We start from the raw sequence: 93,427 nt of genomic DNA on the forward strand, positions 1-93,427 counted from the left end.
GAGAACGGCTACCAGGGGGAACTGATCGAGGAGTCCGGCCCAGTTGTGCGGTTGCAGAAGACGTACGATGCGGTGCGCGACTTGGCGCTCACCCCCGCAGAGTCGCGCAAGTTCATCCTGCGGATGTTGGAGGAAGTGCCGTGCGATCCATCGACCTGAGTGCCGCCTCCTGGCGCAAGAGCAGCTACAGCAACCAGGACGGTGGGGCCTGCGTTGAGGTCTCTGACGACTTCGCCACTGTTGTCCCGGTGCGGGACAGCAAGGTGCTCAGCGGCCCGGTGCTCGTGTTCCCGGCCGTTGGTTGGGCCTCCTTCGTTTCGGCAGTTCAGGGCGGGCGGTTGGGTGACTGAACAGGCATAACAACGGCCCCGCGATCCGAAGCTCGGATCGCGGGGCCGTTGGCGTAGCTGGCGGGCTACTTCTTGGTGGTGCGGCGCCCTCTGGTCGCGGCAGCCGCGCGCCACGCGCGCAGGTCGTCGTCGGTGAGCCCGTGCTTGCCCTGTTCCATCTGTCGGTCGCCCTCGAAGAACTCGGCGGACGTCGCTCGGCGTGCAGCCAGGACCCAGGGGTCGCGAGGGTGCCGGGTGCTCATCTCTCTTCGGCCGGTCCGGCGTCGGTGCCGACGCCGTCGTGCCCGGCGCTCCGAAGGCTCGTCCAGGGGCGTCACGCCGTCCCCCACCCCGGTGGGCTCGCACGACGCCTGGCGGCCGCCGTAGGAGTTCGTCCGGGTGAGGCGTGGCGCCTTTATCGCATCAACTCGTTCCGAGTGGAATTCGAAGGAGATCTCACACCGTTTTCATACTCTCGGACGGGCATTTCGGTGGCGAAGTCCGAAAGTGCGCGAGGGGCTTGTCCGTATTGTTTATGTCGTCGATTTGGCTGTCGTCCCAGTCCCGCGATCAAGGCTCAAGAGTCTCATTTGTGTCAATGCTGTGATTCCGGCGGTATCTCGCCTCCGCAGTTTCGAGGAGTGGGCTCAGTGGGCACCGTCACGGAAAAGTCTGTTCTCCGGTGTCCATTTCGGCACGTAATGGGTTCACAGGTTTTCCGTTACTCTGACGGCCGATAGTTGTGGCACACGCCGGTTTGAGGAGATCTCCCGGTGTGCGATGCCGTCAGGCATGGAGGGGCGTCCGATCAATATGAACAAACGAAGAGCGTGGGTCGCTGCGGCGGTCGTGGCGGCGGGGGTGGGCGGTGTCGCTGTTCTTCAGGGATTTCCAGGGGACTCCGGGGGGAACGACGACGGCCAGGACAAGCCGGTCACGGGGCCGGTGCAGGCTCATGTGCGCTCTGCTGCCTTAACGGTCGACGGCGACCGCGGCGAGATTCCCCGGCGTGACACCCGGCCGTTCAGTCTGGTGGGCCTGTCGTGGACGAAGCCGACCGCCGAGCTGCCCGGCTCGGTCGAGGTGCGCGCCCGCAGCGCCCGCAGTGGTGCCTGGGGGTCCTGGAAGTCGCTGGACGTCGGCGGTCGTGGCGCCGCGGCCGAGGAGAGCAGGCGCGGTGCCACCGAGCCGGCCTGGGTGGGCCCGTCGGACGGCGTGCAGGTGCGCGTCGACGGCCGGGGCTCCGCTCTTCCGGCCGGACTGCGGCTGGAGATGGTCGATCCGGGCAAGGGCTCCGCCGCCGTCAGCCCCGAGCCGGCCGCCTACGCCGTCGATGCGGAGCCCAGCGACGAGGCGACCGACACTCCGTCCGACGCGGTGACCACCACCCCGGAAGAAGGCGGATCCACGCCCCCGCCGACGGCGGCGGACGAATCCGCAACCCCCTCGCCCGGCGAGAGCGCTTCGGGCAGCGCCCCGGCGGCAACGGCCGATCCCACCGCTTCGGCCACGGCTTCGGCACCCGCTTCGGCCAGTGCTTCGCCGACCGCGACGGTGCCGCCGGCGCCGACGTCCACGGCCCCGAAGCCCGTCATCGTGACCCGGGCCCAGTGGGGGGCCGATGAGTCGCTGAACGACGAAGCGCCCGGCTACGGCACGGAGATCAAGGTGGTCTTCGTCCACCACACCGTGGACGCCAACACGTACACCTGCGCCGAGTCCGCCGCTCTGGTCCGCGCCATCCGGGCGTACCACATCAAGAGCAACGGGTGGAAGGACATCGGCTACAACTTCCTCGTGGACAAGTGCGGCACCATCTTCGAGGGCCGCAAGGGCGGTGTGGACCAGCCGGTGATCGGGGCCCACAACCCGGGTTTCAACACCAACTCCGCCGGCATCGCCGTCCTCGGCGAGTACTCCTCGATCGATGCGTCCGCCGCCGCCAAGGCCTCGGTCGCGCAGATCGCCGCGTGGAAGCTCGGCCAGTACAAGCACGACCCGGCGGGCAAGGTCGATCTGACGGCCAGTATGGACAACGGCAAGTTCAAGCTCGGTCAGACCGCGTCGTTCTACCGTATATCGGGCCACCGCGACGGCTACTTCACCGAGTGCCCCGGCAACAAGCTGTACGCCTCCATACCCGAGATCCGCGCCCTGGCCGGCGGTCCCGTCACCGGACTCGCCCTCAAGTCCTTCACCGGTGCGGGCCTGTCCGGCACCACGGCGTACACCAAGGGCTCGTTCACGGTGAACTGGACGACGACGACGCCGTCGGCCTTCGTCCGGCGCTTCGACGTTCTCGTGGACGGGAAGGTCGCCACCACGGGCGGCCCGACGGCCACATCGGCCCCACTGACCCTCACCCCGGGCAGTCACACCCTGGCCGTGCGCGCCACCCACATCTCGGGGGAGACGACGGTGACGCCCGGCACCACCGTCGTCGCCGAGACCACCGCGCCGACCTTCTCCACCAAGCCGTCGCTGTCGCTGCGTACCGGAACCGTCGACACGACCGCCGTCCCGGTGACGCTGAGCTGGAAGGGTGCCGACAACACCGCCCTGAAGGAGGTCCGCCTCACCAAGCCGTCCGCGCACACCTACGGGCCCACCGTCACCAGCGCCGCGCTGACCGCGAACTCCGGCACGGCCGGCACCTGGTCGATGACCGCGTACGACTACGCCGGAAACGCCGCTTCCGCCTCCCTGACCGCCACCCCGACGATCCTCCAGGAGACCTCCGCGACCCGGACCGGTACCTGGACGACGAAGACGTCCAGCAGCTACCTGGGCGGCAAGTCGTACAGCAGCACCTCCAAGAACGCCTCGCTCAGCTGGACGTTCACCGGCCGCTCGGCCGCATGGGTCGTCTCCCGCGCCGCCGGCTCCGGCCAGGCGGACATCTACGTCGACGGCGTCAAGGCCACCACGGTGGACATGAAATCGGCCACCACCGTGTACCGCACCGTGCAGTGGACCAAGACCTGGTCGGCCGGCGGCACCCACACCGTGAAGATCGTGGTCACGGGTACCGCGGGACGCCCGACCGTCACGACCGACGGGCTCGTCTACCTCAAGTAGGGCCTCGCGATTCCCGGCCGGGCGGCGCTTCACGCGCCGCCCGGCCCTTTTGCGCGTCCGGCGAACAAGCTGTCTGCATTTGCCGACACCGGCGTGGATGGCGCTTTCTCCGTGTGCTGACGGGGTTTTCCGTCCACTTCGAATTCGTCCCGTCGGTGCCTCCTATCGCGATGCGGTGATGGCCTGTTTCGTGCGCTGGAATGGCTGAAACGAATGCGTCAGGAGCGTTTTGCGGCCATCCCTTCCTTCTCTTTATAAATGTTTTACCTGTTTATTTTGAACCCAAGTGATCTTGGTGCCGTGGTGGGCGTTTGGCCCCTTTTTGGGCTCGGCTAGCTTTGCGGATGCCCTGTTGATCATGGGGTTTCTGTGGACGTGGGAGCTTGAATGCGTAGGAAAGTGGGAGTCGGGCGCAGACCTGGCTTGCTGGAACCCGGGCGTACGTGGAGCCGGGGCATGGCCGGTTCGCTGGCGCTCACGATGGCGGTGACCGTGCTTGCGGGTACGGAGAATGCCTGGGGTGTGGGTGATGGTGCACGGTCTGACGTTGCGAGCAAACCGGCGAAGCATTACCCCTCGTCGGCTGCGGACCTGGCGTCGGCGCGGGTGCTGGCCCGTCTGTCGGGCAAGAAGGTCGAGGCCTTAAGCGAGCGGACGGAGACGTCCACGACGTGGGTGAACGCCAATGGCTCGCTGACGACGGAGCTGTCGGCCGGTCCGGTGCGGTTCAAGGACGCGGGCAAGTGGCGTTCGGTCGACCTGGATCTGCGGGCGGTCGGGGGGCGGGTGGAGCCCAAGGCCCACCCGCGGGGGCTGAGTCTGGGCGGCGGCCAGGCCGCGTCGGCCGGTGCGAAGCGGTCCGCTTCGGCGGTACATGACCTGGTGACGCTGGGCGAGGGCGACCGGCAGATCGCCCTGCAGTGGAAGGGCGATCTGCCCAGGCCGAAGCTGAAGGGCAACCGTGCCACCTACAAGGGTGCCGCTTCCGGCGCGGACGTGGTGGTCGAGGCGACCCGTACCGGCTTCGAGCAGTACGTCGTCCTCGGCGCCCGCCCCGGCAACGGCTACTCCTACACGCTGCCGCTGAAGGCCAAGGGCCTGAAGGTACGTCAGCTGAAGGACGGGAGCCTGCTCTTCACTGACAAGAAGGGCAAGAAGCAGGCGACCATGCCCGCCCCGGTGATGTGGGACGCGCGGGTGGACAAGGTCTCCGGTGAGCACACGCACCAGGCGCCGGTCAAGGTGAAGGTCGTCCGCGCCAAGGGGACCATCAACCTGGTGTTCACCCCGGACGCGAAGTTCCTCGCCGACCCGAAGACGCAGTACCCGGTCACGGTCGACCCCTCGACCTCGGCGCTGTCCAACGTGTTCGACACCTACGTCCAGCAGGGCGAGACGGTCGACTGGTCCAGCGACGTCGAACTCGACATGGGCAACCCGGGCACGACCAACAGCGACGGCACACCACGCACGGCCCGTTCCTTCATCACCTGGAACACCGCGCCGATCTCGGACTCGCTGGTCTCCAGCGCGAAGCTGAGCCTGTGGAACTTCCACTCGGGCAACACCGACTGCAAGGCATACCCCTGGGGCGTCTACAGCACGGGCAAGGCGTCCACCGCCTCGCGCTGGACCTCCCAGCCGACCTGGGCCGACACCGCCTCGGCAACCTCGACGGAGACCAAGGGCAATCCCGGCTGCACCTCGGCTCCGGACGGCTGGGTCAACGCCGATGTCACCAATCTGGTGCAGACGTGGGCATCGGCGAAGAACGCCACCTCCGGCATGGGCCTGCAGGCGCCGAGTGAGGCGGCGACCGCGCAGTGGAAGCGGTTCAACTCGGCGAACGCCGCGTCGAACCCTCCCAAGCTGACGGTGACCTACAACTACCGGCCCAAGACCGGGACCGACCAGCAGGCCGGCCCGCCGTTCTTCCAGGACGCCTCAGGTGCCTGGTACGTCAACACGACGACGCCGACGCTGCGCGACACCTTCATCGATGTCAACAACGACAAGGTCGACGGCACCTTCGAGGTTGACGACGCCACCACCAACGCGCAGGTCGGCAACTACCTGGTCTCTCCCTACGTGCCCTCCGGGCAGCCCGCGTCGGTGACGGTTCCCTCGGGTCTGCTCACCAACGGCAAGACCTACAAGTTCCGCACCAACCCCTACGACGGCCTGCACTACAACAACGACTGGTCGGCGTACGCCACGTTCACCGTCGACACCTCCGCCCCGTCCGCGCCGACCGCGGTGACCTCCACCGACTATCCCTCCGCCTCGTGGGTCAAGGGCGTCGGCCAGGCGGGCGTGTTCAAGGTGACGCCTCCGTCGGGTGACCAGAACGGCATCGAGTGGTCGCTGGACGGAACGACCTGGACGAAGGTGGCCACCTCCGGCACCACCCCGGTCAGCATCACCGTCAAGCCGGCCAAGGCGGGCACCAACACCCTTCAGGTGCGGGCGACGGACAAGGCGGACAACAAGTCCGAGGCCCTGTCCTACAGCTTCCACGTCGGCCCCGGCGGTGTCACCAGCCCCGACGAGGGCACCCGCACCGCCGCCCGGCTGCCGCTGGCCGCCGAGGCGGACGGCTCGAAGTTCGACAAGGTGACCTTCTCCTGGCGCCGTGGCGAGGCCGACACCTGGACGCCCGTTCCCACCGGTGACGTGACGGTCGCGGGCCAGCAGCTGTCGGCGTGGCCGGTGGCTCTGACCAGCGGCAAGAGCCCGAAGCTGACGTGGAACGCCACGTCCACGGTCAATCCGGACGGCGCGGTGCAGGTCCGGGCCGACTTCACCGGCCCCTCCAGCGCCTCCGCTTCCTCGGACCCGGTCAACGCCACCGTCGACCGCAACGCCGACGGTGCCGTGAGCGAGAATGTCGGACCGGGTTCGCTGAACCTGCTGACCGGCGACTACACGCTCTCCGACAACGACGCCTCGGCCTTCGGCCTGTCCGTCGACCGCACCGCCTCCTCCCGCTCCCCGCAGGCCGGGGCGGGCACCGGCCAGCAGGCGCCGATCTTCGGCAAGGAATGGCTTTACGGAGCCGCCGGCGACCAGACCTCCACCCCGTGGACGGTGCTGCAGAAGACGTCGGTGACGTCGGTGAGCATCGGTGCGTCGGGTGATGACACGCACCTGAACTTCACCCAGAACGCCGCGAAGACCGGCTGGATACCCGAGGTCGGCGCCGAGGACTACACCCTCACCGGTGACTTCAGCGGCAACTTCACCCTGAAGAACACCGAGGGCGAGGTCACCACCTTCACCCCGGCGGGCGCCAGCACCACCTTGTGGAACGCTTCCACCTCCTACCTGGACGGCCTGGCCGGCACCACGACCACCGCCGTCAGCGAAGCGGTCACCCTGGGCGAGAACAAGACCTCCCGCCCCAAGCTGATCATCGCCCCGACCTCGGCCGTCACGGCCTCGGCATGCGCGGCCGACCCGTCGGTCAAGGGCTGCCGGGTGCTGCAGTTCGTCTACGCCACCGCCACCACCGCGGCCGGCTCCGCGCTGGGCGACTTCAAGGACCAGGTCTCGGCGATCAAGCTGTGGTCGACCGTGCCCGGGGCCTCCCTGTCCACCGTGCAGACCATCGCCTCCTACGCCTACGACGACAGCGGCCGGCTGCGCGAGCAGTGGGACCCGCGCATCAGCCCCGCGCTGAAGACCGCCTACACCTACGACAGCGCAGGCCGCGTCACCACGCTGACCCCGGCCGGACAGCTGCCGTGGACCTTCACCTACGGGCAGGCAGGATCCAACCCGGCCGCCGGCGACGGCATGCTGCTGAAGGCCTCCCGCCCCAGCCTCACCCCGGGCAGCGCGAGCCAGACCAACGGCACCGCCGCCACCAGCATCGTCTACGGCGTCCCGCTGACCGGCACGTCCGCGCCGGAAGACCTCGGCACCTCGGCCCTGGCCTCCTGGGCACAGACCGACACCCCCAGTGACGCCACCGCGGTCTTCCCCGCCGACCAGGTGCCCGCCGGCAACGACGGCAGCACCCTGACCGCAAGCTCCTACACCCGGGCGGACATCCACTACCTGGACGCCTCCGGCCGTGAGGTCGACGAGGCCACCCCCGGCCACCACATCACGGTCACCGAGTACGACCAGTTCGGCAACACGATCAGGTCACTGACCGCGGCCAACCGCGAACTGGCCCTGGGTGGCACCGCCGACCAGCGGAACCGGCTGACCACACTCGGCATCATCAACCTGTCCTCCGCCGAGCGCGCCCAGCTGCTGTCGGCCACCACCGTCTACAACGCCGCCGGCACCAGCGTGCTCGAAGAGGACGGGCCGCTGCACCAGGTCGTCCTCGCCTCCAAGCTGATGAACGGCACGGCCACCGCCGCACAGGCCGGCAGCACGGTCATCGCCCGTACCCAGACCCTCAAGGAGTACGACAGCGGCCGCCCCACCGACGGCACCGCGGCGGTACAGGACCAGGTCACCAAGCAGACCGTGGGCGCCCAGCTTCGGGCCTGGCCCACGCTGACCGCCGACCCCAAGGTCACGACCATCGGCTACGACTGGGGCAAGGGCGTGGCCACCACCAGCACCGCCGACCCGGGCGGCCTGGCGCTGACCACGACCACCACCTTCGACAGCCAGGGCCGCGTCACCAAGACCCAGCGGCCCGCCTCCACCGGCACCGACGCCGGCGCCACCCAGACCAGCTACTACACAGGGGATGGAACCGGCACCTGCGGCGGCAGGCCGGAATGGGCCGACGCGGTCTGCCAGACCGGCCCCGTCGCGGCGATCACCGGCGGCGGCTCGAACCCGACGCAGTTGCCGCTCAAGACCTTTGAGTACGACGCGCTCGGACAGACGACCAAGGTCACCGAGACCGCCAACAGCGTCACCCGCACCACCACGAACGGTTACGACACCGCCGGCAGGCCCACCACCGTGACCGTCTCAGGGGGCGTCGGGGCAGCCGTCCCCGCCACGACCAAGTCGTACGACCCCACCACCGGTGATGAGACCAAGCAGACCTCCACGGCCGGGGGCACCATCACCCAGACGTTCGACCAGCTGGGCCGTCAGATGTCCTACACGGATGCCGACGGCGGTACCACCAGCACCCAGTACGACACGCTCGACAGGCCCACCGTCGTCACCGACAACGTGCCGTCGACCACCACTTACACCTACGACGCCGCCATCGACCCACGAGGGCTGGCCACTTCGGTGACCGACTCCGTCGCCGGCACCTTCTCCGCCCGCTACGACGCCGACGGCGCGGTGACGAGCCAGGGCCTGCCCGGTGGCTACACCATGCAGCAGGACCTGGATCCGGCCGGACGTCCCGTCGCACGCACCTACACCCGCAACAGCGACGGCACCGTGCTGGTGTCCGACAGCGTCGCCACGACCGTGCAGGGCCAGTTGGCCACCCACACCGGCACGCCCGGTGTGACAGCCTCCCAGACCTACACCTACGACAAGGCAAGCCGCCTCAGCCAGGTGCAGGACACCGGCGCCGACGCGGTCTGCACCACCCGTTCCTACACCTTCGACAAGAACAGCAACCGCAAGGCGCTCGCGACCGCCGTGGCGACCCCGGGCACCGACTGCACCACCACCGGCAGCACAAGCACCTCCTACACCTACGACAGCGCCGACCGGCTGGTGAACACCGGCTACACCTACGACGCCTTCGGCCGCACCGCCGCACTGCCGGGCACCACGCTGGCCTACTTCGCCAACGACCTCGTCCAGCAGCAGACCGCCGGCACTCAGCGTCAGACCTGGACCCTGGACTCCGGTCTGCGGTTCCGTTCCTGGACCACCGAGTCCAACGCCTCCGGCACCTGGACCCAGACCGGATCCAAGCTCAACCACTACGACTCCGACGGGGACGACCCGCGCTGGATCGTGGAGGACACCGCGAGCGGGGCCCTCAGCCGCAACGTCGACGGACCCGACGGCGCTCTCGTCGCCACCACCGGCAAGTCGGGTGGCGCGGTCCTCCTGCTGTCGAACCTGCACAGCGACGTCACTCTCGCGCTGCCGGTCGACACCAGTGTGGCGCCCACCGTCTTCGACGCCGACGAGTACGGCAACCCGCGGGCGGATCAGCCGGCGGCCCGCTACGACTGGCTGGGCGGCAAGCAGCGTTCGTCCGAGACCGTCACCGGCCTCACCCTGATGGGCGTCCGCCTGTACGACCCGGCCACCGGCCGGTTCCTCCAGGTCGACCCGGTCGCAGGCGGCAGTTGCAACAGCTACGACTACGTCTGCGGCGACCCGGTCAACATGGTCGACCTCGACGGAAGAATGGCCGCGATCGCCCTCGTCGGAGCCGCCGGCCTCGGAGTGAGCGCCAGCACTGCGCTCTGCATCATCGGCGTCGCCGCGGTCGTCGCGATCATCGCTCTCATCTGGTGGTACGGCAAGAGCTGGGCCATCCACAAGGTCCGGGTCCTGTGGAATGAGTCCAAGAAGTCCGGCAAGGAGAAGGGCAACGATGTACCCGACTTCGCGAAGGGCCAGCGGAGGCATGCGGGGGAAACGCTTGACAAGGCCGTGGACCGAGTGATGAAGCACGGAAATTACCGACCTCCTTACAAGAAGGGGCCCAGGTCGGTCTACAACAAGGTCAGGAAGTACCTGTCCAGGAACTGAAATAGCCTGTGCGACGATCAGTCGCACCGGACGGCCGGCCAGCGTGGCCGGCCGTCCGGCGGCCCGGGTTCGCGCCGACTTCCCGTGCATCATCCACAGGCGCCCATCTTTTGACCCATCAAAATACAAGAAAGGCTGCGAAACGATATGGACGAGTCCGGCAAGGTCTACCTGCTGTCGCACGTACATCACAAGGCCGAGGAAGACGGAATGATTCGGCACTTCGCGGATCCTGATGACTTCTGGTCCGATGAAGAAGGCGGGGACGACGTTAAACACCTCGGCGTCTATTCGAGCCGCGAACGGGCACAGGAACGCATCGAGCGCGCCCGTACGCTTCCCGGGTTCGCCGACGAACCCAACTGCTTTTACATCGAAGAGGCCGTGATTGATGAGGACCAGTGGACAGAGGGGTACGTAACGGTGTATTAACGGCGGCCAGCTGTGCTCTGTATGGAGTTCCGGCGCCTCGATGAACACTCCCTGGAAGGCTGAGGGGGCGAGGTAATCGAAAGCTGTAGCCGCTGGTCGCGGGATCCTGTTGGTCAACGGGTGACTGCGATAGACCCTCCACTGTGGGGAGAACTGCACCCTTTATGAGCGTCTGGTGGTCTTACGTGATATGAGGCACCAGCGTATTTGGGTCGATCTTCACGTATGGCGTGCGGGCTGGAGGATTTGGTTGGGTGCGGGCGGAGTGGCTTTCGCCCTCGTGTGTGGAAGTGGAATGCGGGGCACCGCATGGAGCTGGAATCAGAGGTGGCAGAAATGCGCTCACCGGATCACAAACCCGACCGTATCGGGTCCGTCGTCGCTTCTGTCGCGAGTGTGAGCAGCCTGTACGTGGCTCACCTCGTCGCGCCCGGGCTGTCGCTCGGTCTGCTGCTCGTGCCTGGGATCCTCGTGGGTACGGTCATCGCGATAGTGGTGCGCAAGCCGAAGAGAAGAGGGCAGTAGGCTGATCCGGTAAGCCTTGTGGCGTGCCGATGATGCCAGTACTGCGGCGCGCCGCATGAGATGTCCGGCGACCTTTGGTGGATTTCTCGTCGACCGGAGGCCGTCATCTTCGAGGTCATGGTCATTTTTTCCATGGCTTCTTGTGGTGGTTTCGTCACTCGTTCGCGGAAAATGATTCCTTCCGCGGCTGGAATATGTCCCAAAGTTCCCTGTTTTTCTCCTCGAAGGGGCGTCGACCTCCTGCCGTCCGGCAGATGCGCGAGCCGGCCGCTCCTTCCCTTTTGCCCTGGAGTACGGAAACACGTGAAGACGAAGAGAACGGCGGACAGCGCTGCCCGAAAGCTCGGGGCGCGCCGTCGGTTGATCGGTTTAGCCGCAGCGAGCGCGCTGACCGCGGGAGCCCTGACCGCCCTGGTGCCGACGGCCGCACAGGCCGGAACCGCCGCGCAGGCGGGTGCCGCCACCCCGTCCGGATCGAGCGCGCTGCAGCACGCCTTCGTGGCCGCCGCCGCCAAGTACCACGTCCCCCTCGGGGTGTTGCTCGCCGTGGCGTACCAGGAGTCGGCGTGGGACGCCCACTCCGGGCAGATGAGCACCAGCGGCGGCTACGGGCCGATGCACCTCACCGACGTCACCGCCGCCATGCTGGCCGGCGGTCCGGCCGGAGCGGTCGGGCGGGGCGATCTCGCGGACAGGGCGAAGGACCCCGCCCTGCACACGCTGCGGGCCGCGGCGAAGCTCACCGGGCTGACCCCCGCCGAGCTGCGTGAGGACCCCGCGGCGAACATCGCGGGTGGTGCCGCGCTTCTGGCGTCCTATCAGAAGGCCGTGTCCGGTGGCCGGTCCTCGGACGCGGGCCAGTGGTACGGAGCGGTGGCCCGCTACAGCGGCTCGTCGCAGAAGAGGAGCGCCACCGCCTTCGCCGACCGTGTCTTCGCCACCGTCAGGTCCGGGGCCACGCGCGTGACCCAGGACGGTCAGCGGGTGTCACTGGGTGCCGACAGCAAGGTCCGTGTCGCGACAGGGCAGTTGGGCAAGCTCTCGCTGGCCGGTGTCGCGGCGACGGCGGCGACCGAGTGTCCGGCGGAGGTCTCGTGCACCTTCGTGCCGGCGGCTTCGTCCAACGGCCAGGTCTCCAACCGTCCGGCCAACGGCATCAGGATCGACACGATCGTCATCCACGACACCGAGTCGTCGTACGCGTCGGCCATCGCGACGTTCCAGAACGCGGGCGGCAGTTCCGCGCACTACGTGATGCGGGCCTCGGACGGCGCGGTGACGCAGATGGTGTCCACCAAGGACATCGCCTACCACGCCGGCAACTACTCGACGAACCTGCACTCCATCGGCATCGAGCACGAGGGCTACGCCGCGCACGGGGGCACCTGGTACACCGAGGCGCAGTACGAGGCCACGGCGTCCCTGGTGCGCTACCTCGCGGACCGCTTCGGCATCCCGCTGGACCGTGAGCACATCATCGGCCACGACAACGTCGCCGGTCCGAACTCCAGCCTCGTCGCGGGCATGCACTGGGACCCGGGCGCGTCCTGGGACTGGGAGCACCTGATGAGCCTGCTCGGCGCTCCGGCGGCGGGCGAGCACGGGGTCGGGCCGGTCGGCTCGGCGGTGACGATCACCCCCGGCTTCACCGAGAACCAGCAGACCGTGCAGGTCTGTCCCGGTGACGATCCCACCGGTGCCACTCCTTCGTGCACCGAGCGGCAGCAGTCCTCCAACTTCGTCTTCCTGCGCACCGCGCCCGGTGACACGGCCCCGCTCTTCGGCGATCAGGCCATTCACAAGGGTGCTGCGGGCACCGACCGGATCAGCGACTGGGGCTCCACCGCCCAGGCGGGGCAGCAGTTCGTGGTGGCCGACGCCGACGGCGACTGGACCGCCATCTGGTACAGCGGCTCCAAGGTGTGGTTCTACAACCCGGGCGGCGTCAACACCACGCCCGCGCACGACGTGACGCTGGTCTCCGCCGCGGGCACCACGCCGGTGGCGGTCTACGGCTCCAGCTACCCCGACCGGGCGGAGTACCCCGCGGGGCTGTCCCCGTCGACGCAGGCGCCGATCAGCTGGTACACGGTTCCCGTCGGTCAGGCGTACGTCGCCACCCGGCCGCCGGCCAACACCGACGACTACTTCACGTCCGGAGCGGTCGTCACCGGCGCCAAGCAGATGTACACCATCCAGTACAACCACCGTGTCGCGCTGGTCTACTCGTCGGACGTGACCGCGACCGGCGTGTGACCCCGGGCCGCAGCCCGTTCCTACGGCCCGCCGGGTGATCGACACGCGGGGGCGGGTTGAATCGGCGTACGGACAGGTGCCCGGCGCATCCCCGGATGTGCCGGGCACGCGGCCGTCCGCCGGCGGTCGCTCCACCGCGTCACCGGCCGCCGACGCGCGGCGTCCACTCCGCTCCGAGCTGCCGGGTCCATTGTCGAGACCCTCGTATGCTGGGCTCGTGAGGCGGACTTCTTTTGCGAACTGGCCCTGTTCCATCGCGCGCACGATGGATCTGCTCGGCGACTGGTGGACGCCGCTGGTGCTGCGCGAGGCGTTCTACGGGATCAAGCGGTTCGACGCGTTCCAGCAGGAGCTCGGCATCGCACGCAACACGCTGACCGACCGGCTCCGCCGGCTGGTCGACGAGGGGCTCATGGAGAAGCGGGCCTATCAGACGGACCCGGTGCGCTACGACTACGTGCTCACCGAGATGGGCCGGGACTTCTTCGGGGTGCTGGCCGCGATGAACAGCTGGGGCAACCGCTGGCTCAGCGGTGAGCAGGGGCCTCCGGTCGTCTTCCATCACGACCGCTGCGGGCACGAGAGCGAGGCCGCCGTCGTGTGCGCCGACTGCGGTGAGCCGATGACCTCCGAGGACACCCGGCCGCGGCTCGGCCCCGGCTATCCGCCGCACCTCGCCGAACGACCGGACATCCGACAGCGCTTCACCACCTGAGCGCGACTCGGCTTCCGGGTCCGCTCCCCTTCCGCTTCCGGCCGCCGTGCCGGGAGCGGTTTTCCTTGACATGACAGTCTATCTACGCAACTCTCAAGGTCAGAGCCCTAGGGCGGGTATGCCTCCTGGGGGACGAGAGGAAGGCCGGAGACTCATGGAGTGGACGGGCGCCCGCTACGCGGACCAGCCGACCGTCGAGGTGCGGACGCGGATCGACGCCTCACCGCGGCGGGTGTGGGACCTCGTCTCCGACATCCGGCTGATGCCGGACCTGAGCGCGGAGCTGCGGTCGGTCGAGTGGCTCGACGGCGTGACGGCGCCGGAAGTCGGCGCCCGGTTCGTGGGGCGCAGTAGGCACGCGTCGCTGGGGGAGTGGGAGACCACCTCGTACGTGGTGGAGTGCGAGCCGTACCGGACGTTCGCCTGGGCCGTCGGGGACCCCGGACGCCCCAGCGCCCTCTGGCGGTTCGCCCTGGAGGAGGCGGGCGGCGGAACCGAGCTGACCCAGTGGATGCGGATGGGGCCGGGCCGTTCGGGGCTCTCCTTCGCGATCGACCGGATGCCGGAGAAGGAGCAGAAGATCGTGTTCGTACGACTGCGGGAGTTCGAGCGGAGCATGACGGACACCGTCGCGGCGATCAGGAAGCTGGCCGAGAACGCGGAAGGAGCGGAGGCGTGATGCGTACCTCCACGACGATCGAGGCGTCGGCCGGCGACTGGCGGGAGACCGTCGACTTCGTGGTCGAGGCGGAGAAGCTCGGGATGGACATCTGCTGGGTCGCGGAGGCCTGGGGCTCCGAAGCGCCCTCCCCGCTGGGCTACTTGGCCGCGCGGACCGACCGGCTGCTGCTCGGCTCCGGGATCATCCAGCTCGGGACCCGCACCCCGGCGGCCATCGCCCGTGCCGCGATCACGCTCTCCAACCTCTCCGACGGACGCTTCCTCCTCGGCCTCGGCCCCTCCGGCCCCCAGGTCATCGAGGGACTGCACGGCGTGCCGTTCGCGCGCCCGCTGTCCCGGATGCGGGAAACCGTGGAGATCGTCCGGCAGGCGGTCGCCGGGGAGAAACTCTCGTACGAGGGGAGGGAGTTCACGATCCCGCTGCCCGGCGGTGAGGCGCGGCCCATGCGGATGTCCATCAGGGCCGAGCACGAACTGCCCGTCTATCTCGCCACGCTCTCGCCGAAGATGCTGCACCTGACGGGCGAGGTCGCCGACGGCTGGCTGGGCACCAGCTTCGTTCCCGAGGGCGCCAAGGAGGCGTACTTCGACCACCTGGACGCGGGTCTCGCGGCGGCGGGCCGCCGCCGCGCCGACCTCGACATCTGCCAGGGCGCCGAAGTGGCCTTCGCGGCGGACGAGGACGCGCTGCGCGCCATGGTCGCGGGCCGGAAGAAGGAACTCGCCTTCAGCCTGGGCGGAATGGGCTCCGCCACCACCAACTTCTACAACGCCGCCTACAGCAGGCAGGGCTGGGCGGAGACCGCCACGGAGATCCACGCGCGCTGGCAGGCCGGGGACCGGGACGGCGCCGCCGGACTCGTGACCGACGAGATGGTCCTCGGCACCACCCTCATCGGCACCGAGGACATGGTCCGTGAACGGCTCCGTGTCTGGCGCGCCGCGGGAGTCGACACCGTCCGCCTCTACCCCGCCGGCGAGACCCTGGACGAGCGGCTCACGACACTGGGGCGCGCGCTGGATCTCGTGGCGGAGCAGAACCGGGTGGACGCCGGACGGCCCGCGGGGGAGCCGGTGGACGCCGGGCGGTCCGCCGGGCAGCCGGTGGACGCCGAGTAGGTCCTCCGGGTCCACCCCGGTGCGGGTGACGGCCGGCACGCCGTGCGGTCCGCCGGACGGCGGTCGGCCGTCACCCGGTCGGCGGAGCTCCCGTGGCGGGCGAGGGGCGGCGGGCGGACGCTCGAACTCCCCGATGCTTCCGGCACGGGACGGCCGGCGGCCGACAGTGCAGCGAGGTGGTCGAGCATGAGCCAGGATTCTTCGAGGCCTCCGGGCCCCCCGCCCGGTGGCGGCACGGGATCCCAGCCGAGCGGCGGAGACATGCCGCTGTGGGGAGACCAGTGGTCCGGGGCCGGTCCCGCCGCCGGAGGCATGGGGCCGCCGCCCTCCGGCAGCAGTGGCTGGGCGGCGGGCGGAGTCACCTTCGCGGGCGTCCTCCTGCTGGTGAACGGCGGCCTCAACATCCTCCAGGGCATCTCCGCGATAGCCAAGGACGATGTCTACGCGCGCGTGAACGACTACGTCTACCGCATCAACCTCACCGGCTGGGGCTGGATCCTGCTGATCCTCGGTGCGATCGCCGTCGTCACCGGCTGGGGGATCCTCAAGGACGCCGGGTGGGCCCGGATCACCGGCATCGTGCTGGCGTCGCTGAGCATGCTCTTCCAGTTCATGTTCCTGCCGTACGCGCCGATCTGGTCGGTCATCCTGCTGGCCATCGACGTCTTCGTCATCTGGGCCCTGGCCACGTACCGGCCCGACGGCCGGCAACCGCGCTGACGCGCCCCCGGCCCCGCACCGAGCGGTCCCCCGCGCACCGGCCCTGCGCCGAGCGGGCGCCGCCGGGAAGGAACTGCCGCAGTGCCGTCGAACCCACGAACCGGACCGAGCGGAACGAGACGCGCCATGGACGACGTGACCGACCGGACGCGAGCAGGTCTGCCCGCGCGAGGCGCCGCGGGCATCATCGACGATCCGGAGCCGAAGTGAGCGCCGGGCACGACGGCGGCGGTGCCGCGAACGCAGGCGGCACGGGCGGCGGTGACGCACGGGAGATCGCCGAACTGCGGGCCCGGGTCGCCGAACTGGAGCGGAGCCGGCCGAGGCGCGAGCACCACCGTGTCCGGTCGACCTTCGCGGTCGTGCTGGTCCTCCTCGCCGCCCTGCTCACCCCGCTGAGCGCCGTGGCGGCCTGGTCGAGCGATCTGATCGGGAACACCGACCGGTACGTGCAGACCATGCAGCCGCTCGCCTCCGACCCCGACATCCAGAACGCCGTCGCCAACCGGGTGACCGACGCGGTGATGCAGCACGTCGACGTCGAGACGCTGCTCCAGTCGGTCGCCCCCGCCGACCGGCCCCGGCTGACCCAGGCCCTCGGGCCGATCAGCGGCGCGATCACCAGCGGCGTCAAGGACTTCGTGCACACCGTGGCGCTGAAGTTCGTCAGCAGCGACGCGTTCGCCACCCTGTGGACCGAGCTGAACCGGAGAGCGCATGCCGCCGTCGACAAGGCGCTGACCGGAAAGGGCGGCGGAGCGGTGAAGCTCACCAACGACGCCGTCGTCATCGACCTCGCCCCCGTCATCGACCAGGTCAAGCAGGCGCTCGTCAACCAGGGACTCGGCGTCGCCGCGAAGATCCCCCAGGTGCACACCAACTTCACCGTGATGACCTCCGACTCCATCGGCAAGGCCAAGAGGCTCTACCGACTGCTCGAACTCGTCGGGTTCTGGCTGCCTGTCCTGGCCCTGCTGCTGGCGGCCGGCGGTGTGCTGCTCGCCGTACGCAGGCGCCGCGCCCTGATCACGGCGGCGCTCCTCGTCGCGGGCGGGGCCGCCGTCCTCGGCATCGCGCTGTGGATCTTCCGGGAGATCTATCTCGACGGTCTCCCGGCGAACGTCTCCCAGCCCGCCGCCGCCTCGATCTACGACACCCTGGTGCGTTACCTGCGGACGTCGGTACGCCTGGTCATCACCCTCGGCATCATCGTGGCGCTGGCGGCCTGGCTGACCGGCAGCGGCCGGGCGGCGAGGCGGGTCAACGCCGCCTGGACCGGCGGCATCGGTGCCGTGCGGACCGCGACCGGGGCCGAACTCGGCGCGGTCGGAGCCTGGGTGCACCGGGTCAAGACGTGGCTCAACTGGACCGTGGTCGCGGTCGCCGCCGTCATCCTGCTGGTCTGGAACTACCCCACGGCCGCGGTGACCATCTGGATCGCCGTACTGGCCCTGCTGGCCCTGGCGATCGTCGAGTTCCTCGACGACGACGGCACCCCGCACCTGATCGGCTCCGACGGCGGGCCGACGGCGGGACCCGCGGCCAAGAGCCCGGCCTGACCGGCCGCCTCCGGCGACGGCCGCTTCCTCCTCCGGCGGCGGCCGTCTCCTGTGGCGGCGGCCTTCTCCGGCGGCGTCCGTCGTCCTCCGTCGTTCTCTGTTGTCCTCCGGCGTCCTCCGGCATCCGTCGGAGGACGCCGGAGCGGTGCGCGGGCGAAACCACCTGACAGATCGTCGGCGCCGGGTTACGCTCGCCCCGATGATGACTTCCTCTCCCGTCAGATTGGGGGCCCCGTCCGCGCAAGGTGAGTGCTGATGCTCACTTCGACCGCGTACGAGGATTCCCTCCTCTCCTTCTGGCCGCGTGTGCGTGACTTCGCCGTGCCGCCCACCATGATCGAGACCGCCACCGCCCGCCGCCGTCGCGGGGACTGGGCCGGGGCATGCGCTGCCGCAGGCGTCGACATCGACTTCGATCTGCGTTCGCTGGCACGGACCCACGGCCGCGAACTGGTGTCCCGGCTCCGCCTCGATCTCCGCCATCTGGCTCCCGACCTGCTGCGCTGGCACATGCCGAGAGTCGCCCCCGACGGACTGCTGCGTCCCGGCCTGACGATCACTCTGGCCCGGTACGACCGTGCCGCGCGCGACGGCGTGCACCCCGTGCACCTCGTGGTCCGCACTCCGCCTGCCTGGGCGGACGGCGGCCAGCGGATCGGCCTCGCCCTGTGGGAGGGCACCCCCGGCGCGCCCCGCGACCGCTTCTCCTTCGACACCGGAGCCCGCCGCCATCCCCATCCCCGTCCCAGTCGGCGGTACCGCCTCGACCTGCACCGCCACCTGTGGGACACCCGCAGGACCGACGAGCTGCGGGTCCGTTCCGGTGCCGACCTGCCGACGGCCGACCTGCCGACGGGCGACACCCGTCCGGGCGACGGGGATCCAGCGGGGCCGGTGCCCTCGGACCTCGGCTGCGCCGTCGGCCGGTGGGCGGACGAGGCGGCGATCCTGCTGGCCGACGAGGGGCGTACGACCGGGACCGTCACCGTGCGGCTCGGAATCCGCCGGCGGCTGCTCCTGGACGTGGCCGCGGACCCGGAACGGGCCGGGCCGCCCGCACTGCGGATCACCGCCGGGCCCGCCGACGGGAGCGGCGCCGGCCTCACGGCGCCGGCCCTGCCCGACGCGGCGACCTGGGTGCTGCCCGACCTGGCGCTGATCCGCGCCGGGGTCGTCGAGGCCGGACGGCTGCATCCGCTGGTCGCCTCGGCGCTGGCCCCGGAACACACCCCGGCCGGACCCGGATCCGGCGGAGGAGCGGATCCGGCGGGGGCGCATCGTCTCGTGGAATGCCGGGGAGCCCTGCACCGGATCGGCCTGGTCGACGGCGTGCTCGCGCCGCTCGACCACGATCCGGCCGAGATCCGCCGGGAAGAGCTGCTGGTCGCGCTGACCGGCACACCGCTTCCCTGCCTCCGGGTCATCGACGAGGCACACCGTCGGCCGCACTGCCTCTCCGGCGTCCGCGAACGGCTGCGCCACGGCGACACCGCCGGTGCGCTGGCCGTCGTGGAGGGACTGCTGGGCCCCGAGGCCGTGCTGCGCGACGGCGCCCTGCGGGACGAACTCCAGGCCGCCGCGCTGCGGCGCGTCACCTACGGACTGTTCAGGGCGGGCCTGACCGGTCCCGGACCCGACCGTCTCTCCCGGGGACCCGCCCGGCCCCGCGGCCACCGTTCCCACCCGCGTGACACGACCGGCCGCTGACCGCTCGTCCACCGCCCGCTGAAAGCCAGTCGACCGCCACGGGGCCACGTCATGCCCCCGGGCGGCCCGTTCACGAACCCAAAGGTGATCAGACATGCCCACAAGCACCCCGCTCGCCGAGGCCGAGACGCTCGCCGCCCCGGCCCGCACCGTCCGACCCGACGCCGCCGACCCACGCGTCGACCCGTCCGGGGCCACGCAACTCGCCGTGGCCGACGCCCTGTCGGCGCTGCTCCGCGACACCGGAACGGAGCCGCGCCCCGACAGTCAGCTGGAGGCGCTGACCCTCGCCGTCGCCGCCGACCTGCCCGTCCTCCTGTGGGGTGAGCCGGGGATCGGCAAGACCGCGGCCCTGACCCAGCTCGCCGAGACCCTGGACCTGCCCCTGACCACGGTGATCGCCAGCGTCCACGAGCCCTCCGACTTCTCGGGGCTGCCCGTCCTCGGCGACGACCCCGCCGAACAGGGCGTTCCCATGGCCCCGCCGGACTGGGCGGTGCGGCTCGTCCGCGCCGGCCGCGGACTGCTGTTCCTGGACGAACTGTCCACCGCACCCCCGGCCGTTCAGGCCGCCCTGCTCCGCCTCGTCCTGGAGCGGCGCATCGGAGCCCTCCGACTCCCGCCCGGGGTACGGATCGTGGCCGCCGCGAACCCGCGCTCCTCGGCCGCCGACGGCTGGGAACTGAGCCCGCCGCTGGCCAACCGCTTCGTCCATCTCCAATGGGTCCACGACCACGACGTCGTCGTACGCGGGCTCGGCGGCACCTGGCCGCGCGCGACCCTGCCCCGGCTCGACCCGCACAAGCTCCCGGAGGCCGTCGACTTCGCCCGCCGCGCGGTGTGCGGACTCCTCGCCGCCCGTCCCGGGCTCGTCCACCGGCTGCCCAGCAGCGAGACCCGGCGGGGCGGCGCCTGGCCCTCGCCCCGGAGCTGGGAGACGACCCTGAGGCTCATCGCCTTCGCACATGCCGCCGGCTCCTCACGGGACGTGCTCTCCCTGCTGGTCAGGGGCGCCGTCGGCGACGGTCCCGGGCTGGAACTGCTGGCGAGCGTGGACCGCATGGACCTGCCCGACCCCGAGACCCTGCTCGCCGACCCCGCGGGCGCCGTCCTGCCCGAGCGGGGTGATCTGCGCCAGGCCGTCCTCGACGGCGTGGTGGCCGCGGTCCGCAAGCGGCCCGACAGGGACCGCTGGGACGCGGCCTGGGCACTGCTCGTACGGGCCCTGGACACCGGCGCCCCGGACCTGGTGGTCGTTCCCGCGACCACGCTGGCGACGCTGCGCCAGGAGGACTGGGACGTCCCGGCCTCCATCGAGCGGCTGGCCGGAGCGGTGGCGCTGTCCCGGCGCGCCGACGACGCGGCGTCCCGCGTCGCGGTCGCCGCCCAGGCCCTGCGATGACGGCGACCGCGCCACGGGCGCTGGACCTGGAGAAGCTCTACGCCGCCCGTCTGCAGGCCGCGCGGGCCCGGCCCTATCTGGCGACGGCGCTGTTCGCCCTGAGCACCGTCGAGTCGCGGTGGGTGCCGACGATGGCCGTCGACCGGTACTGGCGGTGCTACGTCTCACCGGGGTTCGTGGACCGTACGCCCGTGGAGGACCTGGCGGGGGTCTGGGTGCACGAGGTGTCGCACCTGCTGCGCGACCATCACGGCCGCAGCGAGCGGTTCGCCCGCGAACACGGACTCACCGGCCCGGCGGAGCGGCTGCGGATGAACATCGCCGCCGACTGCGAGATCAACGACGACGCGTTCGGCGAGGGGCTGGCCCGGCCCGAGGGCGCCGTCACGCCGGAGTTCCTGAACCTGCCCGCCGGGGAGCTCATGGAGGAGTACCTCCGCCGGTTCCGGCTCGGGCCGCACACGCAGAGCCTGGCCTGGCTGGACTGCGGCAGCGGCGCCGACGGGCGCGAACGGGAGTGGGACCTCGGGCCGGGCGGCGCGCACGGCCTCAGCGCGCAGGAGCGCGACGCGGTCCGGTTCCGGGTCGCGCAGGGCATCAAGGCCCGGCCCGGCAAGAACCCCGCGGGATGGGAGCGATGGGCGGAGGAGGCCTTCCAGCAGCCGCAGCCGTGGCGGGAGCTGCTGGGGGCGGCGGTCCGCTCCGCGGCCTCGGGGCCCGGGGCGGGGGAGGACTACACGTACGGCCGCCCGTCGCGGCGCTCGGCCTCGGTGCCCGGGGCCGTCCTGCCGAGCCTGCGCCGCAGACCGCCGAGGGTCTCGGTGGTCATCGACACCTCGGGATCGGTCAGCGACGCGGAGCTGGGCAGCGCCCTTCTGGAGGTCTCCGCGATCTCCCGCGCCGTGGGCGGCCGCCGCGACCTGGTCACCGTGGTCTCGTGCGACGCCGCGGCAGGCGTCGCGCACCCGCTGTGCCGGGCCGAGGGCATTCCGCTCCTGGGCGGCGGCGGCACGGATCTGCGCTCGGGATTCACCGCGGCGCTACGGGTCAGGCCGGGCCCCGACGTCATCGTGGTCCTGACCGACGGACAGACTCCCTGGCCGAAGTCGCGGCCCCCGTGCCGGACGGTCGTGGGTCTGTTCTCCCGCGGGTCGGGCGGTTCATGGGACGAGAACGATCCCGACTACGTCCCCGACGAGCCGCCCGCCTGGGCACGCGTGGTGGAGATCGGCTGAGGGTGTCGATCCGATGCCCTCACGGGCCGTATCCCGCTACAGGCTGCATTCCCTGCAGGTGGTGTCCCGTGACAGGTCGCCTTCCCCGCAGGCTGCTCCCCCTACAGGCTGTATCCCCCGTCCACCCCCAGCGCCTGCCCGGTGATGAAGCCCGCGCGGTCCGACGCCAGGAACGCGACGGCCTCGGCGACGTCCCTCGCGGAACCGAAGCGGCGCAGCGGGGTGTTGCGGCGGGTGATCTCCAGCGCCGTGTCGTCGAGTTCGCCGGAACCGATCAGACGGGCGGCGATGCCGTCGGTCAGCATGCCGGGGCCGACGCAGTTGACCCGGACGCCGTAGCGCCCCTCCTCGGCGGCCAGGGCGCGGGCGACCGCCTCGACCGCCCCCTTCGGTCCGGCGGAGAGCCCGTCGCGCACCGGATACCGGCGGGTGGCCACGGTGGTCACGGCGACGACGCTGCCCCGGCTCTCCCGCAGCAGCGGCAGCGCGGGATGCACCAGATTGAAGAACGTGCCCGCGTCCGCGTCGAGTTGGGTCCGGAACTCGCTCGGTGCGACCCTGCTCAGGTGGACCATCGGCACATGCGGGCCCGCCGCGTGGACGAGGGTGTGCAGCCCGCCGAGCGCCGCGGCCGTCTCGGCCACGGCGGCGGCGACGGCCTCCTCCTCGCCCAGGTCGAGCCGCAGGGCCCGCACCCGGCGGTCCTGGTCCGCGAACTCCGCCGCCGTCCGCGCGGCGAGCGCCTCGGCGGCCTCCCGGCTGGAGCGATAGGTGAACACCACGTCACTGCCCCGCCCGGCGAGCATCCGCACGATCGCCGCGCCGATGCCTCCGGTGCCGCCCGACACGAACGCGACACCTTCGCGGTGCGAGAAATCCGACGTCTGCGGCATCGGCATCACAGTCCCGGGGATTCGGCGACGACGACCTGACCTTCACGACCTCGTCGGCCCCGGCACCGATCCGGCGCGGATCGGGTGGATGCGGACGCGGCGCGTGTCCGCGTACGGCCGGGCGACGGCCCATTGCAGCACGTGCACGTCCCCGCCGGACAGTCGCGTGCACCGGTTCCCTCTCCCCCGGGGGGGAGGGCGCGGGCCGGATGTTCAGTGCCGGGGCAGCGGCAGGTGGAGGTCCGTGCTCGACAGGGTCATCGGCGACGCCGAGACGGCTCGCAGACGCATGCGGACGCCGGCCCGGGGGAGCGGGAACTTCCCGTCGGGCGGCCGGAGTTCGTAGCGGCCGAACGCGTGTCCGGCCAGGGTGGAGGGGCCGGAGGCCACCGACCAGTAGCGGCTCATGCCCTGGCCCGTGGTCAGCGTGAAATGCGGGCTCAGGGCCGCGTCGCCGAGGTTGGTGACACCGACCGTGAGGCCGGTCAGGGAGTGGGCGGCCCGGCGGGCCTCGGTGACCTGCATGCGCAGCGGGGGCGACCCGGTGGCCGCCAGGGTCACCGCCGCCGCCGACGGGGCCAGCAGCAGGGCGACCGCGGCGATCCGGGCCCCGCGCCGGTGCGGCCCGCGCAGGAAGGCCGGGCGGGGCTGCCACGCGGTCCGGAAGGACTGCCAGGGCGCGGTGATCGCGGCGGCCACCCACAGCGGAGTCATCAGCAGGTAGTAGCCGTCCTGCGAACGGGTCGCCACGTAGAACGCGCACCAGGGCAGCACCGTCGCCGCCGGCCCCAGCCGCCGCACGAACAGCACGAACAGTGCCAGCAGCGCCGCCGCCAGCAGCAGGCTCGCGTGCGCGTACCAGGCCAGGCGGTCGCTGCCGTCGGTGAAGTACAGCGAGATGTCGACCAGTCCCTGCCCGTGGATGTCCGCGTCCTGGGTGAGGGGCAGGGCGATCCCGGAGAGCCAGGAGTGCGGCTCGCTCACGATGAAGTACGCGTTGATCAGCAGCCAGGTGGTGGCGGCGATACCGACGATCCGGCCGACCGCGATCGCCGCCGCCCGTGCGCCGAGGTCGCCGCGGCGCAGCGCGTACACCCCGGCCAGCAGGAACGGGGTGAGGAACCAGGGGAGCTGCTGCGCGGCGCAGGCCGCCCCGAGGCAGGCCGCCCGGGCGATGTCCCCCCGTCCGCCGCCGCCCGTCCGCGGCCATCCCACCACCACCGGGATGAGCAGGGCGCAGGCGAGGATCGCCGGATAGCCGAGCCGTGCGTACGTCGGCAGCAGACCGAGACCGAGACAGGCGATCGTCGCGGCGGACCGCCACGGCACCGGCAGCATCCGCCACATGACGACCGCGCCCGTGATGAGGGCCCCGGTGCCGACCATCGTGGCGGCGGTCGAACCGTGTCCGACCCACAGCAGCGGCGCGGTGAGCATCAGCGCGAGCGGCGGGTAGCCGTACGTGTAGTCGTAGCCGCCGTTCATCGTCGCGGTGAGGGCGACGCCGTGGCCGAAGAGCCAGGGCCACGGACGCCCGTAGACCTGGTGGCCGGTGACGAACTCGTGGGCGGCCTGGGTGGTGAGGACCGACTCGTCGCTGCCCTGGTGGTTCATCACCAGCCCGCACACGACGAGCGTCACCGCGGTCACCAGGACGACGAGGTCGACCCGTGCCAGCGAGCGGCCCCGGCGCACGACGAGGGCCAGTACGCCCGACGCCAGGATCGAGGCGTAGCAGAGCGAGACGATCGCGGCCACGAGGAGCCGGTGGCTCGCGGCCTGCGCCCACAGCGGGCGCGTACCGATGAACAGGCTGATGTCGGCCAGAAGGGTCAGGACGCGGTGCCACTGCGCGGGCGCCTCGTCCGGGTTCCAGCGCGCGGCCGGCCCGCCGGACGGGACCGTCGAAGGGGCCTGGCGGCGCGTCGGCGCCGGCTTGATTTCTGCCGAGTACACGGCCCCATACGCTAATTCCGGCTGGTGAGCGGCGCGCGACGGGACGTGAAGAGTCCGGTGTGAGGCGAGTAAGAGCACCTCTTGGGGCCGTCGGCGCGTCAGGCGTTGGACAGCGACACCTCGGTGGACTTGATGAGCGCGACGACCTCGGAGCCGGCCGAGAGGCCCAGTTCCGCGACCGCGTCCGTGGTGATCGCGGAGGTCAGTTCGCCGCCCGCGACCCGGACCTTGACCTGGGCCATGGCGCCGCCGGAGGTGACGCCGGTGACCGTGCCCGGCAGCTGGTTGCGGATGCTCAGCCCGGCCACCGGGCCGGTCGCGAGGGAGACCTCCGTGGCCTTGACCAGGGCCCGTACGGTGGAGCCGGACGTCAGGCCCAGTTCCTGTACGGCCTCCAGCGTGACGGCCGCGGTGATCTCCTGTCCGGCGTCGAGCCGGACCTTGACCGTCGCCATCACCTCACCGGGGGTGACGGAAGTGACGGTGCCGGGGAGTCTGTTGCGGATGCTCAGGCTCATGGGAAGGCCTCGCTTGCTGTACGGCGCGATGGATACGGGGGTATATGCGTAGCTTGCCGCACGCCTCGGTTTCCGGCCCGGGTCGCGGACCGTGTCGCTGTTCGGCCGAACGGGTGACCATGCGTAAGAATTGCCCGGTGCAGACAACGAGTGCGAGCCAGGACGGGGTGGATCGATGACCGGCCACGACGTCACCGATGAACAGTGGGAAGGGCTCGCCCAGGTCGTTCCGTTGCGCGGCCGGGACGCCTGGCCGTCAGCGGTGCGGCACCGGTCGATCCCCGAGGCCGAGACCGAGACGCGGCGCCGTTTCGTGGTCCTGAGGGTCAACGTCTTCGCGGACGCCCGTGACGTCGCCGAGACGCTCATGTCCGGCATCCCCGTGCTCCTCGACCTGACCGGAGCGGAGACCGAGGTCGCCAAGCGGGTCCTCGACTTCAGCACGGGCGTGGTCTTCGGTCTCGCCAGCGGCATGCACCGGGTGGACCGGAACGTGTTCCTGCTGACGCCCCCGGGGACCGAGGTGCGGGGCCTGATGGAGGGGGCCGGCGTTCCCGGCTTCTGACGGCTCCTGACGTCGATCGGGGGCCTCGTCCCCCGATCGTGGGAAGGTCCCCCGGCTGTAACGGTTCGTCTCGCCGCGGAGAACTACCGTCCGCATATGACTCTGTCCTCGCCGGAAGCTCCCACGGCGGTTCGGGCGCGCCCGGTCCGTCCGGGTCTCACCGAGCTGCGGCTCGCCGCCTTCGCCGCCCACCGCCGTGTCCGGCTCCCGCTCGGACCGCTCACCCTCGTCGCCGGCCCCAGCGGCAGCGGCAAGACGGCCGTCCTGCGGGCCTACGAGGCGCTGGCGCGGCTCGGCGCCGGTGACGGGCTCCACGAGGTGTTCCCGGACCCGGTCGCCTGCGTGCCCGAGCGGTCCCGGCCCGACGCCCAGCACCGCCGGGGCTTCCGCATCGGCTGCACGGTCGACGGACCCGAGGGCCCCGTCCGCCTCGACGTCGCCGTCCAGGCCGAACCCGAACTGCGCGTCGTGGGCGAGCGGTTGTCGGCGGGCGGACGGACCCTGCTGGAGACGGCGCTGCGCGACCCGGGCCGCCCCTTCGTCCAGGCCGCCTGGCACACCGGCGGCTCCTCCCCGGTGACCCGGGTCCCGCTCCCCGACGACCGCCTCGGCACCGCGCTGCTGCCCCTGCGCGTCGCGGGCCGCACCGCGGGGGAGCGCCACGTCCTGGCCGCGGCCGAGCAGATGGTGCTCGCGCTGCGGTCCGTCTACGTCTGTGATCCGGACCCGGCCTCCATGCGGGCCCCCGTTCCGCTCGGCTCCGGTCGGCTGCTGCGCGGCTGCGGCAACCTCGCCGAAGTCCTGCGGCGCACGAGGTCGGAGTGTGGCCACCGGTACGCCCACCTGGTCGCGGCGGCCCGCGCCGGATGCGCCGGCCCGGTCACGGACGTCCTGTCCGAGGTGCTCGGCGACGGCGGCGTCCGCGCGCTCCTCGACCGCGGCGACGGCGTCCGTACGCCGCTCGGGCTGCTCGGGGACGGCGAGTTGAGGTATCTCGCGCTCGCCCTCGTGCTGCTCACCGGGCCCGGTGTCCTGGAGGTCGACCCGGCGGGCGAGGTGCCGGCCGCGTTCCAGTCGCTGACGGTCCTCGCCGACGGCCTCGACCGCGGGCTGGACGCCCGGCAGGCCGGGGAACTGGTGCGGCTGGCGGCGCGGATGTGCGAGCGGGGGCACATCCGGCTGCTGGGCGCGGTGAGCGGGACGACTCGCGCCTCCGGTGCGGCCGGGGTGTCGGTGGTGGACCTGACGCCGTGAGGGAACCGGGCCGGGTGGCGGATCCGAGGCCGTGAGGGAACCGGGCCGGGTGGTAGACCTGAGGCCGTGAGTGAACTGGACGTAGCGACGCTGCAGCGCAGACTGGCCGAGTTCGCGGCCGCACGGAACTGGCAGCCGTACCACACCCCCAAGAACCTGGTCGCCGCCCTGAGCGTGGAGGCCTCCGAACTCGTCGAGATCTTCCAGTGGTTGACGCCGGAGGAGTCGGCCCGCGTGATGCAGGACGCGGACAGCGCGCACCGCGTCACCGACGAGGTCGCGGACGTCCTCGCGTATCTGCTCCAGTTCTGCGAGGTGCTCGGGATCGACCCGCTCGCGGCCCTCGACGCGAAGATCGACCGGAACGAGCGGCGGTTCCCGGCACCGGAGAACCCCTGACGCGCCGGCCGTCACACGGCACGCGCAACGTGGTTCGACACTCTCCGTAGTCGTTTCGTCGGGTCGATGCGATTCCGTGTCCACAGATTTCGGGCTTCCTCTGGCTTTCTGTCTCAAGGGCCCTCACTCTGGGTAGTGAACAAGGGAGTTCGGGCGGACGCGTGAGAGCGCGTCGGACAGACGGGGGCAGCGCATGGAAGCGGTGCGGCTCATCGCGACGAGCAGACGTGCCCTGGCGGACAGCGGCGAGACTCCGGAGGTGTTGGCGGAGGCGTGGCAGGCGCATTCCCTGGCGCAGGCGATCGGCAGCCGCCTCGCCGTGTCCGGACCCCCTGAACTCCGGGGCGAGGCACTGGGGTTGACCGAGCTGGCGGGCCGTGGCTGCGGAGTGCTCGGCGACCACGCCCTCGATGTCGGCGCCTTACGGGCCGCCCGGCTCACGGAGCTGGGCGACGCGCGGGAGGCCCTGCTGTGCCTCGGCGGCCTGCTCGCCGAGGTCGGCATAGCCCTGGTCGGTATCGCCTGCGCGGCGGACGACGAGGGGACCTACTGGCAGTGCATGGAGGCGATCGACGCGGCGGACGAGTCCCGGGACCGCGTCCTGGAGATGCTGAGACGTCTCGCGGTGCGGGACGAGAAACGCGTGGTGGAGCGGGATCCGGCCGCGGGGTAGGCGCCCCGCGAGGCCGCGCCGTCACTCCTGGGGCCCGCGCCCCCGCGCGACCGCCCGGCCGGAAACCGGCCGCGACGCCCGGCCGGTCGGCCGGGCCCGCGGTGCAGACCCGGGTGCGGTCAGTCGAGCTGCGGTGCCACCTCGGAGGCGATCAGGTCCAGGTGGTCGAGGTCGGCGAGGTCGAGCATCTGGAGGTACATCCGCTGTGAACCGACCGCTTGATACCGGGCGATCCGCTCGACGACCTCGGCCGGGGAGCCCGCGAGTCCGTTGGCCTTCAGTTCGTCGACATCGCGGCCGATGGCGTCCGCCCGCCGCCTCACCTCGCTGTCGGTCCGGCCGACACACGCCACCAGGGCGTTGGAGTAGACGAGTTCGTCGGTCTTGCGTCCGGCCTGCTGCAGCGCCGCGCGGACCCGGCCGAACTGCTGCTCCGTGTCGGCGATTCCGGCAAAGGGGATGTTGAACTCGTCCGCGAAGCGCGCCGCGAGCGCGGGCGTCCGCCTGGCCCCGTGGCCGCCGATCAGGACGGGCACCTTCGCCTGTGCGGGCTTGGGCAGCGCGGGCGAGTCCTTGAGCTGGTAATACGTCCCGTCGAAGGTGAACCGCTCGCCGACCGGCGTGCCCCACAGCCCGGTGACGACGGCGAGTTGCTCCTCCAGCCGGCCGAACTTCTCCTTCGGGAACGGAATGCCGTACGCCGTGTGCTCGGCCTCGTACCAGCCCGCACCCAGGCCGAGTTCGACGCGGCCGCCCGACATCTGGTCGACCTGTGCGACCTGGATGGCGAGGACACCGGGGAGGCGAAAGGTTCCGGCAGTCATCAAGGTGCCCAGGCGGATGCGGCTCGTCTCGCGGGCGATGCCGGCCAGGGTGATCCACGCGTCGGTAGGACCGGGGAGCCCGTCGACGGACCCCATGTGCACATAGTGATCAGAGCGGAAGAAGGCTCCGTAATGGAGGTCTTCGGCGGCCTTGGCGACGCGGAGCAGCGTGTCGTAGGTCGCGCCTTGCTGCGGTTCTGTGAAGACTCGAAGATCCATGTATCCATCATGCACCGGTCACAACAGCCGTCCCGTGACGAACCGCTGGCGCATCGTGCCCCGTCCGCGCCGGGTCACCACCTCTGTACGGCGAGCTGCGGGTACAGGTCGCTCAGATCGCCGGAGAGGCTGGCCTTGACCTGGCGGGTGAGCGCGTCCGCGAGGACCTCGTGGGCGTCCGTCTCGATCCCGTCGAGGGCCTGTCCGGCGACACTGTCCGCGGAGACCTTGGGCACGTCGAGGCTCGCGGTCAGGTCCGTGTCGACGTAACCGACGTGCAGCCCGGTGACCTTGATGCCGCGCGGCTGGAGCTCCAGCCGCAGGGCGTTGCTCTGGGACCACAGGGCGGCCTTGGCGGCGCTGTAGCCGTCGGCGCCGGACACCGTGACCCAGGACAGCACGGAGTGGACGGTGAGGACGTGCCCGCCGCCGTTGCGCTCCAGGACCGGGACGAAGGCCCGGGTGGTGAGGAGCGGCCCGAAGAAGTTGATGTCGAACTCGCGCCGTATGTCCTCGACGGGGGAGTCCAGGAACGAGGTGGGGGCCGTCGAGCCCGCGTTGTTGACCAGGATGGTGACGTCCTGGGCCTGCGCGGCGGCGGCCGCGACGGACGCGGGGTCGGTGACCTCCAGGGCCAGCGGCACCGCGTCGGGGTGCCCGACGGTCCGCGGGTCGCGGGCCGTCGCGTAGACCTTCTTGGCGCCGCGTTCGTAGAGGGCGTCCACGAAGGCCTTGCCGATGCCCCGGCTGCCGCCCGTCACAAGTGCCACCGAGCCGTCGATGCTGGTCATGATCTTCTCCTTCTGAGGGCCGCCGGGAACCGGGGATGCGGGGTGCCGGGGGAAACGGTGCGTCCGAAGGGCGGCCGACTGTGCCGTCCGCTGCGTCGGCCCCATCGTAAACCGATCGGTTTTCTCCGTTGACCGCACTGTAAACCGATCGGTTTCCCAGAGGCAAGCGGAGAACGTAAGCTGGGCTCATGACACAGCCGACCTCGACCGCGACCGCCGGTTCACCGACCCGCGACCGGCTGCTCGACGCCGCGGCCGAGCTCTTCTACCGAGAGGGCGTCGGTGTCGGTGTCGAGGCGCTGTGCCGGGTGGCGGGAGTGTCCAAGCGCTCGATGTACCAGCTCTTCGACAGCAAGGACGGCGTGCTGGCGGCGAGCCTGGAGCGCAGCGCGCCCGCGTACCTGGCGTTCCTGCTGCCCCCCGACGACGACCGGGCGCCGCGTGATCGCGTCCTGCACGTCTTCGAACGTCTGGAGGAGATGGCCGCGCGTCCGGACTACCGCGGCTGCCCCTTCGTGGCCGTGAGCGCCGAGCTGAAGGCGCCGGACCATCCCGCGAGCCTGGTGGCCCGCCGCTGCAAGGACGCGCTGACCGCGTTCTTCCGGCAGGAGGCGGAGCGCGGCGGGGCCGGGGACCCGGAGCTTCTCGCGCGCCAGCTGACCGTCGCCTTCGACGGATCGGGCGTCCGGGCCGTCATGCAGGGCCAGGGCCTCGACGGCCTCGCCCTCGCGACCGCCGCCGCCCTGCTCGCCGGTGCGGGGATGAACGGCGCCGACGGTGCCGCGCGCCGCGAACCGGAAACCTCCGGCTGACCTGCCCGAAAGCCCCGGCCGACGGCCTGGAGCCCCTCGACCGCGCCGTCCGGCCGAGGCGAAAAAACCCCGGGTCCACCTGCGGTTTCCGCTGTACGTTGTGGGGGCGCGCCGAGGGCAGGCGTCGCCCCTGCGGTCGGCCGCGGCGCGGCGTGGCCACGGCTGCGGGAGCCGCGGCGGAGCCGGGAGCGGCGACGGCCGAGGCGCGCTCGCCCACGCTGTGGTTCCTCGGCGTCCGGCAGGTGCGCACCGTGCGTCGGCCGGCCGGCCCGCCGGGTCCCCACGGCTCAGAAGACGTTTCGAGGCAGATGCACCGTGTTCCTGACGATCAGTACCACCGGTACCCCAGAGCGGCCCGCGACCGATCTCGGCTTTCTGCTGCACAAGCATCCCGACAACGCGCAGAAGTTCTCGACCTCGTACGGAACGGCCCATGTGCTGTACCCCGAGGCGACCGCCGAACGGTGCACGGCCGCCCTGTTGCTCGAGGTCGACCCGGTGGCGCTGGTCCGGCGGGGCAAGGGCAAGGGGCGCGGCGGCGCTCCTGACGCGGCGCTCGCGCAGTACGTCAACGACCGCCCTTACGCCGCCTCCTCGCTGCTCGCCGTGGCGATCGGCGCCGTCTTCTCCAGCGCGATGAAGGGCCAGTGCACCGCCCGGCCCGAACTGCCGGAGCAGGCCCGGCCGCTGCGCATCGAGGTGCCCGCGCTGCCCGCGCGCGGCGGCGTCGCCCTCGTCCGGGGCCTCTTCGAGCCGCTGGGCTGGACCGTGACGGCCGAGGCCGTCCCGCTCGACGAGCGCTTCCCGGAGTGGGGCGACTCCCGCTACGTACGCCTGGAACTGGAAGCGGAGGGGCTGACGGTCGCCGAGGCCCTGCGCCACCTCTACGTGCTGCTCCCCGTCCTCGACGACGCCAAGCACTACTGGGTGTCGTCCGACGAGGTCGACAAGCTGCTGCGGGCGGGCGAGGGCTGGCTGCCCGACCACCCGGAGCAGAAGCTGATCGCCGGCCGCTATCTCTCCCGGCGCTGGTCGCTGACCCGGGAGGCCTTGGAGCGGCTCGAACTCGCCCGGCTCGCCGAGGCCGACGACATCGCGGTCGAGCAGATCGACAACGCCGTCGACGAGGACACCGACACCGAGGAGAAGCCGGTGCCGCTCGCCGTGCTGCGCCGCGACGCGATCCTTGCCGCACTGCACGCGTCCGGCGCGAGCCGCGTTCTCGATCTCGGCTGCGGACAGGGCCAGTTGGTGCAGGCCATGCTCAAGGACACACGGTTCACCGAGATCGTCGGGGTCGACGTGTCCGTACGCGCGCTCACCATCGCCTCGCGCCGTCTCAAGCTGGACCGCATGGGCGAGCGGCAGGCCTCGCGCGTCCGGCTCGTCCAGGGCTCGCTCGCCTACACCGACCGCCGCCTCAAGGGGTACGACGCCGCCGTGCTCAGCGAGGTGATCGAGCACCTCGACCTGCCCCGGCTGCCCGCCCTGGAGTACGCGGTGTTCGGCTCCGCCCGCCCGCGGACCGTCCTCGTGACGACCCCGAACGTCGAGTACAACGTCCGCTGGGAGACCCTGCCCGCCGGACACTCCCGGCACGGCGACCACCGCTTCGAGTGGACCCGCGAGGAGTTCCGTTCCTGGGCCCGCGAGGTGGCCGGACGGCACGGCTACGACGTGGAGTTCACCCCTGTCGGCCTCGACGACCCCGAGGTCGGCCCGCCCACCCAGATGGCCGTCTTCACCCTGGCCACCGGCACCACCGGCACCACCGGCACCGCGAACCCGAAGGAGGAGAAGGCCGCATGAGCGAGCGACACGACCAGGGGCGCGTCCTGCCCGTCACCGACCTCTCCCTCGTGGTGCTGATCGGCGCCTCGGGTTCCGGCAAGTCGACCTTCGCCCGAAGGCACTTCAAGCCGACGGAGGTCATCTCCAGCGACTTCTGCCGGGGCCTGGTGGCCGACGACGAGAACGACCAGAGCGCCAGTGGCGACGCCTTCGACGTCCTGCACTACATCGCGGGCAAGCGGCTCGCGGCCGGCCGCCGGACCGTCGTCGACGCCACCAGCGTCCAGCAGGACAGCCGCCGCCAGTTGATCGAGCTGGCCAGGAAGTACGACGTGCTGCCCATCGCCATCGTGCTCGACGTGCCCGAGGACGTCTGCGCCGAGCGCAACGCGGCGCGCGCCGACCGGGCCGGGATGCCGCGCCGCGTGATCCAGCGCCACACCCGCGAACTGCGGCGCTCGCTGCGCTCCTTGGAGCGTGAGGGCTTCCGCAAGGTGCACGTCCTGCGCGGGGTGGCGGACGTCGAGAACGCGACGGTGGTGACCGAGAGGCGGTTCAACGACCTGACCCACCTCACCGGCCCGTTCGACATCGTCGGCGACATCCACGGCTGCGCCTCCGAGCTGGAGACCCTGCTCGGCAAGCTCGGCTACGCCGACGGCGTGCACCCCGAGGGCCGTACGGCCGTCTTCGTGGGCGACCTCGTCGACCGCGGCCCCGACTCGCCCGGCGTGCTGCGCCGCGTGATGTCCATGGTCGCCTCCGGCAACGCCCTGTGCGTGCCCGGCAACCACGAGAACAAGCTCGGCCGCTACCTCAAGGGCCGCCAGGTCCAGCACACGCACGGACTCGCCGAGACCATCGAGCAGATGGACGCGGAGAGCGAGGAGTTCCGCGCCTCGGTACGGGAGTTCGTCGACGGACTGGTCAGCCACTACGTCCTCGACGGCGGGCGTCTCGTCGTCTGCCACGCCGGCCTGCCCGAGAAGTACCACGGCCGCACCTCCGGCCGGGTGCGCTCGCACGCCCTGTACGGCGACACGACGGGGGAGACCGACGAGTTCGGGCTGCCCGTGCGCTACCCGTGGGCGGAGGACTACCGGGGCCGTGCCGCGGTGGTCTACGGCCACACCCCGGTCCCCAACGCGACCTGGCTCAACAACACCATCTGCCTGGACACCGGCGCCGTGTTCGGCGGCAAGCTCAGCGCGCTGCGCTGGCCGGAGCGCGAGCTCGTCGACGTACCCGCCGAGCGGGTCTGGTACGAGCCGACCAAGCCGCTGGCCACCGAGGCGCCGGGCGGCCACGAGGGCCGTCCGCTGGACCTCGCGGACGTGCACGGCCGCAGGGCCGTCGAGACCCGGCACGCCGGACGGGTGGCCGTCCGGGAGGAGAACGCGGCGGCCGCGCTGGAGGTCATGAGCCGCTTCGCGGTGGACCCCCGGCTGCTTCCGTACCTCCCGCCGACCATGGCGCCGACCGCGACCTCGCACGTCGAGGGCTATCTGGAGCACCCCGCCGAGGCCTTCGCCCAGTACCAGGAGGACGGGGTCGCGCGGGTCGTGTGCGAGGAGAAGCACATGGGGTCGCGCGCGGTGGCCCTGGTCTGCCGAGACGCGGACGCGGCGCGTGGGCGGTTCGGCGTCGACGGCCCCACCGGGTCGCTGTACACCCGTACCGGCCGTCCCTTCTTCGACGACGCCGCCGTCACCGAGGAGATCCTCGGCCGGGTGCGCGCCGCCGCGACCGAGGCCGGGCTCTGGGAGGAGCTGAACACCGACTGGGTGCTGCTGGACGCCGAGTTGATGCCGTGGTCGCTGAAGGCGTCCGGGCTGCTGCGCAGTCAGTACGCCGCTGTCGGCGCCGCGTCCGGGGCGGTGTTCCCGGGAGTGCTGAGCGCGCTCGAAGGGGCCGCGGCGCGGGGTGCCGACGTAGCGGAGCTGCTGCGGCGCCAGCGTGAACGGGCCGCGGACGCGGCCGCGTTCACGGAGGCGTACCGCCGCTACTGCTGGACCACGGACGGCCTCGAGGGCGTCCGCCTCGCACCGTTCCAGATCCTGGCCGTCCAGGGCCGGAGCCTCGCCGCGCTGCCGCACGACGAGCAACTCGCTCTGATAGACAGGCTCGTGGAGAACGACGGGAGCGGGCTGCTGCACACCACCCGGCGGCTCTTCGTCGACACCGGTGACCCGGAGTCGGTGCGGGCCGGTGTCGACTGGTGGCTGGAGATGACCGGCCGCGGCGGCGAGGGCATGGTCGTGAAGCCGGTCGGCGCTGTGGTGCGCGGCCCCCAGGGGCGGCTGGTGCAGCCCGGCATCAAGTGCCGGGGGCGCGAGTACCTGCGGATCATCTACGGTCCGGAGTACACCCGCCCGGAGAACCTCGCCCGGCTGCGCGGCCGCTTCCTGAACCACAAGCGGTCCCTGGCCCTCCGCGAGTACGCGCTCGGCCTCGAAGCCCTGGACCGCCTGGCCGAGGGCGAGCCCCTCTGGCGCGTCCACGAGGCGGTCTTCGGAGTCCTGGCCCTGGAATCCGAACCGGTGGACCCCCGCCTGTAGCCGACCCCCTACCGGACAGGCCGCTGTGTCCCGGGTGGGGGGGAGCCCCGCAAGGGGCGCGAGGAACGGCGCGCCCAGCCCCCACCGGGCCGGCAGCCGAACCCCGCACCTACCGGGGCCGGCAGCTGCCGACCTCGGTGGGGGGAGCCCCGCAAGGGGCGCGGGGAACGGCGCGCTCAACCCCCACCGGGCCGGCAACCGAATCCTGGACCCACCGGGGTCGATAGTTGCCGACCTCGGTGGGGGAGCCCTGCAAGGGGCGCGGGGAACTGCGCGACCGGCCCCTACCGGGCCGGCAGCCGAACCCCGCACCTACCGGGGCCGGTAGTTGCCGACTCCGGTGGGGGAGCCCTGTAAGGGGCGCGGGGAACGGCGTGACCGGCCCCCACCGGGGCCGCGGTCGAAAAGAACACCCCCACCGGGGGCACGGACCGACCCCGGCCAGGGGGACCCGGGTCCGGGGCGCCGGGGCCCGGCGGGGGTCCGGCGCAGCCCGGCGGCGCGAGGGAGCGAAGCGAACCTCAGCCGACTAGGCGGAGCCGAACCCCGGCCACCCCCACCCGTACCGTCTGCCCCCAGACGAGCTCCACCGCGTCCCCCTCCATCCCGTCCCCGAACACGATGAGCCGGTCCGACTCCACGGTGAGGGACAGCCGCCCGGACGCGGTGAGTTCGCCGGCCACGAGCGAGGTGCCCGTGGCCGGCGAGGGCCAGGCCTCGCGGACGAACCAGAGCAGGCGCTCGTCCGTGGGCCCCGGCAGCGGCAGCCGCTCGCCCCGCTCCTGCCACACCGACCGCAGCCAGCCGGTGGCCCCGGTCCCGGTGCCCACCAGCACCCCGGAGGACGCCTGGGGCTCGACGGCACCCCCGTACTCGTCGAGCCCCAGCCGATAGCGGGCCGTCTGGTGGCCCGCGGCTCCCAGGTAGATCTCGTTGAGCGCGACCAGCCGCTGGGTGTCGTCCGCGACCGCCTCGACCATGGTCAGTTCGTCGGCGCTGCCGCCGTGCGCCGAGGCGAGCAGCGCGCCCGCGTCCCCGGGCCGGTGCCGCACGAGCACGCCCGGATTGCGTCCGGGGTCGGCGTCGATCCCCACCACCGGCTGGCCCTCGAGGTACTTGGCGACGTTCGCGACCAGCCCGTCCTGTCCGACCACGACCACCACGTCCTCCGGCGCGAACAGGAAGCGGTCCAGATCGGCTCGCTCCACCCGCGCCTGACGCCAGGTCAGCGGAATGGCCGACACCACGGCGGCGAGCGCCTCACGGGAGCGCCGGTGCCGTTCGGCCACCTCCGCGATGTCCCGGCCGCGCGAGGACAGGAAGAACGCCGCCTGCCCGTGCGTGCCATGACGAGCCGTCAACTCCTCGTACTCGGTGGTGCGATGGACGATGACGACCCGGGGCGCGAGACTCACGCCGATTCCCCGGCGGTCCCGTTGCCCAGCTTGGCGAGCAGCCCGGTGAGGACGTCGGGCGAGACGGTGAGGTTCTCGATCCGCGGCAGGTTCTCCGCGAGCCGGTTCCCGGTCAGGGCGTGCAGGGTGGCGGCGTCGACCTCGCCGTGGACCCGCAACCAGGCCGCCTGCGCCTCGGCCCGCGCCGCGCCGACCTCGCGTTCCGCCTGTGCCTCGGCCCCCGCGAGCCGCACCTTGCGGGTGGCCTCCGCCTCGGCGAGCCGCAGCGACCGGGTGGCCTCCGCCTCGGCCAGCCGGACCGTGCGGGCCGCCTCCGCCCCGGCCCGCACCGCGTCCGCCGCCGCGAGTTCCTCGGCCTCGCGGCGCGCGTTCGTGCCCTGCTGTTCGACCAACTGCTCCTCGCGCCGGGCGAGTTCGATCCGGCTGGCGAGTTCGTTCTCGGCGATGGCGCGTTCCCGCTCGACGGCGACCGCCCGGCGTTCGTACGTGGCCTTGTCCGCGTCCTGCTGGATCTGCTCGCGGGCGGGGGTGCGCAGCGCCCGTTCCACCTCGGGCTCGGGGCGCAGTGCGACGACCCGCACCGCGACCACCTCGATGCCGGTCGCGGGCAGCCGGGGTTCGGCGGCGAGGCCGTCCGCGATCCGCTCCCGTACCGCCGCGACGCCGTCGACCAGGGCGGACGCCAGCGAGGTACGGGCCAGCACGTCGAGGGCGTGCTGCTGGGCCGTCTCGGTCAGCAGCGAGCCCAACTGCTCCAGCGGGGTGCCGCGCCAGGCGCCGGAGTCGGGGTCTATGGAGAAGTCGATGCGGGAGGCGGCGACGGCCGGGTCGCTGATCCGGTAGGTGACGGTCGCCTGCACCGCGACGTCCTGGAAGTCGGACGTACGGGCGTGGAAGGTCATCGCCAGCTCGCGGTCGTCGACCGGGACTTCGGAGAGCGCCGCGGTCAGCGAGCGGTACCAGAAGCTGAGTCCGGGGCCGTCGTGGACCAGTTGTCCCGACCTGTGGTGCCGGACGTGGGCGGTGGGCGCCCCGCGCAGATGGCGCCAGCCGAGGCGTCGCGTGATGTCGGCCATGAGTACCCCCTCGCGCCGGGCGGTCCCGGCGGCTCCGCTTCTCTCGTTGTCGTCATTGAGACGATAATGAAGAACCCGCTTATCGTCAAGGGGACGAAATGGAGGGTGTGCGGCCGGAGTTTCCAGGGGAGCGTGGGGCGGCCGGGAATTGCCGCGCGGACCTGGGCGATCCACGGGTGAACACGCGTCCGGATGGTCAGGATGGAGGCATGGGATTCCACGTCGACTCCGAGGCCGGGCGGCTGCGCCGCGTCATCCTGCACCGGCCCGATCTCGAGCTCAAAAGGCTCACCCCCAGCAACAAGGACGCGCTCCTCTTCGACGACGTGCTGTGGGTGCGCCGGGCGCGCGCGGAACACGACGGGTTCGCCGACGTGCTGCGTGATCGCGGGGTCACCGTCCATCTCTTCGGTGACCTGCTCGCCGAGACCCTGGCGATCGGGGCGGCCAGGTCGCTCGTCCTGGACCGGGTCTTCGACGAGAAGGAGTACGGACCGCTCGCCACCGATCATCTCCGGGCCGCCTTCGAGGCCATGTCCGCCCCGGAGCTGGCGTCCGTGCTCGTCGGCGGCATGACCAAGCGCGAGTTCCTGGACGCGCACGCGGAACCCACCTCCGTGCGCTTCCACGTCATGGACCTCGACGACTTCCTCCTGCGGCCGCTGCCCAACCACCTCTTCACCCGGGACACCTCGGCCTGGATCTACGACGGGGTCTCCATCAACGCCATGCGCTGGCCGGCCCGGCAGCGCGAGACCGTGCACTTCGAGGCGATCTACCGGCATCACCCGCTGTTCCGCGAGGAGGGCTTCAACCTCTGGTCGGAGGGGCAGGCGGACTACCCGTCCACCATCGAGGGCGGTGACGTCCTGGTCATCGGCAACGGCGCGGTGCTCATCGGCATGAGCGAGCGGACGACGCCCCAGGCCGTCGAGATGCTCGCCCACAAGCTGTTCGCGGCCGGCTCGGCCCGCACCATCGTGGCGCTCGACATGCCCAAGCGGCGGGCGCTCATGCACCTGGACACCGTGATGACCATGGTCGACGGCGACATCTTCACGCAGTACGCCGGGCTCGGCATGCTCCGCTCGTACACCATCGAGCCCGGCGCGGGGGACAAGGAGCTGAAGGTCACCGACCACCCTCCGGAGCACATGCACCGTGCCATCGCCGCGGCACTCGGCCTCAGCGAGATCCGGGTCCTGACCGCCACGCAGGACGTGCACGCGGCTGAGCGGGAGCAGTGGGACGACGGCTGCAACGTCCTCGCCGTCGAGCCGGGCGTCGTCATCGCCTACGAGCGCAACTCCACCACCAACACCCATCTGCGCAAGCAGGGCATCGAGGTGATCGAGATCCCGGGCAGCGAGCTGGGCCGCGGAAGGGGCGGCCCACGCTGCATGAGCTGCCCCGTCGAACGCGACCCGGTGTAGGCGCACTCCCGCCGGAGCCGCCGCCGGAGCGACTGTCGGAGCCGCCGCCAGGGCGACTGCCGGAGCCGCCGCCGGAGCGACTGCCCGGGGTGGCCGCCGGAGTCGATGAGCGGAGTCGAACACGGGCCGCATATAAATGCCGAGCGTCGTATAGAATTTCAGACGTCCGGTCCCGTTCCCGCCCCCGTCATCCCTGGAGCGCCCCCATGGCGACAGTCCCGACCGCCCTCGCCGGCCGTCACTTCCTCAAGGAGCTGGACTTCACGCAGGAGGAGTTCCTCGGCCTGGTCGAGCTGGCCGCCGGACTCAAGGCGGACAGGCGGCTCGGGGCGGAGACCCAGTATCTCGCGGGCGTGAACATCGCGCTGATCTTCGAGAAGACCTCGACGCGCACCCGCTGCGCCTTCGAGGTGGCGGCCGCGGACCAGGGTGCCTCGACGACGTATCTGGACCCGACCGGTTCGCAGATCGGCCACAAGGAGTCGGTGAAGGACACCGCCCGTGTGCTCGGGCGCATGTTCGACGCGATCGAGTACCGCGGGGACAGCCAGGCCGCGGTGGAGGAACTGGCCGCCCACGCCGGAGTGCCCGTCTACAACGGGCTCACCGACGACTGGCACCCCACCCAGATGCTGGCCGACGTCCTCACGATGCGGGAGCACTGTGCCAGGCCGGTCGGGGAGATCGCCTTCGCCTACCTGGGTGACGCCCGTTTCAACATGGGCAACTCCTACCTGGTCACCGGCGCGCTGCTCGGTATGGACGTCCGGATAGTGGCCCCGCAGGCCTACTGGCCGGCCGACGACATCGTCGCGAAGGCCCGGGAGCTCGCCGCGAAGAGCGGCGGGAGCGTCACCCTCACCGAGCACGTGGACGAGGGGGTGCGGGGCGCCGACTTCGTGGCCACCGACGTCTGGGTCTCCATGGGGGAGCCCAAGGAGGTGTGGGCCGAACGCATCGGTGCCCTCGTCCCGTACGCCGTGACCATGGACGTGCTGCGGGCCACCGGGAACCCGGACGTCAAGTTCCTGCACTGCCTGCCGGCTTTCCACGATCTCGGCACCAAGGTCGGCCGCGAGCTGTACGAGGTGTACGGGCTCGACTCGCTCGAGGTCACCGACGAGGTCTTCGAGTCGGCGCACTCCGTCGTCTTCGACCAGGCCGAGAACCGGCTGCACACCATCAAGGCGATCATGGTCGCCACGCTGGCCTGATCTCTCCGGATCCGGTGGGCCGTACGTCTGCGTGCCCGTACGTCGTGCGGGTCGCTACAGGGCCGGCCGGCGCTGGGCGGGAATCACCGGCAGCCTGAACCAGACCGCCTTGCCCGAGTCGGTGAGGCGGTGTCCGCAGGCGGAACTGAGGGCGCGGAGCAGCAGCAGGCCGCGCCCGTGCTCCTGCCAGGGGTCCGGCTCGCCGGGCGGGTGCGGGAGGGTGAGATCGAGGGGTGGCGCCGGGTCCGGGTCGTGCACCTCGACCCGGCAGCCGGTCGGCATCAGCTCCACGACCAGCTCTATCGGTCCGTCTCCCGCGGTGTGCTCGACGGCGTTGGCGACCAGCTCCGCGGTGAGCAGCTCGGCGGTGTCGCTGTCGGCCGCGTGCTCCCGTTCCGAGAGTGCTCTGCGGACCAGGGCGCGGGCCACCGGCACCGCCGCGAAGGTGTGCGGCAGCGCGATGCGCCAGAAGGCGGGTGCTGGGGTGTCGTGCAAGGCGGGTCCGTTCGTGGAGCAGGCTGTCCTGCTTACAACCTTAGGAATGGTACGGCGCCCTCCGGGGAACGCGCGCGGCGGGCTTTCTCGGGATATCGGCCGATGTGTCCCGGCGGGTCCGAGGCCTCCTTTCGGGACGTTCGGTCCGATACGGGCTGTGTACCCGGACGAACGGCCCCCTTCCCGCCTTCGCTCCCGCCGTTACACGGCTGTCGACGGTCCGTGACGCGGTCACGGACCACCGGCCCCTCGCGGTCGCGCCTTCGCGACTTGTGACCGCCCTGTTGCCTCGGGTGCCCATCGCTTCACGATTCGCAGTCACTGCGTCACGTCGTGTCACGGCGGTCCGCCCGCGCGCTCGCACCCGATCGTTCTATCGCGCACTCGTGACGACAGTCACGAACAAGTGATAAATTGATGGGACAGCCGTATCGCGTCGCCCCCGCCCAAGGAGGCCGCCCGCCATGAGTCCCTTCACCGGCTCCGCCGGCCGAACCCCCGACTGGCAGCATCTGAGGTACGAGCTCACCGACGGCGTCGCCACGGTCACGCTGGCCCGCCCCGAGAAACTCAACGCGCTCACCTTCGGTGCCTACGCCGACCTGCGCGACCTGCTCGCCGAGCTGTCCCGCGAGCGGTCCGTGCGCGCCCTGGTGCTCGCCGGCGAGGGCCGCGGATTCTGCTCCGGCGGCGACGTCGACGAGATCATCGGCGCGACCCTCTCGATGGACACCGCCCAGCTCCTCGACTTCAACCGGATGACCGGGCAGGTCGTCAGGGCCGTACGGGAGTGCCCGTTCCCGGTGATCGCCGCGGTGCACGGGGTGGCGGCGGGCGCCGGAGCCGTGCTGGCGCTGGCCGCGGACTTCCGGGTGGCCGACCCGAGCGCCCGCTTCGCGTTCCTCTTCACCCGGGTCGGGCTGTCCGGCGGCGACATGGGCGCGGCCTATCTGCTGCCCCGTGTGATCGGGCTCGGCCATGCGACCCGGCTGCTGATGCTCGGCGAACCGGTGCGGGCGCCCGAGGCCGAGCGCATCGGGCTGATCAGCGAACTCACCGACGAGGGGCACGCCGACGAGGGCGCCCAGGCGCTGGCCCGCCGCCTCGCCGACGGCCCGGCGCTGGCGTACGCCCAGACGAAGGCCCTGCTCACCGCCGAACTGGACATGCCGCTTGCGGCCGCCGTCGAACTGGACGCCGCGACCCAGGCCCTGCTCATGAACGGCGAGGACTACGCCGAGTTCCACGCGGCCTTCACCGAGAAGCGGGCCCCGAAGTGGCGGGGGAGGTGAGCCCGGGATGCGCGGGAACGGCGTCGCGACGCGTGTCGCGGTGATCGGCGGAGGTCCCGGCGGACTCTACGCCGCGGCTCTCCTCAAGCGCCTCGACCCGGAGCGCAAGATCACCGTCTGGGAACGCAACGCGCCCGACGACACCTTCGGCTTCGGCGTCGTCCTGTCCGACGAGACCCTGGGCGGCATCGAGCACGCCGACCCGGTCGTGTACGCGGCGCTCCAGGCCGAGTTCGTCCGCTGGGACGACATCGACATCGTGCACCACGGAGTGCGGCACACCTCCGGAGGCCACGGCTTCGCCGCGCTCGGACGGCGCCGGCTCCTGGAGATCCTGCACGAACGCTGCCGTTCGCTCGGCGTCGACCTGCGCTTCACGGCCGAGGCCCCGCCCGTGGACGAACTGACGGCCGCGTACGACCTCGTCGTCGCCGCCGACGGCGTGCACAGCCTCACGCGCACGGCCCACGCGGAGGTGTTCGGGCCGAGCATCGAGGAGCACCGCTGCCGCTACATCTGGCTCGCCGCCGACTTCGCCTTCGACGCCTTCCGCTTCGAGATCGCCGAGACCGAACACGGCGTGATGCAGCTGCACGGCTACCCGTACTCGGCCGACGCCTCCACCGTCATCGTCGAGATGCGCGAAGAGGTCTGGCGGGCCTCGGGGTTCGCGGACCTCGACGAAGCCGAGTCCGTCGAGCGGTGCGGCAAGATCTTCACGGACGCGCTCGGCGGACGTCCGCTGCGCGCCAACAAATCGGCGTGGACGACGTTCCGGACGATCGTCAACGACCGCTGGTCGCACGGCAATCTGGTCCTGCTCGGCGACGCCGCGCACACCGCCCACTTCTCCATCGGCTCCGGCACCAAGCTCGCCGTCGAGGACGCGCTCGCGCTGGCCGCCTGTCTGGAGGAACAGCCTTCGCTGGAGCAGGCGTTGACGGCCTACGAGGAGGAACGGCGCCCCGTCGTCGCCTCCACCCAGCGAGCCGCCCGCGCCAGCCTCGACTGGTTCGAGAACCTCGACCGCTATCTCGGCCAGCCCACCCGGCAGTTCGCGTTCAACCTCCTCACCCGCAGCCGCCGGGTCACGCACGACAACCTGCGGCTGCGCGACCCGCGGTTCGTGGCCGCGGTCGAGCGGGAGTTCCGCTGCCCGCCCGGCACCCCGCCGATGTTCACCCCGTTCCGGCTGCGCGGTCTGACCCTGCGCAACCGGGTCGTCGTCTCACCGATGGACATGTACTCGGCCGTGGACGGCGTCCCCGGCGACTTCCACCTCGTCCACCTGGGCGCGCGAGCCCTCGGCGGCGCGGGACTGGTGATGACCGAGATGGTGTGCGTCAGCGCGGAGGGGCGCATCACACCCGGCTGCGCCGGCCTCTACACCGCCCGGCAGGCCGAATCCTGGCGCCGGATCGTGGAGTTCACGCACCGTCAGGCGCCGGGCACCGCGATCGGTCTCCAGCTCGGCCACGCCGGACGCAAGGGCTCGACCCGGCTGATGTGGGAGGGCATCGACGAACCCCTCCCGGACGGCAACTGGCCGCTCGTGGCCGCCTCCCCGCTCCCGTACAAGCCGGGCAGCCAGACCCCCCGCGAGCTGTCGCGGGCCCAACTCACCGATCTGCGCGAGCAGTTCACGGTGGCCGCCTGCCGCGCCGCCCGCTGCGGCTTCGACCTCCTCGAACTGCACTGCGCCCACGGCTACCTGCTCTCCGGCTTCCTCTCCCCGCTGACCAACCGGAGGACCGACGCGTACGGAGGATCGCTGGAGAAGCGGCTGCGCTTCCCGCTCGAAGTGTTCGACGCGGTGCGGGCGGTGTGGCCCGCGGAACGGCCGATGACCGTCCGCATCTCCGCCACCGACTGGGCCGAGGGCGGCACCACCGGCGACGATGCGGTGGCCATCGCGCGGGCCTTCGCCGCGCACGGCGCCGACGCGGTGGACGTGTCGACCGGCCAGGTGGTGGCGGACGAGCGCCCCGAGTACGGCCGCTCCTACCAGACGCCGTACGCGGACCGGATCCGTCACGAGACCGGGCTCCCGGTGATCGCCGTCGGCGCGATCTCCTCCTGGGACGACGTCAACTCCCTGATCCTGGCCGGGCGGACCGATCTGTGCGCGCTCGCCCGGCCGCACCTGTACGACCCGAACTGGACGCTGCACGCGGCGGCCGAACAGGGCTACGAGGGTCCGGGAGCCGGCTGGCCGCTGCCGTACCGTGCGGGCAGCCGCCGCCCGCAGACCGGCCGCACCGACGCCCCCAAACCCCGGCTGACCCTCAGTACGTGAGGGGATCCGGGTGCCCGGACCACGGGGGCACTCCGGCGAACTCCGCGCCCGTGTCCCGCAGTCGCTCGTGCAGTGCCGAGAACACGGCGGCCGAGCGGGCGCCGGGCCAGTCCCCGGGGAGCAGGGGCGCGGGCAACCCCGGGTCGGCGTAGGGGAGATGGCGCCAGGAGTCGAGAGCGAGCAGATAGTCCCGGTAGGCCTCCTCGGGCGGGGTGTCCGCGCGCTCCTCCCAGGTGTGCAGCACTCGCGCGTGCCGGCCGAGGAACGCCTCGTGCTCCTTGGCGATCGCGGTCAGGTCCCACCAGCGTGCCACCGCGTCCGCCGTCGCGGCGAACCCCAGATGCTCGCCGCGGAACAGCTCCACATAGGTGTCCAGCCGCAGCCGTTCCAGTGTGTGCCGGGTCTCCTCGTACAGCCGGGCCGGGGCGATCCACACGCCGGGAGCGGCCGTGCCGAAGCCGAGACCGGCCAGCCGCGAGCGCAGCACGTGCCGCTTCTGCCGCTCCGACTCGGGCACGGAGAACACCGCGAGCACCCAGCCGTCGTCCTCGGGAGGCGCCGTCGCGTACACCCTGCGGTCGCCGTCGTCGAGCAACTGCCGCGCGTCCGGCGACAACGCGTATCCCGCGGCGCCCGCCGGGGTGCGCGCCGGCTCCAGCAGTCCGCGGCGCTTGAGCCGGGACACCGACGAGCGCACCGAGGGCGCGTCCACGCCGACCGCGGCGAGGAGCCGGATCAGCTCGGCCACCGGCACCGGGCCGGGTGCGAAGCGGCCGTAGGCGCCGTAGAAGGTGACGATGAGGGACCGGGGGGCGTGGTGCTCTGACACGTCGATCACTCTAGTGCGCGAAGATCACTTGGGATCGCCGCTCGCGGGCAAGCCGCCCTCGGGAGCGGAGTCCGCGGCCCCGGGCGCCGGGGCCGGCGGAGTGGCCGCACCGCTGTCGGCGCGGTCGCCGGAAGGGTTCTCCTCCCGCAGTCTGAACCGCTGGAGCTTGCCCGTGGCGGTCCGTGGCAGCGCGTCCAGGAAGACGATCTCGCGGGGGCATTTGTACGGCGCCAGCTCGGACTTGAGGAACGCGCGCAGTGCCTCGGCGTCCCGGCGGGCGCCCTCCTTGAGGACGGTGTAGGCCACCGCGACCTGCCCGCGTGCCTCGTCGGTCCGCCCGACGACGGCCGTCTCCAGAACGTCCGGGTGCCGCAGCAGCGCGTCCTCGACCTCGGGACCCGCGATGTTGTACCCCGCCGAGATGATCATGTCGTCGGCGCGGGCCACGTACCGGAAGTAGCCGTCGGGGTCGCGCACATAGGTGTCGCCGGTGATGTTCCAGCCGCCGCGTACGTACTCCTGCTGCCGGGGGTCGGCCAGGTACCGGCAGCCGACCGGGCCGCGCACGGCGAGCAGACCGGGCTCGCCGTCCGGCACCGGCGTCCCCTCAGCGTCGACCACCCGCGCCTGCCAGCCCGGCACGGGCACACCCGTCGTGCCGGGGCGGATGTCCCCGTCGGCGGCGGAGATGAAGATGTGCAGCAGTTCGGTGGCGCCGATGCCGTTGATGATGCCGAGCCCGGTGCGCTCGCTCCAGTCCCGCCAGGTCGCGGCGGGCAGGTTCTCGCCCGCGGACACGCAGCGCCGCAGCGACCCGATGTCGTGCCCGGCCGGCTCCGCCAGTTCCGCGAGCATCGCCCGGTAGGCGGTCGGCGCCGTGAACAGTACGGAGACCCGGTGCTCGGCGATCGCGGGCAACAGCTGTCCGGGGCCCGCCTGTTCGAGCAGCAGTGAGCAGGCGCCGGCGCGCAGCGGGAAGACCACGAGACCGCCCAGCCCGAACGTGAAGCCCAGCGGAGGACTGCCCGCGAAGACGTCGTCCTCGCGCGGCCGCAGCACATGCTTCGCGAACGTGTCCGCGATCGCCAGCACGTCCCGGTGGAAGTGCATGCAGCCCTTGGGCCGGCCGGTGGTGCCCGAGGTGAACGCGATCAGCGCCACGTCGTCGGCGGCCGTGTCCACCGCGTCGAAGGGCTCGTCGGGGGCGCCGGTGATGCGCAGCAGGAGATCGCCCGGCGCGTCACCGCCGTACGTCGTGATCCGCAGCCCGGGGACCTCCGCCTTGACCAGGTCGTCGACCGAGCGGACGTCGCACAGGGCGTGCGTCACCCGGGCGATCGAGCTCATCGTCCTCAGCTCGTGCGGCCGCTGCTGGGCGAGCACCGTGACGGCGACCGCGCCCGCCTTCAGCACCGCCAGCCAGCAGGCCGCCAGCCACGGTGTCGTCGGGCCGCGCAGCAGCACCCGGTTGCCCGGGACGACCCCCAGCTCGCCGGTCAGCACATGGGCGATCCGGTCGACCCGGGCGCGCAGCTGTCCGTACGTCCACGGCGCACCGGACGGCGTACGGAACACCGGGCGTCCGGCGTCGGTGTCCGCGAGGAGTTCGGCGGCGCAGTTGAGCCGGACGGGGTAGCGCAGCTCGGGCAGGTCGAAGCGGAGTCCGGGCCACTGCTCGGGGGGCGGCAGGTGGTCGCGCGCGAAGGTGTCGACGTGGGCCGAGCGTGCCGGCTCCGAGGTGTCTGCGGGATCCAGGGGATCCACAAGGTCCATGGCGTCTCGCCCCCTTGCCTTGGTGGGCTGCCTCGATGGCCGTCGTGGTGGGCGTCGTGGTGGGCTCGCACAAGGAGCGTATCGTGTTGGTGACGACAGTCAACAGTTCGCGATAACGTGGTGACGTCCGATGGGGAGAGGGGACGGGCAATGACCGCATTCTCGCTCGATCCGGGGCAGACCGCCTGGTGTGCCGAGCTGCGCGCACTGGCCGCGGACCGGCTGCGCCCCCTGGCCGACAAGGGAGAGCCGGGCCACGTCAACCGGCCGCTCGTCGCCGAGCTCGGCCGGCTCGGCCTGCTCTCCCGCCTGTTCGCCTCCGGTGCCCTGGACCTCTGCCTCATGCGCGAGTCCCTGGCCCGGGTCTGCACCGAGGCCGAGACCGCGCTGGCCCTCCAGGGACTCGGCGCCCGTCCCGTCCACGCGTACGGCACCGCGGCCCAGCGCGCGCACTGGCTGCCCCGGGTCACGGACGGCTCCGCCGTGGCGGCCTTCGCCCTGAGCGAGCCCGGCGCCGGTTCGGACGCCGCCGCGCTGGCGCTCAGGGCGGACGAGGACGGCACCGGCGGCTGGCGGCTCACCGGCGAGAAGTGCTGGATCTCCAACGCCCCCGAGGCCGACCTCTACACCGTCTTCGCGCGCACCGCGCCCGACACCGGAGCCCGGGGCGTCACGGCTTTCCTCGTCCCCGCCGACCGCCCCGGCCTCACCGGCACCCCGCTCGACATGCTCTCCCCGCACCCCATCGGCGCCCTCGCCTTCGACGCCGTACCCGTCACGCCGGACGACGTCCTCGGCGAGAGGGGCCACGGGTTCCGGGTCGCCATGAACACCCTCAACCTCTTCCGGCCGAGCGTCGGCGCCTTCGCCGTCGGCATGGCACAGGCCGCGCTGGACGCGGCCCTCGCGCACACGGCGCGGCGCGAGGCCTTCGGCGGCCCGCTGAAGGACCTGCAGACCGTGGCCCACCAGGTCGCCGAGATGGCGCTGCGCACCGAGGCGGCCCGCCTGATGGTGTACGCGGCCGCGGCGGCGTACGACGAGGGGGCCCCGGACGTGCCCCGGCGGGCGGCGATGGCGAAACTGCTCGCGACCGAGACGGCCCAGTACGTCGTCGACGCGGCCGTCCAGCTCCACGGCGCCCGCGCCCTGCGCCGGGGCCATCTCCTCGAACACCTCTACCGCGAGGTGCGCGCGCCCCGTATCTACGAGGGCGCCAGCGAGGTCCAACGGGCCATCATCGCCAAGGAGTTGTACCGAACGGCCGGGCAGCCGGAAGAAAGGGTGTCGCAGTGACCACCGAGCGCGTGAATCCGCCGGAGCTCTCCCCGGCGGCCGGCTTCTCCCACGCCGTCGTCGCCACCGGTTCCCGGATCGTCTTCCTGGCCGGACAGACCGCGCTGGACGTGGACGGGAAGGTGGTGGGGGAGACCCTGCCCCGGCAGTTCGAGAGGGCGCTGGCCAATCTGCTGACCGCGCTGCGCGCGGCGGGCGGCGCTCCCGCGGACCTCGCCCGGGTCACGGTCTACGCCACGGACGTCGCCGACTACCGCGCCCACGCCGCCGAACTGGGCCGTATCTGGCGCCGGTTGGCGGGCCGCGACTACCCCGCGATGGCCGTCGTCGGCGCCGTGCGCCTGTGGGACGAACAGGCGCTGGTCGAACTCGACGGCTTCGCCGTGCTGGCGTAGGACCTCGAGGCGGGCGGAGATCAGGGAACCGCAGGCCGGGCCGGGTTCAGGCCGCGACGGCCAGCCGGTCGGCGGACACCCGGTGCGGAGCGATCACACGGCCGTCGGGGAGCAGTTCCCCGCTGTCGTCGAAGACGATCGCACCGTTGCACAGGAGGTTCCAGCCCTGCTCGGGGTGGGCCGAGACGATGTGCGGGGCGGTGGTGTCCGCGGACGGGCACGAAGACCGGTGTGAACACATGGTGCACCTCCACGTGGGATGCGAAGAGTGTCGGCGGCGCTGTCGTCGCCCTCGCATGCACAGACCATGCGCGCCCGGCGAACCGATCGGAACACCCGGCCGTGAAGCGTGACAACACGAGGACAACTCTCGGACGCCCCCAAGACGGACGGTGCCGACCGGTCACCGAAGGAGCGGTGCCAACTCGCCACCAAAGGGGTGATGATCACCGCCCTCGGGGCCTTGGGCCTGTACCTGTTGAGCGCCCTTTGCAGGTCTCCGCTCCAGGAGGTATCCCATGTTGTTCCGCCAGGCCGTCGGCGCGGCCGCCGGTGCCGCGCTGCTCCTGTTCCTCGCCCCGTCCGCCGTCGCCCTGCCCCGCGTCGCCCCGTCCGCCCCGTCCGAGGAGGTGACCGTCGACCCGACCGGCACGGTCGCGGCCGACGGCACCGTCACCCTCTCCGGCACCTACCGCTGCACGGGAGCCTCCGGCCCCGTCTTCGTCTCCTCCTGGGCCTCCCAGGGCGTCTCCCAGGGCGACTCCCTGATCATCCAGGGCATCGGCGGGACCTCGGCGCTGTGCGACGGCGCCGACCACCACTGGACCAACTCGGAGAAGCGCGTCCCCGGCACGCTCGAGACGGGCGCGGCCCACGTCCAGGCCACGATCACGGAACTGAGCGCCACCGGCCTCCCGCTCCCCACGTTCCACGCGATCCGGGACCAGGACATCACGCTCGTACGGAGCTGAACGCGCACGCGGAGGGGCCGTCGGCGATACGGGCCGACAGCCCCTCCGCGCGCCGGTCGGGCATCACGGCGCAGGGATCAGCCGATGCAGCCCGGGACGGCGGTCGGGCTGTTCAGGCAGTTGCTCGGGTTGTTGGCGACGACCACCGACAGGCGCAGGTTCACGGTCCCCATGTTGTTGTAGATGCCGCCGGGGTTCGTCCCGCCGGAGGTGTTGTTGCTGATGACGCTGGCGGTCACCGTGGAGGTGCCCCCGGGGGCGGCGGGTACGCCGTTGGCGAGACCGCCGCCGCCGTTCGGCGCGGAGTTGCCGAGGAGGGTGCTGGCGGTGACCGTCAGTGTCCCGATGCTGGCGATGCCGCCGCCGGTGTTGCCGGCCTGGTTGCCGCTGACGACGGTGGCGTTGACGGCCAGGGTGCCGTCGCTCACGAGGCCGCCGCCGTTCTGGGCCGCGCTGTTGCCGCTGACGACGGTGGCGTTCACTCGGGCCTGGGAGCCGTTGAACACGCTGATGCCGCCGCCGAAGTTGGCGTGGTTGGCGCGGATGAGACTGGAGTTGACCGTCAGGGTGCCGTTCCCGGTGACGACGATGGCACCGCCCGCGCCGTTCCGTACGGAGCTGCCCGTGGCGTCGCCGTTGGTGATGACGGCCGAGCGCAGGTCGAGGCTGCCGCCGTCGACGGTGAGGATGCGGAAGGTCCCGGACTGGCGGGTGATGGTGTCGCTGTTGCCGTTGATGACGATCGGCGAGGTGATCGCGGGCAGTTCCGTGGTCAGGCGGTACGTGCATCCGGCCGCCAGGATGAGCGTGTCACCACCGGGGGTGCTGTTGGCGGTGTTGATCGCGTTCTGCAGGGCGGTCTCGCTGCAGGCCACGGGCAGTGCAGCGGCCGAGGCGGGGGTGGCCAGCGCGGCCGATGCCAGCGCGGTGGCCGTGCCTATGCCGAGCACCCGGGCGGTCTGGACGATGATGGTGCGGCTGAGCATGTCACTCCTTTGGAAGTCGCACCCGCCGTGAGCGCCCGTCCCTGTGAGAGGGCCGCGTACGCGTGAGGCAGGAGGTCTGCGAAGAAGTGCCCGTTCGCCTGTCGGCAGTACCGGTCGGCTGTTCGGTTTACGCCTGGTGGTCCTCCGGAATCCACCGGGCGGCCCAACGAGCGGCCCGTGCCGACCGGCCCGCACGACCTGCCTCTTCACGGCGCCGCCCGGAACCGGACGATTTCCGTCCGCCGCGCGGATGATCGCCTGCGTGGGTCGGCCCTACGGGGTCGGCCCCTCGCCCTCCTCACCCTTTCAGCCCCCCGGCACATGCGCCCCCCACCCATGAATGGTCCGCTGGGCCGAAGTCGGCCGAGAGGAGCATCCGTGCCCGGGACGAAGGCCGAAGGCGTCGGAGGCATGGACGGCGCGGCCAGTGAACTGCTGCTGCGCACCGGGCGGTTCTTCCGGCGGGGGGAGACCTCCGCCGACCTGCGGACCCTCTCCAAGGAGGGCGGGCGGAGCGGCGACGTCTTCTACCGGGACCGGTGGAGCCACGACAAGGTCGTGCGCTCCACCCACGGGGTCAACTGCACCGGCTCCTGCCGTTGGAAGGTGTACGTCAAGGACGGCATCATCACCTGGGAGACCCAGGAGACGGACTATCCGAGCGTCGGCCCGGACCGCCCCGAGTACGAGCCGCGCGGCTGTCCGCGCGGGGCCGCGTTCTCCTGGTACACGTACTCGCCGACCCGGGTGCGCTACCCGTACGTCCGCGGCGTGCTCCTGGAGATGTACCGGGAGGCGAAGGCGCGCACCGGGGACCCGGTCACCGCGTGGGCCGACCTCCAGGCCGACCCCGAGCGGCGCCGGCGCTACCAGCAGGCCCGGGGCAAGGGCGGCCTGGTGCGGGCGAGCTGGGACGAGGCCGTGGAGCTGGCCGCCGCCGCGCACGTCCACACCATCAGGACGTACGGGCCCGACCGCATCGCCGGCTTCTCGCCCATCCCCGCGATGTCCATGGTCTCGCACGCCGCCGGAGCCCGGTTCCACTCGCTGATCGGCGCTCCCATGCTGTCGTTCTACGACTGGTACGCCGATCTGCCGGTCGCCTCCCCGCAGGTGTTCGGCGACCAGACGGACGTCCCCGAGTCGGGCGACTGGTGGGACGCGGCGTACTTGATGATGTGGGGCACCAACGTCCCGGTCACCCGTACCCCGGACGCGCACTGGATGGCCGAGGCGCGCTACCGCGGCCAGAAGGTCGTCGTCGTCTCCCCGGACTACGCCGACAACACGAAGTTCGCCGACGAGTGGCTGCACCCGCACCCCGGCACCGACGGCGCGCTGGCCCTCGCGATGGGCCACGTCGTCCTCAAGGAGTTCTTCGTCGACCGGCAAGTGCCCTTCTTCACGGACTACGTCCGGCGGTTCACCGACCTGCCGTTCCTCGTCACCCTGCGGGAGCACGACGGCCGGCACGTCCCGGACAAGTTCCTGCGCGCCTCCGACCTCGGGGACACGGCGGAAGGCGCGGAGTGGAAGACGGTCGTCCTCGACGACAACACCGGCCGGCCGGAGGTCCCCGGCGGGTCGCTCGGCTTCCGGTGGACCGAGTCGGGCGAGGGCCGGTGGAATCTCGAACTGGGTGATCTGGAGCCCCGGCTCTCCCTGTACGGACGCGACGGAGCCGTCCCGACCGAGGTGCTGCTGCCCCGCTTCGACACCGACGGCGGACCGCACGGCCAGGGCAGCGGGGCGGTCCGCGCCGCCGGCGTCCCCGCCGTCCGGGTCGGCGGCCGGCTGGTGACGACCGTGTACGACCTGCTGCTCGCCCAGTACGGCGTCGGCCGGGAAGGGCTCCCCGGCACCTGGCCGAAGGGCTACGACGACGCCTCCGTCCCCTGCACCCCCGCCTGGCAGGAGGTCCACACCTCCGTCCCGGCCGCGGCGGCCGTCCGCACGGCGCGGGAGTTCGCGGACACCGCCGAGCGGTCCCGGGGCCGCTGCATGATCCTCATGGGCGCCGGCACCAACCACTGGTTCCACTCCGAGACGATCTACCGGGCCTTCCTCGCCCTGCTCCAGCTCACCGGCTGCCAGGGCCGCAACGGCGGCGGCTGGGCGCACTACGTCGGCCAGGAGAAGTGCCGCCCCGCGACCGGCTGGGCCACCCTCGCGGCCGCGTCCGACTGGTCGCGCCCGCCGCGGCAGGCGATCGGCACCGCCTACTGGTTCCTGAACACCGACCAGTGGCGCTACGACCACTACCGCGCCGACACGCTCGCCTCCCCGCTCGGCAGCGGGGCCTTCGCCGGGATGACGGCCGCCGACTGCCTCGCCCAGGCGACCCGTTCGGGGTGGATGCCCTCCTACCCGACGTTCGACCGCAACCCGCTCGACCTGTGCGACGAGGCGGGTGACGAGGACCCGGCCGCGTACGTGGTGGACCAACTCCGCGAGGGGAAACTGGGATTCGCCGGAGAAGACCCGGACGCCCCTGCCAACTGGCCCCGGATCGTGACCCTTTGGCGGGCCAACCTGCTCGGCTCGTCGGCGAAGGGTGCCGAGTACTTCCAGAAGCACCTGCTGGGCACCACCTCCTCGCTCGGTGCCCGGGAGGCCGCGCCCGAGGAGCGTCCGCGCGATGTGCGCTGGCACGAGAAGGCGCCCGAGGGAAAGCTCGACCTGCTGCTGTCACTGGACTTCCGCATGACCTCCTCCACCCTCATGTCGGACGTCGTCCTGCCCGCGGCCACCTGGTACGAGAAGCACGACCTGTCCAGCACGGACATGCACCCCTACGTGCACTCCTTCACCCCGGCCGTCGACCCGCCCTGGCAGGCCCGCACCGACTTCGCCGCCTTCCACGCCCTGGCCCAGTCCTTCTCCAGGATGGCGGCGAAGCACCTCGGCGTGCGCCGCGACCTCGTCGCCACCGCCCTCCAGCACGACACCCCCGGCGAGACCGCGCAGCCCGGGGGCGTCGCGCTGGACTGGCGCCGCGGCGAGTGCGAGCCCCTGCCGGGGAAGACCATGCCCCAACTGACGGTGGTGGAGCGGGACTACGGCGCCATCGGCGAGAAGATGGCCACCCTCGGCCCGCTGGCGGAGAAGCTCGGTCTGCCGGTCAAGGGCATCGCCTTCGACGTGGCGGAGGAGGTACGGCTGCTCGCCGACCGGCACGGCATCCGTATGGCCGGGCCGGCGGTGGGACGGCCGCTCCTCGACACCGCCGTCAAGGCGGCGAACACGATCCTCGCCCTGTCCGGCACCACCAACGGCCACCTCGCCACCCAGGGCTTCCACACCCTGGAGCGCCGCACCGGACAGCCGATGGCCCACCTCGCCGCCGAGCACGAGGGCAAGCGCATCACCTACGCCGACACCCAGGCGGCACCCGTACCCGTCATCACCTCCCCGGAGTGGTCGGGCAGCGAGGCGGGCGGGCGCCGCTACACCGCCTTCACCCTCAACACCGAGCACGCCAAGCCCTGGCACACCCTCACCGGACGCCAGCACTTCTTCCTCGACCACGACTGGATCCACGAACTCGGCGAGGCACTGCCCGTCTACCGGCCGCCCCTGGACATGCGACGGCTCTTCGGGGACCGGATCTCCACCGGGGACGACGGCCGGGCGGAGGTGACCGTCCGCTACCTCACCCCGCACAGCAAGTGGTCCATCCACTCCGAGTACCAGGACAACCTCCTCATGCTGTCGCTCTCCCGCGGCGGCCAGAACATCTGGATGTCCCCGCAGGACGCCGAGACGATCGGCGTGCGCGACAACGACTGGATCGAGGCGGTCAACCGCAACGGTGTCGTCGCGGCCCGCGCGGTCGTCAGCCACCGCATGCCGCAGGGCACGGTGTACATGCACCACGCGCAGGACCGGGTCATCGCCACGCCCCGGACACAGACGACGGGCAAGCGCGGCGGGACGCACAACTCCCTCACCCGGCTGCTGCTCAAACCGACCCATCTCATCGGCGGATACGCCCAGTTGAGCTGGGCGTTCAACTACCTGGGCCCGACGGGCAACCAGCGCGACGAGATCACGGTCGTCCGGCGCCGCACCGAACCGGTGGAGTACTGACATGCGCGTCATGGCACAGATCGCGATGGTCATGAACCTCGACAAGTGCATCGGCTGCCACACCTGTTCCGTCACCTGCAAACAGGCGTGGACGAACCGTGGCGGCGTGGAGTACGTGTGGTTCAACAACGTCGAGACCCGCCCCGGACAGGGATATCCGCGCCGTTACGAGGACCAGGAGAGGTGGAAGGGCGGCTGGGAGCTCAACAAGCGCGGCCGGCTGAAGCTGAAGAGCGGCGGCCGGTTCTCCAAGCTCGCCCACATCTTCTCCAACCCCGAACTGCCCGACATCAGCGACTACTACGAGCCGTGGACGTACGAGTACGCCAACCTCCTCGACGCGCCGCTGGGCGACGACATCCCCGTCGCCCAGCCGCGCTCGCTCCTCAGCGGCAAGCCCATGAAGATCGAGTGGAGCGCCAACTGGGACGACGACCTCGGCGGGGTGAGCGAACACGGCGCATTCGACCCGATGGTGGCGAAAGTCCGTGAACAGGCCTCGGAGAAGGTGAAGTTCGCCTTCGAGCAGACCTTCATGTTCTACCTGCCGCGGATCTGCGAACACTGCCTGAACCCGTCCTGCGTCGCCTCGTGCCCGTCCGGCGCGATGTACAAGCGGCAGGAGGACGGCATCGTCCTGGTGGACCAGGACCAGTGCCGGGGCTGGCGCATGTGCGTCAGCGGCTGCCCGTACAAGAAGGTCTACTTCAACCACCGCACCGGCAAGGCCGAGAAGTGCACGCTGTGCTACCCGCGCCTCGAAGTCGGCCTGCCCACCGTCTGTTCCGAGACCTGCGTGGGACGGCTGCGCTACCTCGGCGTCATGCTCTACGACGCGGACAAGGTCCTCCAGGCGGCCTCCGCCCCCGACGACACCGACCTCTACGAAGCCCAACTCGGCGTGTTCCTGGACCCCGAGGACCCCGTCGTACGCCGGGAGGCCGAACGCGCCGGCATCGCCCAGGACTGGATCGACGCGGCCCGCCGCTCCCCCGTCCACGCCCTCATCAGCACGTACAAGGTGGCGCTGCCGCTCCATCCGGAGTACCGCACGATGCCGATGGTCTGGTACATCCCGCCGCTCTCCCCGGTCGTCGAGGCCCTCACCGAGACCGGGTTCGACGGCGAGGACGCCGGCAACCTCTTCGGCGCGATCGACACCCTGCGCATTCCCCTGGAGTACCTCGCCGAACTGTTCACCGCGGGCGATACCGCCCCCGTACGGGCCTCGCTGGAGAAGCTCGCCGCCATGCGCGCCGCGATGCGCCCCGGGCTGCTCGCCGGCGGCCCCTCGGGACCGGCCCCGGTCGACGAGGGGATCGCCCGGTCGGTCGGCATGTCCGGGGAGGAGATGTACGCGCTGTACCGGCTGCTCGCCATCGCCAAGTACGAGGAGCGGTACGTGATCCCCACCGCCGCCGTCGGCGACGCGCGGCGGCTCGAGGAGTCCGTCCTGCCCGACGAGTGCAGCCTCGACTACGCGGGCGGCCCCGGCATGGGCGGCTCCGGCCCCTACGGCGAAGGGTCCGGCGCGGCGCCGCCGATGTCCGTGGAGAACTTCCACGTGCTGCGCGACCGCCAGACCGCCGACGCCCCCGCCGACACCGGCCGCAGCCGCGTCAACCTCCTCAACTGGGACGGCCGCGGCCACCCCGCCGGACTGTTCCCGGGAAAGCCGGGAACACCCGGCGAGCCCGGCACCGGTCCGAACCCACCCGAGAACGACGACGAGGAGGAGAGATGACCGCCCCGCACGCCGTCGTCCGCGCCGCGGTCGCCCGCTGCCTGGTCTACCCCGACGACGAGTTCCACGCCGGCCTCGGTGTCCTGCGCGCGGCTCTCGCCGAACGACCCGGCCCGGGGAGAGGGGAGTTGCGCGCCTTCCTCGACCACGCGGACGGCACCGCCCCCGACCGGCTCCGCCAGGACTACGTCCGCACCTTCGACTTCTCCGGGCGCCGCTGCCTCCACCTCACCTGGTGGACCGACGGCGACACCCGCCGCCGCGGCCGGTCCCTGGTGCGCTTCAAGGAGATCTACCGCGAACACGGATGGGAGTACACGGACACCGGCGAACTCCCCGACTTCCTCCCGGCCGTCTGCGAGTTCTCCGCCCTCACCGGCACCGACACCCTCCTCACCGACCACCGCCCGGCACTGGAACTGCTGCGCTTCGCCCTCGTCGAGGCCGGCTCGCCCTGGGCCGACGTCCTCCGGGCCCTCGTCGCCACCCTGCCCGGCGCCTCCCCGCGCGACCGCGCCGCCGCCCAGGCCATGGCCCGGGGCGGACCACCGCGCGAGGACGTGGGGCTCGCGCCCTTCGGCACCCCCCTGCTGGAGGTCGCCCCCCGATGAGCCTCGCCGACAGCCTCCTGTGGACCGCGATGCCGTACGTCACGATCGTCCTGCTCGTCGGCGGGATCATCTGGCGCTACCGCTACGACAAGTTCGGCTGGACGACCCGCTCCTCGCAGCTCTACGAGTCCGGGCTGCTGCGGATCGCCTCCCCGGTGTTCCACTACGGCATCCTCTTCGTCCTCGCCGGTCATCTCGTCGGACTGTTCGTCCCGGACTCCTGGACCAGCGCACTCGGGGTGAGCGAGACCGCGTACCACTACCTCTCCCTCACCACCGGCACGCTCGCGGGCCTCGCCACCGTCGCCGGCATCGCGCTCCTGATCTACCGCCGCCGCACCAACGGGCCGGTCTTCCGCGCCACCACCCGCAACGACAAGCTCATGTACGTCGTCCTGCTCGCCGCGATCCTGATGGGGATGATCGCCAAGCTCACCCACGCGGGCGGCCACGGGTACGACTACCGCACCACCATCGCCCCGTGGCTGCGCAGTGTCTTCACCCTGCATCCGGACTACGCGCGGATGGACGGCGTGCCGGTGACCTACCAGATCCACATCGTCATCGGGTGCGTCCTGATCGCCCTCGTCCCCTACACCCGGCTGATCCACATGTTCAGCGCCCCCGTGCCGTACCTCTTCCGCCCCTACATCGTGTACCGCAGCCGTGAACGCGGTCAGCTCGGCACCCGTTCCGAGCGACCCGGATGGGAGCGCGTGCCGTGACCGCCCGGACGACCCGGACCGTCCAGAGCCCCGCGGTCCCCGGCGCCGCCTACCGCAACCTCGTCGTCGCCACGATCGGCTTCGCCATCACCTTCTGGGCGTGGAACCTCATCTCGCCCATCGCCACACCTCTGGGCGTGAAGCTCTCGCTGAGCTCCTTCCAGCAGTCGCTGATGGTCGCCGTCCCCGTGCTCGTGGGCTCGCTCGGCCGGGTGCCCGTCGGCGCGCTCACCGACCGCTTCGGCGCGAAGATCATGTTCCCGCTCGTCACCGCGCTGACCATCGTGCCCGTCCTGCTGCTGATCGTCGTGAAGGACTCCTACGCGGGCCTCCTCGTCGTCGGCTTCTTCCTCGGCCTCGGCGGCACGACCTTCGCGATCGGCGTCCCCCTCGTCAACTCCTGGTTCCCGCCCGCGCGTCGCGGCTTCGCCGTCGGCGTGTTCGGCGCGGGCATGGGCGGTGTGGCCCTCTCCGGCTACTTCACCCCCCGCATCTACAAGCACGGCGAGAACCTGCCGTTCGTGGTGCTGGCCATCGCCCTGGCCGTCATGGCCGTCGTGGAGTTCTTCCTCCTCGCCGACCGCCCCGACCGCGTGGTCCCCACCACCTCGCTGGGCGAGCGACTGGGCGAAGCCGGGCGCCTGCGGGTCACCTGGGAACTCGCGGCCCTGTACGCGATCGGGTTCGGCGGCATCGTCGCGTTCGGCGTCTACCTGCCGACCTACCTCAAGACCTGGTACGACCTGTCGCCCACCGACGCCGGTACCCGGGCGGCCGGTTTCGCGCTCGTCACCGTGGTCTTCCGCCCGATCGGCGGCTGGCTCTCCGACCGCGTCCACCCCGCCGTCGTCACCTCCTGGGCCCTCGGCGTCGTGGGGGTCATGGCGGTGTGCCAGGCGTTCGAACCCCACCTCGTCCCGGGCGGAACGGTCTTCCTCCTGGTGATGGCGGCCGGTCTCGGCACCTCCAGCGGCAGCGTCTTCGCGATGGTCGCCCGGGTCACACCGCCGCCGAAGGTCGGCAGCGTCACCGGGATCGTCGGCGCGGTCGGCGGCCTCGGCGGCTTCGTCCCGCCCCTCGTCATGGGCGCCGTCTACAGCGCCAAGAGCTCCTACGCCATCGGCTTCATGCTGCTCTCCGACCTCGCCCTGGCCGGCTGCGTCTACTCCTTCGGGCGCATGCGAGAAGTGGGCCGGGAGCGGCAGTCCGCCTGAGCCCGCGGCAGTCCCGCAAACACCGCCGCGCCCCGCCGGACCCGTGTGCGAACGGGTCCGGCGGGGCGCGGGGTCGTCGGGGCCGAGGACCGGCGGGGCGCGGCGGCGCTCCCGCGAGGGCGGGTCAGATGTCCCGGAAGAGACTGGGCGGTTCTGCGACCTGCCACGATGGACGGATGCCGAGCGCTGACCTGGGCAGATGACCTTTCGGTTGTTTCACGGTGATGCCCGTTGATGCGGCCGGAAGTCCCAGGAAAGTCCCAGGTGGATCCCAGAGCTGATGGCCCCTCTCTCGGTTCCGTGCGGAGGCCGGGTGGTGTCGCGGGGGCTCTGAGAGGAGATCTTCTCCCAGGTTTCTCTCAAGCGCTGGCGTGACAGCTGCTTCAGCATGTCGCGTTACGAAGGCGAATTTGTGCGATGCGGTACGCCGTCGGTGGCAGCGTGGCGCGGGGTCTGGTGTACCGCTGCCTACGCATAGCTCTCGCTGAGCATCGGCTGAACCGTTCCAAGGTCCCCCTATCTCTGGGCAGCCCACCTGCACGCCGGGATCTGAAAGCGGCTGAGCCGCGGCACCGACGTGCGAATTGTTGCCGATACCGTGAGCACCTTGGCCACGACTGGACGCGAGTGCGCGGTGATCGGGTGTCCGTGACGCGGATCTTCCAAGATGGGCACGTCGAGATTTCCCGAAGCTAGAACTCACGCTGCGGCGGTCGGGGTCCGGCCAGGACGAGGTCCGACAGGAGTTGGTGAGCCAATTCGAAGGGCTGGTTGCGGGGACCATGGGGTATGGAGGCGGCGGATTCGAAGCTGCGTTGTGTTGCAGCCTCGTGCTCGCCACGCTGAGTGAGGAGGAGGCGCCGCAGACGGCGCGGAATGCGCAGCGCCGACAGGCTCGCTGAGCGAAGGGCACTTCCAGGAGCGGTTACGCCCCCGCTCAGACAGGCCACTTTCCTGCTCAGGGACCGGAATGTATGGCCTCCGGCTGCCCTGACAGTTGGCGCCGATGCCCCCTGCGTAGGACATTACGGACTTCAGCGTGGCGGTATTACGGTGTTCCTTCAAGTGGAGCCCTGACCGTGTTCTAGGGGTAGCCGGTCCGTTGTGCAGGGTGTCTGGGGTGAGGGGAGCCGCCGTGCAGGCGTTGTATGCCGTCAGTTTCGACATCCGGTCTGCCCAGGAGCAGCCGGGCCATGTATATGAGCGCCTACGTGGCCATCTTGCGGACTGGCTCAGTCACGGCGGACGGATACCGGCACCGTCGGTGACCGAATTCGACCAGGACGGCCAGGCGGTGCTCGTTGGAAAGAGTCCCGGCCACGGCGATCGCACGGTGAGCTGGACAATGGCCGGCGACGACCTCACCCGCGCCCTGCGCATGACCATCCACCAGCCATTGTCCGCAGGTCCGGCCCAGTTCGTCACCCGGGTCACCGTCTCCCAATCGGCGGAAGACGGTGGCGGGCTCAGAATCGTCATGGGCCGGGAGATCCCCGACGGGTGGATCGCGCCGGTGCAGGACCCTCCTCTCAAGCGCCCCAACCTGCTGCGAGCGGTGCTCGGCGACCGGAAACTTGAAGTGCGGGTGCTGAACCAGCTCGCCACGGGGCGCTACGAGAGGATCCGTGAGGAGGGCCATGCGGCCGTACTCCTCGACTCCCTGGCACTGCGCACACGCCTCCCCATTCTTCTGGTACACCCCAGGGACCAGGCGGGGTGGAGCGCAGCGGCCGATGCCTCGGGTCAACTCGCCGGGCTGGCTCAGGTGGTGACTTTGAACTATGTGACCGCACAGGCCGTCCGCCGGGCTCACGAGCAGGTGGCTGTACCCAGCGGGGGCGCCCGGCTGGTCTGGCCCGACCTCGGCCTGGAGCATCCTGCCTACTCGCGTGAGGAGGTTTCCGAGGCGTTCTTCGTGGAACGGCGGCTGATGCCGTCGCTCGCCCATCTCTCGGTCATTGCTCGCGGCAGTGACACGGCGTGGGAGCGGGCACGGCAGGCGTCGTACCGTGCGGGCGCGCGCAGGGCTGCCGAGCAGCTGTCGCGTGCCCAGGTCGCTGGCGACACCACCGCCGAACTCGAAGCTCTGCAAAAGCGCGTACGACAGCTTGAAGAGGACGCCAGATCCTGGGAGGACATGGCGCAAAGCTGCATGGAGGAACGCGACAAGGCGCGAGACGATGCCGCCACCACCGAGGCGCTGCGCCAGGACCGGGACTACTGGAAGAGCCAGTACCTTGACCTGTCGAAGAGCGGGAACGGACAGACAGCCGTACTCGACGCGTGGAACGAGATCCCCGCCCTGGGAGCGGACGCCGTGTCCACTTTCAAGGCTCTCACCAAGGCGTCGGAGGAGCACATCGTGTTCACGACAAGAGCGGGGCGCGCCTGGAAGGACTCCCGCTATCCGTACCCCCAGGAGATGACCGACCAGCTGATCGCCCTTGCACAGGCCGCGATGGACCTGTACGCCAACCCTGGCAACATACCCAGACTGACCCAGTGGTTCTACGACAACCACGGACTGAAGTACGCGCCCAGCGACGAGAAGCTGAGCAAGGACAAGGACAAGCGCTACTTTACGTTCGATGGGAAGCGCTGCGACGGACTGTCGCACATCAAGGTCCGGGACGCGGTGTCGCCCAATGAGGTCGGACGGATCTACTTCGCCCTCGACTCCGATGGGAAGCGTTTCATCGTGAACCACGTCGGACTTCACCTGTAGTCGGCTGCTTGGGCCACCCGCTTGCGGGCCGATGTCCGGGCGGAGGCTGAGACGTGCCGCCCTCAGCCTCTGCCCCCGCCCACCCTGATGTCCTGGTTCCGGGCACTGCTCCGGCCGTTCGGCTCCATCTTGCAGACCGTGTCGTAACAGCATCAGAAACAGAGGCCGTTCGTGCGGCGGCGCAACTCGATGCTGGTGCGCCGCAGCGGGGGCACTCAGACCTCCGACTGATCTTCTCAGGGTCTGTCCGGCGTGCTCGGCGCGGGACAAGCCCGTAACCTCCTGCGTCCCACCTGCTCGCTTCTCGGCTCTTGATCTGATCGCTTGCAGATCAGATCTCATCCGGACGTGATCAGTCGATGTCCGGATCATCGGACTCTTCGAGGAGGCGGGCCGCCAGGTCGTCGGCCCACTCCACGGCCCAGGAGCGCAGAGCGGTGATGGTGGCGTCACCGAGCCCGTAGGCGGCGAAGGCTTCGTCGTCGGTCCACTCGGCGCCTGTGAGGTTCGACTGCAGATCCTCGCGCTCGAAGCGGCCGCGGGCGTGGCGGCGGCCGAACTCCTCGAGCTCGGCATTGGTCCAGCGGCGTGAGGCTGCGAACACGTCGATCAGGTCGCGGGGTGCTCCGCGGTCGGCGAGGGCGCGGACCTTGGTCCCGATCACGTCCTCCTCCGCGAGAACGGGCCCGTACGGGCTCTGGGCGACTGGCCGCCAGAAGATTTCCTTGAGGATGTCGACTTCGCAGTCCTGCCCGGTGGCAGGGTCAGTCACGGTGAAGCGGGCGGACAGCGGAGCGGTCTCCAGCGCGTGCACCCTCCAACCGCGGGCTTCCAAGCCGGCGCGGAGCGTGGCGGCGATGTCGGCCATGGGCGCAGGGTTCTCGGTGGCGACGTCGAGGTCCTGGCTGGGGCGGTTCACGAGGCGGTGTGCCCGCACGGCATACCCGCCGGTGAGAACCAAGGGATACGGGGAGCCGAGCGCGATCACATCAGCCAGGAGCCGCGTGTGCAGCTCCGGCATGTCCGTCACGCGGCTGCCCGGGTGCGGGAGGAGAGCTGGGGGAAGGCGTCTTCCCACACGGAGCGCACGGTGCGACCGACGAGTGTGCGCAGCACTGGCCACATCTGGAGGAGAAGATCCTGGTTGAGGAATCGGGGCAGATCGTCGCGCAGGCCCTCGTGCAGGACAGTGCGGTAAAGGCCCATGCGTTGACGAGGCTTGCTCATGTCGTACGAGGTCATCCCCGACCAGGCCATGTGCAGCGGCAGCTCCACGAGCCCTTGGTTCGGGCCGTGCAACTGGTCCAGCGACTCCGGCAGACGCCGCCGGAACTTCTCCCGGTACAACGCGAGATCCTCGGCGACCTCGCCCGAGAGGTCGCTCGGAGCGGGTGCGGGGCGCTGTGGGCTGGAGGACATGCCTCCATTATGACGGCGGGGGAGCGGCAAGGGGCATGATGCGCAAGCTTGCGTCTGCAGTGAGCGGGACGGGCTCGTGCAGGGTGTCTGGGCGTGACAGCGGGGCAATGAACCGACACCTGCCTTGAACTGTGCTTTCTTATGACTCGCCCAGGCCGACGTTTTCCGGCGACGCATCACGTGGAGTGCCGGGCAATCCGTTCCCCAGCCCTGAGGCCGACAGTCTCTCGGCCTCGGTCCAAAAGTCCCTGAGAAATCCCACAGGCGAAGCCGAACCCCTCCTGGCTCACATACGCACAGTTCAGGAGGGGTTTAGCGGCGTTGTTTCTGAAGAACTTCAGATGTCCCGGAAGATCTCGATCTGGGCGCCGATCGAGTTCAGGCGCTCGGCGAGGTCCTCGTAACCGCGGTTGATGACGTACACGTTCCGCAGGACCGAGGTGCCGTCGGCCGCCATCATCGCGAGCAGCACGACCACCGCGGGCCGCAGGGCGGGCGGGCACATCATCTCGGCGGCGCGCCAGCGGGTCGGGCCCTCGACGAGCACCCGGTGCGGGTCGAGCAGCTGGAGCCGGCCGCCGAGGCGGTTCAGGTCCGTCAGGTAGATCGCCCGGTTGTCGTAGACCCAGTCGTGGATCAGCGTCTGGCCCTGCGCGGTGGCCGCGATGGCCGCGAAGAACGGGACGTTGTCGATGTTCAGGCCCGGGAACGGCATGGGGTGGATCTTGTCGATGGGCGCCTCCAGCTTGGAGGGCCGCACGGTGAGGTCGATCAGCCGCGTACGGCCGTTGTCCGCGAAGTACTCGGGCGTGCGGTCGTGGTCGAGGCCCATCTCCTCCAGGACCGCGAGCTCGATCTCCAGGAACTCGATCGGCACCCGGCGGACCGTCAGCTCCGACTCGGTGACCACGGCGGCGGCGAGCAGGCTCATCGCCTCGACCGGGTCCTCCGAGGGCGAGTAGTCCACGTCGACGTCGATGTTCGGCACGCCGTGCACGGTGAGCGTCGTGGTGCCGATGCCCTCCACCCGTACGCCCAGGGCCTCCAGGAAGAAGCACAGGTCCTGGACCATGTAGTTGGAGGAGGCGTTGCGGATGACCGTGACGCCGTCGTGGCGGGCGGCGGCGAGCAGCGCGTTCTCGGTGACCGTGTCCCCGCGCTCGGTCAGCACGATCGGACGTCCGGGGGTGACGGACCGGTCGACGCGGGCGTGGTACAGCCCCTCGGTCGCGGCGATGTCGAGGCCGAACCGGCGCAGCGCGATCATGTGCGGCTCGATGGTGCGGGTGCCGAGGTCGCAACCGCCCGCGTAGGGCAGCTTGAAGGCCTCCAGGCGGTGCAGGAGCGGGCCGAGGAACATGATGATGGACCGCGTGCGGATGGCCGCCTCGTGGTCGATCGACTCCATGTCCAGCTCGCTCGGCGGCACGATCTCGAGGTCGACGCCGTCGTTGATCCAGCGGGTGCGGACGCCGATCGAGTTGAGGACCTCCAGCAGGCGGTAGACCTCTTCGATCCGCGCCACCCGGCGCAGCACCGTGCGCCCCTTGTTCAGGAGCGTGGCGCACAGCAGGGCGACACAGGCGTTCTTGCTGGTCTTGACGTCGATCGAGCCGGACAGACGACGCCCGCCGACGACGCGCAGATGCATCGGACCCGCATACCCGAGCGAGACGATCTCGCTGTCCAGCGCCTCACCGATCCGGGCGATCATCTCAAGGCTGATGTTCTGGTTGCCGCGCTCGATGCGATTGACGGCGCTCTGACTGGTGCCGAGCGCCTCGGCGAGCTGCGACTGTGTCCAGCCCCGGTGTTGCCGGGCGTCACGGATGAGCTTGCCGATACGTACGAGGTAGTCGTCTGCCATGGCGCGACCGTATATCGGATGTGAGATAAAGAAAAATGGAGCGCGACCTTCCGTGTGACGGGGGCCACCAGGTGGTGTTCGAGGGGCAGTTCGGGTGTCCCGGACCGGCGTGGCGGCGGCGTCCGGGGCGTGCCGGAAGGTCCGGTGGGCCCGCGTCGCCGCCGCCGAGTGCCGGGAGGGGAGGCTTCCGTGACGGTTCGTCCGTGGCAGCCTCTTTGTCGCTATTAGCTCATTTTGCCTTGCGTGTGGTCTTGCGCCAGCCGAACGGCCCCGGCAGGTCCATCGACGTCGTCCTGCGCCCGGTGCTGCTGTGCGTGTGCTTCGGCCCGTGGTGTCCGCCCGTGGTGATGGACCACGACTTGCGGTTGATGTTGAGCCGCACCCCGGGAAGGATGCGGAAGCTCTTGCGGAAGGTGAGCGGCATGCTGCCCCCTGCGTAGGTCGCCCGGGACGTTCCCGGCGCACACCGGGTACCCCGGAACGGCCCTGGTGTGCCTGTCCGTGGCTTCGGCGCGTCAACTTCCGGCGGAAGGGGGTGCCGTGGCCGTCCGGGAGTGCGTCCCGGCCCGTGGCGGCTCGTCGGTGGCGGGCTGCGGATGCGCCGCCATGGCCGGGTGGTGCCGGACGATGCGGGCATTCCTCCCGTGGCGGGACATGTGGAACGGCCCGGACATGCGGGCGTGCGGACATGACCTGTCCGCCCCCATGCACTAGAGTTATCTCGACATCGAGATATCTGCCGAGGCGTACCGCAGCCGCCCGCCGGTAAGGGTTACCTAACTAAGCCTTACCTTAGCGGATCGGTCATGAAGCCGTGGCGGCAGGATGCGGTGGGAACGCGCACATCAATGAAGGAGACTGTCGTGTCGGCGAACAGCTTCGACGCCCGCAGCACGCTGCAGGTGGGCGACGAGTCGTACGAGATCTTCCGGCTGGACAAGGTGGAAGGCTCGGCTCGCCTTCCGTACAGCCTGAAGGTGCTGCTGGAGAACCTGCTCCGCACGGAGGACGGCGCGAACATCACCGCCGACCACATCCGGGCGCTCGGCGGCTGGGACTCGCAGGCCCAGCCCAGCCAGGAGATCCAGTTCACGCCCGCCCGCGTGATCATGCAGGACTTCACCGGCGTGCCCTGTGTCGTCGACCTCGCCACCATGCGTGAGGCCGTCAAGGAGCTCGGCGGCGACCCGGCCAAGGTCAACCCGCTCTCCCCGGCCGAGCTGGTCATCGACCACTCCGTCATCGCCGACAAGTTCGGCACGAAGGAAGCCTTCGGCCAGAACGTCGAGCTGGAGTACGGCCGCAACAAGGAGCGCTACCAGTTCCTGCGCTGGGGCCAGACCGCCTTCGACGACTTCAAGGTCGTCCCCCCGGGCACCGGCATCGTCCACCAGGTGAACATCGAGCACCTGGCGCGCACGGTCATGGTCCGAGGCGGCCAGGCGTACCCCGACACGCTGGTCGGCACCGACTCGCACACCACCATGGTCAACGGCCTCGGTGTGCTGGGCTGGGGCGTCGGCGGCATCGAGGCCGAGGCCGCGATGCTCGGCCAGCCGGTCTCCATGCTGATCCCGCGTGTCGTCGGCTTCAAGCTGACCGGCGAGCTCACCCCGGGCACGACCGCCACCGACCTCGTGCTGACCATCACCGAGATGCTGCGCAAGCACGGCGTCGTCGGCAAGTTCGTCGAGTTCTACGGCGAGGGTGTGGCCGCCACCTCCCTGGCCAACCGCGCCACCATCGGCAACATGTCGCCGGAGTTCGGTTCCACCGCCGCGATCTTCCCGATCGACGGCGAGACCATCAAGTACCTCAAGCTCACCGGCCGCTCCGAGCAGCAGCTCGCGCTCGTCGAGGCGTACGCCAAGGAGCAGGGCCTCTGGCTCGACCCGGCCGCCGAGCCCGACTTCTCCGAGAAGCTGGAGCTCGACCTCTCCACGGTCGTCCCCTCGATCGCCGGCCCGAAGCGCCCGCAGGACCGCATCGTCCTCGCGAACGCCGCCGAGCAGTTCAAGAGCGACGTGCGCAACTACGTCGCCGACGACGACGAGGCGGGCAAGGAGTCCTTCCCGGCCTCCGACTCCCCGGCGGCCGCCAACGGCGTCCCGTCCAACCCGGTCACGGTCACGGCCCCCGACGGCTCGACCTACGAGATCGACCACGGCGCGGTGACGGTCGCGGCCATCACCTCCTGCACCAACACCTCGAACCCGTACGTCATGGTCGCCGCCGCGCTCGTCGCGAAGAAGGCCGTGGAGAAGGGCCTGACCCGCAAGCCGTGGGTCAAGACCACCCTCGCCCCGGGCTCCAAGGTCGTCACCGACTACTTCGACAAGGCGGGGCTCACCCCCTACCTCGACAAGGTCGGCTTCAACCTGGTCGGCTACGGCTGCACCACCTGCATCGGCAACTCCGGCCCGCTGCCGGACGAGGTCTCCAAGGCCGTCAACGACCACGACCTCGCGGTCACCTCGGTCCTCTCCGGCAACCGGAACTTCGAGGGCCGTATCAACCCCGACGTCAAGATGAACTACCTGGCCTCCCCGCCGCTGGTCGTCGCCTACGCCCTCGCGGGCTCCATGAAGGTGGACATCACCCGCGACGCGCTCGGCACCGACACCGAGGGCAAGCCGGTCTACCTGGCCGACATCTGGCCCTCCGAGGCCGAGGTCAACGACGTCGTGGCGAACGCCATCGGCGAGGACATGTTCAGCAAGTCCTACCAGGACGTCTTCGCCGGTGACGCCCAGTGGCAGGCGCTGCCGATCCCCGAGGGCAACACCTTCGAGTGGGACCCGCAGTCGACGTACGTCCGCAAGCCCCCTTACTTCGAGGGCATGACGATGGAGACCACCCCGGTCTCGGACATCGCCGGCGCGCGCGTCCTCGCCAAGCTCGGCGACTCGGTCACCACCGACCACATCTCCCCGGCCGGTGCGATCAAGGCCGACACCCCCGGGGGCAAGTACCTCACGGAGCACGGTGTCGAGCGTCGTGACTTCAACAGCTACGGCTCGCGCCGCGGCAACCACGAGGTCATGATCCGCGGCACGTTCGCCAACATCCGCCTGCGCAACCAGATCGCGCCGGGCACCGAGGGCGGCTACACCCGCGACTTCACGCAGGACGGCGCCCCCGTCTCCTTCATCTACGACGCCTCGCGCAACTACATCGAGCAGGGCATCCCGCTGGTCATCCTGGCCGGCAAGGAGTACGGCTCCGGCTCGTCCCGCGACTGGGCCGCCAAGGGCACCGCGCTCCTCGGCGTCAAGGCCGTCATCGCCGAGTCGTACGAGCGCATCCACCGCTCGAACCTCATCGGCATGGGCGTCCTGCCGCTCCAGTTCCCGGAGGGCGTCACGGCCGAGTCCCTCGGTCTGACCGGCGAGGAGACCTTCTCCTTCACCGGTGTCGAGGAGCTCAACAACGGCACCACCCCGCGCACGGTGAAGGTCTCCACCGACACCGGCGTCGAGTTCGACGCGGTCGTCCGCATCGACACCCCCGGCGAGGCGGACTACTACCGCAACGGCGGCATCATGCAGTACGTGCTGCGCAACCTGATCCGCAACTGAGCGATCCGGTAAGGCAGCCGTAAGGCAGTCACCAGACGGCCCCAGGGCCGCCGAGGGCCGCACCCCCGACCGACCGGGGGTGCGGCCCTCCGCCGTTCGCCCACGGTCCCTTCCAGGACATCGGCGGTGCTCAGGCGGAGCACAGGATTCCCTCAGCGGGCGGGGACACGATTGCCCCATGTCCGGTGCATCTGGGTTCCTTGTCGGCCACGTCCCCGTCCGTGTCCATGCCCCCGTCCGTGTCCCTGTCCGTGTGCCGATCGTCCACGACGGACCGGTTCTTGCCGGTTCGCCGTCCGTCGCGCGCCCGCGCCCCGGACGCGGTACGGCTCCGGCCGCCGCGGGCCGTACGGCGCCCGGCCGTGCGTACGCCGACGTCGACAGGTCCTCGGAGAACGGGAGATGAGCCCGACCGGTGCGCACCGGCCCCTCATGGCGCGGACGCACGGAAGGTCCCCGCGCACGCCGTCCCCGCCCGTGCGGTCCGCGCGTACTCCGTCCCCGCCCGTGCGATCGTCGCGCACGCCGTCCCCGCGTCCGCGATCCCTGCGCACGCGGCTCCTCGTCCTCGTCGGACTCGCACTCCTCGGGGTGTGCGTGACCATGGCCGTCACCACGGTCCTCGCGCAACGCGCCTATCTCCTGGGCGACTTGGACCGGCGGGTCGCCGAGGCCGCCGAACGCGGCCGGGACGGTGTCCTCGGCGGCGGGTCCGGTACGGGGGCGGACCTCGGCTCCTTCGTCGGCCGGGGGCAGCCGGTCGGCATGATCGCCGCCCGGCTCGACGCGGCCGGGACCGTCATCGCCGCCGAGGTGGTGCGCCGTTCCGGCGGACCGCACGATCTCGGCGCCGCCCAGCGTTCGGCCCTCGGCGGCATCGAGACGGACGGCTCACCGCGCACCCGCACCGTCCCCGGCCTCGGTACCTACCGTGTCGCCGCGCTCGGCGGCGAGCGGCCCGTCCTCGCCGCCCTCCCGATGGACGACGTGCAGGACGCGCTGCGTGGTCTGGCCGTGGTCGAGACGGTGGCGGCGGCCTCCGCCGTCACCGTCGCGGGCTGCGTCTGCGCGGCCGTCCTCCGGCGCCGACTGCGTCCGCTCGAACGGGTGGCGGACATGGCCGCCGAGATCTCCCGGTCCCCGCTGGAACGGGACGAGTCGACGGGTCCGGCCCGGGACACCGGGGGAGACACCGGTCCCGGGGGAGTGGCGACCGGCCGGGCTCGGGTGCCTGAACGCGGTGCCGGACCGGGCGACGAGGCGACCGGTACGGCCCTGGGCGCCGAAGGAGACACCGGTCCCCGGGGAGCGGCGACCCGTTCGGCTCCGGCGCCCGGACGCGGCGCGGGACGAGGCGGTGAGGCCGACCGGATCGGCGTCGCCCTCGGCCTTCTGGCGGACCGCGCCGAGGCCGCCCGCGCCCGATGCCTGCGCGGTGAACAGGAGACGCGCCGCGGGGAGGAACGCGTGCGCGCCGGTGAGGAACGCATGCGCCGCTTCCTCGCCGACGCGAGCCATGAACTCCGTACACCGCTGGCGTCCATCGCCGGATACGCGGAACTGATGAACCGGGGCACCGGCATCGTCGAGCCGGCGGCGGCCTGGCGGCGGGTGTCCGCCGAGTCGGCGCGCATGACTGCCCTGGTCGAGGACCTGCTGCTGCTCGCCCGGCTCGACGAGGGGCACCCGCCGGTGCCGGCGGCGGTGGATCTGGCGGCGCTGGTCGCCGAGGCCGTGCGGGACGCGCGGGTCGCGGGCGAGGACCATCGCTGGCGGCTGGACCGGCTCCCGGACTCCCCGGTCCTGGTGGCTGGCGACGAGTCCCGGCTCCGGCAGGTGGTGGCGCACCTGCTGGCCAACGCCCGTGCGCACACACCGGCCGGTACGACGGTCGTCGCCACGGTGGAGGCCACGGACGCGGTCTGCACGATCCGGGTCCGCGACGACGGCCCCGGCATCCCGCCCGCCCTGCTGCCCCGCGTCTTCGAGCGCTTCACCCGCGCCGACGTCTCCCGCTCCCGCGTCTCTCCCGGACACGGCGGCTCGGGCCTCGGCCTCGCCGTCGCCGCGGCCGTCACACAGGCGCACCACGGCCGCATCCACGCCGAGAGCGCCCCGGGCCGCACCGAGTTCACCGTCGAACTCCCGGTGTTGCCGCACGTGCCCGCGCCGCGGCTCCCGACGGAACCGGCCCCTGGTGAGCGCGCACCCGCACCCCGGGCCGGAGGGGAGGCCGCCGTCTTTCCCCGGCGGTGAGCGCGAACGGTGAGCGCGAACGGGGAGCACGAACGGTGAGCGCGGATGGCGAGCGCGGATGGTGAGTGCGAACGGCTCACCGTCGCCCCGGCCAAGGTGCTCACGAACCGCTCGCGGGCCGGATCCGCGGAACCCGGATCCATGGAACCCGGGGAGGTCGGCCCCCGACGGTGAGACCGGTGCGCCGCCAGACGTTTACAGGGGCTCCCGGGCGCGCTACTTTCCGAGTGAGGTGGGAGCGCTCCCATACGGCGGACCGGAACCCGCCCCGGAGTCGCTCCCGCCTCGCCCCGATCCCGTACGCCCCACGAAGGGATTGTCATGTACTTAACAAGATCGGTGCGCGCGGTGGCGGGAGCGCGACCGCCACTCCGCCGATTACGGCTCCCCGGCCGCCGCCCGTCCTCCTTCCTCGTCCTCCTGGCCCTGCTGGCCGTGCTCCCGGCCCTCGCCCTGATCGCCGTGACCGGCGGCCGGGCCGAGGCGCACGGCACCCCCATGAAGCCCGGCAGCCGCACGTTCCTGTGCTGGCAGGACGGACTGACCGACACCGGTGAGATCAAACCGGTGAACCCGGCCTGCAAGGCGGCCCAACAGGTCGGTGGGACCACGCCGTTCTACAACTGGTTCTCGGTGCTGCGCTCGGACGGCGCCGGGCGCACCCGCGGCTTCGTCCCCGACGGCTCGCTGTGCAGCGGCGGCAACCCGAACTTCTCGGGCTTCGATCTGCCGCGCTCCGACTGGCCGTTGACCCACCTCACCGCGGGCGCGACCGTCGACTTCGCGTACAACGCCTGGGCGGCGCACCCGGGTTGGTTCTACGTCTACATCACCAAGGACGGCTTCGACCCCACGAAGCCCCTCACCTGGGACGCCATGGAGGACCAGCCGTTCCTCACGGTCGACCACCCGCCGCTCAACGGCACCCCGGGCACGGTCGAGGCCAACTACTCCTGGAGCGGCAGGCTGCCGGCGGGCAAGACCGGCCGGCACATCATCTACATGGTCTGGCAGCGCTCGGACAGCGCGGAGACCTTCTACTCCTGCTCGGACGTCGTCTTCGACGGCGGCAACGGCGAGGTGACCGGCATCCATGATCCGGGAAACCCGACCGAGCCCCCGCCCGGCGTGTGCTCGGCGACCCGGCGCACCACCAACAGCTGGCCCGGCGGTTACCAGTCCGAGGTCACGGTCACCAATACCGGCACGGTCCCGATGCTCGGCTGGATGGTCGACTGGACGCTGCCCGACGGGCAGTCGGTCGCCAGTCTGTGGAACGGCGACGCGACCTACAGCGGCCAGGACGTGATGGTGCACAACGCCGGCTGGAACGGTTCACTGAGTCCGGGCGGCAGCGCCACGTTCGGGTACGTCGTCCAGGGCTCGGGAGGCGATCCGTCGACGGCCCTTCCCTGTCGGGTCGGCTGAACGGGCGTCACTCGGGGCGGACCGGGTGGGTGGGTTCGGACCCACCCGGTCCGCGAGCCCGGACGCGGCGGGGGAGGCCCTGCCCGGGATGGTGCGGCTTGTGGCGACCGCTGTGCACGACAACGTTGTCGAACGGTCTGCGCAGAACTCTATCGCCTCAACGGACAACGATGTCAAGAACGTTGGCGGCCTACCTCGGCTCGTTCGCACCCTTCGGCCTTCACACCCTTCGGTCTTTGCACTCCTCGGTATTCGCACCCTTCGGCCTTCCGTGCCCCTCGGGGGTGAGCGCCGGGCATGTCGCCCGTCGGACCGGAACGGGCACGCGACCGGCCCGTCCCCCGTGGCTCCGTCGGAGTGCGCGCCGGGCGCGTCCCCGGCGCCGCAGGCGGTCTTCCGTGGTACCCGTGGCGCACGTTACTGTCCCTGCGGCTTGTGCGACCTGTGGTGCGCGACCCGTCCGAAGGAGGAGGGGCCGCGTCATGCGTTTCCGTCCGTCATCGTTACTGCTGGCCGTCGCCCTGACGGTCGCTGGCGCCACCCCGGCGCTCGCCGCGCCTCCGTCGGGGCCGCCGGAACTCGTCAAGGACCCCACCGCGTACGTCGACCCGCTCATCGGCACCCGGAACGGCGGTAACGTCTTCCCGGGCGCCGTCACGCCCTTCGGCATGCTCTCCTGGAGCCCGGAGAACACCCGCGGCGACGCCACCCGCACGGCCGCGCCCGGTGGTTACCAGTACGACGCCACGCGCATCCGCGGCTTCAGCCTCACCCACATGTCCGGAACGGGGTGCGCGGGCGGCAGCGGCGACATCCCGCTCTTCCCGTACGCCGGAGAGGTCACCTCGTCCCCGGCGACCGACACCAAGGACGCCGTCTACGCCTCCGGGTTCGCCCACACCGACGAGCTGGCCGAACCCGGCCACTACAAGGTGGGGCTCGCCTCCGGAGTGACCGCCGACCTCACGGCGACCGCCCGCACCGGCTCGGGCCGCTTCACCTTCCCCGCCGACAAGCCCGCCTCGATGCTGATCCGCACCGCCAACTCCGAGGTCGGCTCCACGGATTCGACCGTACGGATCGACCCGGCGACCAGGACCGTCTCGGGCTCCGTCACCTCCGGCAACTTCTGCGGCTACCTCGACCCCGAAGGCCAACGCTCCTACTACACCCTGTACTTCACCGCACGCTTCGACCGCGCCTTCAAGACCACCGGCACCTGGCAGGACGACCGGCTCAGCCCGGGGGCCACCGAGGCGACCGGCGGCACAGGCGGATTCAAACAGGGAGGCCGTCCCCTCGCGGGCAAGGGGGCGGGCGGCTATGTGGAGTTCGAACCCGGCACCGACCCGGTGAACGTCAAGGTCGGTATCTCCTACGTCAGTCAGGAGGGTGCCGCCGCCAACCTGGCGGACGAGAACCCGCCGTCCCGCTCCTTCGACTCCGTCCGGCGCGCCGCCCACCGCGCCTGGCGCGAACGGCTCGGCGCGATCGGCGTCGGCGGCGGCACCGACGGCGACCGCACGACCTTCTACACCGCGCTCTACCACGCCCTGCTGCACCCGAACGTCATCAGTGACGCCGACCGCAGATACCGGGGCCCCGACGACAAGGTGCACAGGGTCGGCCGGGGCCACGAGGCGCAGTACGGCACCTTCTCCGGCTGGGACGTCTACCGCTCGCAGGTCCAGCTGCTGACCCTGCTCGACCCGGACACCGGCTCCGACATCGCGCAGTCGCTCCTCGAACTCGCCCGGCAGAACGGGGGAGTGTGGGACCGCTGGCTGCACGGCGCGAGCGGCACCCATGTCATGAACGGCGATCCGTCGGCGCCCGCCCTCGCCGGCATCCGCGCCTTCGGCGGCACGGACTTCGACCTGCGCGGCGCCCTCGCCTCCCTGGTGAGGGCGGCGACCGTGCCGACCGAGGCGGACCTCTCGGCGGCGGGCAAACCGGTGCTCTCGGCCGGTCAGCGCCCCTCGCTCGACAAGTACCTCGAACACCACTACATGCCGTCCGTGTCCAACGCCTGGGGCGGCGCCGCCGAGACCCTGGAGATGTCCGGCGCGGACTTCGCGATCTCCCAACTGGCCAAGGCCGCGGGGGAGAAGAAGACCGCCGCCGACTTCGCCGAGCGCTCCCAGTGGTGGCAGAACAACTTCGACGTCGCGGCCGACCCCGGCGGCGGCTACATCGCCAACCGCAAGGCCGACGGCAGCTGGGTCACCGGGTTCACCCCGGCGACCGGCAACGGTTTCGTGGAGGGCACGGCGGCCCAGTACACCTGGATGGTGCAGCACGACCCGGCGGGCCTCTTCGCCGCCATGGGCGGGCGCGCCAAGGCCCTCGACCGTCTCGACACGTTCTTCCACGACGCGGACGGAAGCTGGGCGTTCAGCGGCAGCGGCGGCGACAAGTCCGAGCTGGACAACGAGCCGTCGGTCAACGTGCCCTACCTGTACGACTACGCGGGCGCGCCCTACAAGACGCAGGAGACCGTCCGCGCGGCGATGAGCAAGCTGTGGTCGACGCGGCCCGAGGGCATCCCCGGCAACGACGACCTCGGCGAGATGTCGTCCTGGTACGTCTTCTCCGCGCTCGGCATGTACCCCCAGGTGCCCTCCCGCGCCGAACTCACGCTGGCCTCACCGCTGTTCCCGAGGATCGAGATCGAGCGTCCGGGCGGCGCCGACATCGAGATCCGGGCCAGGGGCGCGGCCGCGGACACCCCGTACGTCCGGTCGCTGCGGGTCGACGGCCGCACCAGCGGCCGGCCCTGGCTGCCGGCCTCCTTCGTCCGGGACGGCGGCACCCTCGACTACACGCTGTCCGCGACACCCGACAAGGGCTGGGGCAGCGCCGAGGCCGCCGCGCCGCCCTCCTTCCGCAGGGGTGAGCAGCCGTACCAGATCGGTGTGGGCCCGACGGCCGCGACGCTCGCGCCCGGCGGCAGTACCGCGCTCGACATCCGCGCCCTCGCCCTCGGCGGGGGAGCCGGGCCCGAGGTCCGGTTCCACGTCGACGTGCCCGCGGGCGTGACGGCCACGCCGACGGAGGGCACGGTGAGCGACGGCGCCCAGCGGATCGTCCTCACCGCCGCCGCCGACGCCGAGCAGGGGTTCTACGACGCCAAGGTGTCCGTGACCTCCGGCGACACCGCGTACACGCAGCCGGTGGCGCTGACCGTCGCGGCTCCGGGGTCCCTCCTCGCCGCCTACGACAACACCGGTGTCTCGGACGACGCCGGGGATCATTCCGAGGCCGACTACGACGGCGGAGGCTGGAGCTACTCCCGTCAGGCCCTCGCCGACGCGGGTCTGACCCCGGGCGGCCGGGGAACGGTGGACGGTCTCGCCTTCACCTGGCCGAAGTCCCCGTCCGGCCGCCCCGACAACGCCTCGGCCACCTCGCAGACCATCGAACTGAGCGACCCGGCGAGCCGGTTGTCCTTCATCGGCAGCGCGGTGAACGGCAACCAGAAGACCACGGCGACCGTCACCTACACCGACGGCAGCACCGACTCCGTCGACCTGTCCTTCACCGACTGGACCGTCGGCGGTGGAGGCGGGACCGTCCAGTACGGCAACGAGACCGTCGCGAAGACCGCCTACCGCAACGTCGCCGGCGCCGACAAGGACCCGGTGGCCACCTACGTCTTCGCCACCAAGCCGTTCACGGCACCGGACGGCAAGACGGTCAGGAGCGTCAAGCTCCCGGACGACGCGGACCTGCACGTCTTCACCCTCGCGGTGAGCCGGTGAACCGGTGAGCTGACCCGTACACACGCACGCGTACGCGAACCTCCGTACACGGACGCGGGGCGGGCCCGGAGTCTCCTCCGGGCCCGCCCCTTCGTCGTCGGGTGCGGCTCAGGCCAGCAGTTCCACCTCCGCGAGGGTCGACTCGCCGTCGAGGACGAGACGGTAGTGGGCGTACGAGCCCGGGGACGCGACCGTGAACGCCCGGGTCTGTCTGTCCCAGGGGAAGGACTCACCGGAGCGCTTGTCGAGGTCGGTCCAGGCCGTCCCGTCCGTGGAGCCTTGCAGCGTCCATCCGGTCGGGGCCTTGGTGTGGTCCGAGGAGGTCAGCGTGTACTGGACTCCCTCGGTGCCGCCGCCGACCGGCAGGTCCACCGAGGTGACGGTGGCGTCCGTGGCCGAGGTGTTGTCGAACAGGGCGCCGTCCCCCTCGAGGGTGTCCGCGCGCGGGGTGGGCACCTTGTCGTCCTCGGTGACCGACACCGGTGCCGCGTCCTTGCCGGTGCCCCACGAGGACGGCTCGGGGCCCATGTCGAACTCCAGCACTCCGCCACGGGTGATCATCGAGTGGGGGAGCGAGGTCGAGTTCCACCGCTTGCCGTTGAACCGGACCCCCTGCACGTACACGTTCTTCGTGCTGTTGCGCGGGGCCTTGATGACGAGGTCCTTGCCGTTCTCCAGGTGGACCGTCGCCTTGGTGAACAGCGGGGAGCCGATGGCGTACTCGCCGCTGCCCATCACCAGCGGGTAGAAGCCGAGCGCGGAGAAGAGGTACCAGGCCGACTGCTCGCCGTTGTCCTCGTCGCCGTGGTAGCCCTGCCCGATCTCGCTGCCGGTGTAGAGGCGGGAGAGGACCTCGCGGATGTTCTTCTGGGCCTTCCAGGGCTGCCCGGCCGCGTCGTACATGTAGTTCACGTGGTGGGCGACCTGGTTGGAGTGTCCGTACTGGCCCATCCGCACGTCCCGGGCCTCGGTCATCTCGTGGATGACGCCGCCGTAGGAGCCGACGGTGTCGGGCGAGGCCGTCTCGGGGGTGGAGAAGTACGTGTCGAGCTTCTCCGCGAGCGCGGCGCGGCCGCCGTACAGGTTGGCGAGACCGCGCGAGTCCTGCGGCGCGGTGAAGGCGTACCCCCAGCCGTCGGTCTCCGTGTAGTCGTAACCCCACACGCGCGGGTCGTACTTGGCGGAGTCCACCCGCCAGCCGCCCTTGGCGTCGCGGCCCTGGAAGAAGCCGGCCTTGGAGTCGAAGAGGTTCACGTAGTCCCGGGAGCGGTTGAGGAAGTAGTCCGACTCCTCCTTGTAGCGTTTCTCGCCGGTCTTCCTGTAGAGCGCCTTGCCCATCTCGGCGATGCCGTAGTCGTTGACGTAGCCCTCCATGGCCCAGGACAGGCCCTCGCCCGTGGAGGTGCTCGTGTAGCCGAGGAAGGGGGAGGTGGCCATGCCCTTGCGGCCCACGCCGGACGTCGGCGGGACGACGGTGGCGTTCTTCAGGGCCGCCTCGTACGCCGCCTTCGCGTCGAAGCCGACGCCCTTGACGTACGCGTCCGCGAACGCCACGTCCGAGGAGGTGCCGGTCATCAGGTCCGCGTAGCCGGGCGAGGACCAGCGCGAGGTCCAGCCGCCGTCCTTGTACTGCTGCACGAACCCGTCGACCATCTCACCGGCCTGATGGGGCGTCAGGAACGAATAGGCCGGCCAGGTGGTGCGGTAGGTGTCCCAGAAGCCGTTGTTGACGTACACCTTGCCGTCGACGATCTTCGCCCCGGTGTGGGTCGCGGTGTCCGGACCCGGCATCGGGGAGAACGGCGAGGCGTACTGGTACTTCGAACCGACCTTCTCGAAGCCGGAGTTCGGGTAGAGGTAGAGCCGGTACATGCTGGAGTACAGCGTGGTGAGCTGGTCCGGGGTGGCGCCCTGCACCTCGATGCGGCCGAACAGCCGGTCCCACTGCCTGCGCGCGTCCTTCTTGACGCTGTCGAACGACGTGCCGTCCGGGATCTCCTGGCTCAGGTTGTCCTTGGCCTGGTCGATGCTGATGAGCGAGGTGGCCAGGCGCAGGGTGACGGTGTGGTCAGAGCCGGGCTTGAACCTCATGTAGCCCTTGACGCCACTGGCGGAGCCCTCGGTCACGGGCGCGTCGAAGACGCCGTAGACGAAGAGCCGGGTGGCGCCGGTCGACAGCCCGGACTTCACGTCCGAGTAGCCGGTGACGACTCCCGCCGAGGTGTCCAGCGTCAGGCCCGCCTGCTCGGTGACGTTGTCGAAGATCACGCTCGCGTCGTCGCCCGGATAGGTGAAGCGCAGAGCCGCGGCGTGATCGGTCGGGGCCATCTCCGCCTTGAGACCGTTCTCGAACGTCACGCCGTAGTAGTACGGCCGTGCGGTCTCGTTCTCGTGCCGGAAGGCCAGTTCGCGGGCCTCCCGGCCGGTCTCCGGGGTGCCGGAGGCGGCCGACGGCATCACCTGGAAGGTCTGCCGGTCCCCCATCCAGGGGCTCGGCTCGTGGCTCGCGCTGAACGCCTGGATGGTGGGCAGGTTGTCCGCGTTGTTGGCGCGGGCGTAGTCGTAAAGCCAGCTCAGCGAGCCCGCGTTGGTCACCGGCGTCCAGAAGTTGAAGCCGTGCGGCACGGCCGTCGCCGGGAAGTTGTTGCCGCGCGAGAAGCCGCCGCTGGAGTTGGTGCCGCGGGTCGTGAGCGCGTAGTCGGCCAGGTGCGCCGCGGGCTTCTGCGGAGCGGCCCGGCGCAGCGAGACGTCGTCGAGCCAGCCGCGGAACTTCGCGGGGCCCTTCGGCGAGTCGTAGGCGAGGAGGATCCGGTCGACGGTCTTCCCGGCCGCGACGGAACCGATCCGCGAGGTCACGTTGTTCCACTGGTTGACGTACAGCACCTTGGCGGCGCCCTGGCCCTGCGGGGTCAGCGCGAAGCCGTGGCTGTCCACGGCGTTCAGCCCGCTCAGCGAGGTGCCGTCGGTGAAGACCAGGTCCACGGCCACGTTCGTGGCGTCGTAGTCCCGGTCGCCGTCCGCCATCGAGGGGAAGATGCGGTACGACAGTTCGGTGTCGCGTCCGACGGCGACGTCCACGTCGAACACCTTGTTGTACGAGTACGCACGGCCGTCCCCCTTGTGGGTGCCGGCGTAGCGCAGGGCCCGCTTGCCCGTGAAGCCCGCGCCCGCCTTGGCGGTCGGCGAGCCGCTCGGCCCCCGGTCCACGAGGGAGAGCATGTCCTTGGGCGTCGGGTCGTCGCTCTGCCCCGTCGAGAACTGGACGTCGGCGATCTGGAGGATGTCGCCGCCGTTGTTCTTCGTGACGTCGAGCCGGAAGTGCTGGTACTCGACGGGGCTCTGGATGTCGTACGTCTTCGTCCGGAACCGCTCGCCGAAGGATTCCCCGGAGCGGGTGTCGAGGGTCTTCCAGTCCTTGCCGTCGGTGGAGCCCTCGAGGGTCCAGTCCTTCGGGTCGCGCTCGTCGTGGTCGTTTGCGGATGTGAGCGCGTACGTGACCGCCTTGACCGGTGCGTCCAGGTCGAACTCCGCCCAGCCGGTGGGCTCGAAGGTAAGCCACTTGGTGCTCGACTCGCCGTCGACGAGGTTCTCCTTGACCTCGCCCGCACCGGTGTTCTCGCCGCTGGCCCGCACGTCGGTGACATGGTCGGTCACGTTGCCGGGGATGCCGGTGCTGTAGCCGCCGTCGACGCCCGAGGACCGCTTCGTCCCGTCGGGAGCGGTGTCCACCGTGTTGAGCCAGTCCGGGGCCGGATCGCCCGCTTCGAACGAGGAGCCGAACTCCCGGTCGGGCTTGGCGGCTTGGGCGGGCAGGGCGACCGCGACGCCCTGGGAGGCCGCTAACAGGGCGAGGGCCGCCACCCCCAGAGCCGCCGGCGAACGCCGTCCCCTTCGCCGCGTGGAACTCTGTCTGTACCGAGCTCTGTGCTGCATGCGCGAGCACCCTCCCTGCACGTGGACAACGTTGTCACTTTGATGCGCAAGGACCATTTGGGCGTCAAGTTGACAGTGGTGTCAAGGGTGTTGGGTGCGCCATCCGGGGTGAATACCGTGTGACGAACCGTGCATTGCGTTCATTGCGGGAGGCCGCGGTCCGTGGATCTTCGCCGGGGTGATCCTGGGGTGCCCCATATTTCCGTGAGGTCTCAACTCGGAAAAGACCGACGGCCAAACCTGCATTCGATCTTGCTCCGCTGGCGGGAAGTGGACTATACCTGTCGCGTCCGGCCAGTCGATCGACTGGCTCTGGACAGGCAGGACCCAGGGGGGAATTTCGCGGGACGGTGGCGCGTGGTCCATACACGCACTACCGGTTCGTCCCGCTGAATCCCCCACGCACGACCCCAGCTTGAACTGACCGCGGTGCCGGGGAGGATCCGGTTCACCGCCTGAGTCCTGGAGAAGGCGAGGACTTGAGCATGGGATCCACTTCCGCCGAGAACAGCAGCCCCGAAGGTGTCGGCCGTCGCGACCTCATCAAGAGGTCGGCCGCACTTGGCTTGATCACTGTCCCGACCATGAGCTTCCTGTCCGCGTGTGCGAGCGGCGGCGGTGACGACAAGTCGAGTGACAAGGGCACCGGCAAGACCAGCAAGGACAACCCCTTCGGTGTGAAGAAGGGCGGCGGCAAGCTCGACGTCGTCGTCTTCAAGGGCGGCTACGGCGACGACTACGCCAAGGCGTGGGAAGCGGCGTTCGACAAGAAGTGGGGCAGCAAGAGCGCCCACACGGGTACCCAGGAGATCACCGGCAAGCTCCAGCCGCGCTTCAACGGCGGCAACCCGCCGGACATCATCGACGACTCGGGTGCCCAGCAGATCAAGCTGGACGTGCTCTACAAGAACGGTCAGCTCCTCGACCTGGCCGCGGTCCTCGACGCCCCCTCCATCGACGACCCGTCGAAGAAGGTCCGCGACACGCTGATCCCGGGCACGCTCGACCCGGGCCTGCAGGGCGGCAAGGTCGTCTCCCTCAACTACATCTACACGGTGTGGGGGTTGTGGTACTCCGGCAAGCTCTTCAAGGAGAAGGGCTGGGAGGTGCCCAAGACCTGGGACGACTTCCTCGCCATCTGCAAGGACGCCAAGTCGCAGGGCATCGGCGGCCTCGCCCACCAGGGCAAGTACCCGTACTACATCAACGTCGCCATCATGGACCTGATCGCCAAGCACGGCGGTCTGGACGCCATGAAGGCGATCGACAACCTCGACCCCAAGGCGTTCGTCGGCTCCGACGCCGCGAAGGCGGCCATCGAGGCCATCTACGAGGTCGTGGAAAAGGGCTACCTGATGGCCGGCACCAACGGCCTGACCCACACCGAGTCGCAGACCCGGTGGAACCAGTACAAGGCCGCGTTCATCACCTGTGGCTCCTGGCTGGAGAACGAGCAGCTCAAGCAGACCCCGGCCGACTTCGACATGAAGTTCATGCCGATGCCCAGCCTGCCGGGCGACAAGCTGCCGTTCGAGGCGATCCGGGCCGGCTCCGGCGAGCCGTTCATCATCCCGGCGAAGGCCGCGAACCTGCCCGAGGCCCAGGAGTTCATGCGCTCCATGCTCTCCAAGGAATGGTCGACGATCTTCGCCCAGAAGGCCAACTCGCTCACCATCCTCAAGGACGCCGTGTCCGACGGCGTGCAGCTGCGTCCCGGTACGCAGTCCACGGTCGAGGCGTCCAAGGCGGCCGGCGACAACTCCTTCAACTACCTGTACCCCAACTGGTACAGCGAGATGGACGTGGCCATCCAGAACGCGTCCAACGAGCTGATGTCCAAGCGCATCCAGCCGAAGGAATGGCTGAAGCGCGCGCAGGCGGCGGTCGACAAGGCGGCCAAGGACCCGGCCTCCAAGAAGAACCACCGCGACTGATCAGGTAAAACCCGGAACATCGGGGTCACGCACGCCCGGAACGCCCGGGCCGCGCACATCCGGAACACCAGGGCAGGATGCCATGCGAAAAGGGCAGTACCGGTTCGTCGCGGGGTTTCTCCTCGCACCTTTGGCGCTGTATCTGATCTTCGTGATCTGGCCTTACCTACAGACCATCGGTTACTCCTTCACCGACTGGAAGGGCCAGTCGCAGACGTTCGGTTTCGTCGGCCTGGACAATTACAAGGCGTTGTTCCAGGACGACGTATTCCTCGAAGCGATCTGGCACAACATCCTGTTCCTGGTGTTCATCCCGGTGATCACCATCCTGCTCGCCCTCTTCTTCGCCTTCATGGTGAACGCGGGCGGGCGGGGTGGCGCCGGCGGCGTCCAGGGCGTCACGGGCTCACGCTTCTACAAGATCGTGTACTTCTTCCCGCAGGTGCTGTCGCTCGCGATCGTCGCGGTGCTCTTCGGAGCCCTCTACCGCAGTGACAGCGGCGGTCTGCTCAACGGCCTGCTCATCAAGCTCGGCCTGGTCGACGCGAACAACCCCATCGAGTGGATGAACGAGCCCAACCTGGTGCTCTGGTGCCTGATGGCGGTCGTCGTCTGGCACGGCGTCGGCTTCTATCTCGTGCTGTTCTCCGCGGCCATGCAGTCCATCCCGAAGGACATCTACGAGGCCGCGCTGCTGGACGGCGCGAGCCGCACCCACACCTTCTTCCGGGTCACCCTGCCCCTGCTGTGGGACACGGTGCAGACCGCCTGGGTCTATCTGGGCATCATCGCGATGGACATGTTCGTCCTGGTCTCGACCACGACCCAGGGCACCGGCTACGGCGGCGGCCCCGACCACCACAGCGAGGTCATGGCGAACGTCATGATGCGCAACTTCCTCTACTTCGGAAAGAGCGGCTACGCCTGTGCAATGGGCGTCGTCATGCTCCTTCTCACCCTGGTCCTGTCCGTGGTCACGCTGCGCGCCACCCGCCGCGAGCGCATCGAGTTCTGAGCGGGAGACACGATTATGAGCGCACCCATGACGGAGCCGGCGAAGGTCGACGGCGCCGCAGTACCCCCGCAGCGAAACGCGCGGAAGGCCCCGCCCCGGCCGGGTGACAAGCGCACCGAGGGCATGGCCCTCAACGTCTTCTCGCACGGCTTCCTCGCCCTCTGGGCGATCCTCATCATCCTGCCGCTGCTGTGGCTGGTCCTGAGCTCCTTCAAGACCGACGCGCAGATCGGCGGCTCCGCCCTCGGCTGGCCCTCGAACTGGCAGCTCGACGTCTTCGCCCGGGCCTGGCACAAGGGCATCGGCGACTACTTCGCCAACACCCTGATCGTCCTGGTGTTCTCGGTCCCGCTGACCATGCTGCTCGGCGCGATGGCGGCGTACGTACTGGCCCGCTACGAGTTCCCGGGCAACCGGCTCATCTACTACTTCTTCGTCGGCGGGGCCATGTTCCCCGTCTTCCTGGCCCTGGTGCCGCTGTTCTTCATGGTCAAGCGACTCGACATGCTGAACACCTACCAAGGCCTGGTCCTGGTGTACGTGGCCTACTCGCTGCCGTTCACCGTGTTCTTCATGCACGCCTTCTTCCGGACGCTGCCCACGGCGGTCTTCGAGGCGGCGGTGCTCGACGGGGCCTCGCACACCCGGGCGTTCTTCCAGGTCATGCTGCCCATGGCCAAGCCCGGACTGCTCAGCGTCGGCATCTTCAACGTGCTGGGCCAGTGGAACCAGTACATCCTGCCCTCGGTGCTGATGCAGCCGCAGACCAGTTCGGACCCGGAGCGCTACGTCCTGACCCAGGGACTCATCCAGCTCCAGCAGCAGCAGGGGTACGCCACCGACCTGCCCGTCCTGTTCGCCGGCGTGACGATCGCCATGATCCCCATGCTGATCGTCTACCTGTCCTTCCAGCGCCAGGTCCAGGCGGGTCTCACTTCGGCGACGCTCAAGTAACGAATCGTCCCGTCCGTCACATGCGCCACTCCCGTCCCGGGGGTGGCGTACGTGCGTCCGGGTGAGGTTGGAGGTCGAACGCGACCGGGTGGACCTGATTTCCGTCAAGGACTTGACTGCGGTAACCCGTTCAGCGGAGCTTGGAGTTCACAACTTGTAAGTGACCGGGTCCCGTTGACGTGACCCAGGTCACACGGGCGGCATCGGGGCCGCCCGGCTATGGGCAGGAGTGGATGAGTCGATGGAGACTCCGGGGTCGCAGTCTTCGCTGCACCGGGCCAATCTGGAGCGCGTCGTGCGGGCGGTGCGGCTGGCCGGTTCGCTGACGCAGGCGGAGATCGCGAGGGCGACGGGCCTGTCGGCCGCGACCGTTTCCAATATCGTCCGTGAACTCAAGGACGGGGGAACGGTCGAGGTCACGCCCACTTCGGCCGGCGGCCGCAGGGCGCGCAGCGTGTCCTTGAGCGGGGACGCCGGCATCGTCATCGGTGTCGACTTCGGGCACACGCATCTGCGCGTCGCGGTCGGGAACCTGGCCCATCAGGTGCTGGCCGAGGAGTCCGAGCCGCTGGACGTGGACGCCTCCGCCGCGCAGGGCTTCGACCGGGCCGAGGAACTGGTCAGCCGCCTGATCGAGGCAACAGGTGTTGACCGCTCCAAGATCGCGGGTGTGGGGCTCGGCGTGCCGGGCCCCATCGACGTGGAATCGGGCACCCTGGGGTCCACCTCGATCCTGCCGGGCTGGACCGGCGCCAGGCCCGCCGAGGAGCTGCGGGGGCGGCTCGGCGTGCCCGTCCACGTGGACAACGACGCCAATCTGGGCGCGCTCGGCGAGATGGTCTGGGGCAGCGGGCGAGGGGTCAGGGATCTCGCGTACATCAAGGTCGCCAGCGGGGTCGGCGCCGGCCTGGTGATAGAGGGCAAGATCTACCGCGGTCCCGGTGGTACGGCGGGTGAAATCGGACATATTACACTTGATGAATCCGGCCCGGTCTGCCGCTGCGGCAACCGGGGCTGCCTGGAGACCTTTGCGGCGGCGCGCTACGTACTGCCGCTCCTCCAGTCCAGTCACGGCACCGATCTGACCATGGAAGGCGTGGTCAGGCTGGCGCGGGACGGAGATCCGGGCTGCCGTCGAGTGATCGCTGACGTCGGCCGACATATCGGCAGTGGAGTCGCGAACCTCTGTAATTTGCTGAACCCGAGCAGGGTGGTCCTCGGCGGCGATCTCGCCGAGGCCGGGGAGCTTGTTCTCGGGCCCATCAGGGAGTCTGTGGGCCGCTATGCGATCCCCAGTGCCGCACGTCAACTCTCGGTGCTCCCAGGGGCTCTCGGGGGCCGTGCGGAGGTGCTCGGAGCACTCGCTCTCGCGCTCAGCGAGATGGGTGATTCGACCCTTTTGGACGGGTCGTTGGCGTCCGCTGCTCCTGCCTTCACTTAGAGAACGAAACACGCCGTTGCCAACCCGTTAAGTATTTACTTCTTGACGTCGCACGGGCGGCCGAGTTGACTCCAACCCACCTCGGTCGCAGCGTTGCGACCCTGTCAGGGAGGCACCACCAATGAACAACACGATGCGCAGAGTCGTCATCGGCACCGCCGCTGTTTCCATGGCCCTTTCGGTGGCCGCCTGTGGCAAGGCCGGCGACAAGAGCTCCAGCGACAGCAGCAGCTCCTCCTCCTCGGGCAGCAAGACCATCGGTCTCCTGCTCCCCGACAGCGTCACCGCTCGCTACGAGAAGTTCGACCACCCGCTCTTCGAGAGCAAGGTCAAGGAGCTGTGCCCGGACTGCAAGGTCCAGTACGCGAACGCGGCCGGCGACGCCGCCAAGCAGGCCCAGCAGGTCAGCACCATGATCACCCAGGGCGTCAAGGTCCTCGTGATCAGCGCTCAGGACTCGGCTGCCATCAAGTCCTCGATCCAGACCGCGGTCAACAAGGGCATCAAGGTCGTCGCGTACGACCGTCTCGCCCAGGGTCCGGTCTCGGCGTACGTCTCCTTCGACAACGAGAAGGTCGGCGAGCTCCAGGGCCAGGCGCTGCTCACCTCGCTCGGCTCCAAGGCGACCAAGAAGTCGAAGATCGTCATGATCAACGGTGACGACGCCGACCCGAACGCCGGTCAGTTCAAGGCGGGTGCCCACAAGGCCCTCGACGGCAAGGTCGACATCGCCTACGAGCAGTCCGGTCTCTGGAAGGACACCGTCGCCGCTCAGAAGATGTCCGCCGCCATCACGCAGCTCGGTGCCAAGAACATCGCGGGCGTCTACTCCGCCAACGACGGCATGGCCGGTGGCATCGCGAACACCCTCAAGGGTGCGAAGATCAGCGGCATCCCGCTGACGGGTCAGGACGCGGAGCTCGCGGGTATCCAGCGCCTCGTCGCCGGCACCCAGTCCTCCACGGTCTACAAGGCCTTCAAGCCGGAGGCGGACGCCGCTGCCCAGCTCGCGGTCAACCTGCTCGAGGGCAAGGACATCAAGACCCTCGCCAACCAGACGCTGACCAGCGGCTCCGGCGACAAGGTCCCCTCGCAGCTGCTCGTCCCGGTCTCGGTCACCAAGGCCAACATCAAGGACACGGTGATCAAGGACGGCCTGTACAAGGTCTCCGACATCTGCACCGCGGACTTCGCCAAGGCCTGCAAGGCTGCCGGCCTCCAGTAAGCACCTTCGTCTCGGGCGACTACTCGCACAACGAGTAGCCGCCCGATTCGCAACCGCCCCCGGGCGGCCGTGACCGCCCCCGGGCGGTCCCGTGAACCTGTCCGACGCCTGTCCCACCTTCATACCCCGCTGCGGGGCGGGCGTCGGATGGAACCGTTGCGAAGTGCAGCGGATTCGCGCATGTTCATTATGTAATCTTGTGCTTTTTTGCACAGTCTTCCGCGCCGGTTTGTTCGAGCGCGGCATCCCCGCCGGTCAGGCGGCGAAGGAGATGGTTCACGTGTCCGCTACGCCCGTGCTGGCGTTGCGCGGAGTCTCAAAGCGATTCGGTGCGGTTCAGGCTCTCACCGATGTCGAGCTCGAGGTTCACGCCGGAGAAGTGGTCGCCCTGGTGGGCGACAACGGTGCAGGAAAGTCCACCCTGGTCAAGACGATCGCGGGTGTTCACCCCATCGATGAGGGCGTCATCGAGTGGGACGGCCAGGCCGTCAGCATCAACAAGCCGCACGACGCCCAGGGACTCGGCGTCGCGACGGTCTACCAGGACCTCGCGCTGTGCGACAACCTCGATGTCGTCGGCAACCTCTACCTCGGTCGGGAGCTGCTGCACCGCGGCGTCCTCGACGAGGTGACCATGGAGCAGAAGGCGCGCGAGCTGCTGAGCACGCTCTCCATCCGCATCCCGAGCGTGCGCATCCCGATCGCGAGCCTTTCCGGCGGTCAGCGCCAGGTCGTGGCCATCGCCCGCGCTCTCATCGGTGACCCCAAGGTCGTCATCCTCGACGAGCCGACCGCCGCCCTCGGTGTCGAGCAGACCGCGCAGGTCCTCGACCTGGTCGAGCGGCTGCGCGAGCGCGGTCTCGGCGTCATCCTCATCAGCCACAACATGGCCGATGTGAAGGCCGTCGCGGACACCGTCGCCGTCCTGCGCCTGGGCAAGAACAACGGCTCCTTCTCCGTGAAGGACACCAGCCACGAAGAGATCATCGCCGCGATCACCGGAGCCACGGAAAACGCCGTGACCCGTCGTGCGGGGCGTCGCAGCACGGAGGCCGCAAAGTGAGCGACACGTCCAAGGTTTCCAAGGCGGAGGCGGAGGTGGAGCACCAGACCACCGTCGCGCCCGCCAGCGACCCCACCGCCGCGCCCGTGTCCGTCGTCGACCCGCGCCTGCTGGTCCGCGAAGAGGGCTTCAAGGGCTACGTCACCGAGTTCAAGCGCAAGATCAAGGGCGGCGAGCTGGGCTCGCTGCCGGTCTTCGTCGGTCTGGTCGTCATCTGGACGATCTTCCAGACCCAGAACTCCCGGTTCCTGAGCGCCGACAACCTGTCGAACATCAGCTACTTCATGTCGGCCACCGGCATGCTGGCCATCGGCCTGGTGTTCGTCCTGCTGCTCGGTGAGATCGACCTCTCCGTCGGCTCGGTCAGCGGCCTCGCGTCCACGGTCTTCGCGGTGTTCGTGGTCAACCACAGCATGAACCCGTGGCTGGCCCTGGTCCTGACCATCGCCGTCGGCGCCGCCATCGGCGCGCTCCAGGGCTGGTTCTTCGCCAAGATCGGCGTTCCCGCCTTCGTCGTGACGCTGGCCGGCTTCCTGGGCTGGAGCGGTCTGATGCTGTGGCTGCTCGGTTCGAGCGGCACCATCAACATCCCGTCCGACAGCGGCCCGGTGCACCTGCTCGGCCAGAGCTCCTTCTTCATGGACCAGGCCGTCGTCGGCGCCTACATCCTGGCCGGCCTCGCCGTCTTGTCGATGCTCGTCGGTTCGTTCATGGACCAGCGCCGCCGCAAGGCCGCCGGTGTGCCCTTCCGGCCCACCAGCGAGATCCTGCTGCGCGTCACCGCACTCGCCGTGGCGGCCTTCGTCTCCGCGGCCGTGCTCAACAACGCCTCCGGTGTCTCCAACGCCCTGGTGATCTTCCTGATCTCCCTGGTGATCGTCGACTTCATCCTGCGCCGCACCACGTACGGCCGTAAGATCTTCGCGGTCGGCGGTGGCATCGAGGCGGCCCGACGCTCCGGTATCAGCGTCTCCATGGTCCGTATCAGCGTCTTCGCCATCTCCGGCGCCTTCGCTGCCATCGGCGGTATGTTCTTCGCCGGACAGACCGCGAGCGCCACGCTGAACGCCGGCGGCGGCAACACCCTGATGCTCGCCATCGCGGCGGCCGTCATCGGTGGTACGAGCCTCTTCGGTGGCCGCGGAAACGTTTGGTCGGCCCTCCTGGGCATGCTGGTCATCCAGTCGATCCAGACCGGTCTCGACCTGCTCAACATGAACACCTCCATCCAGTACATGATCACTGGTGCGGTGCTCCTGGGCGCGGTCGTCATCGACTCCGTCTCGCGCAAGAGCCAGAAGGCCGCGGGACGCGCGTAACATCCCGCAGGGCGCCGTCGCGGTACACCGCGACGGTGTCCAGGCGGACGATCCTGTGCCCGGCGCCCGGCGGCGCCGGGCACAGTCACGTCCGGCATCCGTCGCGGTGCCGGGCGCAGCCACGTCCGGACGAGAACGCGTGTTCCCGTCCGGTTGGGCCGTTCGTGTGGCGTGGATCGCCAGGCCCGGCCCGCGCCCGAAAAGACGGAACATTAGACTCGACGAACCCGGCAACAGCTCGATCACTGCAAGGAGGCACGGGTGGCGCTGCTGACCCGCATCACGGGACCGCGCGATCTGGACCGGCTCACCCTGGAGCAGCTCGACCAGCTGGCCGGGGAGATCAGGACCTTCCTCGTCGACGCGGTCTCCAAGACCGGGGGCCATCTCGGCCCCAACCTCGGGGTCGTGGAGCTGACCATCGCCCTGCACCGCGTCTTCGAGTCACCGAAGGACAGGGTGCTGTGGGACACGGGCCACCAGTCCTACGTCCACAAGCTGCTCACCGGCCGCCAGGACTTCTCCCGGCTGAAGATGAAGGGCGGCCTGTCCGGCTACCCCGCGCAGGCCGAGTCCGAGCACGACGTCATCGAGAACTCGCACGCCTCCACCGTCCTCGGCTGGGCCGACGGACTGGCGAAGGCGAACGAGGTCCTCGGCAGGAACGACCACGTGGTCGCCGTCATCGGTGACGGCGCGCTCACCGGCGGCATGGCCTGGGAGGCGCTGAACAACATCGCCGACGCCAAGGACCGCCCGCTGATCATCGTCGTCAACGACAACGAGCGTTCGTACGCGCCGACCATCGGCGGCCTCGCGAACCACCTGGCGACCCTGCGCACCACCGACGGCTACGAGCGCTTCCTGGCCCGCGGCAAGGACCTCCTGGAGCGCACCCCGGTCGTCGGCAAGCCGCTCTACGAGACCCTGCACGGCGCGAAGAAGGGCCTGAAGGACTTCATCGCCCCGCAGGGCATGTTCGAGGACCTCGGCCTGAAGTACGTCGGCCCGATCGACGGCCACGACATCGAGGCCCTGGAGTCGGCGCTCGCCCGCGCCAAGCGCTTCGGCGGCCCGGTCATCGTGCACTGCCTCACCGAGAAGGGCCGCGGCTACCAGCCGGCCCTCCAGGACGAGGCGGACCGCTTCCACGCCGTCGGCAAGATCCACCCGGACACGGGCCTGCCGATCGCCTCCTCCGGCGCCGACTGGACCTCCGTCTTCGGCGAGGAGATGGTCGCGCTCGGCAAGGAGCGCGAGGACATCGTCGCGATCACCGCGGCGATGCTCCAGCCGGTCGGCCTCGACCGGTTCGCCAAGGCGTTCCCCAAGCGGGTGTACGACGTCGGTATCGCCGAGCAGCACGCCGCCGTCTCCGCGGCGGGGCTCGCCACTGGCGGACTGCACCCCGTCTTCGCCGTCTACGCGACCTTCCTCAACCGCGCCTTCGACCAGGTCCTGATGGACGTGGCCCTGCACAAGTGCGGCGTCACGTTCGTCCTGGACCGCGCGGGCGTCACCGGCACCGACGGCGCCTCGCACAACGGCATGTGGGACATGTCCATCCTCCAGGTCGTCCCGGGCCTCAGGCTCGCCGCCCCGCGCGACGCCGACCAGGTCCGCGCCCAGCTGCGCGAGGCCGTCGAGGTGAAGGACGCACCCACCGTGGTGCGCTTCTCCAAGGGCGCGGTCGGCCCGGCCGTCCCCGCCGTGGGCCGGATCGGCGGCATGGACGTCCTGCGGGAGCCCGGCACCGACACGCCCGACGTGCTGCTGGTCTCCGTCGGCGCGCTCGCCCCGATGTGCCTGGAGATCGCCGCCCTGCTGGACCGGCAGGGCATCTCCACCACCGTCGTCGACCCGCGCTGGGTCAAGCCGGTGGACGAGGCCATGGCGCCGCTCGCCGAGCGGCACCGCGTGGTCGTCACCGTCGAGGACAACTCCCGGGTCGGCGGTGTCGGCTCCGCCGTCGCGCAGGCCCTGCGCGACGCGGGCGTCGACATGCCGCTGCGCGACTTCGGCATCCCGCCGCGCTTCCTCGACCACGCCTCCCGCGCCGAGGTCATGGCCGAGATCGGGCTGACCGCGCCGGACATCGCCCGGCAGGTCACCGGCCTCGTCTCCAAGCTCGACGGCCGCTTCGACGGCGCCGACGCGCAGACCGTGGACGCCGTACAGCCTGCGCGCGACTGACGCCTCCCCGCACGGCCGATGGGCCGGTTTCAGCACCCTGTACGGGTGGTGAAACCGGCCCATCTGCGTGAAAAGGGTCGTGCCGGGGGATACGTGCTACCTGCCCTCTCGATCATGTCGAGGACGACAAGCGTGGGAGGTACGTCCGTGAGCAACACCCTCTTCAGGACGAAAAGGGTTGAACAATCGATCCTGGACACCGAGGAGCCGGAGCACGCGCTCAAGAAGTCGCTGTCGGCTCTGGACCTCACCGTCTTCGGTGTCGGGGTCATCATCGGCACCGGCATCTTCGTCCTCACCGGCAAGGTGGCCAAGGAGAACGCGGGACCGGGTGTCTCGCTGGCCTTCGTCGCCGCGGGTGTGGCCTGCGCGCTGGCGGCGCTCTGTTACGCGGAGTTCGCCTCCACGGTCCCGGTCGCGGGATCCGCGTACACGTTCTCCTACGCCTCCCTGGGCGAGCTGCCCGCCTGGATCATCGGCTGGGACCTGGTCCTGGAGTTCGCGCTCGGCACGGCGGTGGTGGCCGTCGGCTGGTCCGGCTACGTGCGCTCGCTGATGGACAACGCGGGCTGGCACATGCCCGAGTCGCTCAGCGGGCGTGACGGGGCCAAGGGCTTCGGCTTCGACATCCTCGCCGCCGCGCTGGTGCTGGTGCTCACCGCCATCCTCGTCATCGGCGTGAAGCTCTCCGCCAGGATCACCACGCTGGTCGTCGCGATCAAGGTCACCGTCGTGCTGATCGTGATCATCGCGGGCGCCTTCTTCATCGAGGGCAAGAACTACTCGCCGTTCATCCCCCCGGCGCAGAACGTGGAGGCGGGCAGCGGCATCAAGTCGCCGCTGATCCAGATCATGTTCGGCTGGGCACCGACCAACTTCGGCGTGATGGGCATCTTCACCGCGGCCTCCGTCGTGTTCTTCGCCTTCATCGGCTTCGACGTGGTCGCGACGGCTGCCGAGGAGACGAAGAACCCGCAGCGGGACATGCCGCGCGGCATCCTCGGCTCGCTCGTCATCTGCACCACGCTCTACGTCCTGGTGTCGATCGTGGTCACCGGCATGCAGAAGTACACCGAACTGTCCATCGACGCACCGCTCGCCGACGCGTTCAAGGCCACCGGGCACCCCTGGTACGCGGGCGTCATCAGCTTCGGCGCCGCCGTCGGACTGACCACGGTCTGCATGATCCTGCTGCTCGGCCAGACCCGGGTCTTCTTCGCGATGAGCCGCGACGGACTGCTGCCGCGGTTCTTCTCCCGCGTCCACCCGAAGTTCCGCACCCCGCACCGGCCGACCATCCTGCTCGGCGTGATCATCGCGATCCTCGCGGGCTTCACCACCCTCAGCGAGCTCGCCGAGCTGGTCAACATCGGCACGCTCTTCGCCTTCATCGTGGTCGCGGTCGGCGTCGTCGTCCTGCGCCGCACCCGCCCCGACCTGCCCCGCGCCTTCCGCACCCCGTGGGTGCCGTGGGTGCCGATCCTGTCGGTCCTCGCGACGCTGTGGCTGATGCTGAACCTGCCGGCGGAGACCTGGCTGCGGTTCGCGGTGTGGATGGTGATCGGCATCGTCGTCTACTTCCTCTACGGACGCACGCACAGCCGTCTGGCCCGGAGCCCGGAGACGGTCCCGGGCGGCCCGCAGAACCCGGGCGGCGGCACGGCCGGATAGCCGGCCCGGCGACGTGCGGCGGGCCCCCCGGGGCCCCCCCCCCCCGCCCCCCCGGGGGGCCCCCCGGGCCGAGCACCCCGGGGCCCGCCGGGGCGCCGGGCCGGGCCGGGGCGCAGGGGGGCCCCGGGG

At 70.6% G+C, this 93,427-nt stretch carries 66 protein-coding genes (1 of these 66 only partly in view); 48 read left to right on the forward strand and 18 right to left on the reverse strand.

The window, feature by feature from the left end; genetic code table 11:
• Positions 1–159, forward strand: partial view of a helix-turn-helix domain-containing protein gene (locus ACH4S8_RS14070; RefSeq protein WP_398393448.1) — the 3' portion only. It extends 684 nt beyond the left edge of the window; only the last 159 of its 843 coding nucleotides appear in the window; the start codon falls outside the window, past its left edge; it ends in the stop codon at positions 157–159.
• Positions 141–350: a DUF397 domain-containing protein gene (locus ACH4S8_RS14075; RefSeq protein WP_398393450.1), complete on the forward strand. Its 210-nt coding sequence runs from the start codon at positions 141–143 to the stop codon at positions 348–350. Before ACH4S8_RS14070 ends, ACH4S8_RS14075 begins: the two co-directional genes overlap by 19 nt.
• A 65-nt stretch (positions 351–415) precedes the next feature.
• Here the strand turns inward: ACH4S8_RS14075 and ACH4S8_RS14080 are convergent, their stop codons facing one another.
• The gene (locus ACH4S8_RS14080) at positions 416–592 is read right to left on the reverse strand and encodes a hypothetical protein (protein WP_398393452.1); all 177 of its coding nucleotides are present in this window, start codon (positions 590–592) and stop codon (positions 416–418) included.
• Between the two features lie 550 nt (positions 593–1,142).
• Here ACH4S8_RS14080 and ACH4S8_RS14085 point away from each other — a divergent pair.
• The 13 genes from ACH4S8_RS14085 to ACH4S8_RS14145 all read left to right on the forward strand — a co-directional run bounded on the left by ACH4S8_RS14085 (position 1,143) and on the right by ACH4S8_RS14145 (position 22,409).
• Complete coding sequence (locus ACH4S8_RS14085) at positions 1,143–3,407, forward strand: N-acetylmuramoyl-L-alanine amidase (protein ID WP_398393454.1); 2,265 nt, start codon at positions 1,143–1,145, stop codon at positions 3,405–3,407.
• Between the two features lie 480 nt (positions 3,408–3,887).
• Positions 3,888–10,058 (forward strand): DNRLRE domain-containing protein, encoded by a 6,171-nt coding sequence (locus tag ACH4S8_RS14090; protein ID WP_398394099.1) that lies wholly within the window; start codon positions 3,888–3,890, stop codon positions 10,056–10,058.
• A gap of 147 nt (positions 10,059–10,205) precedes the next feature.
• Positions 10,206–10,490, forward strand: a complete 285-nt coding sequence (locus tag ACH4S8_RS14095; RefSeq protein ID WP_398393456.1) for a hypothetical protein — start codon at positions 10,206–10,208, stop codon at positions 10,488–10,490.
• Between the two features lie 396 nt (positions 10,491–10,886).
• Positions 10,887–11,015: a hypothetical protein gene (locus ACH4S8_RS14100; RefSeq protein ID WP_398393458.1), complete on the forward strand. Its 129-nt coding sequence runs from the start codon at positions 10,887–10,889 to the stop codon at positions 11,013–11,015.
• A gap of 303 nt (positions 11,016–11,318) precedes the next feature.
• A complete protein-coding gene (locus ACH4S8_RS14105) occupies positions 11,319–13,271 on the forward strand; it encodes an N-acetylmuramoyl-L-alanine amidase (RefSeq protein WP_398393460.1) in 1,953 nt (650 codons plus the stop codon).
• A gap of 217 nt (positions 13,272–13,488) precedes the next feature.
• Positions 13,489–13,986 (forward strand): winged helix-turn-helix transcriptional regulator, encoded by a 498-nt coding sequence (locus ACH4S8_RS14110; RefSeq protein ID WP_398393462.1) that lies wholly within the window; start codon positions 13,489–13,491, stop codon positions 13,984–13,986.
• A gap of 154 nt (positions 13,987–14,140) precedes the next feature.
• A complete protein-coding gene (locus tag ACH4S8_RS14115; protein ID WP_398393464.1) occupies positions 14,141–14,665 on the forward strand; it encodes an SRPBCC family protein in 525 nt (174 codons plus the stop codon).
• Complete coding sequence (locus ACH4S8_RS14120) at positions 14,665–15,786, forward strand: LLM class flavin-dependent oxidoreductase (RefSeq protein ID WP_398393466.1); 1,122 nt, start codon at positions 14,665–14,667, stop codon at positions 15,784–15,786. The genes ACH4S8_RS14115 and ACH4S8_RS14120 overlap by 1 nt, the downstream gene beginning before the upstream one ends.
• Before the next feature lie 186 nt (positions 15,787–15,972).
• Positions 15,973–16,506 (forward strand): hypothetical protein, encoded by a 534-nt coding sequence (locus tag ACH4S8_RS14125; protein WP_398393468.1) that lies wholly within the window; start codon positions 15,973–15,975, stop codon positions 16,504–16,506.
• Positions 16,507–16,712: 206 nt separating this feature from the next.
• On the forward strand, positions 16,713–18,065 hold the full coding sequence (locus ACH4S8_RS14130) for a hypothetical protein (RefSeq protein WP_398393470.1): 1,353 nt from the start codon (positions 16,713–16,715) through the stop codon (positions 18,063–18,065).
• A 255-nt stretch (positions 18,066–18,320) separates the two neighbouring features.
• Positions 18,321–19,772 (forward strand): hypothetical protein, encoded by a 1,452-nt coding sequence (locus tag ACH4S8_RS14135; RefSeq protein ID WP_398393472.1) that lies wholly within the window; start codon positions 18,321–18,323, stop codon positions 19,770–19,772.
• Positions 19,773–19,866: 94 nt separating this feature from the next.
• Positions 19,867–21,174, forward strand: a complete 1,308-nt coding sequence (locus tag ACH4S8_RS14140; protein WP_398393474.1) for an AAA family ATPase — start codon at positions 19,867–19,869, stop codon at positions 21,172–21,174.
• Positions 21,171–22,409 (forward strand): VWA-like domain-containing protein, encoded by a 1,239-nt coding sequence (locus ACH4S8_RS14145; RefSeq protein WP_398393477.1) that lies wholly within the window; start codon positions 21,171–21,173, stop codon positions 22,407–22,409. The genes ACH4S8_RS14140 and ACH4S8_RS14145 overlap by 4 nt, the downstream gene beginning before the upstream one ends.
• 101 nt (positions 22,410–22,510) lie before the next feature.
• Here ACH4S8_RS14145 and ACH4S8_RS14150 read toward each other — a convergent pair whose 3' ends face one another.
• From ACH4S8_RS14150 to ACH4S8_RS14160, 3 genes are all read right to left on the reverse strand, one after another.
• Positions 22,511–23,302, reverse strand: coding sequence for an SDR family NAD(P)-dependent oxidoreductase (locus tag ACH4S8_RS14150; protein ID WP_398393479.1), 792 nt, complete (start codon positions 23,300–23,302; stop codon positions 22,511–22,513).
• 213 nt (positions 23,303–23,515) lie between these two features.
• Positions 23,516–25,258, reverse strand: a complete 1,743-nt coding sequence (locus tag ACH4S8_RS14155) for a hypothetical protein (protein ID WP_398393481.1) — start codon at positions 25,256–25,258, stop codon at positions 23,516–23,518.
• 98 nt (positions 25,259–25,356) lie between these two features.
• Positions 25,357–25,776 (reverse strand): molybdopterin-binding protein, encoded by a 420-nt coding sequence (locus tag ACH4S8_RS14160; RefSeq protein ID WP_398393483.1) that lies wholly within the window; start codon positions 25,774–25,776, stop codon positions 25,357–25,359.
• 175 nt (positions 25,777–25,951) lie between these two features.
• Here ACH4S8_RS14160 and ACH4S8_RS14165 point away from each other — a divergent pair, with 175 nt between their 5' ends.
• The 4 genes from ACH4S8_RS14165 (at position 25,952) to ACH4S8_RS14180 (ending at position 28,667) form a co-directional block, all read left to right on the forward strand.
• Positions 25,952–26,341, forward strand: a complete 390-nt coding sequence (locus ACH4S8_RS14165; RefSeq protein ID WP_398393485.1) for a cell division protein SepF — start codon at positions 25,952–25,954, stop codon at positions 26,339–26,341.
• 96 nt (positions 26,342–26,437) lie between these two features.
• Positions 26,438–27,595, forward strand: coding sequence for an AAA family ATPase (locus ACH4S8_RS14170; RefSeq protein WP_398393487.1), 1,158 nt, complete (start codon positions 26,438–26,440; stop codon positions 27,593–27,595).
• A gap of 66 nt (positions 27,596–27,661) precedes the next feature.
• On the forward strand, positions 27,662–27,994 hold the full coding sequence (locus ACH4S8_RS14175; protein WP_398393489.1) for a nucleotide pyrophosphohydrolase: 333 nt from the start codon (positions 27,662–27,664) through the stop codon (positions 27,992–27,994).
• A gap of 193 nt (positions 27,995–28,187) precedes the next feature.
• Positions 28,188–28,667 (forward strand): DUF6099 family protein, encoded by a 480-nt coding sequence (locus ACH4S8_RS14180; RefSeq protein ID WP_398393491.1) that lies wholly within the window; start codon positions 28,188–28,190, stop codon positions 28,665–28,667.
• A gap of 119 nt (positions 28,668–28,786) precedes the next feature.
• Here ACH4S8_RS14180 and ACH4S8_RS14185 read toward each other — a convergent pair whose 3' ends face one another.
• Both ACH4S8_RS14185 and ACH4S8_RS14190 read right to left on the reverse strand, forming a co-directional pair.
• Complete coding sequence (locus ACH4S8_RS14185; protein ID WP_398393493.1) at positions 28,787–29,710, reverse strand: LLM class F420-dependent oxidoreductase; 924 nt, start codon at positions 29,708–29,710, stop codon at positions 28,787–28,789.
• 74 nt (positions 29,711–29,784) lie between these two features.
• The gene (locus tag ACH4S8_RS14190; RefSeq protein WP_398393495.1) at positions 29,785–30,501 is read right to left on the reverse strand and encodes an SDR family oxidoreductase; all 717 of its coding nucleotides are present in this window, start codon (positions 30,499–30,501) and stop codon (positions 29,785–29,787) included.
• Positions 30,502–30,689: 188 nt separating this feature from the next.
• On the opposite strand from ACH4S8_RS14190, the gene ACH4S8_RS14195 reads away from it, so the two are divergent.
• The 3 genes from ACH4S8_RS14195 to ACH4S8_RS14205 all read left to right on the forward strand — a co-directional run bounded on the left by ACH4S8_RS14195 (position 30,690) and on the right by ACH4S8_RS14205 (position 35,662).
• The gene (locus ACH4S8_RS14195) at positions 30,690–31,313 is read left to right on the forward strand and encodes a TetR/AcrR family transcriptional regulator (protein ID WP_398393497.1); all 624 of its coding nucleotides are present in this window, start codon (positions 30,690–30,692) and stop codon (positions 31,311–31,313) included.
• Positions 31,314–31,628: 315 nt separating this feature from the next.
• Positions 31,629–33,122: a 3' terminal RNA ribose 2'-O-methyltransferase Hen1 gene (locus ACH4S8_RS14200; protein WP_398393499.1), complete on the forward strand. Its 1,494-nt coding sequence runs from the start codon at positions 31,629–31,631 to the stop codon at positions 33,120–33,122.
• A complete protein-coding gene (locus tag ACH4S8_RS14205) occupies positions 33,119–35,662 on the forward strand; it encodes a polynucleotide kinase-phosphatase (protein ID WP_398393501.1) in 2,544 nt (847 codons plus the stop codon). Before ACH4S8_RS14200 ends, ACH4S8_RS14205 begins: the two co-directional genes overlap by 4 nt.
• 521 nt (positions 35,663–36,183) lie before the next feature.
• Here ACH4S8_RS14205 and ACH4S8_RS14210 read toward each other — a convergent pair.
• Both ACH4S8_RS14210 and ACH4S8_RS14215 read right to left on the reverse strand, forming a co-directional pair.
• Positions 36,184–37,077, reverse strand: coding sequence for a hypothetical protein (locus tag ACH4S8_RS14210; RefSeq protein ID WP_398393503.1), 894 nt, complete (start codon positions 37,075–37,077; stop codon positions 36,184–36,186).
• Positions 37,074–38,153: an SPFH domain-containing protein gene (locus tag ACH4S8_RS14215; RefSeq protein WP_398393505.1), complete on the reverse strand. Its 1,080-nt coding sequence runs from the start codon at positions 38,151–38,153 to the stop codon at positions 37,074–37,076. Before ACH4S8_RS14215 ends, ACH4S8_RS14210 begins: the two co-directional genes overlap by 4 nt.
• A gap of 209 nt (positions 38,154–38,362) precedes the next feature.
• On the opposite strand from ACH4S8_RS14215, the gene ACH4S8_RS14220 reads away from it, so the two are divergent.
• Together ACH4S8_RS14220 and argF are read left to right on the forward strand one after the other, a co-directional pair.
• Positions 38,363–39,586 carry an arginine deiminase gene (locus ACH4S8_RS14220; RefSeq protein ID WP_398393507.1) on the forward strand — a complete coding sequence of 408 codons (1,224 nt, stop codon included), beginning with the start codon at positions 38,363–38,365 and terminating at the stop codon, positions 39,584–39,586.
• A gap of 206 nt (positions 39,587–39,792) precedes the next feature.
• Positions 39,793–40,800 carry an ornithine carbamoyltransferase gene (gene argF / locus ACH4S8_RS14225; protein ID WP_398393510.1) on the forward strand — a complete coding sequence of 336 codons (1,008 nt, stop codon included), beginning with the start codon at positions 39,793–39,795 and terminating at the stop codon, positions 40,798–40,800.
• A gap of 54 nt (positions 40,801–40,854) precedes the next feature.
• On the opposite strand, the gene ACH4S8_RS14230 is transcribed toward argF, so the two are convergent.
• Entirely contained in the window at positions 40,855–41,295 is a 441-nt protein-coding gene (locus ACH4S8_RS14230; protein ID WP_398393512.1) for an ATP-binding protein, read from the reverse strand.
• Positions 41,296–41,759: 464 nt separating this feature from the next.
• On the opposite strand from ACH4S8_RS14230, the gene ACH4S8_RS14235 reads away from it, so the two are divergent.
• Together ACH4S8_RS14235 and ACH4S8_RS14240 are read left to right on the forward strand one after the other, a co-directional pair.
• Positions 41,760–42,587, forward strand: a complete 828-nt coding sequence (locus ACH4S8_RS14235) for an enoyl-CoA hydratase family protein (protein WP_398393514.1) — start codon at positions 41,760–41,762, stop codon at positions 42,585–42,587.
• Between the two features lie 7 nt (positions 42,588–42,594).
• Entirely contained in the window at positions 42,595–44,883 is a 2,289-nt protein-coding gene (locus ACH4S8_RS14240) for a bifunctional salicylyl-CoA 5-hydroxylase/oxidoreductase (RefSeq protein WP_398393516.1), read from the forward strand.
• Here ACH4S8_RS14240 and ACH4S8_RS14245 read toward each other — a convergent pair.
• Positions 44,873–45,721, reverse strand: coding sequence for a PaaX family transcriptional regulator C-terminal domain-containing protein (locus ACH4S8_RS14245; RefSeq protein ID WP_398393518.1), 849 nt, complete (start codon positions 45,719–45,721; stop codon positions 44,873–44,875). The genes ACH4S8_RS14240 and ACH4S8_RS14245 overlap by 11 nt on opposite strands.
• Before the next feature lie 15 nt (positions 45,722–45,736).
• Positions 45,737–47,485 (reverse strand): AMP-binding protein, encoded by a 1,749-nt coding sequence (locus ACH4S8_RS14250; RefSeq protein WP_398393520.1) that lies wholly within the window; start codon positions 47,483–47,485, stop codon positions 45,737–45,739.
• A 150-nt stretch (positions 47,486–47,635) separates the two neighbouring features.
• Between ACH4S8_RS14250 and ACH4S8_RS14255 the strand changes: the two genes are divergently transcribed.
• Positions 47,636–48,781 carry an acyl-CoA dehydrogenase family protein gene (locus tag ACH4S8_RS14255; protein ID WP_398393522.1) on the forward strand — a complete coding sequence of 382 codons (1,146 nt, stop codon included), beginning with the start codon at positions 47,636–47,638 and terminating at the stop codon, positions 48,779–48,781.
• Positions 48,778–49,176 carry a RidA family protein gene (locus ACH4S8_RS14260; RefSeq protein WP_398393524.1) on the forward strand — a complete coding sequence of 133 codons (399 nt, stop codon included), beginning with the start codon at positions 48,778–48,780 and terminating at the stop codon, positions 49,174–49,176. The genes ACH4S8_RS14255 and ACH4S8_RS14260 overlap by 4 nt, the downstream gene beginning before the upstream one ends.
• A gap of 46 nt (positions 49,177–49,222) precedes the next feature.
• On the opposite strand, the gene ACH4S8_RS14265 is transcribed toward ACH4S8_RS14260, so the two are convergent.
• Positions 49,223–49,417 (reverse strand): DUF5999 family protein, encoded by a 195-nt coding sequence (locus ACH4S8_RS14265; protein ID WP_398393526.1) that lies wholly within the window; start codon positions 49,415–49,417, stop codon positions 49,223–49,225.
• A 277-nt stretch (positions 49,418–49,694) separates the two neighbouring features.
• Here ACH4S8_RS14265 and ACH4S8_RS14270 point away from each other — a divergent pair, with 277 nt between their 5' ends.
• Positions 49,695–50,147 carry a DUF6299 family protein gene (locus ACH4S8_RS14270; RefSeq protein WP_398393528.1) on the forward strand — a complete coding sequence of 151 codons (453 nt, stop codon included), beginning with the start codon at positions 49,695–49,697 and terminating at the stop codon, positions 50,145–50,147.
• 77 nt (positions 50,148–50,224) lie between these two features.
• Here the strand turns inward: ACH4S8_RS14270 and ACH4S8_RS14275 are convergent, their stop codons facing one another.
• Positions 50,225–51,133 carry a hypothetical protein gene (locus ACH4S8_RS14275; protein ID WP_398393530.1) on the reverse strand — a complete coding sequence of 303 codons (909 nt, stop codon included), beginning with the start codon at positions 51,131–51,133 and terminating at the stop codon, positions 50,225–50,227.
• Between the two features lie 411 nt (positions 51,134–51,544).
• Between ACH4S8_RS14275 and ACH4S8_RS14280 the strand changes: the two genes are divergently transcribed.
• From ACH4S8_RS14280 to ACH4S8_RS14305, 6 genes are all read left to right on the forward strand, one after another.
• Positions 51,545–55,222, forward strand: coding sequence for a nitrate reductase subunit alpha (locus tag ACH4S8_RS14280; RefSeq protein WP_398394101.1), 3,678 nt, complete (start codon positions 51,545–51,547; stop codon positions 55,220–55,222).
• A 1-nt stretch (position 55,223) separates the two neighbouring features.
• Positions 55,224–56,966 carry a nitrate reductase subunit beta gene (gene narH / locus ACH4S8_RS14285; protein ID WP_398393532.1) on the forward strand — a complete coding sequence of 581 codons (1,743 nt, stop codon included), beginning with the start codon at positions 55,224–55,226 and terminating at the stop codon, positions 56,964–56,966.
• Complete coding sequence (gene narJ, locus ACH4S8_RS14290) at positions 56,963–57,577, forward strand: nitrate reductase molybdenum cofactor assembly chaperone (protein ID WP_398393534.1); 615 nt, start codon at positions 56,963–56,965, stop codon at positions 57,575–57,577. Before narH ends, narJ begins: the two co-directional genes overlap by 4 nt.
• Positions 57,574–58,302 carry a respiratory nitrate reductase subunit gamma gene (gene narI / locus ACH4S8_RS14295; protein WP_398393536.1) on the forward strand — a complete coding sequence of 243 codons (729 nt, stop codon included), beginning with the start codon at positions 57,574–57,576 and terminating at the stop codon, positions 58,300–58,302. The genes narJ and narI overlap by 4 nt, the downstream gene beginning before the upstream one ends.
• A complete protein-coding gene (locus ACH4S8_RS14300; RefSeq protein WP_398393538.1) occupies positions 58,299–59,516 on the forward strand; it encodes a nitrate/nitrite transporter in 1,218 nt (405 codons plus the stop codon). Before narI ends, ACH4S8_RS14300 begins: the two co-directional genes overlap by 4 nt.
• A 1,135-nt stretch (positions 59,517–60,651) precedes the next feature.
• Positions 60,652–62,241: a hypothetical protein gene (locus ACH4S8_RS14305; RefSeq protein WP_398393540.1), complete on the forward strand. Its 1,590-nt coding sequence runs from the start codon at positions 60,652–60,654 to the stop codon at positions 62,239–62,241.
• Between the two features lie 352 nt (positions 62,242–62,593).
• Here the strand turns inward: ACH4S8_RS14305 and ACH4S8_RS14310 are convergent, their stop codons facing one another.
• The 4 genes from ACH4S8_RS14310 to ACH4S8_RS14325 all read right to left on the reverse strand — a co-directional run bounded on the left by ACH4S8_RS14310 (position 62,594) and on the right by ACH4S8_RS14325 (position 65,951).
• Positions 62,594–63,262 (reverse strand): nucleotidyl transferase AbiEii/AbiGii toxin family protein, encoded by a 669-nt coding sequence (locus ACH4S8_RS14310; protein WP_398393542.1) that lies wholly within the window; start codon positions 63,260–63,262, stop codon positions 62,594–62,596.
• A gap of 5 nt (positions 63,263–63,267) precedes the next feature.
• Positions 63,268–63,660 (reverse strand): hypothetical protein, encoded by a 393-nt coding sequence (locus tag ACH4S8_RS14315; RefSeq protein WP_398393544.1) that lies wholly within the window; start codon positions 63,658–63,660, stop codon positions 63,268–63,270.
• A 337-nt stretch (positions 63,661–63,997) separates the two neighbouring features.
• Complete coding sequence (locus ACH4S8_RS14320) at positions 63,998–65,527, reverse strand: helix-turn-helix domain-containing protein (RefSeq protein ID WP_398393546.1); 1,530 nt, start codon at positions 65,525–65,527, stop codon at positions 63,998–64,000.
• Positions 65,528–65,756: 229 nt separating this feature from the next.
• Positions 65,757–65,951, reverse strand: a complete 195-nt coding sequence (locus ACH4S8_RS14325; protein WP_103548131.1) for a DUF4236 domain-containing protein — start codon at positions 65,949–65,951, stop codon at positions 65,757–65,759.
• A 439-nt stretch (positions 65,952–66,390) separates the two neighbouring features.
• Between ACH4S8_RS14325 and acnA the strand changes: the two genes are divergently transcribed.
• From acnA to ACH4S8_RS14345, 4 genes are all read left to right on the forward strand, one after another.
• Positions 66,391–69,105 carry an aconitate hydratase AcnA gene (acnA, locus tag ACH4S8_RS14330; RefSeq protein ID WP_398393549.1) on the forward strand — a complete coding sequence of 905 codons (2,715 nt, stop codon included), beginning with the start codon at positions 66,391–66,393 and terminating at the stop codon, positions 69,103–69,105.
• Between the two features lie 603 nt (positions 69,106–69,708).
• Positions 69,709–71,361: a sensor histidine kinase gene (locus tag ACH4S8_RS14335; protein WP_398393551.1), complete on the forward strand. Its 1,653-nt coding sequence runs from the start codon at positions 69,709–69,711 to the stop codon at positions 71,359–71,361.
• 321 nt (positions 71,362–71,682) lie between these two features.
• The gene (locus ACH4S8_RS14340; RefSeq protein WP_398393553.1) at positions 71,683–72,789 is read left to right on the forward strand and encodes a lytic polysaccharide monooxygenase; all 1,107 of its coding nucleotides are present in this window, start codon (positions 71,683–71,685) and stop codon (positions 72,787–72,789) included.
• A gap of 482 nt (positions 72,790–73,271) precedes the next feature.
• Positions 73,272–76,550 (forward strand): GH92 family glycosyl hydrolase, encoded by a 3,279-nt coding sequence (locus tag ACH4S8_RS14345; RefSeq protein ID WP_398393555.1) that lies wholly within the window; start codon positions 73,272–73,274, stop codon positions 76,548–76,550.
• Between the two features lie 108 nt (positions 76,551–76,658).
• Here the strand turns inward: ACH4S8_RS14345 and ACH4S8_RS14350 are convergent, their stop codons facing one another.
• The gene (locus ACH4S8_RS14350) at positions 76,659–80,483 is read right to left on the reverse strand and encodes a GH92 family glycosyl hydrolase (protein ID WP_398393557.1); all 3,825 of its coding nucleotides are present in this window, start codon (positions 80,481–80,483) and stop codon (positions 76,659–76,661) included.
• Between the two features lie 485 nt (positions 80,484–80,968).
• Between ACH4S8_RS14350 and ngcE the strand changes: the two genes are divergently transcribed.
• The 9 genes from ngcE (at position 80,969) to ACH4S8_RS14395 (ending at position 93,298) form a co-directional block, all read left to right on the forward strand.
• The gene (ngcE, locus tag ACH4S8_RS14355) at positions 80,969–82,417 is read left to right on the forward strand and encodes an N-acetylglucosamine/diacetylchitobiose ABC transporter substrate-binding protein (RefSeq protein ID WP_398393559.1); all 1,449 of its coding nucleotides are present in this window, start codon (positions 80,969–80,971) and stop codon (positions 82,415–82,417) included.
• Positions 82,418–82,499: 82 nt separating this feature from the next.
• Positions 82,500–83,432 carry a carbohydrate ABC transporter permease gene (locus ACH4S8_RS14360; RefSeq protein WP_398393561.1) on the forward strand — a complete coding sequence of 311 codons (933 nt, stop codon included), beginning with the start codon at positions 82,500–82,502 and terminating at the stop codon, positions 83,430–83,432.
• 15 nt (positions 83,433–83,447) lie between these two features.
• Positions 83,448–84,386: a carbohydrate ABC transporter permease gene (locus ACH4S8_RS14365; protein ID WP_398393563.1), complete on the forward strand. Its 939-nt coding sequence runs from the start codon at positions 83,448–83,450 to the stop codon at positions 84,384–84,386.
• A 241-nt stretch (positions 84,387–84,627) separates the two neighbouring features.
• A complete protein-coding gene (locus ACH4S8_RS14370) occupies positions 84,628–85,827 on the forward strand; it encodes an ROK family protein (RefSeq protein WP_398393565.1) in 1,200 nt (399 codons plus the stop codon).
• A 121-nt stretch (positions 85,828–85,948) separates the two neighbouring features.
• The gene (locus ACH4S8_RS14375; protein WP_398393567.1) at positions 85,949–87,052 is read left to right on the forward strand and encodes a sugar ABC transporter substrate-binding protein; all 1,104 of its coding nucleotides are present in this window, start codon (positions 85,949–85,951) and stop codon (positions 87,050–87,052) included.
• Between the two features lie 271 nt (positions 87,053–87,323).
• Positions 87,324–88,115: an ATP-binding cassette domain-containing protein gene (locus ACH4S8_RS14380; protein ID WP_339135838.1), complete on the forward strand. Its 792-nt coding sequence runs from the start codon at positions 87,324–87,326 to the stop codon at positions 88,113–88,115.
• A complete protein-coding gene (locus ACH4S8_RS14385) occupies positions 88,112–89,434 on the forward strand; it encodes a sugar ABC transporter permease (RefSeq protein ID WP_398393569.1) in 1,323 nt (440 codons plus the stop codon). Before ACH4S8_RS14380 ends, ACH4S8_RS14385 begins: the two co-directional genes overlap by 4 nt.
• Before the next feature lie 261 nt (positions 89,435–89,695).
• Positions 89,696–91,627, forward strand: a complete 1,932-nt coding sequence (dxs, locus tag ACH4S8_RS14390) for a 1-deoxy-D-xylulose-5-phosphate synthase (protein ID WP_398393571.1) — start codon at positions 89,696–89,698, stop codon at positions 91,625–91,627.
• 147 nt (positions 91,628–91,774) lie between these two features.
• A complete protein-coding gene (locus ACH4S8_RS14395) occupies positions 91,775–93,298 on the forward strand; it encodes an amino acid permease (RefSeq protein WP_398393573.1) in 1,524 nt (507 codons plus the stop codon).
• Positions 93,299–93,427: the final 129 nt, after the last annotated feature.

Source organism: Streptomyces sp. NPDC021080, from assembly GCF_044333225.1.
Classification (GTDB): domain Bacteria; phylum Actinomycetota; class Actinomycetes; order Streptomycetales; family Streptomycetaceae; genus Streptomyces.

Coding starts and splice junctions, on each gene's coding strand:
- ACH4S8_RS14080 (WP_398393452.1), bottom strand. CDS start 592: ATGAGCACCCGGCACCCTCGCGACCCCTGGGTCCTGGCTGCACGCCGA.
- ACH4S8_RS14085 (WP_398393454.1), top strand. CDS start 1,143: ATGAACAAACGAAGAGCGTGGGTCGCTGCGGCGGTCGTGGCGGCGGGG.
- ACH4S8_RS14090 (WP_398394099.1), top strand. CDS start 3,888: ATGGCGGTGACCGTGCTTGCGGGTACGGAGAATGCCTGGGGTGTGGGT.
- ACH4S8_RS14095 (WP_398393456.1), top strand. CDS start 10,206: ATGGACGAGTCCGGCAAGGTCTACCTGCTGTCGCACGTACATCACAAG.
- ACH4S8_RS14115 (WP_398393464.1), top strand. CDS start 14,141: ATGGAGTGGACGGGCGCCCGCTACGCGGACCAGCCGACCGTCGAGGTG.
- ACH4S8_RS14120 (WP_398393466.1), top strand. CDS start 14,665: ATGCGTACCTCCACGACGATCGAGGCGTCGGCCGGCGACTGGCGGGAG.
- ACH4S8_RS14125 (WP_398393468.1), top strand. CDS start 15,973: ATGAGCCAGGATTCTTCGAGGCCTCCGGGCCCCCCGCCCGGTGGCGGC.
- ACH4S8_RS14135 (WP_398393472.1), top strand. CDS start 18,321: ATGCTCACTTCGACCGCGTACGAGGATTCCCTCCTCTCCTTCTGGCCG.
- ACH4S8_RS14140 (WP_398393474.1), top strand. CDS start 19,867: ATGCCCACAAGCACCCCGCTCGCCGAGGCCGAGACGCTCGCCGCCCCG.
- ACH4S8_RS14145 (WP_398393477.1), top strand. CDS start 21,171: ATGACGGCGACCGCGCCACGGGCGCTGGACCTGGAGAAGCTCTACGCC.
- ACH4S8_RS14150 (WP_398393479.1), bottom strand. CDS start 23,302: ATGCCGCAGACGTCGGATTTCTCGCACCGCGAAGGTGTCGCGTTCGTG.
- ACH4S8_RS14160 (WP_398393483.1), bottom strand. CDS start 25,776: ATGAGCCTGAGCATCCGCAACAGACTCCCCGGCACCGTCACTTCCGTC.
- ACH4S8_RS14165 (WP_398393485.1), top strand. CDS start 25,952: ATGACCGGCCACGACGTCACCGATGAACAGTGGGAAGGGCTCGCCCAG.
- ACH4S8_RS14170 (WP_398393487.1), top strand. CDS start 26,438: ATGACTCTGTCCTCGCCGGAAGCTCCCACGGCGGTTCGGGCGCGCCCG.
- ACH4S8_RS14180 (WP_398393491.1), top strand. CDS start 28,188: ATGGAAGCGGTGCGGCTCATCGCGACGAGCAGACGTGCCCTGGCGGAC.
- ACH4S8_RS14185 (WP_398393493.1), bottom strand. CDS start 29,710: ATGGATCTTCGAGTCTTCACAGAACCGCAGCAAGGCGCGACCTACGAC.
- ACH4S8_RS14190 (WP_398393495.1), bottom strand. CDS start 30,501: ATGACCAGCATCGACGGCTCGGTGGCACTTGTGACGGGCGGCAGCCGG.
- ACH4S8_RS14195 (WP_398393497.1), top strand. CDS start 30,690: ATGACACAGCCGACCTCGACCGCGACCGCCGGTTCACCGACCCGCGAC.
- ACH4S8_RS14205 (WP_398393501.1), top strand. CDS start 33,119: ATGAGCGAGCGACACGACCAGGGGCGCGTCCTGCCCGTCACCGACCTC.
- ACH4S8_RS14215 (WP_398393505.1), bottom strand. CDS start 38,153: ATGGCCGACATCACGCGACGCCTCGGCTGGCGCCATCTGCGCGGGGCG.
- ACH4S8_RS14220 (WP_398393507.1), top strand. CDS start 38,363: ATGGGATTCCACGTCGACTCCGAGGCCGGGCGGCTGCGCCGCGTCATC.
- argF (WP_398393510.1), top strand. CDS start 39,793: ATGGCGACAGTCCCGACCGCCCTCGCCGGCCGTCACTTCCTCAAGGAG.
- ACH4S8_RS14235 (WP_398393514.1), top strand. CDS start 41,760: ATGAGTCCCTTCACCGGCTCCGCCGGCCGAACCCCCGACTGGCAGCAT.
- ACH4S8_RS14240 (WP_398393516.1), top strand. CDS start 42,595: ATGCGCGGGAACGGCGTCGCGACGCGTGTCGCGGTGATCGGCGGAGGT.
- ACH4S8_RS14250 (WP_398393520.1), bottom strand. CDS start 47,485: ATGGACCTTGTGGATCCCCTGGATCCCGCAGACACCTCGGAGCCGGCA.
- ACH4S8_RS14255 (WP_398393522.1), top strand. CDS start 47,636: ATGACCGCATTCTCGCTCGATCCGGGGCAGACCGCCTGGTGTGCCGAG.
- ACH4S8_RS14265 (WP_398393526.1), bottom strand. CDS start 49,417: ATGTGTTCACACCGGTCTTCGTGCCCGTCCGCGGACACCACCGCCCCG.
- ACH4S8_RS14270 (WP_398393528.1), top strand. CDS start 49,695: ATGTTGTTCCGCCAGGCCGTCGGCGCGGCCGCCGGTGCCGCGCTGCTC.
- ACH4S8_RS14275 (WP_398393530.1), bottom strand. CDS start 51,133: ATGCTCAGCCGCACCATCATCGTCCAGACCGCCCGGGTGCTCGGCATA.
- ACH4S8_RS14280 (WP_398394101.1), top strand. CDS start 51,545: ATGGACGGCGCGGCCAGTGAACTGCTGCTGCGCACCGGGCGGTTCTTC.
- narH (WP_398393532.1), top strand. CDS start 55,224: ATGCGCGTCATGGCACAGATCGCGATGGTCATGAACCTCGACAAGTGC.
- narJ (WP_398393534.1), top strand. CDS start 56,963: ATGACCGCCCCGCACGCCGTCGTCCGCGCCGCGGTCGCCCGCTGCCTG.
- narI (WP_398393536.1), top strand. CDS start 57,574: ATGAGCCTCGCCGACAGCCTCCTGTGGACCGCGATGCCGTACGTCACG.
- ACH4S8_RS14310 (WP_398393542.1), bottom strand. CDS start 63,262: ATGCCGGAGCTGCACACGCGGCTCCTGGCTGATGTGATCGCGCTCGGC.
- ACH4S8_RS14315 (WP_398393544.1), bottom strand. CDS start 63,660: ATGTCCTCCAGCCCACAGCGCCCCGCACCCGCTCCGAGCGACCTCTCG.
- ACH4S8_RS14320 (WP_398393546.1), bottom strand. CDS start 65,527: ATGGCAGACGACTACCTCGTACGTATCGGCAAGCTCATCCGTGACGCC.
- ACH4S8_RS14325 (WP_103548131.1), bottom strand. CDS start 65,951: ATGCCGCTCACCTTCCGCAAGAGCTTCCGCATCCTTCCCGGGGTGCGG.
- ACH4S8_RS14335 (WP_398393551.1), top strand. CDS start 69,709: ATGGCCGTCACCACGGTCCTCGCGCAACGCGCCTATCTCCTGGGCGAC.
- ACH4S8_RS14340 (WP_398393553.1), top strand. CDS start 71,683: ATGTACTTAACAAGATCGGTGCGCGCGGTGGCGGGAGCGCGACCGCCA.
- ACH4S8_RS14345 (WP_398393555.1), top strand. CDS start 73,272: ATGCGTTTCCGTCCGTCATCGTTACTGCTGGCCGTCGCCCTGACGGTC.
- ACH4S8_RS14350 (WP_398393557.1), bottom strand. CDS start 80,483: ATGCAGCACAGAGCTCGGTACAGACAGAGTTCCACGCGGCGAAGGGGA.
- ngcE (WP_398393559.1), top strand. CDS start 80,969: ATGGGATCCACTTCCGCCGAGAACAGCAGCCCCGAAGGTGTCGGCCGT.
- ACH4S8_RS14360 (WP_398393561.1), top strand. CDS start 82,500: ATGCGAAAAGGGCAGTACCGGTTCGTCGCGGGGTTTCTCCTCGCACCT.
- ACH4S8_RS14365 (WP_398393563.1), top strand. CDS start 83,448: ATGAGCGCACCCATGACGGAGCCGGCGAAGGTCGACGGCGCCGCAGTA.
- ACH4S8_RS14370 (WP_398393565.1), top strand. CDS start 84,628: ATGGAGACTCCGGGGTCGCAGTCTTCGCTGCACCGGGCCAATCTGGAG.
- ACH4S8_RS14375 (WP_398393567.1), top strand. CDS start 85,949: ATGAACAACACGATGCGCAGAGTCGTCATCGGCACCGCCGCTGTTTCC.
- ACH4S8_RS14380 (WP_339135838.1), top strand. CDS start 87,324: ATGGTTCACGTGTCCGCTACGCCCGTGCTGGCGTTGCGCGGAGTCTCA.